At 64.0% G+C, this 115,343-nt stretch carries 97 protein-coding genes and 6 pseudogenes (1 of these 103 running past the window's edge); 39 read left to right on the top strand and 64 right to left on the bottom strand.

Annotated features, from left to right (window positions below):
* The 4 genes and pseudogenes from repB to DES43_RS09680 all read right to left on the bottom strand — a co-directional run.
* Window positions 1-311 carry the 5' end (the start) of a plasmid partitioning protein RepB gene (repB, locus tag DES43_RS09695; protein WP_133675049.1) on the bottom strand. The gene continues 673 nt to the left of window position 1, outside the view, so the window shows 311 of its 984 coding nt (coding positions 1-311); the start codon lies at window positions 309-311; the stop codon falls past the left edge of the window.
* 71 nt (window positions 312-382) lie between these two features.
* Window positions 383-1,591 carry a plasmid partitioning protein RepA gene (repA, locus tag DES43_RS09690; RefSeq protein ID WP_035032079.1) on the bottom strand — a complete coding sequence of 403 codons (1,209 nt, stop codon included), beginning with the start codon at window positions 1,589-1,591 and terminating at the stop codon, window positions 383-385.
* A 578-nt stretch (window positions 1,592-2,169) separates the two neighbouring features.
* Window positions 2,170-3,085, bottom strand: a pseudogene (prpB, locus tag DES43_RS09685) (methylisocitrate lyase).
* 8 nt (window positions 3,086-3,093) lie between these two features.
* Window positions 3,094-3,439 (bottom strand): annotated as a pseudogene (locus tag DES43_RS09680) (citrate/2-methylcitrate synthase); the annotation flags it as partial.
* Between the two features lie 244 nt (window positions 3,440-3,683).
* On the opposite strand from DES43_RS09680, the pseudogene DES43_RS23335 reads away from it, so the two are divergent.
* Window positions 3,684-4,117: pseudogene (locus DES43_RS23335) on the top strand (DUF2083 domain-containing protein).
* Between the two features lie 594 nt (window positions 4,118-4,711).
* Here DES43_RS23335 and DES43_RS09670 read toward each other — a convergent pair.
* Window positions 4,712-5,356, bottom strand: coding sequence for an IS6 family transposase (locus DES43_RS09670; RefSeq protein ID WP_133675047.1), 645 nt, complete (start codon window positions 5,354-5,356; stop codon window positions 4,712-4,714).
* Between the two features lie 49 nt (window positions 5,357-5,405).
* On the opposite strand from DES43_RS09670, the gene DES43_RS22890 reads away from it, so the two are divergent.
* Window positions 5,406-5,507, top strand: coding sequence for a DUF3016 domain-containing protein (locus tag DES43_RS22890; RefSeq protein ID WP_166647725.1), 102 nt, complete (start codon window positions 5,406-5,408; stop codon window positions 5,505-5,507).
* Between the two features lie 39 nt (window positions 5,508-5,546).
* On the opposite strand, the gene DES43_RS09665 is transcribed toward DES43_RS22890, so the two are convergent.
* Genes DES43_RS09665 through DES43_RS09650 form a run of 4 tightly spaced genes read right to left on the bottom strand, consistent with a single transcriptional unit; the run spans window position 5,547 to window position 10,599 of the window.
* Complete coding sequence (locus DES43_RS09665; RefSeq protein ID WP_035027753.1) at window positions 5,547-6,734, bottom strand: acetate/propionate family kinase; 1,188 nt, start codon at window positions 6,732-6,734, stop codon at window positions 5,547-5,549.
* On the bottom strand, window positions 6,731-8,137 hold the full coding sequence (locus DES43_RS09660; protein WP_035027801.1) for a bifunctional enoyl-CoA hydratase/phosphate acetyltransferase: 1,407 nt from the start codon (window positions 8,135-8,137) through the stop codon (window positions 6,731-6,733). The genes DES43_RS09665 and DES43_RS09660 overlap by 4 nt, the downstream gene beginning before the upstream one ends.
* A 7-nt stretch (window positions 8,138-8,144) precedes the next feature.
* Window positions 8,145-9,896: a PHA/PHB synthase family protein gene (locus tag DES43_RS09655; RefSeq protein WP_051520620.1), complete on the bottom strand. Its 1,752-nt coding sequence runs from the start codon at window positions 9,894-9,896 to the stop codon at window positions 8,145-8,147.
* A complete protein-coding gene (locus DES43_RS09650; RefSeq protein ID WP_063608067.1) occupies window positions 9,880-10,599 on the bottom strand; it encodes a TetR/AcrR family transcriptional regulator in 720 nt (239 codons plus the stop codon). Before DES43_RS09650 ends, DES43_RS09655 begins: the two co-directional genes overlap by 17 nt.
* A gap of 150 nt (window positions 10,600-10,749) precedes the next feature.
* Here DES43_RS09650 and DES43_RS09645 point away from each other — a divergent pair, with 150 nt between their 5' ends.
* The 4 genes from DES43_RS09645 (at window position 10,750) to DES43_RS09630 (ending at window position 16,247) form a co-directional block, all read left to right on the top strand.
* Window positions 10,750-11,073: a hypothetical protein gene (locus DES43_RS09645; RefSeq protein ID WP_035027750.1), complete on the top strand. Its 324-nt coding sequence runs from the start codon at window positions 10,750-10,752 to the stop codon at window positions 11,071-11,073.
* Window positions 11,074-11,277: 204 nt separating this feature from the next.
* On the top strand, window positions 11,278-12,345 hold the full coding sequence (locus DES43_RS09640; protein WP_035027747.1) for an HlyD family secretion protein: 1,068 nt from the start codon (window positions 11,278-11,280) through the stop codon (window positions 12,343-12,345).
* A gap of 53 nt (window positions 12,346-12,398) precedes the next feature.
* The gene (rbbA, locus tag DES43_RS09635; protein ID WP_245264729.1) at window positions 12,399-15,131 is read left to right on the top strand and encodes a ribosome-associated ATPase/putative transporter RbbA; all 2,733 of its coding nucleotides are present in this window, start codon (window positions 12,399-12,401) and stop codon (window positions 15,129-15,131) included.
* Window positions 15,132-15,134: 3 nt separating this feature from the next.
* The gene (locus DES43_RS09630) at window positions 15,135-16,247 is read left to right on the top strand and encodes an ABC transporter permease (protein ID WP_035027744.1); all 1,113 of its coding nucleotides are present in this window, start codon (window positions 15,135-15,137) and stop codon (window positions 16,245-16,247) included.
* Window positions 16,248-16,254: 7 nt separating this feature from the next.
* Here DES43_RS09630 and DES43_RS09625 read toward each other — a convergent pair whose 3' ends face one another.
* Both DES43_RS09625 and DES43_RS09620 read right to left on the bottom strand, forming a co-directional pair.
* Entirely contained in the window at window positions 16,255-17,256 is a 1,002-nt protein-coding gene (locus DES43_RS09625) for a 4-hydroxyproline epimerase (RefSeq protein ID WP_035027741.1), read from the bottom strand.
* A 3-nt stretch (window positions 17,257-17,259) separates the two neighbouring features.
* Window positions 17,260-18,498, bottom strand: a complete 1,239-nt coding sequence (locus DES43_RS09620; protein ID WP_133675045.1) for an NAD(P)/FAD-dependent oxidoreductase — start codon at window positions 18,496-18,498, stop codon at window positions 17,260-17,262.
* A gap of 119 nt (window positions 18,499-18,617) precedes the next feature.
* Here DES43_RS09620 and DES43_RS09615 point away from each other — a divergent pair, with 119 nt between their 5' ends.
* Window positions 18,618-19,655 carry an Ldh family oxidoreductase gene (locus tag DES43_RS09615; RefSeq protein ID WP_035027738.1) on the top strand — a complete coding sequence of 346 codons (1,038 nt, stop codon included), beginning with the start codon at window positions 18,618-18,620 and terminating at the stop codon, window positions 19,653-19,655.
* A 70-nt stretch (window positions 19,656-19,725) separates the two neighbouring features.
* Here DES43_RS09615 and DES43_RS09610 read toward each other — a convergent pair whose 3' ends face one another.
* The 6 genes from DES43_RS09610 to DES43_RS09585 form a co-directional block, all read right to left on the bottom strand.
* Complete coding sequence (locus DES43_RS09610) at window positions 19,726-20,688, bottom strand: dihydrodipicolinate synthase family protein (RefSeq protein WP_035027735.1); 963 nt, start codon at window positions 20,686-20,688, stop codon at window positions 19,726-19,728.
* A 134-nt stretch (window positions 20,689-20,822) separates the two neighbouring features.
* A complete protein-coding gene (locus tag DES43_RS09605; RefSeq protein WP_035027732.1) occupies window positions 20,823-21,527 on the bottom strand; it encodes a GntR family transcriptional regulator in 705 nt (234 codons plus the stop codon).
* A gap of 81 nt (window positions 21,528-21,608) precedes the next feature.
* Entirely contained in the window at window positions 21,609-22,460 is an 852-nt protein-coding gene (gene nadC / locus DES43_RS09600) for a carboxylating nicotinate-nucleotide diphosphorylase (protein ID WP_035027729.1), read from the bottom strand.
* A 2-nt stretch (window positions 22,461-22,462) separates the two neighbouring features.
* Window positions 22,463-24,007 carry an L-aspartate oxidase gene (locus DES43_RS09595; RefSeq protein ID WP_133675056.1) on the bottom strand — a complete coding sequence of 515 codons (1,545 nt, stop codon included), beginning with the start codon at window positions 24,005-24,007 and terminating at the stop codon, window positions 22,463-22,465.
* Window positions 24,008-24,015: 8 nt separating this feature from the next.
* Entirely contained in the window at window positions 24,016-24,993 is a 978-nt protein-coding gene (nadA, locus tag DES43_RS09590) for a quinolinate synthase NadA (protein ID WP_035027724.1), read from the bottom strand.
* 64 nt (window positions 24,994-25,057) lie between these two features.
* Window positions 25,058-26,026, bottom strand: a complete 969-nt coding sequence (locus DES43_RS09585) for an NUDIX hydrolase (RefSeq protein WP_035027721.1) — start codon at window positions 26,024-26,026, stop codon at window positions 25,058-25,060.
* A 343-nt stretch (window positions 26,027-26,369) separates the two neighbouring features.
* Here DES43_RS09585 and DES43_RS09580 point away from each other — a divergent pair, with 343 nt between their 5' ends.
* The 4 genes from DES43_RS09580 (at window position 26,370) to DES43_RS09565 (ending at window position 32,951) form a co-directional block, all read left to right on the top strand.
* Window positions 26,370-27,722: a purine-cytosine permease family protein gene (locus DES43_RS09580; RefSeq protein ID WP_051520619.1), complete on the top strand. Its 1,353-nt coding sequence runs from the start codon at window positions 26,370-26,372 to the stop codon at window positions 27,720-27,722.
* 202 nt (window positions 27,723-27,924) lie between these two features.
* Window positions 27,925-28,884 carry an AraC-like ligand-binding domain-containing protein gene (locus tag DES43_RS09575; protein WP_035027718.1) on the top strand — a complete coding sequence of 320 codons (960 nt, stop codon included), beginning with the start codon at window positions 27,925-27,927 and terminating at the stop codon, window positions 28,882-28,884.
* 77 nt (window positions 28,885-28,961) lie between these two features.
* Complete coding sequence (locus DES43_RS09570) at window positions 28,962-30,983, top strand: hydantoinase/oxoprolinase family protein (RefSeq protein WP_035027715.1); 2,022 nt, start codon at window positions 28,962-28,964, stop codon at window positions 30,981-30,983.
* A 12-nt stretch (window positions 30,984-30,995) separates the two neighbouring features.
* Window positions 30,996-32,951: a hydantoinase B/oxoprolinase family protein gene (locus tag DES43_RS09565; RefSeq protein WP_035027713.1), complete on the top strand. Its 1,956-nt coding sequence runs from the start codon at window positions 30,996-30,998 to the stop codon at window positions 32,949-32,951.
* A 74-nt stretch (window positions 32,952-33,025) separates the two neighbouring features.
* Here the strand turns inward: DES43_RS09565 and DES43_RS09560 are convergent, their stop codons facing one another.
* The 4 genes from DES43_RS09560 to DES43_RS09545 all read right to left on the bottom strand — a co-directional run bounded on the left by DES43_RS09560 (window position 33,026) and on the right by DES43_RS09545 (window position 36,938).
* Window positions 33,026-33,379, bottom strand: a complete 354-nt coding sequence (locus tag DES43_RS09560) for a DUF779 domain-containing protein (protein ID WP_035027711.1) — start codon at window positions 33,377-33,379, stop codon at window positions 33,026-33,028.
* A 102-nt stretch (window positions 33,380-33,481) separates the two neighbouring features.
* Entirely contained in the window at window positions 33,482-34,999 is a 1,518-nt protein-coding gene (gene adh, locus DES43_RS09555; protein ID WP_035027708.1) for an aldehyde dehydrogenase, read from the bottom strand.
* 148 nt (window positions 35,000-35,147) lie between these two features.
* On the bottom strand, window positions 35,148-36,116 hold the full coding sequence (locus DES43_RS09550) for a GAF domain-containing protein (protein ID WP_035027706.1): 969 nt from the start codon (window positions 36,114-36,116) through the stop codon (window positions 35,148-35,150).
* A 183-nt stretch (window positions 36,117-36,299) separates the two neighbouring features.
* Window positions 36,300-36,938 (bottom strand): helix-turn-helix transcriptional regulator, encoded by a 639-nt coding sequence (locus DES43_RS09545; RefSeq protein ID WP_035027703.1) that lies wholly within the window; start codon window positions 36,936-36,938, stop codon window positions 36,300-36,302.
* 128 nt (window positions 36,939-37,066) lie between these two features.
* On the opposite strand from DES43_RS09545, the gene DES43_RS09540 reads away from it, so the two are divergent.
* The 7 genes from DES43_RS09540 to DES43_RS09510 all read left to right on the top strand — a co-directional run bounded on the left by DES43_RS09540 (window position 37,067) and on the right by DES43_RS09510 (window position 43,263).
* A complete protein-coding gene (locus DES43_RS09540; RefSeq protein ID WP_035027700.1) occupies window positions 37,067-38,233 on the top strand; it encodes an amidohydrolase in 1,167 nt (388 codons plus the stop codon).
* A gap of 109 nt (window positions 38,234-38,342) precedes the next feature.
* Window positions 38,343-39,314: an ornithine cyclodeaminase family protein gene (locus tag DES43_RS09535; RefSeq protein WP_035027697.1), complete on the top strand. Its 972-nt coding sequence runs from the start codon at window positions 38,343-38,345 to the stop codon at window positions 39,312-39,314.
* A gap of 25 nt (window positions 39,315-39,339) precedes the next feature.
* Window positions 39,340-40,125 carry a transporter substrate-binding domain-containing protein gene (locus DES43_RS09530; RefSeq protein WP_035027694.1) on the top strand — a complete coding sequence of 262 codons (786 nt, stop codon included), beginning with the start codon at window positions 39,340-39,342 and terminating at the stop codon, window positions 40,123-40,125.
* Window positions 40,126-40,180: 55 nt separating this feature from the next.
* Complete coding sequence (locus DES43_RS09525; protein ID WP_035027691.1) at window positions 40,181-40,846, top strand: ABC transporter permease; 666 nt, start codon at window positions 40,181-40,183, stop codon at window positions 40,844-40,846.
* A gap of 3 nt (window positions 40,847-40,849) precedes the next feature.
* On the top strand, window positions 40,850-41,557 hold the full coding sequence (locus DES43_RS09520) for an ABC transporter permease (RefSeq protein WP_035027688.1): 708 nt from the start codon (window positions 40,850-40,852) through the stop codon (window positions 41,555-41,557).
* Window positions 41,554-42,288 carry an amino acid ABC transporter ATP-binding protein gene (locus DES43_RS09515; protein WP_035027685.1) on the top strand — a complete coding sequence of 245 codons (735 nt, stop codon included), beginning with the start codon at window positions 41,554-41,556 and terminating at the stop codon, window positions 42,286-42,288. The genes DES43_RS09520 and DES43_RS09515 overlap by 4 nt, the downstream gene beginning before the upstream one ends.
* Before the next feature lie 12 nt (window positions 42,289-42,300).
* Entirely contained in the window at window positions 42,301-43,263 is a 963-nt protein-coding gene (locus DES43_RS09510) for a threonine ammonia-lyase (RefSeq protein WP_035027682.1), read from the top strand.
* A 12-nt stretch (window positions 43,264-43,275) separates the two neighbouring features.
* Here the strand turns inward: DES43_RS09510 and DES43_RS09505 are convergent, their stop codons facing one another.
* Genes DES43_RS09505 through DES43_RS09490 form a run of 4 tightly spaced genes read right to left on the bottom strand, consistent with a single transcriptional unit; the run spans window position 43,276 to window position 47,238 of the window.
* Window positions 43,276-44,313, bottom strand: a complete 1,038-nt coding sequence (locus DES43_RS09505) for a FecCD family ABC transporter permease (RefSeq protein WP_035027680.1) — start codon at window positions 44,311-44,313, stop codon at window positions 43,276-43,278.
* Complete coding sequence (locus DES43_RS09500) at window positions 44,310-45,344, bottom strand: FecCD family ABC transporter permease (RefSeq protein WP_035027677.1); 1,035 nt, start codon at window positions 45,342-45,344, stop codon at window positions 44,310-44,312. The genes DES43_RS09505 and DES43_RS09500 overlap by 4 nt, the downstream gene beginning before the upstream one ends.
* 13 nt (window positions 45,345-45,357) lie before the next feature.
* Window positions 45,358-46,329 (bottom strand): Fe2+-enterobactin ABC transporter substrate-binding protein, encoded by a 972-nt coding sequence (gene fepB, locus DES43_RS09495; protein ID WP_245264728.1) that lies wholly within the window; start codon window positions 46,327-46,329, stop codon window positions 45,358-45,360.
* A gap of 42 nt (window positions 46,330-46,371) precedes the next feature.
* Window positions 46,372-47,238, bottom strand: a complete 867-nt coding sequence (locus tag DES43_RS09490; protein WP_035027675.1) for a siderophore-interacting protein — start codon at window positions 47,236-47,238, stop codon at window positions 46,372-46,374.
* 255 nt (window positions 47,239-47,493) lie between these two features.
* Between DES43_RS09490 and DES43_RS09485 the strand changes: the two genes are divergently transcribed.
* Together DES43_RS09485 and DES43_RS09480 are read left to right on the top strand one after the other, a co-directional pair.
* A complete protein-coding gene (locus tag DES43_RS09485) occupies window positions 47,494-48,312 on the top strand; it encodes an ABC transporter ATP-binding protein (RefSeq protein WP_035027672.1) in 819 nt (272 codons plus the stop codon).
* Entirely contained in the window at window positions 48,309-49,583 is a 1,275-nt protein-coding gene (locus tag DES43_RS09480; RefSeq protein ID WP_035027669.1) for an NtaA/DmoA family FMN-dependent monooxygenase, read from the top strand. Before DES43_RS09485 ends, DES43_RS09480 begins: the two co-directional genes overlap by 4 nt.
* Window positions 49,584-49,593: 10 nt before the next feature.
* Here DES43_RS09480 and DES43_RS09475 read toward each other — a convergent pair whose 3' ends face one another.
* Window positions 49,594-50,370, bottom strand: coding sequence for an IclR family transcriptional regulator (locus tag DES43_RS09475; protein WP_035027666.1), 777 nt, complete (start codon window positions 50,368-50,370; stop codon window positions 49,594-49,596).
* Between the two features lie 335 nt (window positions 50,371-50,705).
* Here DES43_RS09475 and DES43_RS09470 point away from each other — a divergent pair, with 335 nt between their 5' ends.
* The gene (locus DES43_RS09470) at window positions 50,706-52,823 is read left to right on the top strand and encodes a TonB-dependent receptor (protein WP_035027663.1); all 2,118 of its coding nucleotides are present in this window, start codon (window positions 50,706-50,708) and stop codon (window positions 52,821-52,823) included.
* Between the two features lie 94 nt (window positions 52,824-52,917).
* On the opposite strand, the gene hppD is transcribed toward DES43_RS09470, so the two are convergent.
* A complete protein-coding gene (gene hppD, locus DES43_RS09465) occupies window positions 52,918-54,021 on the bottom strand; it encodes a 4-hydroxyphenylpyruvate dioxygenase (protein WP_133675043.1) in 1,104 nt (367 codons plus the stop codon).
* Window positions 54,022-54,146: 125 nt separating this feature from the next.
* Here hppD and DES43_RS09460 point away from each other — a divergent pair, with 125 nt between their 5' ends.
* The 5 genes from DES43_RS09460 (at window position 54,147) to DES43_RS09440 (ending at window position 58,454) form a co-directional block, all read left to right on the top strand.
* Window positions 54,147-54,614 (top strand): Lrp/AsnC family transcriptional regulator, encoded by a 468-nt coding sequence (locus tag DES43_RS09460; protein WP_035027780.1) that lies wholly within the window; start codon window positions 54,147-54,149, stop codon window positions 54,612-54,614.
* A gap of 126 nt (window positions 54,615-54,740) precedes the next feature.
* Window positions 54,741-55,763, top strand: a complete 1,023-nt coding sequence (locus tag DES43_RS09455; RefSeq protein WP_035027657.1) for a fumarylacetoacetate hydrolase family protein — start codon at window positions 54,741-54,743, stop codon at window positions 55,761-55,763.
* Between the two features lie 57 nt (window positions 55,764-55,820).
* Window positions 55,821-56,621 carry a 3-oxoadipate enol-lactonase gene (gene pcaD / locus DES43_RS09450; protein ID WP_035027654.1) on the top strand — a complete coding sequence of 267 codons (801 nt, stop codon included), beginning with the start codon at window positions 55,821-55,823 and terminating at the stop codon, window positions 56,619-56,621.
* A 147-nt stretch (window positions 56,622-56,768) separates the two neighbouring features.
* The gene (gene purU / locus DES43_RS09445) at window positions 56,769-57,653 is read left to right on the top strand and encodes a formyltetrahydrofolate deformylase (protein ID WP_035027639.1); all 885 of its coding nucleotides are present in this window, start codon (window positions 56,769-56,771) and stop codon (window positions 57,651-57,653) included.
* A 120-nt stretch (window positions 57,654-57,773) separates the two neighbouring features.
* On the top strand, window positions 57,774-58,454 hold the full coding sequence (locus DES43_RS09440) for a TetR/AcrR family transcriptional regulator (RefSeq protein ID WP_035027637.1): 681 nt from the start codon (window positions 57,774-57,776) through the stop codon (window positions 58,452-58,454).
* A 3-nt stretch (window positions 58,455-58,457) separates the two neighbouring features.
* On the opposite strand, the gene DES43_RS09435 is transcribed toward DES43_RS09440, so the two are convergent.
* A complete protein-coding gene (locus DES43_RS09435; protein WP_035027633.1) occupies window positions 58,458-59,747 on the bottom strand; it encodes an NAD(P)/FAD-dependent oxidoreductase in 1,290 nt (429 codons plus the stop codon).
* A gap of 47 nt (window positions 59,748-59,794) precedes the next feature.
* Window positions 59,795-61,156 (bottom strand): glutamine synthetase family protein, encoded by a 1,362-nt coding sequence (locus tag DES43_RS09430; protein WP_051520618.1) that lies wholly within the window; start codon window positions 61,154-61,156, stop codon window positions 59,795-59,797.
* A gap of 481 nt (window positions 61,157-61,637) precedes the next feature.
* Here DES43_RS09430 and DES43_RS09425 point away from each other — a divergent pair, with 481 nt between their 5' ends.
* The 4 genes from DES43_RS09425 to DES43_RS09410 are packed head-to-tail and all read left to right on the top strand — an operon-like array spanning window position 61,638 to window position 65,649.
* Entirely contained in the window at window positions 61,638-62,735 is a 1,098-nt protein-coding gene (locus tag DES43_RS09425; protein WP_035027627.1) for a polyamine ABC transporter substrate-binding protein, read from the top strand.
* A gap of 34 nt (window positions 62,736-62,769) precedes the next feature.
* Complete coding sequence (locus tag DES43_RS09420) at window positions 62,770-63,900, top strand: ABC transporter ATP-binding protein (RefSeq protein ID WP_245264727.1); 1,131 nt, start codon at window positions 62,770-62,772, stop codon at window positions 63,898-63,900.
* Window positions 63,897-64,835, top strand: a complete 939-nt coding sequence (locus tag DES43_RS09415; protein ID WP_035027622.1) for an ABC transporter permease subunit — start codon at window positions 63,897-63,899, stop codon at window positions 64,833-64,835. Before DES43_RS09420 ends, DES43_RS09415 begins: the two co-directional genes overlap by 4 nt.
* A gap of 1 nt (window position 64,836) precedes the next feature.
* Window positions 64,837-65,649: an ABC transporter permease subunit gene (locus DES43_RS09410; RefSeq protein ID WP_035027619.1), complete on the top strand. Its 813-nt coding sequence runs from the start codon at window positions 64,837-64,839 to the stop codon at window positions 65,647-65,649.
* A gap of 47 nt (window positions 65,650-65,696) precedes the next feature.
* Here the strand turns inward: DES43_RS09410 and DES43_RS09405 are convergent, their stop codons facing one another.
* The 5 genes from DES43_RS09405 to ahpC all read right to left on the bottom strand — a co-directional run bounded on the left by DES43_RS09405 (window position 65,697) and on the right by ahpC (window position 71,470).
* Window positions 65,697-66,602, bottom strand: coding sequence for a c-type cytochrome (locus DES43_RS09405; RefSeq protein WP_035027617.1), 906 nt, complete (start codon window positions 66,600-66,602; stop codon window positions 65,697-65,699).
* Complete coding sequence (locus tag DES43_RS09400) at window positions 66,599-67,939, bottom strand: cytochrome c (RefSeq protein ID WP_035027612.1); 1,341 nt, start codon at window positions 67,937-67,939, stop codon at window positions 66,599-66,601. The genes DES43_RS09405 and DES43_RS09400 overlap by 4 nt, the downstream gene beginning before the upstream one ends.
* A gap of 355 nt (window positions 67,940-68,294) precedes the next feature.
* Window positions 68,295-69,218, bottom strand: coding sequence for a LysR substrate-binding domain-containing protein (locus DES43_RS09395; RefSeq protein WP_035027609.1), 924 nt, complete (start codon window positions 69,216-69,218; stop codon window positions 68,295-68,297).
* Between the two features lie 13 nt (window positions 69,219-69,231).
* Window positions 69,232-70,800 (bottom strand): alkyl hydroperoxide reductase subunit F, encoded by a 1,569-nt coding sequence (gene ahpF / locus DES43_RS09390; RefSeq protein WP_035027607.1) that lies wholly within the window; start codon window positions 70,798-70,800, stop codon window positions 69,232-69,234.
* 106 nt (window positions 70,801-70,906) lie between these two features.
* A complete protein-coding gene (gene ahpC, locus DES43_RS09385) occupies window positions 70,907-71,470 on the bottom strand; it encodes an alkyl hydroperoxide reductase subunit C (protein ID WP_084496521.1) in 564 nt (187 codons plus the stop codon).
* 24 nt (window positions 71,471-71,494) lie between these two features.
* On the opposite strand from ahpC, the gene DES43_RS22675 reads away from it, so the two are divergent.
* Window positions 71,495-71,896, top strand: a complete 402-nt coding sequence (locus tag DES43_RS22675) for an AMP-binding enzyme (protein WP_133675042.1) — start codon at window positions 71,495-71,497, stop codon at window positions 71,894-71,896.
* 198 nt (window positions 71,897-72,094) lie between these two features.
* Here DES43_RS22675 and DES43_RS09375 read toward each other — a convergent pair.
* The 9 genes and pseudogenes from DES43_RS09375 to DES43_RS09335 all read right to left on the bottom strand — a co-directional run bounded on the left by DES43_RS09375 (window position 72,095) and on the right by DES43_RS09335 (window position 83,863).
* Window positions 72,095-73,712: pseudogene (locus DES43_RS09375) on the bottom strand (FGGY-family carbohydrate kinase).
* A 57-nt stretch (window positions 73,713-73,769) separates the two neighbouring features.
* Window positions 73,770-76,151: an aldehyde dehydrogenase family protein gene (locus DES43_RS09370; protein ID WP_035027601.1), complete on the bottom strand. Its 2,382-nt coding sequence runs from the start codon at window positions 76,149-76,151 to the stop codon at window positions 73,770-73,772.
* Between the two features lie 10 nt (window positions 76,152-76,161).
* Window positions 76,162-77,115: a deoxyribose-phosphate aldolase gene (gene deoC / locus DES43_RS09365; RefSeq protein ID WP_035027598.1), complete on the bottom strand. Its 954-nt coding sequence runs from the start codon at window positions 77,113-77,115 to the stop codon at window positions 76,162-76,164.
* A 10-nt stretch (window positions 77,116-77,125) separates the two neighbouring features.
* Window positions 77,126-78,103 carry a ribokinase gene (gene rbsK, locus DES43_RS09360; protein WP_035027595.1) on the bottom strand — a complete coding sequence of 326 codons (978 nt, stop codon included), beginning with the start codon at window positions 78,101-78,103 and terminating at the stop codon, window positions 77,126-77,128.
* A 3-nt stretch (window positions 78,104-78,106) separates the two neighbouring features.
* A complete protein-coding gene (locus DES43_RS09355; RefSeq protein ID WP_035027591.1) occupies window positions 78,107-79,213 on the bottom strand; it encodes an aldose 1-epimerase family protein in 1,107 nt (368 codons plus the stop codon).
* A complete protein-coding gene (locus tag DES43_RS09350; protein WP_035027588.1) occupies window positions 79,210-80,220 on the bottom strand; it encodes an ABC transporter permease in 1,011 nt (336 codons plus the stop codon). Before DES43_RS09350 ends, DES43_RS09355 begins: the two co-directional genes overlap by 4 nt.
* 17 nt (window positions 80,221-80,237) lie before the next feature.
* Window positions 80,238-81,215, bottom strand: coding sequence for an ABC transporter permease (locus tag DES43_RS09345; protein WP_035027585.1), 978 nt, complete (start codon window positions 81,213-81,215; stop codon window positions 80,238-80,240).
* An 8-nt stretch (window positions 81,216-81,223) separates the two neighbouring features.
* Window positions 81,224-82,720 carry a sugar ABC transporter ATP-binding protein gene (locus DES43_RS09340; protein ID WP_035027582.1) on the bottom strand — a complete coding sequence of 499 codons (1,497 nt, stop codon included), beginning with the start codon at window positions 82,718-82,720 and terminating at the stop codon, window positions 81,224-81,226.
* A gap of 96 nt (window positions 82,721-82,816) precedes the next feature.
* Complete coding sequence (locus tag DES43_RS09335) at window positions 82,817-83,863, bottom strand: autoinducer 2 ABC transporter substrate-binding protein (protein WP_035027578.1); 1,047 nt, start codon at window positions 83,861-83,863, stop codon at window positions 82,817-82,819.
* A gap of 315 nt (window positions 83,864-84,178) precedes the next feature.
* On the opposite strand from DES43_RS09335, the gene DES43_RS09330 reads away from it, so the two are divergent.
* Complete coding sequence (locus tag DES43_RS09330) at window positions 84,179-84,889, top strand: DeoR/GlpR family DNA-binding transcription regulator (protein WP_035027575.1); 711 nt, start codon at window positions 84,179-84,181, stop codon at window positions 84,887-84,889.
* A 282-nt stretch (window positions 84,890-85,171) separates the two neighbouring features.
* On the opposite strand, the gene DES43_RS09325 is transcribed toward DES43_RS09330, so the two are convergent.
* The 9 genes from DES43_RS09325 to DES43_RS09285 form a co-directional block, all read right to left on the bottom strand.
* On the bottom strand, window positions 85,172-85,954 hold the full coding sequence (locus DES43_RS09325; RefSeq protein WP_035027571.1) for an SDR family oxidoreductase: 783 nt from the start codon (window positions 85,952-85,954) through the stop codon (window positions 85,172-85,174).
* Window positions 85,955-85,990: 36 nt separating this feature from the next.
* Window positions 85,991-86,941 (bottom strand): allantoinase PuuE, encoded by a 951-nt coding sequence (locus DES43_RS09320; RefSeq protein WP_245264726.1) that lies wholly within the window; start codon window positions 86,939-86,941, stop codon window positions 85,991-85,993.
* Entirely contained in the window at window positions 86,938-88,614 is a 1,677-nt protein-coding gene (locus DES43_RS09315; protein WP_166647724.1) for an ABC transporter permease, read from the bottom strand. The genes DES43_RS09320 and DES43_RS09315 overlap by 4 nt, the downstream gene beginning before the upstream one ends.
* A gap of 27 nt (window positions 88,615-88,641) precedes the next feature.
* Entirely contained in the window at window positions 88,642-90,186 is a 1,545-nt protein-coding gene (locus DES43_RS09310; protein ID WP_035027555.1) for an amidohydrolase family protein, read from the bottom strand.
* Between the two features lie 289 nt (window positions 90,187-90,475).
* Window positions 90,476-91,516, bottom strand: coding sequence for an ABC transporter substrate-binding protein (locus tag DES43_RS09305; protein WP_133675040.1), 1,041 nt, complete (start codon window positions 91,514-91,516; stop codon window positions 90,476-90,478).
* Between the two features lie 104 nt (window positions 91,517-91,620).
* Entirely contained in the window at window positions 91,621-92,109 is a 489-nt protein-coding gene (locus DES43_RS09300) for an ureidoglycolate lyase (protein ID WP_166647723.1), read from the bottom strand.
* A 315-nt stretch (window positions 92,110-92,424) separates the two neighbouring features.
* On the bottom strand, window positions 92,425-93,135 hold the full coding sequence (locus DES43_RS09295) for a GntR family transcriptional regulator (protein ID WP_035027545.1): 711 nt from the start codon (window positions 93,133-93,135) through the stop codon (window positions 92,425-92,427).
* 52 nt (window positions 93,136-93,187) lie between these two features.
* Window positions 93,188-94,600, bottom strand: coding sequence for an ABC transporter substrate-binding protein (locus DES43_RS09290; RefSeq protein WP_084496520.1), 1,413 nt, complete (start codon window positions 94,598-94,600; stop codon window positions 93,188-93,190).
* A gap of 59 nt (window positions 94,601-94,659) precedes the next feature.
* Complete coding sequence (locus tag DES43_RS09285; RefSeq protein WP_133675038.1) at window positions 94,660-95,787, bottom strand: ABC transporter ATP-binding protein; 1,128 nt, start codon at window positions 95,785-95,787, stop codon at window positions 94,660-94,662.
* Window positions 95,788-96,224: 437 nt separating this feature from the next.
* On the opposite strand from DES43_RS09285, the gene DES43_RS09280 reads away from it, so the two are divergent.
* The 5 genes and pseudogenes from DES43_RS09280 (at window position 96,225) to DES43_RS09260 (ending at window position 100,487) form a co-directional block, all read left to right on the top strand.
* Entirely contained in the window at window positions 96,225-97,139 is a 915-nt protein-coding gene (locus tag DES43_RS09280) for a helix-turn-helix transcriptional regulator (protein WP_035027540.1), read from the top strand.
* Window positions 97,094-97,243 (top strand): annotated as a pseudogene (locus DES43_RS22885) (IS110 family RNA-guided transposase); the annotation flags it as partial. The gene DES43_RS09280 and the pseudogene DES43_RS22885, both read left to right, overlap by 46 nt.
* Before the next feature lie 53 nt (window positions 97,244-97,296).
* Entirely contained in the window at window positions 97,297-97,908 is a 612-nt protein-coding gene (locus DES43_RS09270; protein ID WP_084496519.1) for a helix-turn-helix domain-containing protein, read from the top strand.
* A 220-nt stretch (window positions 97,909-98,128) separates the two neighbouring features.
* On the top strand, window positions 98,129-99,583 hold the full coding sequence (locus DES43_RS09265) for a sensor domain-containing diguanylate cyclase (RefSeq protein ID WP_035027763.1): 1,455 nt from the start codon (window positions 98,129-98,131) through the stop codon (window positions 99,581-99,583).
* 220 nt (window positions 99,584-99,803) lie between these two features.
* Complete coding sequence (locus tag DES43_RS09260; protein WP_051520614.1) at window positions 99,804-100,487, top strand: helix-turn-helix transcriptional regulator; 684 nt, start codon at window positions 99,804-99,806, stop codon at window positions 100,485-100,487.
* A 137-nt stretch (window positions 100,488-100,624) separates the two neighbouring features.
* Here the strand turns inward: DES43_RS09260 and DES43_RS09250 are convergent, their stop codons facing one another.
* The 9 genes from DES43_RS09250 to DES43_RS09210 all read right to left on the bottom strand — a co-directional run bounded on the left by DES43_RS09250 (window position 100,625) and on the right by DES43_RS09210 (window position 112,930).
* Window positions 100,625-102,067 carry an aldehyde dehydrogenase family protein gene (locus DES43_RS09250; protein ID WP_035027537.1) on the bottom strand — a complete coding sequence of 481 codons (1,443 nt, stop codon included), beginning with the start codon at window positions 102,065-102,067 and terminating at the stop codon, window positions 100,625-100,627.
* Window positions 102,068-102,085: 18 nt separating this feature from the next.
* Entirely contained in the window at window positions 102,086-103,801 is a 1,716-nt protein-coding gene (locus tag DES43_RS09245; protein ID WP_133675034.1) for a thiamine pyrophosphate-requiring protein, read from the bottom strand.
* Window positions 103,802-103,830: 29 nt separating this feature from the next.
* A complete protein-coding gene (locus DES43_RS09240) occupies window positions 103,831-105,117 on the bottom strand; it encodes a TRAP transporter large permease (RefSeq protein ID WP_035027531.1) in 1,287 nt (428 codons plus the stop codon).
* Window positions 105,110-105,631, bottom strand: coding sequence for a TRAP transporter small permease (locus tag DES43_RS09235; RefSeq protein WP_035027528.1), 522 nt, complete (start codon window positions 105,629-105,631; stop codon window positions 105,110-105,112). The genes DES43_RS09240 and DES43_RS09235 overlap by 8 nt, the downstream gene beginning before the upstream one ends.
* 24 nt (window positions 105,632-105,655) lie before the next feature.
* Complete coding sequence (locus DES43_RS09230) at window positions 105,656-106,693, bottom strand: TRAP transporter substrate-binding protein (protein WP_035027525.1); 1,038 nt, start codon at window positions 106,691-106,693, stop codon at window positions 105,656-105,658.
* 40 nt (window positions 106,694-106,733) lie between these two features.
* Window positions 106,734-107,597, bottom strand: a complete 864-nt coding sequence (locus tag DES43_RS09225; RefSeq protein ID WP_051520613.1) for an alpha/beta hydrolase — start codon at window positions 107,595-107,597, stop codon at window positions 106,734-106,736.
* A gap of 337 nt (window positions 107,598-107,934) precedes the next feature.
* Entirely contained in the window at window positions 107,935-111,081 is a 3,147-nt protein-coding gene (locus DES43_RS09220) for an efflux RND transporter permease subunit (protein ID WP_035027522.1), read from the bottom strand.
* A 34-nt stretch (window positions 111,082-111,115) separates the two neighbouring features.
* Complete coding sequence (locus DES43_RS09215) at window positions 111,116-112,273, bottom strand: efflux RND transporter periplasmic adaptor subunit (RefSeq protein WP_035027519.1); 1,158 nt, start codon at window positions 112,271-112,273, stop codon at window positions 111,116-111,118.
* 51 nt (window positions 112,274-112,324) lie between these two features.
* Window positions 112,325-112,930 carry a TetR/AcrR family transcriptional regulator gene (locus DES43_RS09210; RefSeq protein ID WP_133675032.1) on the bottom strand — a complete coding sequence of 202 codons (606 nt, stop codon included), beginning with the start codon at window positions 112,928-112,930 and terminating at the stop codon, window positions 112,325-112,327.
* Between the two features lie 279 nt (window positions 112,931-113,209).
* Between DES43_RS09210 and DES43_RS09205 the strand changes: the two genes are divergently transcribed.
* Together DES43_RS09205 and DES43_RS09200 are read left to right on the top strand one after the other, a co-directional pair.
* Window positions 113,210-113,485 (top strand): AbrB/MazE/SpoVT family DNA-binding domain-containing protein, encoded by a 276-nt coding sequence (locus DES43_RS09205; protein ID WP_035027516.1) that lies wholly within the window; start codon window positions 113,210-113,212, stop codon window positions 113,483-113,485.
* Window positions 113,472-113,861, top strand: a complete 390-nt coding sequence (locus DES43_RS09200) for a type II toxin-antitoxin system VapC family toxin (RefSeq protein ID WP_035027513.1) — start codon at window positions 113,472-113,474, stop codon at window positions 113,859-113,861. The genes DES43_RS09205 and DES43_RS09200 overlap by 14 nt, the downstream gene beginning before the upstream one ends.
* Here the strand turns inward: DES43_RS09200 and DES43_RS09195 are convergent.
* From DES43_RS09195 to DES43_RS09185, 3 genes and pseudogenes are all read right to left on the bottom strand, one after another.
* A complete protein-coding gene (locus tag DES43_RS09195) occupies window positions 113,815-114,192 on the bottom strand; it encodes a hypothetical protein (RefSeq protein ID WP_133675030.1) in 378 nt (125 codons plus the stop codon). The genes DES43_RS09200 and DES43_RS09195 overlap by 47 nt on opposite strands.
* Before the next feature lie 61 nt (window positions 114,193-114,253).
* Window positions 114,254-114,786 (bottom strand): annotated as a pseudogene (locus DES43_RS09190) (response regulator transcription factor).
* Complete coding sequence (locus DES43_RS09185) at window positions 114,779-115,162, bottom strand: sensor histidine kinase (protein WP_035027504.1); 384 nt, start codon at window positions 115,160-115,162, stop codon at window positions 114,779-114,781. Before DES43_RS09185 ends, DES43_RS09190 begins: the two are co-directional and overlap by 8 nt.
* Between the last annotated feature and the right edge of the window lie 181 nt (window positions 115,163-115,343).

Raw genomic sequence — 115,343 nt, 5'->3', positions numbered from 1 at the left:
TCCCGTTCCGGATGCGGACGCACCAATATCGGTGAATTCTGGCCGTTCTGCCGGATCGCTTCCAGCAGTTCGCGATGGTGCACGTCATCGTCGGCGAGCCGGTCGCTGACGAATGAGCCATCGATCAGCTCGGGATCGAGGTCGACGACTTGCTCGCCCTCCAGATAGGCATCGGCCTGCCGCGCCAGCTCGCTGACCGAGCGGATCATCGATTTGGAAGCACCGCGCATGGGATAGGCCGGGGCGCTGGCTGCGCCCTGTTCGGCCTCGCCGGCTTCTACAAGGCCAGCCAGCAGATTCTTCCGCGCCATCTAACAGCTCCCTTTCTTGCCTAATCCACTGAAGGGAAAAGGTGAAACCGTGATTTTGTCGGCTGGCAAGATCATCGACCCCACGCCTTGTGTATAAGCTCGGCGATCTCCCCGTTCACCGCATCCAGCGATTCCATGGCACGCTCGTAGGTCGAGCGCGTCATCGTGTTCTTTTCCACTTCATAAAGGGTTTGCTTGGTGATTCCGGCATCCGAGACAGCCGTCGATTTCAGCATGTGGTTTTTCAGAATGAACTCGCCGAACAGGGTTTGCAGGAAGGCGACCATCTGTGCCTGTGGCTGGTCCATCGGCTCATACCGGGTGATCAGATAGCGATACCATTCCAGATTGACCTCCGCCCCGGCGCTGCGGATCGGTTCCAGTATGTTGCCGAGCATGAGAAGGAACTGGCCCATCGACATCACGTCGAGCATCTGGGGGTGGATGGTGATGAGCACCGAGGTCGCCGCGGTCAGCGCTGCGATCGTCAGATATCCGAGTTGCGGCGGGCAATCCACAATGACCACATCGTAGCGGTCCTCCACCTCCTCGAGCGATGCCGCGATCCGCGTGAAGAAGGCCTTGCCGGCATTGGAGCTGCGATCTGCCATCGCCAGCGGCGTGTCGTACTCGAACTCCTGCAACTCGAGATTGGCCGGCACGATGTCGAGGCCGGGAAAATTCGTGGAATGGATGATGTCCGAAAGCGCCACCTTCTCGTCGTCATAGCGGATCGCGTCGTAAAGCGACTTGATCCGGTCCAGTTCCGGCTGGAACCCATGCAGTGACGAGAGCGAAGCCTGCGGATCGAGGTCTATCGCAAGCACACGATGCCCGGTCAGAGCCAGATATTGCGCGAGATGCGCCGCGGTTGTGGTCTTGCCCGAGCCGCCCTTGAAGTTGACGACAGCGACCACCTGCAGCTTTTCGCCGGGGCGCCGGTGCGGCACATACATGCGCGCTTCCGAACGCCCGTACTGATCCAGATACTGCCGCAGCTCCAGCATCTGCTGCGCCGTGTAGGAGCGTCGCCCGGAAGACGAGGTTTCCGGTACGGGCCCCTTCCCTTCAAGGTGCAGCTTCTTCAGGTGGCTCTGCGAGACGCCAAGATAGGTTGCGACCTCCGCCAGGCTGAAGGACCGGAGATCCTTCTTGGCAAGCGGCGGGAACCGCTGCAGGCTGAGCAAATGCAGCTTCTGCGAAATCTGGTCGCCCTGCTCGAGAATGTGCTTCTCGAAATGCAACGGCTCTCTGGTGGGTCTGGGCGAACTCACGTTCATTCGGGCTGCATTTCCTAATAACGATTTTTGGAGATGTTTTTCCAAACAACCGTGATTATGCCCGATTCGGACCTTGCGGCAAGGAATTTTACGTCAGTCAACGAAAGGCCCAGGAACGTTGCAAGGCGGGAAGCCGATTCGCGGCCTCCGAATCAACCTCTTGATATTCAACATGTAATGGTGGGTTTTGTCAGCGGACAAGCGCCATTGCCGATGTCGCGCCATTCGCAGATGGCCGAGCCCGGATGGGGCTTTGCACAGGATAGTTCTGTCGGGGATGCAGCGGTAATCGTTGCTTCCGCTGCCGATCGTCGAACAGGCGGGAGAGAATCAGGCAGCCGGTGCTGACTGCAAACAGCCATCGGCTGACGCCGTGCAGGAATGGTGTGGGGCGTTGTTATAGTGCAGACGCGCCTTGCCATGAGAACGTGCTGCACAACCGTCTTCCCGCAGCTTTCCTGCATTTCACGGCGGTTGGGACGCATCTTGTCACGGGACGGCCCTTACGTCCGGGCGTCGGCATCGGGGCATGAAGCCGGGCTCGTGCCCCGATGCCGATCATGAACTGGCCGCAGCACTCAGGTGGCCTGCTCCGGCACCACGGTGGCGACGATCGAGGCGTCCAGCGCCTCATATGCCGCCAGATCGATCGTGTCGTAGAGTTCGGCGCGCGTCTGCATTTCAGGCACCATCGCCTCGGTCGAGCGCCGTCACGCTTCAGCGTCGCATACAGCTTCTCCTGCGCCTTGTTGGCGACGCGCAGGACGATTCCGGCCAGATCACCATCTTGTAGCCTATCACCTCGAACTCGTCGGCGGTGAAGAAGGGCGTTAGGCCAAATTCGGTCATGTTGGCGAGCAGGGGAACACCCGGCATGCGCGCCGCGAATTCGCGAAACATCTCGGCCGTGTTCAACGCCTCGGGGAAGATCGCATCCGCACCGGCCTCCATGTAGAGCTTTGCCCGCGCGACGGCACCGTCGATGCCCTCGCCCGCCGCCGCGTCCGTTCTGGCAATGATGTAGAGATGGCGTCGGGCTTTTGCCGCAGCAGCCACCTTGGCCGCCATATCGTTTGGAGCGGCCAGCTTCTTGTCGTTGAGGTGGCCGAACTTCTTGGGCAGGAGCTGGTCTTCCACATGCACGGCCCCTGCCCCCGCCTGTTCGAAAGTGCGCACCATATGCATGACGTTGAGCGCCTCGCCATAGCCCGTATCGCCGTCGACCAGCAGCGGCAGGCCGGACGCACGGGCGATCTGGCGGATTAAGAAGGCCACCTCGTCCACGGTGATGATGCCGAGATCGGGAATGCCCATCGAGGCGGTCATGGCCGCGCCCGACAGGTAGAGCCCCTCGAAGCAGGCAGCTCTGGCCTGCAGGGCGGCCATGCCGTTATGGGCTCCGGGAAGCCTTGCGATGCCACCGCGCTCGACCAGCGCCCGGAAGCGCCCGCCGGCAGATGTCCGGGGAAGGTCTGGAGACAGGAGATAGGGCATGCTTTTTCTCAGGCTGCCTTAGAGTTTTCGACCAGCCGGCCACGGCGTGCGATCGGCACGAATTCCAGATTTTCCGGCCCCGTATAATTGGCGGAAGGCCGGATGATCTTGTTGTCGATGCGCTGATCGATGATATGTGCCACCCCAGCCGCTGGTGCGCGAGATGACGAACAGCGGTGTGAACATGGCCGTCGGCACGCCCATCATGTGATAGGAGACGGCGCTGAACCAGTCGAGGTTCGGGAACATCGCCTTGGCGTCGGCCATGATGAATTCGATGCGCTCGGCAATGTCGAACATCTTCGTCGATCCGGCCTCCACGGAAAGCTGGTGCGCCACGGTCTTGATGACCTTGATGATCTCGCCCAGCCTGACCGGACGGTGGAATTCGATGCCGTCGGTCTTTGCCATGACCACATCGCACCCAGCATGACGCCAAGCGCACAGGAAGGCGGCCTTCCTGCAATCGGCAAAGGAACTGCGCTAAGACATCGACCTGCTCGCCCAGAAGTTCGGCGTCGGCTTCGAGACGGTGTGCCACAGGCTGAGCACGCTGTAGCGGCCGGGTGCGCGCGGCGTACCCTTCTTCTTCATCCGCGTGGACCGGGCCGGCAACATATCCAAGCGCCAGTCGGCTAGCGATTTCCATTTCTCGAGGGCAGGGGGCACATACCCCTTGTGGAACGTCTACGAGGCATTCACCCGGCCGGGACGCATCCTCACCCAGCTTGCCGAAATGCCGACGGGCGCACCTACCTGTGGGTGGCGCACACTGTCGACCATACGGTCGGAGGCTACGGCACCCCGGACAAGACATTCGCCATCGGGCTCGGCTGCGATCTCCGGCACGCACCGTCGCTGGTCTATTCCAAGGGCTTGCGGCTGGATGACGCCGAGGCCCGGACGCCGATCGGGGCAGGGTGCAAGATCTGCGAGCGGCCTTCATGTCCGCAACGCGTCTTTCCGCCAGTCACCCAGGCGTTGCGCATCGATGAGACGAGGAGCACCTTCGTTCCGTATTCCTCCATGTAAATCCGGCATGTAAATCCGGCATGCGAATCCGGGCGGGGGGCGGCTGCCAACAAGGGCAGAGCCGCCTGCGCCAACCGTGTCCGAGCTGGCATGTGCGGAAGATTTGAAAGGGCAGGGCGAGAAAATGTTATCCTTTTCAGGTCAGTCCGGTCTTGCGAGGAACTCCGAGAACAGGGACCGCATCGTACGAAGCGCATCCACCTGCGGGAGGAGCCTGCCGACGGCAGCCGCGTCCAGAACCAGAGGAGAGGGAAACGTCATCAGGAGGGGCCTTTCACGGAATTTGCGCAGGCCATCATGCACGGGCCCGCCGGTTGCGCCATCCACCCCGGGGTGGACCTGCGAGGCGGGCACTGCCGGGGCTGGGCGCGACAGGAAAATCTGTGTCAGAAAGTTTCAGATCGCAGATGCGCAGGGGCAGGCTGCTCGCCTGCCAGCCCCATACAGGCCATGTCCGACACATCGACCGACCGCTGGATAGAACCGTTCGGGTTCTGTCGCAAACTCGAAGTTGAGACGCGGAACGGCTTCTGCTCGTTTTTACGCAGCGAGGACTTCAAACCGCTCGGCGAGTGACAGGCGTGGGTTGCAGGCCTATCTCGCCTGTTGTTTGCGCATCATGTGAACCATCTCGATGCCGGACAGGACCGTCGCGGCGCAAGCCATCGATTTGAAGCCGAGCATGGGCCGGATCCGGCGCTTGATACGTCGATGATCCTGTTCGATGTGATTGTTCAGATATTGGCTTTGCCGAATGCTGATCGGCTTCAGCCGTTCCCGTGATCGATTTCGCAGGCGGCTTTCGCCATCGCAGGCAATAATTGCTTCCCGGGTCGTCCGACTGCCATCAATGACAACACGATCTGGTCGGCCATGACGGTTCAGTGCTTTTCGGATAAAGCGTTTGGCGGCCAGCAGATCACGGCTTTCGCTGAAGAAGAACTCGACCGTGTCACCCAGGCTGTCGATGGCGCGACAGAGATGGGTCCAGCGGCCACGAACCTTTACATAGGTTTCATCGATATGCCATTTGCGGGTGACGGGTCGCTTGCGTCGGTTGAAACCTTCGAGCAATAGCGGTGAGAGGTGAACAACCCGGCGATGGATTGTGGAATGGTCGATGGCAATGCCTCGCTCGGCCATCATCTCTTCCAGATCCCGAAGGCTGGGATTGTAAGCCAGATACCGGCGTACGCACAACAGGATCACCGAACGGTCAAAATGACGGCCTGAAACCATGAAGTGCTCCCTGAAATGGAAGAACCGTCATGCTAGAAGCAACGTTACCGTGCAGTTTGCGACAGAGTCCGAACGGTTCGCCTATGAGAAGGAGATGCTGCGCGACTGGTTCCGCAAGCGCTTTGTGCAGATGCAGCCCCCGCGCGGCTGACAAACCGACAGCCGCGAAATTGCCGGCCGCCCCCCAGCGTCAGGGGCGGGCGCCATTGGCGATGGACAGGGCCTCGTCGGCGATCACCTGTTCCTCATCGGTCGGGATGACGAAGACGGAAACACGGCTTCTCTCGCTGCCGATGGAAGTTGCATTGGCCGCGTTCGCAATCCGGTCGATATCGACGCCGAGCCATTCCAGCCGTTTGCAGATATCGGCGCGCACGGCGGGCTGATGCTCGCCCACGCCGGCGGTAAAGACGATGGCATCGAGCCCGCCGAGCGTGGTGGCCAGCCGGGCGATCTCGCCGGCGATGCGGAACGTGAAGACTTCGATCGCTTCGCGCGCCTGCGGCCTGTCGCTCTCCAGCAGAACGCGGCTGTCGGCGCTGATACCGGACAGACCAAGCAGGCCGGAACGGTTGTAAAGTAAGTCCTCGACGTCATCCAGCGTGCTTCCGCCGGCACCCATGAGATGCAGAAGCACGCCCGCGTCGAGCGCGCCGCAGCGGGTTGCCATCGGCACGCCATCGAGCGTGGAAAAGCCCATGCTGGTGTCGCGGCTGATGCCGTTGTCCAGCCCGCACAGGCTGGCCCCCGAACCGAGATGCGCGGCGACCACCTTGCCCGATGCCGCCTTCGCATCGCGCCGCGCCAGCTCTGTGGCAATGAACTTGTAGGACAGGCCATGGAAACCGTAGCGCCTGATGCCCTGATCGTGCAACTCGCGCGGCAGGGCGAAGCGCCGTACGATTTCGGCATTGGTGCGATGGAAGGCGGTGTCGAAGGAAGCGGTCTGCCTTATGCCGGGCCGCAACCGGGCAATGGCGTAGATTAGCTTCAGCGCCTGCGGCTGGTGGAGGGGCGCGAGCGCCACCAGTTCCTCCATGCGCGCCAGGCTTTCCCCGTCGACCGCGACAGGACCGGTGAACAGATCGCCGCCATGCACGACGCGATGGCCGATGGCGGCGACATCGTCGAGGTCGTAATGCCATGACAGCCGTTCGAAGGCTTCGCCCAGAACCTCGTCCAGTTCACCGCCGGGCCGGGCCTTGAGCTCCACGTCGAAGCGGTCGGGCCCTTCGGACAGCTCGAAGCGAAGCGGGGCCTTGCGGAAATCGATCATGCCCTTGCCGATACGCCGGGCCGTTCCCTGATCGAGCGCGAACAGGCCGATCTTCACCGTCGATGAGCCGGCATTGAAGGTTACAAGCATTTTCTGGCTCATGCCGGCAGCTTCCCCGCGAGAGATTTTCTGGCCGCGACAAGCTTGGCCAGAGCCGCCGACGCGATACGGGCGCTGAGCGGGTCGGACCGGCTGGTCAGCACGATCGGAACGCGGGCGCCAAGCACCAGCCCGGCCGCCGTCGCGCCGGCAAAATGAATGAGCTGCTTGGCCAGCATGTTGCCCGATTCCAGATCGGGGGTAAGCAGGATGTCGGCCTGACCGGCGACATCGGACACGATGCCCTTGGTCCTTGCCGCATCCATGCTGATGGCATTGTCGAAGGCAAGGGGGCCGTCCACCTTCGCCCCGGTGATCTGGCCGCGTGCCGCCATCACGGTGAGGGCAGCGGCATCGAGCGTCACCTGCATTTTTGGGTTCACCGTCTCCACCGCGGCAAGAACGGCGACACGCGGTGTCTCGACGCCCAATATATGCAAGAGATCAATGGCGTTCTGGCAGATATCGCGTTTCTGCTCCAGGCTCGGCTGGATGTTGATGGCGGCGTCTGTAATGATCAGCGGCTTGGAATAGGCGGGGATATCCATGCCATAGGCATGGCTGATGCGCCGCTCGGTCCGCAGGCCGGAATCCTTCGCCACCACGGCCCCCAGCAGTTCGTCCGAATGCAGGCTGCCCTTGACCAGAACGGAAACCTTGCCGGCCACGGCCAGTTCGACCGCGCGCGCTGCCGCTGCATGGCTGTGCTCGACCGACTCGATGGCGATGCCGGAAAGATCGGCTCCGGCGGCTTCCGCCGCCGCACGTATCTTCGCCTCCGGACCGATCAGCAATGGCTCGAACAGACCTTCGTCGCGCACTTCCACCGCACCAAGAACGGCAGCGGGCGAGCAGGGATGCACGATCGCCGCACGGATCGAAGGCAGGTTTCTCGCCTCGCGCACGAATGCCTCGTATCGTTCATGCCTCCGCAACGACACGTCGGGCAGCTTTGCGGCCGGCCATTTTATGGTCCGGTCCGGCGCCACGACAGTTGCGATGCCGGAAAGCACTTCCTCGCCCTTCTGGTTGGTACAGATGGTGTCGAGCAGCACGATGCGCTCGGCAGGCCGTTTCTCCTTCACGGTTGCGCTGGCGGTGATGGTATCGCCGGGCACAACGGGTTTGAGGAAATGCAATTCCTGCCCGAGATAGATCGTGCCGGGACCGGGCAGCCTGGTGCCGAGGACAGAGGAGACCAGAGCGCCAGTCCACATGCCGTGGGCGACGATATGGCCGAAAAAACCGGTCGAGGCGAAGGCAGCGTCGAGATGCACCGGATTCACATCGCCGGAGACGGTCGCGAACAGTTCGATGTCGTCGCGGCCAACGACACGCACTATGGAGGCGCTGTCGCCGATCTGAAGCTGGTCGAAGGTGCGGTTGGTCAGAAGCTGGTCCTGCATGATGATCCTATCGCTGAAACACATAGGTGCCGGGGGCGTCTTCGAGCGGCGCATAGCGCTTGTCGGCCGCACCCGTCGCGGGCGGAGCAACGCGCTCCTGCGTCGAGCGCCCGAGCAGCCAGTCCGACCATTCCAGCCACCACGAGCCATCGCGGGCGGAAGCCGTCTCGACCCACTCCTGCGGGTCGAGGTAAGGATCGTGCTGGCGCCTCTCCGCGAACCGGTAGCGACGCCCCTTGTGACCCGGCTCGCTGACGATGCCGGCATTATGACCGCCGCTTGTCAGCACGAAGACGAGGTCCGTATCGGTCAGGTGATGGATCTTGTAGACCGATTGCCATGGCGCCACATGGTCGCGCTCGGTGCCGACGACGAACATCGGCACCCTCACGTTCTGCAGTGCGGCCGGGCGGCCATCCACCATGAAACGGGCGGTGGCAAGCTCGTTGTCGAGATACAGCCGCTTCAGGTACTCCGCATGCATCCTGTAGGGCATGCGGGTGGAATCCGCGTTCCACGCCATGAGGTCGTTCATCGGCGTGCGTTCGCCCAGCATGTAATCGCGCACGATCCGCGACCAGATGAGGTCGTTGGAGCGCAGAAGCTGGAAGGCGCCGGCCATCTGGTCGGCCGAGAGGTAGCCGCGGTTCCACATCATGCTTTCAAGGAAATGAAGCTGGCTGTGATCGATGAAAAGCGCAAGTTCGCCCGGCTCGGCAAAGTCGGTCTGCGCTGCGAACAGGGTGAGGGAGGCCAGCCTGTCGTCCCTGTGCTGCGCCATTGCGGCGGCCGCTATCGAAAGCAGCGTGCCGCCCAGGCAATAGCCCGTCGCATGGATCTTCCGGTCCGGCACGATGGCATTGATCGCATCGAGCGCGGCCATGACGCCGAGCTTGCGATAGTCGTCCATTGTCAGGTTGCGGTCGTCCGCGGTCGGGTTGCGCCACGAGATGCAGAACACCGTGTGGCCCTTCTCCACCAGATAGCGCACCAGCGAGTTGTGTGGCGACAGGTCGAGAATGTAGTATTTCATGATCCACGCCGGCACGATCAGCACCGGCTCGGCAAGCACCTTGTCGGTAGCCGGCTCATACTGGATCAATTCGATCAGATGGTTGCGATACACCACCTTGCCCGGTGTGACGGCAACCTCCTCGCCCGGCGTGAAGTTCTCCGTGCCGACCGGCGGACGGCCCGAAGCAGCCCGTGCGGCATCTTCCATCCAGTTCTGGAAGCCTTTGACAAAGTTCGTGCCGCCGGCCTCGATGGTTTTGGAAAGCACTTCCGGATTGGTGAACGGGTTGTTGGACGGGGAGAAGACGTCAAGCATCTGGCGCGCCATGAACGACACGACATCCTCGTGATGCGGGGTTACACCCGGCACTTCATGAGTTGCATTGTGCCACCATTGCTGTGCCAGCAGGAAGGATTGTGCAAAGGAAGAGAAGGGCTGCTGCGACCAGGCTTGCGCCCTGAAACGGTAGTCGCCGGGCAGCGGCTCTATGCAGGGTGGCGTTTCGGGGTCGACACCGGCCGCCGCCAGATAGGTGGAAAGCCGGGCAGACTTGCGCACGGCCTTGTCGATCAGCTCAAGGCGCTTGCCTGGGGCTGCGGCAAGATGGATGTACCAGTCGATGAGCGCGAGTGCGAGCGAGGCCGGCGACAGCCCTCCGGTGAGATGCGCGCTCAGCGCCTCGCGCATCTGGTCGATGGCGCGGTAGGCTTCTGACGAGACGCTCTCGTCAATCGTCCGCGGCATAGCGGCACTTTTGCCGGTTTTCCGGAGTTGCGTCTGGCTTCTGGCCGGGGTGCGGGTCTTGGGAGACGTTTGAGCATTCACTGGATTCACCTTTCCACAAAGGAGAAGAGGGTTCGGCAAGGCGGCCATTGCCCAGCAACTGGCCAAGCGCCTGTACGACGAGGCGTTCCGCCTCGCCGTCACCGCCTTCGAGCAGCGGCTCGCTGCCGATCACGTCGTGCAGAATGCTGACACCTGCCGCAAAAGCCGCGACAAGCGCGGCCTGCCGCTCGGTGACATGCGGATGCGCTGCGATGAGCGGGCTGATGAAATCTTCCATCAGCACCTCACGCAGCACCTGCGAGGCATCGGGGCTCGAAAAGGACCGGAAGACGATGTCGAGCATGCGTATCTCGCTGCGCGGCGCTTCGCCCAGCATCTGCCTCGCCAGCGTGAGTGCCAGCGCGTGACCGTCGCCGGCGAACATCCAGTCCGGGCGCATCGCCGCACGGATGGAAGCCCGGAACAAATTCCGCTTCGAGCCGAAGCAGCGGTGCACATAGGCCACGTCGACACCGACATCGGACGCGAGATCGCGCAGCGAGGTGGTGCTGTAGGACTGCGTGGAGAACCGCGCCATCGCCGCCTTGAGGATACGGTCTCTGGTCGTGTCGCCGGAACCGGGCGCGGGGCTTTCTGCTGTAATGGCTTGCGGGCCGGTCATTGATCAATCCGTTGTCGCGAGGGAGCCTTCGCAATGCAGCTTGCTTCTAGCGCCATAAGAGGTCAACACTGTTGACATAGATCAATGACGATTGCACCCATTGCGCGGATTGTATCTCTACAGTCTCTCTGATTTCGAGGAGTGAACGCGATGGCTGAAGGGAAAAATCGAGACGCGCAGCCGCAGGATGTCCCGTTTCCTTCACTGTTCGGCACCGATTGGCTGGCTACGGCCTCGGCAGTTCAGGTGCGGTTCTGCGCCGGTCTCTGCCGCGACGCACTGAGTGCTGCGGCACGGCAGCTCCAGTTGCAGGCCGACTATGCCAGGAAACTGTCGGAGGCCGGACAACCATCCGATGTGATCGCCTGCGGCAGGGATTTCACCCGCGAAATGGTGACCGGCTGGCTCGACGAAGGCAGGCGTGCCTTCGACAGGAACGTTGCGCTCATCGCCTCGTCGAGGCAGACAGGCTGACGGGGGCCATGCGGCCGGGGCTACGGACTGCCGGCTGGGCCGGAGACAGGAATTTTTGAGAACCATGGCCACCGGATTTCGGTGGGTCAGGCAGCGAGAGGGTCATATGAGGGACATCCGATTCCGGTCGGCGTGGGTTCTGGTGCGCACGCACCATCCTGAATGCAAGCTTGTCGCGGCCACAATTGCAGGGATTACAGCATCATGAAGTCTGCGAAGAACTGGATTCTGGCCATCGTGGCGGCCGCGGTGGTCGGCGGCGGGTACTATTTCTGGAGATATTACGACAGCTCCGCCCTGCCAGCAGGCATCGCGTCCGGAAACGGGCGCATCGAGGCGGTCGAGATCGACATATCCGCCCGCACGCCGGGGCGCATCAAGGAAATCATGGCCGATGAAGGTGTCTTCGTGGAGGCTGGCGCAGTTCTGGCGCGCATGGATACCGAGCAGATGGAGGCGCAGCGTCGCCAGCTCGAAGCGCAACTCAAGCGCGCGACCATCGGGATCGAGACCGCCCATGCCCTGGTGAAGCAGCGCGAGTCAGAAAACGCGGCTGCGCAGGCGGTCGTGGCTCAGCGTGAAGCGCAGCAGGACGTCATCGACAAGAAGCTCGTTCGCTCCGAGCAGCTCGCCCGTACCGGCAACCTCTCCCAGCAATTGCTCGACAACGATCGCGCGGCCGCGCTCGAAGCCGCTGCCGCCGTCAACGCGGCGCGCGCGCAGCTTGCCGCAACCGAAGCCGGCATCAGCGCCGCACAGGCGCAGGTGGTGGACGCCGAAGCCGCGGTCGATGCGGCCAGGGCGGCCATCGAAAGCATCAGCGCCGACATCAACGACGCCGTTCTTACCGCTCCGCGCGCCGGGCGCGTGCAGTACCGTGTCGCTCAGCCGGGCGAGATTCTGCCCAGCGGCGGGCGCGTGCTCAATCTGGTCGATGTCGGCGACGTCTACATGACCTTCTTCCTGCCGACGGCACAGGCCGGCCGCGTCGCCATGGGCACGGAGGTGCGGATCGTGCTCGACGCCGTTCCTCAATATGTCATTCCGGCGAAAGTGAGCTTCGTCGCCGACGTTGCGCAGTTCACGCCCAAGACCGTGGAGACGGAGGAAGAGCGCCAGAAGCTGATGTTCCGCGTCAAGGCGCAGATCTCTCCAGAGCTGCTGCGGCAGTACATCCAGTACGTCAAGACCGGCCTCCCGGGCGTGGCCTACGTCAAGCTCGACCCTGAGGCCGAATGGCCGGCACAGCTGCGCGAGGTTGTCTCGCCGTGATCGCAGAAGCTGCCGGAGCCGCGACGCCATCGGGCGCGAAGCCGGGCGGCGAGTTGGTCGCGCGGCTGAAGAATGTCGGGCTGAGCTATGGCGCCGTGCGCGCGCTGGACGGGATCGATCTCGACATTCCGGCTGGCTGCATGGTCGGCCTGATCGGCCCGGACGGCGTGGGCAAGTCGAGCCTCCTGTCGCTCGTCGCCGGCGCGCGCGTGATACAGGAAGGCCGCGTCGAGGTGCTGGGCGGCGACATTGCAGACCGCCGCCATCGGCGCGAGGCTTATTCCAGCATCGCCTACATGCCTCAGGGCCTCGGCCGCAACCTCTATCCGACACTGTCGGTTTTCGAGAACATCGACTTCTTCGGGCGGCTGTTCGGTCACTCGAAGGAAGAGCGCAAGCATCGCATCGACACGCTTCTGGCGCGCACCGGCATGTCGCCCTTCGCACCGCGCCCTGCGGGCAAGCTTTCCGGCGGCATGAAGCAGAAGACCAGCCTTTGCTGCTCGCTGATTCACGACCCCGACCTGCTGATCCTCGATGAGCCGACCACCGGCGTCGATCCGCTGTCACGCCGGCAATTTTGGGAACTCATCGACGATATTCGCGGCGAGCGTGAAGGCATGAGCGTCATCGTCGCCACCGCCTACATGGAAGAGGCCGAGCGCTTCGACTGGCTTGTCGCCATGGACGACGGCAAGGTCCTTGCCACCGGCACGCCGGCGGAATTGCTGGCAAAGACCGGCACCGACAATCTCGACGCCGCCTTCGTGGCGCTGCTGCCCGAGGAGAAGCGCAGCGGCCACAGGCAGGTCGTCATCCCGCCGCGCCCGGACGATGCCGCAAGCGACATCGCCATCGGCGCCCAAAACGTCACCGTGCGCTTCGGCAACTTCACCGCCGTCGACAAGGTGAGCTTCGAGATTCCGCGCGGCGAAATCTTCGGCTTCCTCGGCTCCAACGGCTGCGGCAAAACCACGACCATGAAGGTGCTGACCGGCCTTTTGCCGGCGAGCGAAGGCACGGCCATGCTGTTCGGCCGCGAGGTCGATACGCGCGACGTGGAGATACGCCGCCGCGTCGGCTATATGAGCCAGGCCTTCTCGCTCTATTCGGAACTCACGGTCCGCCAGAATCTCGAACTCCATGCGCGCCTGTTCGCCATGGCGCCGGAAACCATCCCCGGCCGCATCGGGGAAATGGTGCGCCGCTTCGATCTCGCCGCCGTGATGGAATCGCTGCCGGAAGCGCTGCCGCTCGGCATCCGCCAGCGCCTGTCGCTGGCCGTGGCAATGATCCATTCGCCCGAAATCCTCATCCTCGACGAACCGACATCGGGCGTCGATCCGGTGGCGCGCGACGCATTCTGGGAAATCCTTGCCGAATTGTCGCGCAAGGATGGGGTCACCATCTTCGTCTCGACCCACTTCATGAACGAGGCAGCTCTGTGCGACCGCATATCGCTCATGCATGCCGGCAAGGTGCTGGTGTCGGACACGCCGAACGGCATCATCGAGCGCAAGGGCGCGGAAACGCTCGAGGAAGCTTTCGTCGCCTATCTGGAAGAGGCGATCGGCGACACCGGCAAGCCGCAGCCCGCTGCCGATGTGCCGATGGAGCCCGAACCGGAGATCGTGCCGGAAAAGACCTCCGACCGCGCCTTCTTCAGCTTCCGGCGCATGTTCGCCTATACGCAGCGCGAGGCGCTGGAGCTTCGCCGTGATCCGATCCGCGCCAGTCTCGCCATTATCGGCTCGGTTCTTCTGATGTTCGTCGTGAGCTTCGGCATCAGCATGGATGTCGAGGACCTGTCCTTCGCCGTGCTCGACCACGACGACACCACCATCAGCCGCGACTATGCGCTTCAGCTCGCCGGGTCGCGCTACTTCATCGAAAAAGAACCGATCAGGGATTATGACGATCTCGACCGGCGCATGGCGAGCGGCAAGCTCAGCCTCGCCATCGAGATACCGCCCGGCTTCGGGCGGGATCTATCGCGCGGCACCAATGTCCAGATCGGCGCATGGGTGGATGGCGCCATGCCGATGCGCGCCGAAACCGTACGTGGTTATGTGCAGGGTGTGCATCAGACGTGGCTGATGCAGAAGGCGCGCGAAATCTATGGCGATGCCGCCACGGTCGGAAAATTCCGGCTCGAGGTGCGTTACCGCTACAATCCCGATGTCCAGAGCCTTGTGGCGATCGTTCCCGCGATCATCCCCATCCTGCTGCTGATGATACCGGCCATGCTGGCGGTGCTGAGCGTGGTGCGCGAGAAGGAACTGGGTTCCATCGTCAATTTCTACGTGACGCCGGTGACCCGCACGGAATTCCTGCTCGGCAAGCAGTTGCCTTATGTGGCGCTTGCCATGCTGAACTTCGTGATGCTGTCCTTCTTCGCCGTCTACATATTCGGCGTGCCGTTCACCGGAAGCTTCGTGGCCTACACGGCGGCGGCGATACTCTATGTGATCTTCACGACCGGCATGGGGCTGGTGATCTCCACCTTCATCGAGAGCCAGATCGCGGCGATCTTCGCCACGGCGCTGCTGACGCTCATTCCCGCGGTTCAGTATTCGGGCCTGATCGATCCGGTCTCGTCGTTGCGTGGTTTTGGCGCGGTCATCGGCAACATCTACCCGACGACCTATTTCGTCACCATTTCGCGCGGCGCCTTCTCGAAGGCGCTGGAATTCGGCGATCTCGCCCCACAGTTCGTCCCGCTGCTGATTGCCGTGCCGGTGCTGTTCGGCCTCGGCATCCTGCTTTTGAAGAAACAGGCGTCCTGAACCATGCGTGTTGCCAACATCTATAATCTGGGTGTGAAGGAGCTGCGCGGTCTCGGTCGCGACAAGATGCTGCTGGCCCTGATCGTCTATGCCTTCACGGTCGCGATCTACACGGCGGTGACGGCCATGCCGGAAACCCTCAACCGCGCCGCCATCGCCATCGTCGACGAGGATCAGTCGCCGGTGTCGTCGCGCATCACGACAGCCTTCTATCCACCCTATTTCGTGGTGCCGAAGCTGATCGACCAGTCCGAGATGGACACGCGCATGGATGCGGGGCTCGACACTTTCGCGCTCGACATCCCGCCGAATTTCCAGCGCGACCTGCTGGCCGGGCACTCGCCGGCGATCCAGCTGAACATCGACGCCACCCGGGTCAGCCAGGCATTCACCGGCGGCACCTATGTGCAGTCGATCGTGTCCAGCGAGGTCAACGAATTCCTCGCCCGCCATCGCGGCGCGACGGAACTTCCCGTTGATCTGGCCATGCGCATGCGCTTCAACCCGCAGCTCAACAAGGGCTGGTTCGGTGCGCTGTCGAACGTGGTGTTTTCCATCACCATGCTCTCCATCGTGCTGACGGGCGCGGCGCTGATCCGCGAACGCGAGCACGGCACCATCGAACATCTTCTGGTCATGCCGGTGACGCCGGCCGAGATCATGATCAGCAAGGTGCTGTCGATGGGGCTCGTGGTGCTTGCCGCCTCGGCCGCCTCCATCGTCTTCGTGGTGCAGGGGCTGCTGCACGTTCCCATTCAGGGCTCTGTGGCGCTGTTCCTGTTCGGGGCCGCAGTGCATCTCTTCGCCACCACCTCGATGGGCATTTTCCTTGCCACCATGGCGGGCTCCATGCCCCAGTTCGGCCTGTTGCTGATGCTCATCCTGCTGCCGTTGCAGGTTCTGTCGGGCGGCCTCACGCCGCGCGAGAGCATGCCGCAGATCGTGCAGGACATCATGCTGGCCGCCCCCAACACGCACTTCGTCATACTGGCGCAGGGTGTGCTGTTCCGGGGGGCCGGCATAGACGTGGTGTGGCCGCAGATACTTGCGCTGTTTGCGATCGGTTCGGTGCTGTTCGTCCTCTCGCTGCGCCGCTTCCGCGATTACCTGCGATAGGGCAGGGCTACCTGACCACGAAGCCGTGGGCGAACGGGTCGCGGTCGTCGATGAAGATGGTGTTGTAGCCGGTCATCCGCGCCCAGCCGGCGACCGAGGGCACGATCGCGTCGCGCCCGCCCGCTCTGGCGGCCGCCTCCACCCGGCCCCGGAAAAGGGAACCGATGATGGATTCATGCACGAACTCGTCGCCCACCTTCAGCTTTCCCTTCGCGGCAAGCTGCGCCATGCGCGCCGAGGTGCCGGTGCCGCAGGGCGAGCGGTCGATGGCTTTCTCGCCATAGAACACGGCGTTTCGGGCATGAGCGCCTTCCACCGTGGGCCTGCCGGTCCACTGGATGTGGGACAGGCCGCGGATTTCCGGGTGCTCGGGATGGACGAACTCGTATCTGGCATTGAGGGCGGCGCGCAGCTTCGGCGACCAGCCCACGAGATCGCCGGCGGAATGGTCGGCCATGTCGCGAAAATTCTTCTGCGGTTCGACGATGGCGTAGAAATTGCCGCCATAGGCGACATCGACGACGATTTCGCCCAGACCCTCGACCTCTGCCGTCAGCCCCTCTGCATGGAGGAAAGCCGGCACATTGGTCAGCCGCACCTCCTCCACGAAGCGGCCTTCCTGGCGATAGGTGATGTCCACCTTGCCGGCCGGCGCGTCGATAGAAAGCCGGCCCGGTTCGCGCGGCGCGATCAGACCGTTCTCGATGCCCATGGTGATGGTGCCTATGGTGCCGTGGCCGCACATGGGCAGGCAACCCGACGTCTCGATGAACAGCACCGCAACATCGCAATCGGGGCGCGTCGGCGGATAGAGGATCGAGCCCGACATCATGTCGTGGCCGCGCGGCTCATACATCAGCCCGGTCCGGATCCAGTCGAACTCGCGCAGGAAGTGGGCGCGCTTTTCCAGCATGTTCGCGCCTTCCAGACGCGGGCCGCCGCCCGCGACAAGGCGCACCGGATTGCCGCAGGTGTGGCCGTCTATGCAGGAGAAGGTGTGTGTGGCCATGGGTCAGAACCTCCGGGGCGAGAAGGGAGAAAGATCGATTGCGGGTTTCCTGCCCGCCACCAGATCGGCGACGAGCCGCGCCGTGCCAACGGACTGGGTGAGCCCCAGATGGCCGTGGCCGAAGGCATACACCACGCGCGGCGTCTCACGGGCAACTCCGATGACCGGCAGGCTGTCGGGCAGGGAAGGGCGGAACCCCATCCATTCGGTGCCGCCCCGGGCATCGAGCCCGGGCAGGAAGGTTTTCGCTTTGCCCAGCATGGCGCGAGAGCGTCCGAAATTCGGCGGCAGGTCGAGTCCGCCCAGTTCCACCGCACCGCCGACACGGATGCCTGACGAAAGGCGGGTGATGACGAAACCGTGCCCGCCGAAAGTGATCTGCGTGCGCAGATCGAAGGCGCTGGCGGGCAGCGTGGTGTTGTAGCCGCGCTCGGTCTCGAGCGGAATGCGTTCGCCCAGAGTGCGGGCGATGCGGTGTGAAAAGGCTCCGGCAGCAAGCACCACATGGCCGGCGCGCAGCGTTGTGCCAGCCGTCACCTCGATGCCGTTTTCGACCGGCCTGAGCGCCCTGGCCTCTGCCTGATCGATACGCCCGCCGCCGGCAACGAAGCGTTCGGCCAGCGCCAGCGTGTAGAGTTTCGGATCGCTGATCGAATACCAGCCCGGCGTGAAGGTGCCATGCGTGAAGCGGGGTGCTATGCCGGGCTGGATTTCCGCCATTTCGCGCGCGTTCATATGATGAAAATCTATGCCGTGGCCGGCACGCGCCTGCCAGCCTGCAAGGGAAGCGCGAAACTCGGCCTCGCCTTCATAGACCTGCAAATTGCCGTCCTTGCGCAGCATCGGCAGCGTTCCCGTGCGCTCAAGGAAAGGCTCAAGCAGGGCTTTCGACAGATCCATCAGCGCGGTCTGCGCCGCCGTCGACTGCGCCACGCGATGCGGCGCACAGGCCCGCCAGAAGCGGAACATCCAGGGGGCGATCCGCAAGGCATAGGCGGGTGGCACCGAAAGCGGCCCGAGCGGATCGAGCAGCCATTTCGACGCCTTGCGCAATATTCCGGGGGAAGCGAGCGGCAATATGTCGGTGAAGGCGAAAGCCCCGGCATTGCCGGCGGAAGCGCCGGCGGCCGGTCCCTCGCGATCGAGGACGACAACACGCCGCCCTTCCGCCTGCAAGGCCAGCGCCGCCGAAAGGCCAATCACACCAGCGCCGATGACGATCACATCTGGCAGTGCGCTCAAGGCTGTGCTCCAGTGCCGGAAGGGCCTGCCCGCCCGGCAGCCCTTGGCTTGAAAGTTTGTCGGCTTTTTGAATACAATATGTATGCAAAATTGCAATTGAAAATGGAGAACACATTGCAATGAGTGAGACCGTCATCGTGAGCGTCGAGGCGCTGAGAAGCCGGGTCGCGGCGATCTTCCGCAAGGCAGGGCTTTCGTCCGATCATGCCGGGGCGCTGGCCGGAGTGATCGTCGCCGGCGAGCGGGACGGTTGCAAGTCGCACGGCATATACCGCATCGAAGGTTGCCTGCGCACCGTGAAGGCAGGCAAGGTCGCGCCCGATTCAAAGCCGGCATTGCAGGACGACGGCACGGCGGTGGTGCGGGTGGACGCCGGCGGCGGCTATTCGTGCGCGGCGTTCGAGCTGGGCGCGCCCGTTCTTGCCGCGCGCGCCAGGAGCCTCGGCATCGCCGCGCTCGTTATCAACGATTGCACTCATTTCTCCGCCCTGTGGCCGGAGGTTGAAAGGCTCACCGAGCTGGGCGTGGCGGCAATTGCCATGTGCCCGAGCTACGCCACGGTGGCACCGGCTGGCGGGAAGGATCCCCTGCTCGGCACCAACCCCTTCGCCTTCGGCTGGCCGCGCGGTGAAAACCGTTCGCCCTATGTGTTCGACTTCGCAACCAGCGTTGCCGCGCGCGGCGAGATCGAGCTGCACCGCCGCGAGGGCCGGCAATTGCCCGAGGGCTGGGCCGTGGACGCCAATGGCAAACCGACCACCGATCCGGAAGCCGCGCTCGCCGGTGCGATGCTGCCCTTCGGCGGGCACAAGGGCTCCGCCATCTCGACCATGATCGAATTGCTGGCGGGTGTGATGATCGGCGACTTCACCAGCAGCGAGGCGCTGGACTTCCTCGGCACCACCGCGCTCGCTCCGCGCCATGGCGAACTGATTATCGCCATGAGCCCCGAACGGTTCGCGGCCGGGCGGCCGGGAGATCCGCTGGCACGGGCAGAGGTGCTGTTCGAGGCCATCGTCGGACAGGGCGCGCGTCTGCCCTCGCAGCGCCGCTTCGCCGCACGGGAGCGGACTCTGGCGCAGGGCATTGCCCTTACCGCGGACGAAGCCGCGCAACTCGACAGGCTCGAGGCTCTTGGGCTGGACGCCATTTCCTGAGTTAATAAAGAAGCCCTCCATTGCGGAGGGCTTCTTTCTGTTCAGAAAAATTCCCGCGAAGACGCGGATTTCAGGCTGCGTATTTCTGCACCGCGCCGGACTGCTTCGACCATCCCGCATACCATGTGTCGAACAGTTTCAATTGCGCCTCGACAAAGCCGCGCTGGCTCTCGCTCAAGGTGTCGGTTTCGTTGAAATGCAGCCTGTATTCCGGGTTTCCCTTCAGCACCATCATATGCTTGAAATAAAGGACCAGATCGGGGCCTTCGTCATAGGCCGACAGCACGGCGAGCGCCTTCTCCAGTTCCTGCGCACGCTGGCGCGCCTCAACATCACCCTGAGCCGCCGCCCGGCACAGCGATACAAGATGCAGCACCTCGCGCGGCAACACGCAGCCGATCCCGGTGATGGCGCCAGTTGCGCCGCAATTCACGAAGCCGTGGAAGACACAGGTGTCGACGCCGACCATCAGCGTGACATCATCGGAGCCGCTTGTGATGTTTTCGGCCGCATAGGTCATGTCGGCCGCACCGCCGAATTCCTTGAAGCCCACAAGGTTCGGGTGCTCGGCGCGGAGTGCGAAAAACAGGTCGGCGCGGGTGGCGAAACCGTAATACGGGCTGTTGTAGATCACGGCCGGAAGGTCAGGCGCGGCAGACAGGATCGCCTTGAAATGGTTGCGCTGAGCCGTGACGGACGGGCCGCGCGACAACACGCGTGGGATGACCATCAGGCCCCTTGCACCCACCTTCTGCGCATGGGCGGCATGGGCCACGGCGCTGGCCGTGTTGACCGCCCCGGTGCCGACGATGACCGGCACGCCGGCGCTCACCAGGCGCTCCACGCCCTCCATGCGCTCCTCGTCGGTGAGCAGGGGCCAGTCGCCCATGGAGCCACAGTAGACGACAGCCGACATGCCGGCCGCGATCAGTTCCTTCCCCTTGCGCACAAGCGCATCGAAATCGGGCCTGCGGTCTTCGGTGCACGGGGTCATCAACGCCGGCATGCAGCCGGAAAAGATCTGCGCCTTCATGAGGGTTCTCCCATAAGCCGGATTGGCTGACCCCCATAATACCATTTGTATTTTATTTGTCGACAAGAAATTAAGGGCCAGGAAAATACCTCTGCCGGAACCGCCTCCTGCGATATGAGAAAGAAAGCCTTCGCCTACAGCGCTATGGGCTGGCGGCGGTCGCGGGCGATCAGGTCCTGGATCTGGCGCACGATCTGGTCGGCATGGGCGCTCGCCAGTCGGTCGGCCCCGGCCACATCGCGTGCTTCGATGGCAGCGATCATGTCGTCATGCTCTTCTACATAGCGGCGTGGCAGGTGGTCGCCGAAGGAGGAATAGTAGATGCGCAGGATGCGCCGCCCCTCGTCGAGCAGGCGACAGAACAGGCCCGTATAGTAGGGATTGCGGCCGGCTTCGGCGATTGCGGCGTGGAAATCGCGGTTGGTGGCGATCATGGCCAGCGCATCGTGCGCCTCCACGGCACGGCTGAACGCGGCCTGCCGGGCGCGGATGATCTCCAGATCCTCGTCGCTGCGGAATTCGGCGGCCAGACGCGTCGTCACGCGGTACATCAGCGTCAGCGCGTCGAAGAAAGTATGCAGGTTGAGGAAGTCGATGTTCGACACGACGGTCGAGCGGTTGGGCAGCGTCGTCACCAGCCCTTCGCCGGCAAGGCGCACCAGCGCCTCGCGGATCGGCGTGCGCGACATCGCAAGACGCTCGGCAAGCTGTACTTCGTCAATGGGGCTGCCAGGCGGCAGCACCAGATCGATGATATCGTCGCGCAGGATGTCGTAGACGAACTTCGCCCCTTCGCCACGCTTGCGCTCCGCCTGCGATGCCGCCGTCCTGTCGTTCATATCGATGCCTCGTTGTCGACAGGATGAATACAGTCTTCGCAAATGCGGATCAACTGCGTGTGTCGGATGGACGATCCGGCCCTATACCGCATCCAGCCCGATATCGAGGATCGGGGCGCTGTGCGTGAGCCATCCGATGGAGATCAGATCCACACCGGTGGCGGCAATGGCAGGAGCCGTCTGCGGCGTCACCCGGCCCGAAGCTTCGGTGAGCGCCCGCCCGCCGACCATGGAAACGGCCTCGGCCAGTTGCTCCACCGACATGTTGTCGAGGAGCACTGCATCGACACCTGCCGCAAGCGCGATCTCAAGCTGGGCAAGCGAATCCACTTCCACCTCGATGCGCACCATATGGCCCGTTCCCTCGCGCGCCCGCGCGATGGCCGTGCGAATATCCCCGGCAATCGCGATGTGGTTGTCTTTGATGAGCACGGCATCGTCGAGCCCGAAGCGGTGGTTGCTCCCACCGCCGGCACGCACCGCATATTTCTCCAGTGCACGCAGGCCGGGCGTCGTCTTGCGGGTGCAGACGATCCGCGCCTTGTGGCCGCGAACGGCCTGCACCACCGCGGCGGTAGCGGTGGCGATACCGCTCAGATGGCAGAGCAGGTTGAGCGCGGTACGCTCGGCGGTAAGCAGCGCGCGCGCCGGCCCCCGAACCGTGGCGATCACGCCGCCCGCCGCAACGGCGCTGCCGTCCGCATGCCCGATGTCCATCTCCACGCGCGGGTCGATGGTCGTGAACGCACAGGCCGCGATGTCCAGGCCGGCGACCACGCCATCCTGCCGCGCCGCCAGCGCCATGGTGGCGACGGCATCGGCAGGCACGATGGCATCCGTCGTGATGTCGCCGGCGCAGCCCAAATCCTCCAGCAGCGCAGCGCGCACCAGCGGCTCGCAGAGTATCCGGGGCAGGGTGGGCAGATGCGGCATGGTCAGGCGCTCCGGGCGAGTGGAAACTGTATGGCGGGGTCGGCGGCAGCGGAAAACGCTTGGTCGAGCGTCAGCAGCGAGGGACGCGCCTGCACCGCTTGCCCGGGAAAATCGGCACGAAAATGCGCGCCGCGGCTTTCCTCGCGCCGCCGTGCGGCCACAGCCATCATCAGCGCGACAAGGGCGGGGTCGGCGGCAGCCCCGCCTCCGGTTGCCAGCGGCGTCAGCATGGCGATGGCATGGCTCAACGTTTCACCATCGCGCACGATGCCGAGCGCTCTGGCCACGACAGGGCGAACGGCGGAAACATCCGGCGCGGGAGGCAGGACGGCGGCACGCGGCGAGATGCCTTCGCGGGGTGCTGCCGCGGCAATGCCTGCCGCCACATGACCGGCACTGACCATGGCCTCGGTCAGCGAATTGCTAGCCAGCCGGTTCGCGCCATGCAGGCCGGTGCGAGCCACCTCGCCGCAGGCCCACAGGCCCGGCACGGTGCTGCGCCCTTCCGCATCCACGGCGATGCCGCCCATATGGTAGTGCGCGGCGGGCCGCACCGGGATCGGCTGATGCGCCGGATCGATGCCCGCCTCGCGGCAAAGCCGGTCGATTGTCGGGAAGCGGCGTTCAAAGGAAGCGCCGAGGCTATGCCGGCCATCGAGAAAGGTTCCGTGGCCGGCGGCACGGTGCCGCCAGACGGCCCGCGCCACCACATCGCGCGGGGCAAGCTCGGCCCCCGGCGTGCCGGCAAGGAAACGGTCCCCGTTTTCATCCACCAGAGTGGCGCCTTCTCCGCGCACGGCCTCGCTGATCAGCGGCAGCGCTCCACCTGTGCCGGAGGCCAGCGCGGTCGGGTGGAACTGGACAAATTCCGGATCGGCGATCACCGCACCGGCACGGGCGGCAAGCGCGAGGCCCTGGCCGAACGAGCCGAGGGGGTTGGTCGTGTGAGGAAACAGGCCGCCCACGCCACCGGTCGCCAGCACGATGCGGCCGGTTGCAAGCAGCGCCGCGCCGGCGGGCCCGGCGACGAGCAGACCGGCAATGACGCCATCCTCGACGAGCAATCTGCGCACGTCCCAACCTTCCATCACCGTGATGGAAGGTGTGGCTCGCACCGCCGCCGAAAGCGCCCGCACCAGTTCGCGCCCCGTGGCGTCGCCGGCCGCATGCACGATGCGCCGGCGCGAATGCGCGGCTTCCAGCCCCAGCCGCAGCGAGCCATCCGTGGCGCTGTCGAAGGCGACACCCAGCCGTGCCAGCCTGTCGATCGCTTCCGGAGCGGCCTCGACCACGCGCCGCACCGCGCGTTCGTCGCACAGGCCGCCGCCGGCGGCCAGCGTGTCGGCGCAGTGCAGTTCGGGGCTGTCGTCTGTGGCAAGGCTCGCAGCCAGCCCGCCCTGCGCCAGAATCGAGGAAGAAAAGTCGCCCAGCGGCCCGCGCGACACCAGCACCACCGGCTCCGGAGCCAGAAGCGCCGTCATCAGGCCGGCGACGCCCGCCCCGACGATCACCGGACGCCCGCGCAGGTCGTGCATTTCCGGATCGATGGCTGCGCTCATACTTCGAGCATCCGCTCGACGGCGCGGCGCGCGCGGTCCGCTACCAGCGGATCGATCGTCACTTCGTGGCGGTTCTCCTCCAGCGCGGTGCGGATGTTGGCGAGCGTTATGCGCTTCATGTGCGGACACAGGTTGCACGGCCGCACGAACTCGACGTCGGGATGATCCACGGCGACATTGTCGCTCATCGAGCATTCGGTCATCAGCACCACGCTCGCCGGGCGGTGGCGCCTGACATAGTCGGACATCGCCGCCGTCGAGCCGGCAAAATCCGCCTCGGCCACCACCTCCGGCGGGCACTCCGGATGGGCGAGCACGGTGACGCCCGGATGCGCCTCGCGCAGCTCGCGAATATCGGCCGGGGTGAACCGATCATGCACCTCGCAATGTCCCTGCCAGGGAATGATCTCCACGTCCGTCTGGGCGGCGATGTTCTGCGCCAGATATTCGTCGGGCAGCAGCATCACCCTCGGCACGCCAAGCGATTCCACCACCGCCAGTGCATTGCCGGAGGTGCAGCAGATGTCGGATTCGGCCTTCACCGCCGCCGAGGTGTTGACATAGGTGACGACCGGCACGCCCGGATGACGCCGCCGCATCAGCCGCACATCTTCGGCGGTTATGGAATCGGCCAGCGAACAGCCTGCGCCGGAATCGGGGATGAGCACCGTCTTGCCCGGATTGAGCAGCTTGGCCGTCTCGGCCATGAAATGCACCCCCGCCAGCACGATGATCCCGGCATCCACCTCCATCGCCCTGCGGGCCAGCGCCAGACTGTCGCCAACGATATCGGCCACGCAGTGGAAGATTTCCGGCGTCTGATAATTGTGCGCCAGAATGACCGCATCGCGCTCCCGCTTGAGCTTCAGGATCGCCTCTACGTCCCCGGAGAAGGCAGGCCATTCCATGGGCGGAATAATCCGCTGAACCCGTTCATAAAGAGCCGAGGATGTCGGGAGCAGGGCGGCGGTCATATGCGTCTCCATTATGCTCTTGATGAGTATAATGGAGATATGCTTACTTGGAGTATAAGGGATGTCAAGAGCGCGTAAGCGGTAATTTCGTTCCGATGGCCTGCCGTTCGGCAAGCACCGCGTGGCGGAAGCGGAACAGCTTTGCCGGTCGTCCGCCCGTGTCGGCGGCCATTTCGCCGGTTTCCTCGACCAGTTCCTGTTGCTCGATGAGGCGGCGGAAATTCTGTTTGTGCACCAGCCGGCCCGCCAGCGCCTCCACCGTGCGCTGAAGCTGCAACAGCGTGAAGGCGGGAGCCATCAGTTCGAAGACCACCGGACGATATTTGATCTTGGAACGCAGCCGGGCAATTCCGGTGGCGAGTATCCGCCGATGATCGAGGACCATTGCCCGCCCCGGCACCGGGGCCACGCCCGCCTCCGGACGCCCCCGTCGCGACTCCGCCACCAGCCCCGCCTCGTAGAGCAGTTCGTAACGCTGGAGGACAAGCTCCTCGTTCCAGGGCCTGTCGTCGAAGCCGAATGCAACTGCGATGCGCTGGCCGCGCTCTGCGCGCAGGCTGTCGTCGCCGGCGCTCTGCGCCCATTGCCGCAGCGCCGGTCCGATGAGCTCGGTGACGAGGGGGGGCATTCCGGCGCGATGATCCTCCCACGGGAAATAATCATACCAGCTCCGCCATCGCCGTGCCGGTCCATCGGGCGCGCGCTCGTCGCGCGTAAGCGCAAGGTAGCTGATCGAGATGACGCGCTGCTGCGGCTCGTCGCCCACGCGGTCGCGGTCGGCGAAGGTGTAGAGCTGTTCGATATAGCCGAGCGGATGGCCGGTCTGCCGTTCCACCCATGCCCTCAGTCCCGATTGCAGAGAGCGGTGGCCCAGTTCGAACGGGCCGGATGGCAAGGTGTCCGCCTCGCCGATGGTCAGCGCGCAGGGCTCGCAGCCGTTCACCGCCGCGACGACGGCAATGAGGTCCACATGCACGTCCTGGGCCTTGCCGGCGTCCGGTGCATTCTTTTTTGTCGCTGCCTGCTGCTGCATGTCGTTCGGGCGTCCGGCCGTCCTTTCAGGGTTCTGGCACAGGGTGCTGCAAGATCGGTTCGCCGTCAGCGTGGCCCTTGTCGGCGCGCAGGTCAACGCCGGCCGGCACAAACGCCTGTGGGCATCGGCCCCGCCGTCATGACGGCCGTGCGCTGTCGCGCAAACAATCCTTCTCCCTCGGCAAAGACAAGCGCATCCGGGCGGCCTAGCTTTCCGGCTGCACGGTGCAAAAGACACCGGCAATCCGTTCCGCTTCCCGGAACGGAAAGTGTCAACGAGGCTCGGGAACGTCTCGGAAGCGCACATATCGCGACGAGGCTTCGCGCTGCGAGGGGAAAAACCCATGTCCGGAAAGATTTCGATGGAAGAGGTCGACGCGCTCGACTTCTCGACCACGGCTGTGCCGCCGAATGCGCGCATGCCGAAATTCGGCCTGACCATGGCCTGGTGGGCCGTGTGCAGTGCCCTGTTCTACATCGTCGTGGGCGCGGCGCTCGCGCTCGGCTTCGGCTCCAGGAACGCCATCATCGGCATGGTGCTGTCGGTGGTCGCCTATGCCGCGGTCAACGCGGTGCTGAGCCGCTATGCGATCAGGACCGGCCTGTCGGTCGCCCTGTTCTCGCGTGTGCTCTTCGGCAATGTCGGCGCCGGCATTGCCACGCTCATCTTCTGCGCCACGGCCATATACTACGCCGTGTTCGAAGGCTCGGTGATCGCGGTCGGCATCAACACGGTGTTTCCGTCCGTCGCCTATCCGGTCGCGGCGCTGATCGTGGTGCTCTACAGCGTGCCGCTGATCTTCGGCAGCATCCAGAACTGGCTCGACAAGTTCAACGGCGTGCTGCTGCCCTTCTACATCCTTGGCCTGATCGTCGCCGTGGCGCTGGCCATCGGCGAATATGGCTACAGCGACAAATGGCTCAGCCTCGGCCCGGAAGGCGGCGCGCCCGCCAATGGCTGGTGGTCCTGCTTCGTCGCCTATATGGGCGTATGGGTTCTGATGATGTTCACCTTCGACTATGCCCGCTTCGGCCGGCAGGAAGATGCGGACTACCACGCCTGGTTCAACTTCGGCACGCCCTTCTATCTGATGGTCTTCCTCGTCAGCGGCCTGTTCGGCATGTTCATGGTCGCCACCGTTCCGGATGTCGGCGCGACGGAAGTCTCCGTGCTGCTGGCGCTTCTCAAGCTGATGGGCATCTGGGGACTGGGATTCGTGTGGATCACCCAGACCCGCATCAACACCGCCAACTATTATCTGGCGGCGGTCAACATGGAGGCGCTGGTCGCGGCGTTCGGCAAGATGCCCTTCGGCCGCATCGGCTGGGCGATTGCCGTCGGCGCCATCGTCTATGTGCTGATGCTGGCCGATGTCTTCGCCTACCTGCTTCAGGCGCTGGCCTATCAGGGCATATTCGTCGTCGCATGGGTGGCTGTCGCGATGGCCCATATTCTCAGCGACCGCTATGACCGCCTGTCCGGCGGCACCGTGGAGTACAGGTCCGAACAGGTGCCGGCCTTCAACCCGCTCGGTCTCACCGCATGGTTCGGGGCGGCTGCCATCGGCATCCTGCTCCACGTCACGGGCGGAAGCTATGCGGATTTCTCCGCTCCGGCCACGGCAGTCGTCGCTTTCGCAATCTACGCGGCGGGTCTTCGCAGCGCAAAGCGATCCTGGTTCTTTGCCGCAGGATGACAACGTCCCGCACCTGCCGGTTCAGGCCGGCGGGTGCGCCCGCGCACAACACTGGGTGCACGCAGATGCAAGACTCGGCAGCATGTCGAAACTAGCGTATTCATATGACGAGACTATTGCAGGAGACGATAGCTCGAGGTTCCGGGGAAATTCGTTCGACGGCGGCGCGACACTGCGCCTGACCACGGAATGGGAGGTTCGAATGGACATCAGATATTCCACCGCCGATGCCAGTCCTGCCGAGCGCAAGCGTTACTGGAACGAAGCCGTATCGCAGACCTATTTCTCGCTCGACCTGACGTTCAGGAACGAGCCGCGTTTCGACGGCTCCCTCAACAACTGGAACCTTGGCACGCTGTCGCTGTCGCGGCTGGCATCGGACGGCCTGCTCTACCGCCGCCACAAACACCATCTGCTGCACGAGCGCGACGAGAGCTACCTGATAACCGTTCCGGAACGCGCCGATGTGCATTTCCTTCAGGATGGCCGCGAGGCGCATTGCAAGCCCGGCCAGATCCTGGTCGAGCGCAGCCATCTCCCCTACGATTTCTCCTATGCCGATGCCAATGCGCTGTGGGTGCTGAAGGTGCCCGGCAATGTGCTGCGCTCGCGCGTCGTGTTGCCGGAGCGGCTGGCATCCCTGAGCTTCGACGCCACCTGCGGGGCCGGCGCGCTGTTCGTCGACATGATGCGTCTGGTCGCCGCGCGACTGGAGGAGATGGACGATCAGGCGCGCACCATGTCGGGCCGCCATCTGGTCGACATGCTGGCCATGGCGGTTTCCGCCGACGAGAAGATGCTCAACCCGAACGCCTCTTCCGTGCAGATGGCGCATCTGCACCGGGTAGAGAATTTCATCCGGCTCAATCTGGCCTCGCCCTCGCTCAATCCGCAAGCGATTGCCGACGCCTGCGGCATTTCCGTTCGCTACCTGCACCAGCTCTTCACCGGGCTCGGCCGCTCGGTCAGCGAATGGGTGAAGTTGCAGCGGCTTTTGATGTGCAGGCAGATGCTGTGCGATCCCGTCTGCCGGAAGAAGGTATCGGAAATCGCCTATGAATGGGGTTTCAGCGATCAGGCCCAGTTCAGCCGCCTCTATCGCGCCGAGTTCGGCGAAACGCCCAGCGGCACCAGAGAGCGAAGCCGCATGAAATCGCCCTGACACACAGTGCCGGCGTAACCGGTTGAAGGCGCTGCCGGCGCGCATTCCAGATTACATCGCGAAAACAGGAGAACACGATGCCCAGCTTGCGCGTGGCGGTCGACGTCGGAGGTACGTTCACCGACATCTGTATCATGGACGAAAAGTCCGGAAGCATCCGGATCGAGAAGACCGCATCGACCCCCGATCCCATCGACGGAATACTTGGCGGCGTGGCGAAGGCGGGCGTGGACATGACCGACGTGGCGTTGTTTTCGCACGGCACCACGGTTGCCACCAACGCGCTGATCACCCGCCGCCTGCCGCGCGCGGCCATGGTCTGCACCGAAGGCTTTCGCGACGTCATCGAGATCCGCCGCGCCAACAAGGAAGACCTGTGGGACACCTACAAGGATGTGGTGCCTCCCTATATTCCGCGCCGCGACCGGCTGACGGTTCCCGAACGCGTCGATGCCGCCGGCAAGGTGGTGAAGCCGCTCGACGAGGCGGCCGCGCGCGAAGTCGCCCGCATCCTGAAGCGCCGCAACGTCTCGGCCGTCGCGGTGTGCTTCATGAACGCCTTCGTCAACGGCGCCAACGAAAAGCGCATGAAGGAAATCCTTCAGGAGGCGATGCCGGACATTCCCGTGTCGACCTCTTCCGAAGTGCTGCCGGAAATCTTCGAGCATGAGCGCTTTTCCACCACCGTCGCCAACGCCGTTCTGACCCCGGTGGTGGTGGACTACACCAGACGGCTCGGCCAGCGCCTGCAGGAGGACGGCTACACCCGCGACCTGCTTCTGCTGCACACCGGCGGCGGCGTGATGACGCCGAAGAGCGTCGAGGATTTCGCCGCCAGGCTCGCCGGCTCCGGCATTGCGGCGGGCGCCATCGCCAGCCGCCAGATCGCCATGCTGTGCGGCTTCCAGAACTCCATCGGCCTCGACATGGGCGGTACTTCCACCGACGTGTCGCTGGCCTATGAGGGCCAGTCCCGCATCACCAAGGACTGGTTCATCGAGTACGGCTATCCGATCCGCTTCGCCTCCATCGAGGTTCTGACCATCGGCGCCGGTGGCGGCTCGCTGGCCTGGCGCGACGAGGCCGGCTCGCTGCGCAACGGCCCGCAATCGGCGGGCGCCAATCCGGGACCGGCCTGCTACGGCAACGGCAACATGCAGCCGACCAACACCGACGCCAATGTGGTGCTCGGCCGTCTCGGCACCAGCCTTGCCGGCGGCAAGATCACGCTCGACCCGGCACTGGCCGCGCAGGCGGTGACGGAAGGCGTCGCCGAACCGTTCGGCCTGTCGATGCATGCGGCCGCCGACGCCGTCATCAAGGTCGCCAACGCCAACATGTCGGATGCCGTGCGGCTGATCTCGATCAGCCGTGGCTACGATCCGCGCGACTTCGCGCTGGTCGCCTTCGGCGGGGCCGGTGCGCTGCATGGCGCCGCGATTGCGAAAGAACTGTCGATCCCTGCCGTCATCGTGCCGCCCAATCCCGGTGTCACCTCGGCGCTCGGCTGCCTGCTCGTCGACATGCAGCACGACTTCTCCGAAAGCTACATCAAGGCCGCCTCCGAGGCCGATGCCGCGACCATGGAGGCCGATTTCGCGCGCATGGAAAAGGATGCGGTGGACCGGCTGGTGCACGAGGGCGTCGAGCCCGGCGACATCGTGCTCCAGCGCAGCGTCGACATGATGTACCAGGGCCAGTGGCGTTCGCTGGCGGTGAATGCGCCAAGCCCCGTCACCAGCATCGCCGATCTGGTCGAGGCGTTCCACCGCGAGCACAAGCGCGAGTATAATTTCCGCCGCGACGAAACGCCGGTCAGCCTTTACCGCCTCAACCTGAAGGCGACGGGCATCGTGCCGAAGGCCGAATTGCCGAAGCATGAGCCGACCGGCGTCATACCCGCCCCGCATCATCGCCGCCCGGTCTGGTTCGGACCCGACGAGCCGCATGACACGCCGGTCTATGACCGCGACGACCTGCCGGCGGGCTTCAGCTTCGAAGGCCCGGCCATCGTCGAGCAGCTCGACTCCACCGTGGTGGTGCCGCCCGGCACGAAGGCGGAAGTCGACCAGTATCTCAACATCATCATCCGCGTCTGAGAGGGAAACAAGATGCTGACCAGGCCAACTCTCGATCCCGTCACCTTCGAGGTGCTGAAGAACTCCTTCATCACTTCCGTCGACCAGATGGCGGAGCAGATCCTGCGCACCTGCTATTCGTTCGTCATCTACAACCGCGACTTCTCCAGCGCGCTGCATGACGCCGAAGGCAACTGCGTGGCGCAGGGCAACCAGGACATCGCCGTGCATGTCGGCACGCTGCACTTCACCTGCAAGGAAGTGATCCGCGCCTTTGCCGGCGACATGCATCCGGGCGACGTCTATGCGATCAACGACCCCTATGCCGGCGGCACGCATTTCAACGACGTGCGCCTGATCCGGCCGATCTTCCACGAAGGCGAAGTGATCGCTTTTTCACAGTCGAACGGTCACTGGTCCGACCTCGGCGGCTCGGTTCCCGGCTCCTTCGATGTCAGCGCTACCGACATGTTCAAGGAAGGCATGCGCATCACGCCCGTGCGCCTGTTCGACAAGGGCCGCTTCTGCGAGGACGTCGTCCGGCTGATCGCTTCCAATACCCGCGATCCGGCCTCGATCATCGGCGATATCCACGCGCAGGCGCAGGCCACGCAGGTGTGCGAACGCGAAATCCTGCGCCTTGTCGCCAAGTATGGCGTCGACACCATAAAGCTCGGCATGGCCGCCGTGCAGGATTATGTCGAGCGCGCCATGCGCCAGCGCATCGAAGCCCTGCCGGACGGCGAGTGGGAAACGCAGGACTTCATCGATCAGGACCCGGCCGGCGAGGAAGGGCTGATACCGATCAAAGTGAAGCTGACCATCAGGGGCGACCGCGTCAGCTACGATTTCAGCGGTTCTCATGCCACCATCGGCTCGATCTACAATTCCGCCTTCGGCTCGACCTTCTCGGCGGTGGCGGCGGGCATGAAGACCTTCTTCCCCGACCTGCCGCTGAACAGCGGCTTCTACCGCCTGTTCGACATCGTGGCGCCGGAAGGCTCCATCGTCGACGCCAGATGGCCGGTGGCGGTGACCGGCTTCCTGATGCCGTTCGAGAAGATCATGAACGCCATCTACGAGATGTGGTCGAAGATCCTGCCCGAGCGCGCCATCGCCTGCGCCTTCAACCTCGAATATCTGCTGACCGGCGGCCGCGACGCGCGCAGTCCCGAAAAGCCGATCTTCATGTTCTACGACTGGCTGCCGGGCGGCTGGGGAGGGCGCAATGGCCGCGACGGCTGCAACGTCACCACCGCCTGCTTCGGCACCGGGCTGATGGCGCAGCCGGTGGAGGGCCAGGAGCGCGCCAACCCGATGATGACCACGCGCTTCGAGGTGCTGACGGATTCCGCAGGCCCCGGCAAATGGCGCGGCGGTACCGGCGTGCAGAAGACCTCCGTCATGCTGGAGGCCGAGAACACGGTGATCTCCTACATCTGCGACCGCGAACGCGCCGTGGTGTGGGGCATCGAAGGCGGCCTGCCATCCATGCCGCACGGCCTGACACTGCGCCGCCATGGCTCGGACAAGCCCGAATGGCTGGGCTCGGTCTTCTCCAATGTCTCCATCGGGCAGGATGACGAGTTCGGCCGCCCCACCGCAGGCGGCGGGGGCTTCGGCGATCCGCTGGAGCGCGACCCCGAGCGTGTGCTTCAGGACGTCATCGATGACTATGTCTCGGTGGAGCGCGCCGCACTGGACTACGGGGTGGTCATCACCCCGGTCGATCCCGAAATCTGCGAATATGAGATCGATGCCGAAGCGACGAAAAAGGAGCGCGAACGCATCCGGGCCGAGCGCACCGGCTGGCTGGAAACCGCGCCGGAGGAGGTGGCCGCCATGTTCCGTGAGGGCCGGATCAATGCGCTCGATGCGGTCCGGCGCTATGCGGTGATCCTCGACTGGGACAAGGGCACGCTCTTGCCGAAATCGACGGAACAGTTCCGCGAGATGTTCCACAAGCGCACGGCTTCCTGCTGGGCCTGAGGGCGCAATCCCGACGCACGGATCGTCATGCGCCGCAAGGCGCATGACGATCCGCTATGTGAATACTGAAGCCTTCAGCCCGGCACGGCACACACGGTCGAACGGGTGAGAAAACGCTTCTCACGGCCATTGTCGAGCGAGAACATGCCGCCCCGGCCCGGCACCACGTCGATGATCAGATCGGTGTGCTTCCAAGCCTCATATTGCGAGGCGCTGATGTAGACGGGCGTATCGCCGATCATGCCAAGCAGCACGTCCTGATCGCCGACGATGAATTCGGAGCGCTTGTAGCACATGGGTGACGAGCCGTCGCAACAGCCACCTGACTGGTGGAACAGCACCGGCCCATGATCGGCGATGATTTCGTTCAGGAACTCTACAGCTTCCGGCGTCGCGGAAACCTTGTCGAGGGAAAGGCGCTCGGTCATGGTTTCGGCCTTCCTGTAACCGTCAGTCCGGCATGTGCTGCCGGCGGGATTGATGCGATGCGGAGCGCGGGAAGGATTTCCCGCGCTCCGGCGTTGCAGCGATCAGAAGAAGCCGAGCTTCTTCGGGCTGTAGCTGACCAGCATGTTCTTGGTCTGCTGATAGTGATCGAGCATCATCTTGTGCGTCTCGCGCCCGATACCGGACTGCTTGTAACCGCCGAAGGCCGCATGGGCCGGATAGGCATGGTAGCAGTTGGTCCACACGCGACCGGCCTGGATGGCGCGGCCGAAGCGGTAGAGCCGGTTGGCATCGCGGCTCCAGATTCCGGCACCGAGACCATAGAGCGTGTCGTTGGCGATCGACAGCGCCTCGTCGTCATCCTTGAAGGTGGTGACGGAAACGACCGGCCCGAAGATCTCCTCCTGGAAGACACGCATCTTGTTGTGGCCCTTGAACACGGTCGGCTTCACATAGTAGCCGCCGGCCAGTTCGCCCTCGAGCACGTTGCGCTCGCCGCCGATCAGCACCTCGGCGCCTTCCTGCCGGCCGATGTCGAGATAGGACAGGATCTTTTCAAGCTGCTCGCTCGACGCCTGGGCGCCGATCATGGTGGCGGGATCGAGCGGATTGCCCTGCACGATCGCCCCGACGCGCTTCAGCGCCCGCTCCATGAAACGGTCGTAGAGCTTCTCGTGGATCAGGGCTCGGCTCGGGCAGGTGCAGACCTCACCCTGGTTGAGCGCGAACATCACGAAGCCTTCGATCGCCTTGTCGAGGAAGTCGTCATCCGCCGCGCCAACGTCCTCGAAGAAGATGTTGGGGCTCTTGCCGCCCAGTTCCAGCGTCACCGGGATCAGATTCTGCGAGGCGTATTGCATGATCAGCCGGCCGGTGGTCGTCTCACCGGTGAAGGCGATCTTGGCGATGCGCGGGCTGGAGGCCAGCGGCTTGCCGGCTTCGAGGCCGAAGCCGTTGACGATGTTGAGCACGCCTTCGGGCAGCAGGTCGCCGATCAGGTCGACCCAGAACATGATCGAGGCCGGCGTCTGCTCGGCAGGTTTCAGAACCACGCAGTTGCCGGCGGCGAGCGCCGGTGCGAGCTTCCAGCAGGCCATCAGCAACGGGAAATTCCATGGGATGATCTGGCCCACCACGCCCAGCGGCTCATGGAAATGATAGGCTATGGTGTCGTTGTCGATCTGCGAGATGGACCCTTCCTGGGCGCGCAGCACCCCGGCGAAATAGCGGAAGTGGTCGATGGCGAGCGGCACGTCGGCGGCCGTGGTCTCGCGGATCGGCTTGCCGTTGTCCCATGTCTCGGCGAGTGCGAGACGATCGAGGTTTTCCTCCATGCGGTCGGCAATGCGGTTGAGGATGAAGGCACGTTCGGCGGGTGCCGTCCTGCCCCATGCATCCTTGGCCTTGTGGGCGGCGTCGAGCGCCGCCTCGACGTCGGCTGCATCCGACCGGGCGATCTCGCCGATAGCCTGACCGGTTATGGGCGAGATATTCTCGAAATACTTGCCGGATTTCGGCGGCGCCCAGCGGCGGCCGATGTAGTTGTCGTAGCGCTTTGCGAATGGAACCGTGGCGGTGCGCGAAATTTCAACCTTGTTCATCGTCTTTCCTCCCGAAAAACCGACGCTGCGACAGGCAGCGCATGGATGAAAGGTGGCGCAGGACAGTCCTGCTGTCATCGGGCCGGGGCGCGCCGGCCGGGTAACCTGTCGCGGGAATGAGACACTTCCCGCGACGAGGCGCATGATACTACCTCACGCGCCGGATTCCGAATCTTGCGAGCTTGCGATGCAGCGTCGCGCGGGAGATGCCAAGGTCCTGCGCGGCGGCGGACACATTGCCGCCCGCCTTCATCACGGCGCGCTGAAGCACCGCCCGTTCCGCCTGCGCGAGATCGCTGGTGGCAGCGTTGCCGATGCCCAGCAGGTCCGAGGCGGGAAGGGGTTTTTGCAGCGCCTCGCGGGTGATGCCCAGAATCTGGCGGGCAGAGCGCGTGGCGCCGATCACAAGATCGTCGCTGTCCACCGCCACCAGTGCATTTGGCGCGCGTTCGCCGCCCGGCGCCAGCACGATGCGGGCGCGCGGAAAGGCCAAGCGGAAGTTCTCGGCCTCGATCTTGCGCACGGCGTCGCCGACCGCGATCGAGATCAGGTTGACGAAGCCCTCGGTGAGGTCGGCCCGGCAGGACGAGACATCGAGGGCCGCGGCGAGATTGCCCTCATGGTCGTAGATCGGCGCCGTTGTGCAGGACAACAGCGTGTTGCGTGTGTGGAAGTGCTGGTCGCGGTGGATGGTGAGCGCCCGCTGCTCGACCAGGCAGGTGCCGATGCCATTGGTGCCTTCCGCCTCCTCGCTCCACACCGAGCCCGTCCACAGGCCCCAGTCGTTGAACAGTCGGTCGTCGGCTGGCGCGCCGCGCCGTTCGACCGGTACGCCGTCGCGGTCTGCCAGAAGCACGCAGCAGCCAATGCCGCCGACCGCGCTGTAAAGCCGGTCGAGGCTGGCCTGCGAGGCGCGGATCAGCGGTTCGATGCGCTGGCGCGCCTGTCGAAGTTCGGAATCGGTCAGGCGGCTGGGCGGCTGTCCTTCGGCAGGATCGAGATGGTAAAGGGTCGAGGACCTGCGCCAGGAAGCAACCAGGGCCGACCGGGCCGCCTCGTCGGATTCGATGGCGGCATGAATGCGCTGCGCATGCTGGACGACCGCAGTTCTGCTCACTTTCTCCTCCCGAATGTGCGCGGACTACTCTTCCAATGTGGCCGGCAATCTGGCCAGCCGGGTCTGAAATTCACCTCATCCTTTTCGATATGTGAAGGGCAACATTAGTCCAAGTCCGCCGCCGGTGATACCCCGCCCGACAATCGCAGACCGGAACGCGCGATACTCCTGCCGTGATGCGTGTCAGTCCCGCCCGGCCCGCAGATAGTTGTACACGGTGGCGCGGCCCATTTGCAGCACGCGCGATATGTAGGCGGCGGCGTGCTTGCCGCTGAACGCCCCGTCCTGCGCCAGCTCGCGCACCAGCTGCTGCTTCTGGCTCCGGGTGAGATCGGCGATGGCGACGCCGTTGCGGTGCGTCCAGCCGTTCACATATTCGTTGATGCGCTCGTGCCAGTCTTCCCTGAACAGGGCGGCGGGCTTTTCCTGATCCGTGGCCACCTTCGCCAGCGAGGAAAGCACGTCGATGGCGGCATGGATGTGCGAGACATCCATGTTGATGCACAGTACGCCGACCGCTCGTCCTTCCGGCGAGCGCAGCACGGCGCTGACGGATTTCAGCCGCCTTCCATCCCAGTTCACCTTCTCGTAGGGGCCGATCAGATGATCGTCCGGGCGGAAGTCGATTTCATGCAGCAGCGATGGCTCGCCCAGCGAACGACGGGAAAAATTGTTGGCGATGTAGACGACCGTTTCGGTGCCAAGATCGTGCAACACCACCTCGGCATGCGGCTGCAGCAGAAGCGCAATGGCGTCGCAGACCGGGTGATAGGGAGCAAGCTGGGCGGGAGACGAGGCAGCGGGCTCAAGCGTTTGCGGCATGTCTCTCATCTGCAACGGTGTTGTGGCCGGCACGCGGTGCGCGGCGCTGGCATAAGGTGACGCCATCGACTTGGAAGTTGTACTAGCATATGCAATCTGGACTGAAAAGTATATCCGGAGCCGTAGTCGTGCCTCATCCGCTTGCCGCAGACCGCGAGAAACTGGTCGCCATCCGCCACGCGCTCCACGCGCATCCGGAGATCGCGCGCGAGGAGGCGTGGACCGCTTCCTATGTGGCGGACAGGCTGCGCGAGGAAGGCATTCCGTTCGAGGCGAACATCGGCGGCCATGGCATCGTCGCCACGGTGAAAGGGCAGGGCGAGGGGCCCGCGGTGGCCCTGCGCGCCGACATGGACGCACTGGAAATCACCGAACTGTCGCAACTGCCCCATGCTTCGAAGCAGCCCGGCAAGATGCACGCCTGCGGCCATGACGGCCACATGACGATATTGCTCGCAGCCGGCATGCATCTGGCACGCACACGCAACTTCGCCGGCACGGTTCACCTCGTCTTCCAGCCCGCCGAGGAGCGCTACGGCGGCGCGCGCGAGATGGTTGCGGAGGGCCTGCTCGACCGCTTTCCCGTGCAGCGCTTTTTCGGCCTGCACAACTGGCCGGGCCTCCCCGCCGGGGAGGTGGTGGTGCATGACGGCCCGGTGATGGCGGGCACAAGCGAGTTCACCGCAACCTTTAAGGGGGAGGGCGCGCACGGGGCCATGCCGCATATGGCGGGCGACCCGATCCTTGCCGGCGGCCATTTCATGACCGGCATCCAGCAGGCTGTCGCGCGCGCCGTCGATCCGCATGAGAGCGCGGTGGCGACGGTCGGCTCGTTTCAGGCGGGCCATGCGCAGAACATCATCCCGCAGGAAGCGCGCCTGACCGGAACGCTGCGCGCCTATCGCACGGAAACGCTGCAACTGCTGCGCGCCCGTGTCGACAGCGTGGCCGCAGCTGCCGCTGCCATCGCCGGCTGCCGCAGCGAGGTGACATTCGATGAATTCCTGTGCCCGCCAGTGGTCAACACGGTGGCAGAACGCGACATCATGCGCCAGGCGGCCCGCACGACCGGGCTCACGCTCGCACCCGGCGATACGCGCCCCAGCATGGCGGGCGACGATTTCGGCGATTTTCTCGTCCATGCGCCGGGTGCCTATGCGTGGATCGGCAACGGGCCGCTCCAGCCGGATGCCGGCCTGCACCAGCCGCTCTACGACTTCAACGACGACATCATCCTGCCCGCAGCCATGCTTCTGGCGCGCTCGGCAGAGCTTGCCCTGTCCGGGTCAGAATAATGGACTAAAAAATTTATCATGGACAAACGTGTCTAATTTTCGCTAGGAATAGCGACAAGGGAGGCGTGGCTCTGCAGGGGCCGATTTTTTTCAATCATCCGGGACTGTCATGATCCAGCTTTCGCGCGCCGAAATCGAACACCTCGTCACGGTCGATGAAGGGACCGTCGCCGCCGTCCGCGACGCCTATGTCGCCATCGTTGACGGGCGCGGCAACGTTCCCCCGGTCGGCCACATCGCTTTCCCTGCCGCCAATGGCGATTGCCACATCAAATACGGCCACATCGCCGGCGACCCGATCTTTGCGGTGAAGATCGCTGCCGGCTTCTACGATAACCCGGCCAGGGGCCTGCCATCCTCCACCGGCATCATCCTTGCCATTTCGGCCGAGACCGGCGAAGTGCGTGCCATCCTCAACGACGAGGGCTACCTGACCGACCTGCGCACAGGCATTGGCGGCGCGGTGGCCACGCTGGCGCTAGCGCGCGCCGATGCAGCCGACGTGCTGATCGTCGGCAGCGGCATACAGGCGCGCTACCAGAGCCGCGCTCTTGCCGCGCTTGCAGGCCAGCCGCTTTCCTTCCGCATCTGGGGCCGTTCGGGCGAAAAGACGGAAGCAATCGTTGCCGAGCTGAAGCGGGACGGGCTTGACGCCTCGGTTGCGCCGGACCTCGAAGCCGCCTGCCGCGAAGCCGACATCATAATCACCACCACCCCATCGACCGAACCGCTGGTCAGGTCGGACTGGGTGCGGCCCGGCACCCACATCACCGCCATGGGGGCCGACGGCCCCGGCAAGCAGGAACTGGAGACCGTGCTTGTCGCCCGTGCCGACGTCCGGGTGGCCGACATGAAGACCCAGAGCCTCGGACATGGCGAGTTTTCGCATGCCCGCTCTGCCGGTTTGATCGGCTCCGACGATTGCATCGAACTCGGCGGCGTATTAGCAGGAACCCTTCAGGGACGCCGCTCGGACGAAGACATCACCATCGCCGACCTGACCGGCGTAGCCACACAGGACATCGCCATGGCCCGGACCGTTCTGGAACGGGCCACGGTGAAGCAGAACAGTCGGGACTGACCGACGTTTCAACAGGAACCAGATCATGAAGACGCTTGCCCTTTCTTCCCTTCTCGCCTGCCTTCTGGCCGGAACCGCGATGGCGGACACGCTGCGTGTCGGCACCAGCGCCGACTTCCCGCCATGGGAATCGGTCAATGAGGCCGGCGACGTCATCGGCTTCGACCGCGACGTGATCGACGAAGTCTGCAAGCGCATCGAAGCCGAATGCAACGTCGCCAACCAGGCGTTCGACGGTCTGCTCCCCGCCCTTCAGGTCGGCAAGTTCGACATGGTCATCTCCGGCATGTCGATCACCGAGGAGCGCGCCGAACAGGTCGACTTCTCCAACGCCTATGCCGAGCCGCCCTACCGCTTCGCCGTTGCCGCCGGCAGCGATCTGGCCAAGACCGAGAAGCGCGAGGATCTCGAAGCCGCATTGGAAGGCAAGGTCATCGGCGTGCAGACCGGCTCGACCCATGAAGCGGTCGTGCGTGCGCACCTGCCGAAGTCCGAGCCGCGCCTTTACGAGCGCAACGAACAGATCGCCGACGATCTGAATGCCGGCCGCATCGACGCCGGACTGCTCGAACAGTCGGTCTGGGAGCAGCTCATGGAAGCGCGTGAAGGTCAGCTCTCCCTGACCGGCCCGCTGCTGTCGAGCGCCGACTATGCCGAGTTCGGCAACGGCACCGCCATCGCCATGCGCAAGGGCAGCGACGACCTGAAGAAGCGCGTCGACGAAGCCGTCGCCTCCATGCTTGCGGACGGCAAGATCGCCGAGCTGTCCAACAAGTGGTTCGGCTACGACCTGTCCTACAAGGCCAAGTAATCCTTGCTGCCCGCGCCGTCTGCAAAGGCGGCGCAGGCACGGGGCAGGAGCGCCGATGTCCGCCATCCTCACCTATCTGCCGCACCTTCTTCAGGGACTTCTGGTTACCTTGCAGGTCGCCGCCGGCAGCTTCGTGATCGGCCTGCTGATCGCCATCGTCGCGGTCTTCGGCTGGAATTTTGGCCCGCGGCCGCTCAGATGGTTCATCTCAGGCTACGTCACCGTGGTGCGCGGCCTGCCGGAGCTTCTGATCATCTTTCTGGTGTTCTACGGCGGCACCGTGCTTTTGAGCGGCGCCTTCGGCACCTATGTCGAGGTCAATGCGCTGACGGCCGGCATTTGCGCCCTGTCGGTGGTGGCGGGCGCCTATCTGACAGAGATCCTGCGCGGCGCGCTGCTGACTGTTCCGCAGGGCCAGTGGGAAGCCGCGACCAGCCTCGGCCTCAGCCGCATGACCGCCTTCCGTGACGTGGTGCTGCCGCAGATGCTGGCCTATGCCGTGCCGGGCCTTGGAAACCAGTGGCTGGTGATCCTGAAGGAAAGCGCGCTGGTGTCCATCATCGGGCTGGAAGAGCTGATGCGCAAGGGCGTGATCGCCGCCGGCGCGACGCATTCGCCGATGACGTTCTACCTGACGGTCGGCGCCCTCTATGTCGCCATCACCGGCGTTTCGACACTGATCATCGGCGCCGCCGACCGGCGCGCGGCGAGAGGCAGGTAGAAGATGTCGCCGGATATTTTCATCAAGGCCACGCCGATCGTCCTGCAGGGCCTGCAGCTCACCCTGATCATAACGATCTGCTCCTTCGTCCTCGGCCAGATCCTCGCGCTTCCGCTCGGCCTTGCCCGGCAGGCGAACTCGCCGCTGCTGCGCTGGCCGGCCGCCACCTACACGTTCCTCATCCGCGGCAGCCCGCTTCTGGTGCAGCTGTTCATCATCTACTACGGGCTCGGCCAGATTCCGGCGGTGCGCAACAGCATCCTGTGGCCGATCCTGCGCGAGCCGCTCTATTGCGGCATCATCGCCATTGCCCTGAATTCGGCCGCCTATATGGCAGAGGTGGTGGCAGGCGCGCTGAAGCGCGTGCCGAAGGGCCAGACCGAAGCCTGCATCTCGCTCGGCATATCGCGCCGCCATCGCTTCACCGACGTGCTCCTGCCGCAGGTCTACCGGGAGCTGCTGCCCAATATCGGCAACGAGATCATCCTGGTGCTGAAATCCTCGTCGCTGGCCAGCGCCATCACCATCATGGAGATCACCGGCGTGGCGCGGGCGTTTACCGCTCGCACCTTCGCGCCGTTCGAGGTGTTCATCACCGCCGGCATTCTCTATCTCGCCATCGGCTTCGCCTTCACCTTCCTTTTCCGCCTGCTCGAACGCCGCTACGGCATAACCGGCACACGCACCCCCGCACCGGAGGCCAGCGCATGATCAAGGTCCGCAACCTCGTCAAATATTACGGCCCGACCAAGGTGCTGGACGGCATCAGCCTGGATGTCGAAAAGGGCGAGCGCATCGTGCTGTGCGGCCCTTCCGGCTCGGGCAAGTCGACGCTGGTGCGTTGCATCAACGGGCTGGAACAGCGCAGCGCCGGCGACATCGAGATCGCCGGGCACGTGCTGAAGGCGGATTGCTCCAACGTGCTGGATCTCGGCGGCGATGTCGGCATGGTGTTCCAGCAGTTCAATCTCTTCCCGCACATGAACGTGCTCGACAATCTGACGCTGGCCATGCGCCGGGTGCGCAGGGCGCCGCGTTCCGAGGCCGAGGCGCAGGCCATGGCCATGCTGGAGCGCATGCAGCTCGGCGCCAGGGCGAAGGCTTATCCGCGCGAATTGTCGGGCGGGCAGCAGCAGCGCGTGGCCATTGCGCGCGCCCTGTGCATGAAGCCGAAGGTGATGCTGTTCGACGAGCCGACATCGGCGCTCGACCCCGAAATGGTGCAGGAGGTGCTGGACGTGATGACCGCCCTCTCGCGCGAAGGGCTGACCATGATCGTCGTGACCCACGAAATGGGCTTCGCCCGCAACGTGGCCGACCGCATCGTGTTCATGGATGGCGGCGTGATCCTCGAGGAGGCAGCTCCCGACGCCTTCTTCGATCATCCGCAACACAACCGCACCCGCGAATTCCTCCGTCAGATCGGGCCGCGGACACACTGAAGGACCATCGAAATGACCGACATCGTTTTCGCCTCGGCGGCGCGATCCATGCAGGCGCGCGCCCGCATCCGCGACCACGTCTATCGCACCCCGCTGATCCCGGCGCGCGGCAGCTGCGGCCCCGAGGGCACCCGCCTTCTGTTCAAGGCGGAGAACTTCCAGCTTACCGGCTCGTTCAAGATCCGCGGCGCTGCCTCGGTCATGACCGCGGCCGAACCCGGCCAGAAGCTGGTTACCGCCTCGTCCGGCAATCACGGCATCGGCGCGTCGCTGGCGGCTCGCTCGCTGGGTCAGGATCTGGTCGTGGTGCTGCCCGAATCCGTCGTTCCTTCCAAGCTTGAAAAGATCCGCTCCTACGGCGTCGAGGTGATCCTGCACGGCGCCGAGACCGGCCTTGCCGAACTGCACGCGCAAAAACTCGCAGCCGGAAAGGGCTGGCGCTACATCTCGCCCTATAATGACGCAGAAGTCATTGCCGGCCAGGGCACGATCGGCATCGAGCTGCTCGAACAATGCGCCGGCGTGGACAACGTCTTCATCGCCATGGGCGGCGGCGGCCTGATCAGCGGCATCGGCGCGGTGCTCAAATCCTTCAGCCCGCGTACCCGCGTCTGGGGCGTGGCGGCCATCAATTCGCAGGCATTGGCGCTGTCGATGGCAGCAGGGCGCGTGGTCGAATGCGAGCATCTCGACACGCTGGCCGATGCCGTCGCAGGCGGCATCGACGACGACACACTGACCCTGCCGATGGCCACGGCCGTGGTGGACGAGGTCGTGGCCTGCTCCGAGGACGAGATCGCGGCGGCGCTGCGCGTCATGGCGCAGGACGAGAACATGCTGGTCGAAGGCTCGGCGGCCCTTGCCATGGCCGGCTTCACGAAGGTGGCGGAGCGCTGTGCCGGGCAGACCAGCGTGGTGCTGCTGTGCGGCGCGAATTTCGACCGCCAGACCATTCACGGCGTCGCACTGGGCTGATCCGCGCCGGTATCAGACCTTGCGGCTGCGCCCCAGCAGCCACAGCAGGTAGAGCCCGCCAAGCAGCCCCGTCGTCAGGCCGATGGGCATGTTGACGTTGAGCGGCAGGCGCTGGCTGAGCAGGTCGGCGCCCAGCAGAAGCACGATCCCCATGATCGCACCGGAGACGAGCGGCACCTGCGACGAGGCGGTCAGCCGCCTTGCAAGCTGGGGCGCGGCCAGGGCGACGAATGCGATCGGCCCGGCGGCGGCGGTCGCGATGGCCGTCAGCGCCACAGCGGCAAGCACCATGACGAGACGCGTGCGCTCTATGGGGACGCCGAGCTGGCGGGCTGCGTCGTCACCCATCTCGAGCAGGTCGATGCGGCGCGCGTGCAGGATGGCCACCGGCAGGATGACGGCAAAGCCGAGCGCCGCGGGCACGGCATGCGCCCATGTCCGCGTGTTCAGCGATCCGGCGAGCCAGATCTGCGCCGACATCGCCTGATCGAGATCGCCCATGACCAGAAGCACCGTGTTGAAGCCAGACAGGATCGCGCCGACCCCGATGCCGACCAGAACCAGCCGGTAGCCGCCGGTGGCGCCGGATTTCATCGACAGCAGGAACACGATCACAGCGGTTGCCAGTCCCGCGGCGACGGCCGCCAGCGAGGTTTCCAGAGGCCCGGCATTGAACAGGATGATCTGCACGATCGCCCCCGTTGCCGCGCCGGTGGTGAAGCCGATCACATCCGGCGAACCCAGCGCGTTGCGCGAGATCGACTGGAAGATCGACCCGGCCATGCCGAGCGAGGCACCGACGAAGAGCGCCGTGGCAAGGCGTGGCAAGCGAACGCGCCGGATGACGCGTTCGGCTGTCGCATTGTCGCCATTTCCCAGCAGGCTGCCCAGAACCTCGGCGGGCGTGAAGGCCAGCGTGCCGGTGCCGAGCAGGACGATGCCGAGCGCAATGGCGGCGAATGCAAGCATGGCGCAGACCAGCACCGTCCGTGGCCGCCAGCGCAGCGACAGCGATCCGATCCGCAGGGCTGGAAACGTCGGGACGCTCATAGGCGGGCCAGCCTGAAACGGCGCACGATCATGACGAACACCGGTCCCCCGATGAGGGCCGCCACGATGCCCGCCGCAATCTCGGCCGGCGGCAGGATCATGCGCCCGATGACATCGGCCCCAAGCAGCAGGATTGCGGCGAACAGGGCCGAGCAAGGCAGTATAAGGCGATAGTCCGGCCCCGTGACGGCGCGTGCGATCTGCGGCGCCACCAGTCCGACGAAACCGATAGGACCTGCCCCCGCCGTTGCCGAGCCGGCCAGAAGCATCACCGACAGGCAGGCAAGGACCCAGGTCCGGCGGCGGCTGACACCGAGGGCCTGCCCCAGATCATCGCCAAGCGCGAGCGCATTGAGGTTTCCGGCGATGGAAAAGGCCGCGACAAGCCCCGCCGTCACGGAAATCGCGAGAACACCGGCAACATCGTAGCCACGCCCCTCGACCGAACCGGCAGCCCAGTTGCGGAAATCGTCGAGTACCGTGACAGGGGCGTTGAGAATGATCATGCCGGTGACCGAGGCCAGCATGACGGAGAGCCCCGCGCCGGCCAGCACGAGACGCACCGGATTGGTTCCCGTTTCATGAGCCTGCCCCAGAATGAAGACCGCCGTTCCCGCAAGGCCGGCCCCCAGGAAGGCCAGCCACACATATTGTGCCATCGAGGTCAGGTTGAATACCAGGACGCCCAGCGCGACGGCGACGGCCGCGCCCGCATTGATGCCGAGCAGGCCGGGCTCGGCCAGCGGGTTTCGGGTGACTGCCTGCATCACGGCCCCCGCAACGCCTAAGGCAAGGCCGGCAAGCAGCGCGACGATGGTGCGCGGAACCCGCAGTTCCCGCACGACCAGATGCAGGTCGTTGCCCGGATCGAAGGTCAACAGCGCATCGAAGGCATCCGCAAGCGGAACGGGACGCGAGCCGATGGCAAGGCTGGCGAGCACGGCAAGCAACAGCACGCCGCAGCCGGCAAGCAGCCCCAGCCTGCGGCTCCGTCGCCGGCGCAGTGTCGCTGGTGCGGGCGAAAATGTCATCTATGTCGCGGCTTCAGCGAAAATGCCGGGCCACGGCATCGGCCATCTCCAGCCCCGAATAGTAATCGATGCGGAAGGAGGTTGGCCCCAGCGGATAGACGCGCCTGTTCCTGACCGCCGGCAGATTGGCGAGGACCGGATCGGCAAGAAAGGCTTCCACATCGGCATCCGTGCCGCGCAACAGGAAAACCGTATCGCCGGTAATGGCAGCCGACAGGTTTTCGCGCGAGATGAAGTCGAAATCGGAGCGGCGCGTCACATCGCCAGACTGTGCCTGCGGCATCCCCTGAACCTCGAAGCCCAGGGAGGAGAGCAGCCGCGCCTGTGGACTTTCGGGCCGGCCGATCGAGTAGCTGGCGCCGATATTGTAGCCGACGATGCTTGCCGTGCCCTTGTCCTTCCTGAGCGAGGCGGCCACCCCGGCAGTATGGGCGTCGAAGCGCTCTATGGCCGCGAGAGCCTCTTTCTCAAGTCCGGCGGCTTCCCCGATCCTGATGGCCATGTCCTGCCAGCTCTGGTTGGAATAGTTCACGACCAAGGTCGGAATGCCCTGCGCCTCAAGCTCGCCATAGTGCTGAAGCACGGTGTCGGCGCCCGAGGAGGATGCGATCAGCAGGTCCGGCTCCCAGCCGATCACGGCCTCGATGTCGAAGCTCAGGTTCCTGTAAAGCACCTCGACGCCGCGTTCGTCGGCGACACCGGCCCATTGCGAGAAGAACCCCTTGTCGTCGGTCATGACGCTGGGCGTGGTAGCTGCGGTCGCAACCAGCGGAGCGTCCATGGCGAGCAGGATGCCGGTGAGACTTGGAGCAGTCGACACGATCCGGACAGGCCGGGCGGGGAGCGTCAGTTCCCCCGCCTCATGCCTGACCGTGCGGGGCCAGCCGTCTTCCTGCGCATGAGCGACAGGCGCGGAAAGCGACAGGGCGGCAGCGAAAGCCGTCGCGGCGAGGAGCATCTTTGCGGTGGTCATGTCTGCGTTCACGAGGCGGTCCTTCGGCATGAGGCGTCGTTGCTGTTGCACTGTTCAGATCTGGACGTCGAGGTCCTCGAAATCGCGCAGGCCGCCGCCTCTGGAAATCACATCCTCATAGTGCCTCAGACGCAGCCGGTCCAATTCCGAACTGCTGACGCCGCGTCTCCAGTAGCCGGCCGCGCGCACATTCTCCTTTGGCAATCCGCAGGCTTCGGTGAAATGGCGGCGAATGGCGCGCGTCTCCTGCCGCTCGCCGGCCGCCCAGATCGTCCAGCGATCCGGCTCTGGCAGCGCTTTGGCCGCCGCGACCAGCCTGCCGGTGGTGCCGGGCGCCTCGCCCGGCGCGCGCAGCCACAGATGGAGCGTGACGCCAGCGACCTGCGGAAGTTCCTCGAATGCGGCGCGGTCTGCCGTTTCGATGTGGACCACACCCCCTACGCCAGCCTGCCAGTTCTGCAGGATGGAGTAGACGGCGGGAATTGCGGTCTCGTCGGCGAACACGGCCACCTTCCGCCCTGCCTCCCAGGCGGGCAGGTAGTGCGGGCGGGGTCCTGTCAGCGTGACAACCGTGTCCTTGCCTGCCTGAGCGAGCCAGCGCATGGCCGGGCTCTCGTCCTCGTGCATGACGAAATCGACCTCGACCGTGCCGCGCGCCTCGTCGAACGAGCGTATCGTATAGATGCGCGATATCGGACGCTGCCCTTCGGGGGCCTCCACCTCGATCCGGATGGCAAGATTGGGCAGACGCCACGGGGCCGGATCGGCCGGTGCGATGCGCGCCGTTACCCGCGTAACGGACGGGAAAGGCCGTTCGACCTTTCCCACCGTCATTTCGGTATGCTCCATACCGCGCATGTGATCGTCCTGCTCAAGGCGATCGTTGGGATCTTCGACGATATCTTTCGATGTGGCGTTCATGGCGCGCTTTCTTGATCGTGTCCGACAGGGAGGCCGGAGCCGGGATCGAAATCCTGAAAAGTGAAGTTTCCGGGAGCATCCGGGTCGCCTTGCCAGGCTTGCTCCTGAAAAGTTGAGTTGATTGTTCCACATTACGGATTGCATTCCGCATTGCAATACTGTTTGGAAGGCCGGCGCATGTTGCGGTGGTGACAACCGCAATCCGCGCCGCTATTCGGCTGTGCTGAGGAAATGAAAAAAACAACTGGCTCCGGGATGACGCAACGCCTCTACGTCGAATCCGTGACGCTGCGTTATGACCAGCGTACGATCTCGACCGATCTGACCGTCGCCATTCCGGATGGTTCCTTCACCGTCATCGTCGGGCCGAATGCCTGCGGCAAGTCCACCCTGCTGCGCGCCCTGTCGCGCCTCTTGCAGCCGGCTTCCGGCCGGGTGGTGCTCGATGGCAGCAGCATAGGCGATCTGCCGGCGAGAGAGGTTGCGCGGCGGCTGGGCCTGCTGCCGCAAAGCTCCATAGCGCCGGATGGCATTACCGTCGCCGATCTGGTCGCGCGGGGCCGCTACCCTCACCAGTCGTTCCTGCGGCAGTGGTCGCAGGCGGACGAGGCGGCGGTCGCCTCGGCCATGGAGGCGACACGGGTGACGGAACTGGCCGACCGCCTCGTCGACGAACTGTCTGGCGGCCAGCGCCAGCGGGTGTGGATCGCCATGGTTCTGGCGCAGGAAACACCGATCCTGCTGCTCGACGAGCCGACCACCTTCCTGGACATCGCCCACCAGATCGAACTGCTCGACCTTCTGGCCGATCTCAACCGTCAGGGCCGCACCGTCGTCGCGGTGCTGCATGACCTCAACCATGCCTGCCGCTATGCATCGCATCTCGTTGCGGTGAGGGAAGGCGCGATCGTCGCACAGGGCGCGCCTTCCGGCATCGTCAGCGAGCGTCTGGTGGAGCAGGTCTTCGGCCTTGCCTGCATGATCATACCCGACCCCGTTTCGGGAACGCCGATGATCGTGCCGAAAGGGCGGCATGGGATGAACGGCACGAACAGGGCGGAGACCGCCACATGAGCGGAACACGGCAGCTTCATATCGGCTTTTGCCTCACCCCGACATGGCTGAAGGGCCGTCGCGCCGAACCCGACGAACTGCCGTCGCCGCACGATCCGGCCTCTTTCTATATCGATCTGGCCAAAAGGGCAGAGCAGGCAAAACTCGATTTCGCCTTCAAGGTGGATTATCTGGCGTTCAATCCGGCTATGGCCGGAGGGCAGGGCGGACCCGGCCTCGAGCCGAACATCCTGCTTGCGGCAATCGCCCGCGAAACGCAACGCATCGGGCTCGTCGCCACCCACTCCACGACATTCAACCCGCCCTACATCGTCGCGCGGCAGATCCAGTCGCTGCACTGGCTGTCACAAGGGCGCGCCGGGTGGAATATCGTCACCTCGATCGAAGGGGCCGAGAATTTCGGCGATGCGCCGATGCCGCCGCCTGAGGCGAGATACCGCAAGGCGGCCGAATTTACCGATGTGGTTCGACGCCTGTGGCAGAGCTACCCGCCGTCCGGAGCGGACGGCCTGCCGCAGGCCCACCCCATCGACCATGCCGGCGAGTTCTTCAGCGTGAAAGGCCCGCTCAATGTACGCGGCCATGAAAGCGGCCCGCCGCCCATCTTTCAGGCGGGCGCTTCCGACATCGGGCGCGAGTTCGCCGCCTCGGTGGCGGATGCCACCTTCGCTTCGGCTCCCGACATGGCGGCCGGCATCGATCTGCGGTCCGACCTGAGGGCGAGAGCGGAACGCCTCGGCCGCAGGGCGGATGATATACGGGTGCTGCCGGGGCTCTATTTTTTCCTCGCGCCGACGCGCGAGGAAGCGTGGGAACTGCACCGCCGCGCCCACACCCATCTTAACCATGAGCGCCGGGTTGAGTCGGTGAGGACGGTGCTTGGCCTGGACATCTCCCGGCTTGGCCCCGCAAGCCGGGTTACGCCCGACATGCTGCCCGTGCCGGATGCGCCGGTGCGCAGCCGCACCCATGCCGATCTGCTGCGGCGCTTCATCGAGGCCAACAGCCCCACCGTCGAGGAACTGCTGGCGCGGCCCGAGGTGGTCGGCTCCGCGCATTGGGTATCGGTCGGCACGGTGGGGGACGTGATTGCCGATATCGTGGAATGGTTCGGGGCCGGGGCCATGGACGGGTTCATCGCCCTGCCGGGCGGCTCGACCGGATCGCTCGATCTGTTCCTCGAAGAGATGGTGCCTGCGCTGGCTGCGCGCGGCCTGTTCCGCACCGAATATGAAGGCACGACGCTGCGCGCGCACCTGCGCATGTCCTGAGCGCAGGAATTCAGGCGCAGCCCGCTTCCCGCGAAGCCTGCCGTGCAGCCTCGAAAAGCGCGGCGCGATGATCCTGCACCTGCGCCGTTTCGATGAACGAGACCGTCGTCACCACGCAGGCGATCTCGTTCTGGGCGTCGAAGACGGGCGCCGCCTTGCCGGTGAGCAGCGAGAAAAGATGCTCCTTCAGACCGGCACCCCCCTCGCGGCGCACCTCCTCCAGAACATCGGCCCCCGGAGGCTTTCCCCGAAACGAAGACGGCTGCATGCGGCGCGCGGCCTCGATTCGTTCGGCCGGCAGAAATGCCTGGAAAACCAGCCCGGTGGCGGTGTTGTCGAGCGGCAGCACGTCGCCCAGCGACACGGTGCTGACCATGAAATCGGAACTGCGATACCAGCGCACGATGGTGGGCCCGCGTTCGGTCCAGATCGCGACGCCACAGCTTGCGGCGATGCGCGCGGCCAGCGATTTCATCAGCCGTGCGGCCACCTCGACCGGCTCTATGCGCCGCAGCGCACCGATGCCGATATGGAGTGCCGCCGGGCCGAGATCGTAGCGTCCGGTCGTCCTGTCCTGCGCAACCAGCCCTTCCAGCACCAGACTTTGCATGTAGCGGTGAGCGGTCGAAGTGCCGGTTCCGGCACGTCGGGCCAGTTCCCCGAGCGCCATGGCCCCCTCCGATTTCGCGAGGATATCCAGGAAACGGGCGGCGATGGAAATCGACTGTATCGTGGTGGAGCGCTTCGCCCTGCCATTCTCCGCTTCGACGAATTTCTCAGGCTTCACGACCGGAGCCCCGGCCTGATCTGGAAAGCCTGAAAATGGCAAACTGGACGATCATCGCGACCATTGTTCAAAAATGAAAACCGCCGGCTTCAACCGGCTGGACCTCCCACACGGCTGGATGAAACAAGGTTAGGCCGGTTCCTCCATGCAATCAATCCGTGGCTGGCGATCCGTGGCCGCTCCGCAACAGTAACACGTTCGAGTGTCCCCGCCCCACGGGCAGGCCGCACACTTTGTTGACATGCGGAACGCGCTATGCGTTGTGGAATTCATCATTCACATCGCCAGCCACGGTTCGTGCCCCAGCCAGCGTTTTGTCCGGGATCGGGGGTCTCATGCCGACCAAGCTTGCCGCATCGTTGCTGCGCAGCGCCAGTGCGCTTTCCATCTTGTCCCTGCTGGCTGCGGGGCCGGCGCGCGCACAGGAAGCGTCGTCTGCGGGCAACGCCATCATGCTCGACGTCATCACCGTCACAGGTGAAAAGGTCTCGCGAGAGCTGAAGGACACCGCTTCCTCCGTCGCCATCAGGACGGGAAAGGAAATCGAGAAGGAAAAGACCCGCAACGCAACCGTCACCGAGGTCGTTTCGGACGTGCCGAACGTGACCTATACCGAGACGGTCGGCATTCCGGTGATCCGCGGTCTGGACGGGCAGGGGCCCAACACCGGCGCGGGCGCCTTCTTCGCGGGCACGGTGCCGCGCGCCACCGTCAATGTCGACGGACACTATCTGAACTACAACGAATCCTACTTCGGCGCGACGTCGGTCTGGGACGTGGATTCGATCGAGGTGTTCCGCGGACCCCAGACCACGTCGCAGGGCGCAAATGCCATCGCCGGCGCGATCATCGTCAACACCAGGGACCCGACCTTCACCCGCGAAGGCGCCTATCAGGCCGAGATCGGCAACTACGACCAGAAGCGCGCGTCCTTCATGCTCTCCGGCCCGCTGGTCGGGAACGAGCTCGCCGGCCGCATCGCCGTGGACTATTCGGGACGCGATACATTCATCGACTACATAAATCCTGCCTATAGCGACACGGGAACCGACCTCGATTTCAAGGCGCTGAATGCGCGGGGCAAACTGCTCTGGCAGCCGTCCGAATTTCCCGGGTTCGAGGCGAAGCTCACCTATTCGCTCAACAGGACGAACAGGCCGACGCAGGAATCGGCCTATGTGCCGTTCGATGAACTCAACAGCCTTGCGACGACCATGCCGACCTGGAAGCAGGACACGCATACCGGCATTCTCGACGTCAGCTACGATTTCGGCAACGGCTACAAGATCTTCAATCAGACGCAGTATTCGGACTCATCCGTACACCGTAAAATGCCCGCCGCAGGCATCGGAGCGGCCGACGTCGAACAGACGAACTTCTCCAATGAGGCCCGCGTCACCTTCGGCGAGCAGGGCGACGTGATCAGCGGCGTCGCCGGCCTCTACTACGCGCATGTGAGCACGGACGAGACCCTCGACCTTCGCGGCACATCGACTTTCGACGACACCAAGGACAATCTTGGTCTCTTCAGCGAACTGACATGGAAAATGGCGGACCAGTGGACGCTGACAGGTGGCCTGCGCTATCAGCACGACCGCATCCAGCGTGCCGGCGTTTCCACCTTCGCGGCACAACCGGTGGATTTCGACAAGACATTCTCGGCGCTGCTGCCCAAGCTTTCCCTGACCTATGCCGTCACCCCGGAGTGGAATGTCGGCGCTCTGGTCAGCCGCGGCTACAATCCGGGCGGCGTATCGCTGGATTTCTCCGCCGTGGCGCCCGCCGTACCCACCTGGCGCGACTTCAAGGATGAGACCATCTGGAACTATGAACTGTTCACGCGCGCCAGCTTGCTCGATAACAGGCTAACGCTGAGCGGCAACCTCTTCTACATGGACTTCAAGAATGCGCAGTACAACGTCTCTGCGGAGGTAGATACGAGCCTTCCGGAACCTGTATACTCATCCTACACGATTAATGCTGACAAGGCGCATTCCTACGGCGTGGAGATCGGCGCGGATTATCTTGTTCTCGACAACCTCACCATCAAGGCGAGCGCAGGCATCCTGCGCACCAGGATCGACGAGATATCTATCAATACCAGAACCTCGTACGAAGGCAACGAGTTCACAAAGTCACCCGGTTACATGCTGAGCCTGGGAGCAAGCTGGGATGCGACGGAGAAGCTGACCATTTCCGGTCAGGTCCGCCACACGGACGGCTACTATTCCGATGTCGCCAACACGCCCGCCCTGGCTGTCGGCTCCTATACGGTGGCCGACGCGCGCGTAAGCTACCAGTTCACCGATGCTTTCCAGGTCTATGGATACGTCAGGAACATCTTCGACGAACGCGCGCCGACATATATGCAGACCAACCGGGGCATTGGCGGTCTCGAGGCAGCCATAACCCCGCCGAGCATGTTCGGCGTCGGTGTCAGAGGCAGTTTCTGACCTGAAGAGGCGCGAGCTCTCGCCCGGCCCCGGATCATCGCCGGCCTGCATGAGGCCGGGACGGCATTTGTCATGCTCTCCCGGCTTTATGCTTTCAGGCCACGCGGATAACGCCGCGCCGGATCTGGTCTTCCTCGATCGATTCGAACAGGGCGCGGAAATTGCCCTCGCCAAACCCTTCGTCGCCCTTGCGCTGTATGAATTCGAAGAAGATCGGGCCGATGACGGTCTTCGAGAATATCTGCAGCAGGATGCGGGTCGTTCCGCCGTTCACCACGCCTTCGCCGTCGATCAGGATGCCGTGCTTCTTCATCCGGTCGACCGGCTCGTCATGACCGTTCACGCGCCCGTGCGACATTTCGTAATAGGTATCCGGCGGGCCGGGCATGAATTTCAGCCCTTTGGCGGCCAGGCTGTCGGTGGCGTCATAGATGTCGTCCGTGCCGACGGCGATGTGCTGTATGCCTTCGCCCTTGTACTTGCGCAGATATTCCGCGATCTGGCTTGTCTCGTCCTTGGACTCGTTGAGCGGGATTCTGATCTTGCCGCAGGGCGACGTGATCGCCCGGGAGACCAGCCCGGTAATGCGCCCGTCAATGTCGAAGAAGTGAATCTGCCTGAAACCGAACAGTTCGCGGTAGAAGTCCCACCACTTGTCCATATTGCCGCGATAGACATTGTGGGTGAGGTGATCGAGATAGTAGAATCCGACACCCTGCGGTTTCGGATTCCGCTCGCCCAGCCATTCGAACTCCGTATCGTAGGCCGAGCCCTTCTCGCCATATCTGTCGACGAAATAAAGCAGTGAGCCGCCAATGCCCAAGATAGCCGGGGCATCCAGCGCCTTGTCGTCGCCTTCGTAAGGCGTCGCGCCTTTCGATACGGCATGCTCGAAAGCATGCCGCGCATCGACCACCCGCCATGCCATGGACGCAGCACAGGGGCCGTGTTCGTCGACGAAGCGCATCGCGTGCGAGCCGGGTTCTGCATTCACCACGTAGTTGATGTCGCCCTGCCGCCAGACCGTGATGTTTCTGGTCCTGTGGCGGGCGACCGGGACATAGCCCATGCGGGAGAACAGGTCTTCCAGCTTCTGCGGTTCGGGATGCGCGAACTCGACGAATTCGAAACCATCGGTGCCGGCGGGGTTCTCGGCGGTTATTTCAGCCGGCGGCGCATCATACGGAAACGGACCCATCGTGAATTCCTCCCATTAAATCGAGTTTGCATATAATGCGCCCGCGCCCATGCAATGTTCTTGCAATATGAGCCTGTTTCGTTGGAATGATGCGTGGATCGTGCATGAACATGGGGAAACGTGCAGTGAACGAGATGCTTGACCGGTTCGACCTGAGGCTGCTTCGCGAGTTGCAACGGGACGGCCGGCTCACCAACAACGAACTGTCGGAGAGGATCGCCCTGTCGGCCTCGCAATGCTCGCGGAGACGGGCGCGGCTGGAGGCGGAGGGCTTTATCAGGGGTTATCAGGCCATGCTCGACCGCGAGCGGCTGGGCCTTGAGCTGCTGGTGGTTATCTCGGTCACGCTCGCCACCCACAACCGCGACAACGCCCAGCGCTTCGCCCGGCTGGTCAACGACCTGCCCGAAGTTCTCGAAGCCTATTCGCTGACCGGAGAGATGGATTACCATCTGAAGGTGGTCGTGCGCGGGCTTTCCGATCTGTCGCGCTTCGTCAACGAAGTGCTGTTGCCGCACGATTCCGTGCAGCATGTAAAAACCGCCATCGTGCTCAACACGCTCAAGCAGGCCGCTCCGCTGCCGATCGGCTGAGCGGCTGCCGGTCGGGTCAAAAAGACTTTCCATGCACGGTTGAAGCCGGTCGGTCCCGGCAATAGCATGGGCCGGAGTGCAGGTTCGGCAGTGCGTCGGGCGTCACGCAAGGGAGAGAGGACGGGCATGAAGCTGGCGACACTGAAGGATTCCACCCGCGATGGCCGTCTGGTCGTCGTGTCGAAAGACCTGACACGTTGCTCGGAAGTGGGCCACATCGCGCGTACGCTTCAGGCTGCGCTGGACGACTGGAAGCATGTCGGACCACGGCTTGCCGGCGTCGCCGAGGGCATTGAGACCGGGGCTCAGCCCACCATGCGCTTCCATGAGCACGAAGCCGCATCGCCATTGCCGCGCGCCTATCAGTGGGCGGACGGCTCCGCCTATGTGAACCATGTCGAACTGGTGCGAAAGGCGCGGGGCGCGGAAATGCCGGGCAGCTTCTGGACCGACCCCCTGATCTATCAGGGCGGTTCCGACAGCTTTCTGGCGCCGCGCGACCCGATCGCCATGGCCGACGAGGCGTGGGGAATCGACTTCGAGGGCGAGATCGCGGTGATCGTCGACGATGTGCCGATGGGCGCTTCGGTGGCGGAGGCGCAAGAGGCGATCCGCCTCGTCATGCTGGCCAATGACGTGTCGCTGCGCGGCCTCATTCCCGCCGAGCTGGCAAAGGGCTTCGGCTTTTTCCAGTCGAAGCCTTCCACGGCATTTTCGCCGGTCGCCGTCACCCCGGACGAACTGGGCGAAGCGTGGGATGGTGGGAAATTGCATCTGCCGCTTCTGGTTTCGCTGAACGGCCAGCCATTCGGGCGGGCGAACGCAGGCATCGACATGACTTTCGATTTCGGCCAGCTCATCGCCCATGCGGCCCGCACGCGCCCGCTGGCTGCCGGCTCAATCATCGGATCGGGCACTGTGTCGAACAGGCTGGACGGCGGTCCCGGCAAGCCGGTGGCGGAGGGAGGTGCGGGGTATTCCTGCATCGCGGAAATCCGCATGGTGGAAACCATCGAAAAGGGCGTCGCGGCCACGCCGTTCCTCAGGTTCGGCGACCGTGTGCGTATCGAGATGCAGGACAGCGCCGGTCACTCGATCTTCGGCGCCATCGAGCAGACGGTGGCGAAATACGAAAAGGCGGGAGGCTGAGCTTCAGGCTCGCCGATGTCGCCTACGCAAAGGCCAGTAAGGGGTGGGGATTTTGAGGTGAAATTTGCGGATATTGGCGGCGTCACGCTGCATTTTGATCATCGGCCCACAGCGGGCGCGAGGCATCTGGTTTTCATCAACTCGCTGGGCACGGATTTCCGCATCTGGAACGCGGTGACCGAAGCTCTGGGCGATGACGTCTCCACGCTCGTCTACGACAAGCGCGGGCATGGCCTCTCCGATCTTGGCGCCACGCCCTGTTCGATCGAGGACCACGTGGATGACCTTTCCGGCCTGATCGATCATCTCGGCATCGTGGATGTGGTGCTGTGCGGGCTCTCCGTCGGCGGACTGGTGGCGCAGGGTTTTTACGCCCGCCGGCCCGAGATGGTAAGCGGCATGGTGTTGTGCGACACGGCGCACCGGATCGGCACGCGGGAAAGCTGGAACGCGCGCATCGCAACGATCGAAAAGAACGGCATCGGCGCCATTGCCGACGCGGTCATGAAAGCATGGTTCACGCCGGCCTTCCACGAACGCCGCGCCAGCGAGCTTGCGGGCTGTCGCAACATGCTGTCTCGTCAGAGCGTCGCTGGCTATGCCGCCACCTGCGTGGCATTGCGCGAGGCCGATTACACCGCGGCGGCCGCCTCCATCGCCGTTCCCACCCTGTGCGTGGCCGGCGATCGGGACGGCTCGACGCCGCCGGCGCTGGTGCGCAGCCTTGCCGATCTCATTCCCGGCTCCCGCTTCGAGATCATCGAAGGAGCAGGGCACATTCCCTGCGTCGAGCAACCAGCGGCTCTGGTTTCGCTCTTGCGCGACTTCATGGCCGCGCTTCCTTCCGGAAACCGATAGCGCCGGATCGGTGCGCGTGCAGGCGCCGCGTTTACAAGCTTCTGGCCAAGGGGGCCGGCGCATGATATCGCCGTGGGCGAATTCCGGCCTGCCGGCTTTCCGTAACCGCTGTGGGAAACCCCACACTACCTTGCAAGACAAAGACCCATGACCAAGTTCTGCCTGCGCGTTACCTGTGCCTCGACCCGTGGGATCGTTGCCGCCATCTCCGCCTTCCTGGCCGGGAACGGATGCAACATCACCGACAGCGCGCAGTTCGACGACAGCCATACCGGCCGCTTCTTCATGCGCGTCAGCTTCCGCAGCGAGGAGGGCCGCACCCTTGAGGAGCTTCAGTCTGGCTTCGGCCCCGTCGCCGGCCGGTTCGACATGGATGCCGAGTTCTTCGACGAGAGCGCCAAGCGCAAGGTCATCCTCATGGTGTCCCGCTTCGGCCATTGCCTGAACGACCTGCTCTATCGCTGGCGCATCGGCGCCCTGCCCATCGATATCGTGGCGGTGATCTCCAACCATATGGATTATCAGAAGACGGTCGCGAACCACGACATTCCCTTCCACTGCATTCGCGTGACCAGGGACAACAAGGCGGAGGCCGAGGCCGCACAGATGCGCATCGTGCGCGAGACCGGGGCGGAACTCATCGTTCTGGCGCGCTACATGCAGGTGCTGTCCGATGACATGTGCCGCGAGATGTCGGGACGCATCATCAACATCCACCACTCCTTCCTGCCGAGCTTCAAGGGAGCCAACCCCTACAAGCAGGCTTATGAGCGGGGCGTGAAACTGATCGGCGCGACTTCGCACTATGTCACCGCCGATCTCGACGAAGGCCCGATCATCGAACAGGACATCGTGCGCATCACCCATGCGCAGTCGCCGGAGGACTATGTCGCGCTCGGCCGCGATGTGGAGGCTTCGGTGCTGGCGCACGCCATCCATGCCCATATCCACGGGCGCGTGTTCCTCAACGGCGACAAGACCGTCGTCTTCCCGGCCTCGCCGGGCTCCTACGCCTCCGAAAGAATGGGGTGATTTTCATCCGCTGTTGAAAGCGGGCGCCTGCGGCATCGACAGATGTCCGCAGGCGTTCTAGATTCCGGTTTCAATCCAGAGTCCGGCGGCGGCACCAACGGCTTTTCGTGAATGAACCCGATGACCCCTGCCAGACCCAGAACCAGCCCGGGACCGCGCGGTCTTTCAAGGGATGCGATCGTCGAGGCGGCGCTGGACCTGATGGAGGAAGGCGGCGAAGCCGGCTTCACGCTGCGCAAGCTCGGTGCGCGGGTGGGCTGCGACCCCATGTCGATCCTGTACCATCTCAAGTCGAAGGAAGGGCTTTACCGGGCCATGGCCGGCCGGCTGGAATCGCAGCTTCGCATCGCGCCTTCCAGCCTGCCCTGGCGCGGACGCATGCGCCATCTTGCCGACCAGTACCGCTCGGTGGCGCTGCGCTTTCCGAAAAGCTTCTGGCTGATGCAGCATTTCGTCTACACGGGACCGGCCGATTACGACCACATGGAAATGGTGCACGGCGCTCTGCGCGAGGCCGGCATTCCGGCACGTGATATCCCCTCGCTCTGCCTCGGCTGGTATGCCTGCATCACCGGCCTTGCCATGGGCGAGGTTGGAGGGCTCATCGGCCCCGCCAGCAAGCAGGATCTGGAAGAGCTGGCGCAACTGCCCGACCATTCGCATCCGCTCCTGAAAGGCGCGATGCCGCTTTACCAGGATCTGGCGCCAAACTCCGTTTTCGCGCTTTCCATCGAGATGCTGCTCGACGGCATCGTCGCACAGGCCGCACAGCATCTCCCGTCCGGGGCCAATCCGGCCTGATCGTCAGCGCAACGCTTCCATCTTCTGGAAATACCACATGCCGAGCGCCAGAGCCCGGTTGCCGAGGTAACGCCCCACCGGAAGCCGCCAGTGCCAGGCGCTGGCAAAAATGTCGAAATCACGCGCATTGCCAGTGATCGCAGCCGCCATGATCTCGCCGATGACATGCGACGTGGCGATGCCATGGCCCGAATAGCCTTGCGCGTAGAACACGTTGGGCGTGACATTGCCGAGCTGCGGAATGCGGTTGATGGTAATGCCGTCCTGTCCTTCCCAGGCAAACTCGATCTTCACATCGGCAAGCTGCGGGAAGGTCTTGCGGATCGCGGGCAGCATCGGCGCGCCGATATCGCTGCTTGCGGTCCCCTTGTAATTCGTGCCCGATCCGAACAGCAGGCGCCGGTCGGCGGTCAGGCGGTAATAGTCGAGCACGAAGCGCGTGTCGTAGACGGCGAAATCCTGCGGCAGCACGCTTTTTGCCAGCTCTTCCGGCAAGGGTTCGGTGGCGACGATGCCCAGCGTCGCGGGAAAGATCATGCCCGACAGCTTGCCCGGCGCGAAATGATGGTAGCCATTGCCGGCGATCATCACCTTGTCGGCACGCACGCGACCCCTGGCCGTGACGAGTTCCGGCCTGTCGCCATAGATGATCTTTTCCACGGGCGTATCGATGAATATCCCGGCGCCCAGCGAACGCGCCGCATCGGCTTCGCCAAGGCAAAGGTTGAGCGAATGGACATGCATGTTGCGGCGGTTGACCAGACCGGCGTGATATATGCCGGTGCCGACATACCGGTGCAGGTCCGCGCCATACACCATCTCCACCTCGTCGCCCATGCCGTGGGCGCAGGCTGCGCGGTACATGTCCTCAAGCTCCGTGATGTGGGAGGGCCGATAGGCCGCCTGCATGTGGCCGTGCTTGAGATCGCACCTTATGCCGTATTTCCCGACACGCCGCCTGATGATGTCCTGCCCGCGCCAGCGCAGGTTCCAGACGAATTCGGCGGCCTCGCTGCCCAGATTGCGGCGGAACTGCTTTTCCATCGCCTTGTCGCCGGAAAGCGAGCCGGTGATCTGGCCACCATTGCGCCCCGACGCGCCCCAGCCGATGCGGTTGGCTTCCAGAACGGCCACCCGCACGCCGCGTTCGGCAAGCTCAACCGCCGTGGCTATGCCGGTGAAGCCGCCGCCGATGATCGCGACATCGACGTCGATACTGCCTTCCAGCCTCGGAAACGGCGCGGTCGTATTGGCGGTGGCCGCATAATAGGACTTGCAATAGGGTTCGGCCATAATCCGGCTCCGTAAAGTTGGAAGCTGCTTCGGGATTGCCAGGCGGGTCAGACCGAAAGCCTGTAGGTGGCAAGCTCGAACCCGCTGATATTCCTGCCGAACCCGTCCTGCTCCTGCTGCTTGCAGGCGCAGAAAGCATCGACGAATTCGGGATTGAGCAGCGCCTTCACGTCGTCTGAAGCTGAAAAGCGTTCCAGCGCCTGCCGCCAGTCGCGTGCGATCGCCTCGCAATCCTCGTGATGCCCATTGCCGGCAATGGGCGGGGGAGGCTCGGCCCGGCTGTCCATGCCATGCAGGGCACCGGCCAGAATGGCGGCGAGAACGATATAGGGGTTTGCGTCGGAGCCAGCGACCCGGTGCTCGATGCGCCGCGCAGCATGCGCGCCGGCCGGAATGCGCACCGCCGCAGTGCGGTTCTCGTAGCCCCATGCCACATTGGTGGGTGCCAGCCCGCCGGGGCACAGGCGGCGATAGGAATTGAGATGGGGGGCGAAGGCGAGCGTCATGTCGCCCATGGTGGCAAGCAGGCCGCCGACCGCGTGGCGCATGACGTCCGCGCCCGTTCCGGTGCCATCGTCGAAGATATTCGCGCCTGCCTCATCGATGACAGAAAAATGCACATGCATGCCGGAGCCCGCCCAGTCGCGGTGCGGCTTGGCCATGAAGCTTGCGACATGGCCGTGGCGACGGGCGACGTTCCTGACGATCTGCTTCAGGAACACCGTATCGTCGCAGATTTTGATCGCATCGGCCTCGTGCAGAAGGTTGAACTCGAACTGGCGCGGCGACCCCTCGGCGATCGCCGCCTCCACCTGGATGCCGCAAGCCCCGGCGACGCGATAGACGTCATCGAGAAAGGCGCCGGCGGCGGCGAGTTCCTCCAGCGAATAGATGTGATCGAACTCCCCGCGGACAGAGCCGGGACCGAAGGAAGCGGGAGCCGGGGCACCCTCCGGCTCGAGCAGGTAGAATTCCAGTTCCGTCGCCGCCACCGGGCGCAGGCCGCGTGCCGAATAGCGCGCCAGCACGTCGGCCAGCAGATGGCGGGCGTCCGCGAAATAGGGGCTGCCATCCTCCTTCCACATGGACAGCGGCACCAGCGGTATATCGCCACCCGCCCAGCCCAGCGATACGGGTTGGCGACCGGTAGGCAGGCAGATGCCGTCGAGATCGCCGCGCTCCATGGTCAGCCTCGTGCCGGCGGTGTCGACGCCCCATATGTCCACGCCGATCGAAGACAGGGGCATGCGGATCCCCTGCGCGCTCACGGCCTCCAGCTTCGAAACGGGCACCCTCTTGCCACGGAAGATCCCGTTGAGGTCGCAGACCGCGGCGAAGAACGAGGCGCAGGCACCGCCGGCGTCTCCCGCGGAGTTCACGGCCGGGCCTGAAAACATCATCGCATCCATGGACAGGTTCCGATCTTCATTTTGCAGTGCGCCATCACCACGCGGCTACCCGCTGCCGAAAGATGGGACGCCCATCCCCTGCCACCGCCAGCGAGCGCGCTCGAAAGCGCTATCGTTTACAGAAATTTCTACAGCGTAGATATTTCAAGTCAAGACCGGCATGAGAGTGGTCCTGCCAGCCTGTCATGAATTCGAACGCTTTTCAGATGGTGACGATCATACTGAAAAACATATGAATATCGGATCAAACACCTAGATATGGATAGTTAAAGGCAATCCGTGTCCGCTTTGTGAAGCGCTCCTGATCTCTACATCTGGAAAAAACCGGCTTGACGCCCCCTTCCCTCCCTGTATGGTTTCTACATTGAAGGGTTTGGATTCATGCGAATGGAGGCGCATGGACTCAGGCGCAAGAGGAGCAGCAGCCCGGTACACGTCAGGCAATTGGCGCAGGGATCCGGGAGGCAAACCGGGAGGAAACATGCGACTTCTGAAACGTTGCGCGCTTGCAGCGCTGGCCACCGTGGCGATGCTTTCGCCTTCTGTCGCCAACGACCAGAAATCCCTCAACGTCTACAACTGGTCCGATTATATCGGGGAAACCACGGTTGCCGATTTCGAGAAGGAAACCGGCATCAAGGTCAATTACGACGTCTTCGATTCCAACGAAGTCCTGGAAGCCAAGCTGCTCGCCGGCCGATCGAACTACGATGTCGTGGTGCCCAGCGCCCAGTTCCTGGAACGTCAGGTCAAGGCCGGCGTCTATCTCGAACTCGACCGCAGCAAGCTGGAGAATTTCGACGATCTCGATCCGGTGCTGATGAAGCAGCTTGCCATGAACGACCCCGGCAACGCCTATTCGGTTCCGTATCTGTGGGGGGCGATAGGCATCGGCTACAACAAGGCGATGATCAGGGAGCGGCTGGGTACGGACCAGATCGATTCGCTCGACATCTTCTTCAAGCCGGAGAACGCCGCCAAACTGGCCGATTGCGGGCTGACGCTGCTCGATTCCCCTTCCGAGATCATGGCGACCGCCTATGTCTATCTCGGCATCGATCCCAACAGCGAGGATCCGAAGGATCTGGAAAAGGCAGTCGAGCTGCTCAGGGGCGTGCGCCCGCATGTGCGCTATTTCCACTCCTCCCAGTTCATCAACGATCTGGCCAACGGCTCGATCTGCATCACGCTCGGCTATGCGGGCGACATGGTGAATGCGCGCGAGCGCGCGCAGTCGGCCAACAACGGCGTCGACCTTGCGATCATTGTCCCGAAGGAAGGCGGCATCCTGTTCTTCGACGTCATGGCCATTCCGAAGGACGCGCCGAATCCGGAGAACGCCTACGCCTTCATCAACTACATTTCCCGGCCGGAAGTTCTGGCGAGCCTTTCCAACACCATCAATTTCCCGAACGCCAGCCTCAAGGCCGATCCGATGATCTCCGACGAGGTGCGCAACGATCCGGGAGCCTATCCGCCCATGGAACTGCGCGACAAGCTCTATGCGATGAAGGCGCACTCGCTGAAATTCGACCGGCTGCTGACGCGCGCCTGGACCGAGATCAAGACCGGCAAGTGACGGCCGACAATCGCGGGGACCGATGAGTACTGCTATGGAACACCGATCCGCCGGCGCAGGACCCGGCGGATCCGCGGCTGAACCTTTCGTCCGCATCGAGGTCATCACCAAACGCTTCGGCGCGACGGTTGCGGTCAACCGCATAGACCTCGACATCCAGCGTTCGGAGCTGTTCTGCCTGCTGGGCGGATCGGGATCTGGCAAGAGCACGCTTCTGCGCATGCTGGCCGGGTTCGAACAGCCGAGCGAAGGCCGCATCCTTATCGACGGCCAGGACATGACCGGCGTTCCGGCCTATGAGCGGCCGGTGAACATGATGTTCCAGTCTTATGCGCTGTTCCCGCACATGAGCGTTTCCGACAATGTTGCCTACGGCCTGCGCCGGGGCGGTGTCGCCCGCGCCGAAATCCGCAAGCGCGTGGCCGACATGCTCGACATAGTCAAGATGGGCGACTACGCACAGCGCAAGCCCCACCAGCTTTCAGGCGGCCAGCGCCAGCGCGTTGCGCTGGCCCGCGCGCTGGTCAAGCAGCCGAAGCTGCTGCTTCTCGACGAACCGCTCGGCGCCCTCGACAAGAAACTGCGCGAGGAAACCCAGTTCGAGCTGATGAAAATCCAGTCGCAACTCGGCACCACCTTCATCGTCGTCACCCACGATCAGGACGAGGCCATGACGCTCGCCTCCCGCATGGGCGTGATGCAGGACGGGCGGCTGGTGCAGGTCGGCGGCCCGCGCGATCTCTACGAATTTCCGGTCAATCGCTTTGTTGCCCGGTTCATCGGCGCGGTGAACCTGTTCGAGGCGGTCCTGATCGAGGACGAGCCCGGACATGCGCGGCTGCGCTGTGCCGAAACCGGCGGCGTGTTCCATGTCAGCCACGGGGTCAGCGGCACGCTTGGGCAGACCATGCATCTGGCGCTGCGGCCGGAAAAGATCAATCTCATCCGCGACAAGCCGGACGGGGAGGAAAACGTTGCGCCGGGCGTCATCGACGAGATCGCCTATCTCGGCAATCTCTCGGTCTATCAGGTGCGGCTCGACACCGGTCGGCTGATCCATGTCACGCTGCCAAATCTCGACCGCCACGAAGGCGAGGCATTCGAGGCCGGCAACCGGGTATTTTGCAGCTGGGGTCCGGCCAGCGCCGTGGTGCTGCCTGCATGAGCGCGCAACAACGCCTGAATGCCTCGCCTTCCCCGGCCCGGCGGCGCAAATCGTGGCGTCTCGGCCGCAACAGCGTGATTGCCCTGCCCTATGGCTGGCTTCTGCTGTTCTTCATCCTGCCTTTCGCCTTCGTGCTGAAGATTTCGCTGGCCGAGGCCGATATGGCCATTCCGCCCTATACGGCGCTGGTCGAGTGGCTGGATGAAACCACCCTTACGATCCAGCTCACCTTCAGCAAGTACCAGCTCCTGCTGGAGGACGGGCTCTACCTGTCGGCCTACCTGAACTCGCTGAAGATCGCGGCGATCTCCACCATCTTCTGCCTGCTCATTGGCTTCCCGATCGCGCTGTTCATCGTCAGCCGCCCTGCGCATGCACGCTTTTTCTGGCTGGCCATGGTCATGCTGCCGTTCTGGACCTCCATGCTCCTGCGCGTCTATGCCTGGATCGGCATTCTGCAGAGCAACGGTCTGCTCAACACGTTTCTGATGAATGCCGGCATCATAAACCAGCCCCTGGTACTGCTGCATACCGACCTCGCCGTCTATCTGGGCATCGTCTACTCCTACCTGCCGTTCATGGTCCTGCCACTCTATGCGGCGCTGGAAAAGCTCGACCCTGCCCTGCTCGAAGCCTCGGCCGATCTTGGCGCGCGTCCCGCCGTTTCCTTCTTCACGGTGACGCTGCCGCTGGCGGTGCCCGGCATCATCGCCGGCTGTCTGCTGGTGTTCGTTCCTGCCGTTGGCGAGTTTGTCATCCCCGCGCTGCTCGGCGCGCCGGACACGCTGATGATCGGCCGCGTGCTGTGGGACGAGTTCTTCGCCAATCGCGACTGGCCGATGGCCTCGGCGGTGGCGATCGTCATGCTGATCGTTCTCGTCGCACCGGTGATGCTGGTCCGCGCCCGCGAGACCGCCACCAGGGATGAGGCATGAGATGCTGAGAACCGGCCGCTTCGTCACTTTCATGGCCCTTGCCGGCCTGATGTATCTCTACATCCCCATCTTCATCATGATGGTGCTGAGCTTCAACGGCTCACGGCTGGTCTCTGTCTGGGGCGGCTTCTCGTTCAAATGGTATGGCGAGCTGTTTTCCAACGACCAGTTGCTCAATGCCGCGTGGCTGAGCATCAGGGTCGCGGGCTTCAGCGCTACGCTCGCCGTGATATTGGGGACGCTGGCAGGCTATGTATTGACCCGCTTCGGGCCCTTCCGCGGGCGCGTGCTGATGGCCGGCATGGTGGCCGCCCCGCTGGTGATGCCGGAGGTGATTACCGGCCTGTCGCTGCTGCTGCTGTTCGTGGCGATGGAGGATTTCATCGGCTGGCCGCAGGGGCGTTCCATCACCACCATCGTCATTTCGCATGCCACCTTCTGCATGGCCTACGTCGCGATCGTCGTACAGTCGCGGCTGGCGCAGATGGACGGCGTCCTGGAAGAGGCCGCGCAGGACCTTGGCGCAAGGCCCTGGCGCGCCTTCATCGACGTCACCCTGCCAATGCTCGCCCCGGCGCTGATTTCCGGCTGGCTGCTCGCCTTCACCCTCTCCTTCGACGATCTGGTTATCTCCAGCTTCGTTTCCGGCCCGGGATCGAGCACCCTGCCGATGGTTATCTTCTCCAAGGTCAGGCTCGGCGTCAGCCCGGACGTCAACGCGCTGGCCACCATCCTGATCGGTTTCGTCGGCACCTGCGTCTTCATCTACAGCTGGCGCGCCGGGCGCAGGATGCGCATGTGCGAAGACGCCTGATCAGGCGAACCGACGCCATTCCCTCAGGCATCCAAAAGCGTCCTTTCTCAGTAGCGTGCATCCTTCGGCTTGTTGCCGTTCGGCCAGTCGTTCACCTTCGGTGCAAAATCGGGGCGCGGCATGTGGGTGAAGTATTCCGACACGTCGACCGCTTCCTGATCGGTCAGCACGCCGCCCTGCCCCAGTTGCCCGTCAAGGTGCATGGCCGGCGGCATGGCCCATTTCACGAACTGCGCGGCCTTGTATGTGCGGGCGAGACCTGCGCCGATGTTGAAGCTTTCATCGCCCCACAGCGGCGGGAAGATGATGTCGCCAAACTGGTCGCGCATGCCCTCGCCGTTGACGCCATGGCAGGCCGCACATTTCTGCGCATAGATGGCCTTGCCGTTGTCGGGATCGGGGATCAGGCTTTCGTCGACCGGCCCGGCATTGACGATATCGACACGATGTTCCTTCGCCACGCCCTGCCGGAGCCACTCCATATAGGCGATCATGGCCTTCATTTCCCGGCCTTCGCGGTCGAGCGGCCTGCCGTTCATGGAGCGCTGGAAGCAGCCGTTGATGCGTGTCTCCAGATCGACCTCCTTGCCCGCGCGCGGCATGACGCGGGGATAGAAATTGACCGTGTTGATGTAGCCGTTGGCGGCATCGATCTTGCCGTCGAGCAGGTGGCAGGAGTTGCAGTTCATCGCAGCGCCTACATTATCTGGCAGGAGGCGCGCCGTATCCGCCAGCAGCCTCTTGCCGTAGATGATCTCGTCGGCGTTCGGCTGCGCGAAAATGTCCTTGTCGGCAGGCACCACATAGCGCCCGACCTCATTCTTTTCGGCGTCGAGAACCGCGAAGCTCGCCGCAGGCGGCGCATCCGGAACCGCGCGGGTCGCAACCCATCCCGCCGCGCTGCCGGCCATGGCGATCAGGGCAACACCGGCAATCAGGAAAGACTTTCTCATTGCGCAGCCTCCGGTGCGTAGTGAACGGGCTTGTGGGCGATTTCCTTGCGCATGCGGGCGATGTCGGCCTCGGTCACGGCGCTGGCATGATTGCCCCAGCCGTTGCGGATGAAAGTCATCAGTTCGGCCAGATCGGCGTTGGACAGATGCGCGAAGCCCGGCATGGTGAAAGCCATGCTGTGTCCGGGCGTCGAAGGCATGCGCCCGCCCGCCAGCGTCACCTGAATGAGCGAACTCGGATCGTCGGCGAACACCATGGAGTTGCCGGCAAGCGCCGGATAGACCTCCGGCGCACCTTTGCCGTCCAGCCTGTGGCAGGCGGTGCAGTGCTCGATATAGGTCATGGCGCCCGGAGCCGAGAAATCGCCGCCCCGCAGGGCTGCCGTGGTGACGTCCTCCTTCGGTCTCCATTGCTCGCGGCCCGGCCGTGGCGGCAGCGATTTGAGGTAGCGCGCGATGGCGGTCAGATCGTCATCCCCGAGATATTGCAGCGAGTGCTCGACCACGTCGGACATGGAGCCGAAGGCGGCGGTGCGCTTGTTGCGCCCGGTCCTCAGGAACGTCACCAGTTCCTCCTCGGTCCAGGTCACGAGGCCCGTGTCCTCGTTGCGCAGATTCTTGGCATACCAGCCTTCCAGAACCGAGCCGGACAGGAATCTGCCCGAACCATCCTCCTTCAGCGCCTTTTCCTCATAGGCAAGGCCGCGCGGGGTGTGGCAGGCACCGCAGTGCGCCAGTCCTTCGACCAGGTAGGCGCCGCGCGCCACCAGCGGATCATCGCTCTGTGGCGCCTCGAAATCGCGCGGCTGGGCGAACAGCAACTGCCACCATGCCAGCGGCCAGCGCAGCGAGGCCGGCCATGGAATCGTGGTGGGCTGGTTCTGCTTGGCGACCGGCTTCACCGCGCTCATGAAATAGGCATACATGGCCTCGGTATCGGCATCCGAAACCACCTTGTAGGAGGCGAAGGGCATGGCCGGATAAAGGTGCACGCCGTCCGGCCGCAGCCCCTTGCGCACCGCGCGCTCGAAATCGCCATAGTCATAGCTGCCGATACCGGTTTCGGGGTCCGGCGTGATGTTGGTGGCGTAGATGGTACCGAGCGGCGTCTGCAAGCCGAGACCTCCCGCGTAAGGCGCCCCGCCGGGTGCGGTGTGGCACGCCACGCAGTCGCCCGCCCGGGCGAGATATTCCCCACGCGCGATCAATTCGGGATCGGCGATGTCAACCTTGCGATCCTGCTTCGGCGCGAACCAGTAAGGTGTGGAGGCAGCCACTCCCCATCCGATCGCCAGAGCCGACAATCCGGCAAGAAGAGCAAGTTTCAAGACTCTCATGGTTTCCTCGTCTTATGCGACAAGGCCATGATGGTGTTTCACCCGCGCGCGGCGTTGATCCAGGTCAAGGTAGATTCCATTTTTCTATTTAATTTCAATACCTTAATTGAAAAACAACAAAGCAGCCGGGCGCAGATGCACCCCGCTCGCAGCGAACGGCTCCTCCCTGTTCACGTATGTTTCGAAGCAGCCCCCCCCCCGACTGCTGTCCGGGCCCGCAGTGCCTGACGCAAATCCCGTGGGCGGCCAGGCTTAAGGCAACCTTAAGAGCCGAAAAAACGGAGGAACGGTCCGGACCGTGCGTCTGGTCCGGCCAGCATAGCGACTTCCGGAACATGCAGCCGGACCATCGGGCTCATGCGGACAGGCGGCCCTGCCCTGCCGATGCCATCAGATCTGCGGCAACCGTGGCGATCAGTTCCGACAGGCTCTCCATCAGATCGGTCGCGCCGCTTGTCTTGCGCCAGAACAGGCCGATGTCGCGCCGGAAGTCACCCGACTCCAGAGGCAGCAAGGCCATGCCGCCCGAAGCGACGGGACCGACGCAGGCAAGTTGCGGCAGCAGCGTGATGCCCATGCCGGCGATCACCATCTGGCGCAGCGTCTCGAGGCTCGTACCGCGAAAATCGTCATATTCTCGCGCGCCGTATCGGCGGCACAGGGTCAGCGCCTGGTCCCGCAGGCAATGGCCTTCTTCCAGCAGCATCAGGTGCTGGCTCGAAAGCGCATCGGCAGGCGCCTGCGTCCGTCCGGCCAGCTCATGCCCGCAAGGCACGGCCAGATGCAAGGGTTCGCTGAACAGTTTCCGCCCCGTCAGGTGCGGGTCGTCGACGGGCATCGCAAGCAGCACCGCATCGATCTGGCCATCGATCAGCCGCCGCAGAAGAATGCTGGTCTTTTCTTCGGTCAACAGGATTTCCGTGGAAGGAAAGCTGCGCATGAAGCGGGGCACGACATGCGGCAGAAGATAAGGCCCAAGAGTCGGGAAGACCCCGAGATGCAGGCGGCGCGTGCCGCTGGCGGAATGCCTGGCGGCTTCGTCGCGCAATTGCGCCACTTCGTCGAGAATGGTGCGCGCGCGCCTGACCGTCGCTTCGCCGGCCTGTGTCAGGATCAGGCCGCGCGGCGAACGCTCGAACAGCCTGACGCCAAGCTCCCGCTCCAGCTTGCGGATCTGTGCCGACAGCGTCGGCTGGCTGGCATGGCAGACTTGTGCCGCACGATGGAAGTTGCGCTGGTCGGCCAGCGCAACGAGATATTCCAGCTCGCGCAGGTTCATCGCATATCCTGCCTCAGGCGGCCCGCTCCCCGGCGGGAAGACGGATGAGATAGTCGAAGGCGGCGAGCGATGCCCTTGCCCCCTCGCCCATGGCGATGACGATCTGCTTGTAGGGCGCGGTCGTGCAGTCGCCGGCGGCGAACACGCCGGGCATCGATGTCGCGCCATGCCCGTCGACGACGATCTCGCCGCGCGCGTTGAGCGAGAGCGTGCCCTTAAGCCATTCCGTGTTGGGCACCAGGCCGATCTGCACGAAGATGCCCTCGAGCGCCAGATCCCGTATCTCACCGCTGGTTCGGTCCTCATAGGCAAGGCCGGTGACGCGCTTGCCGTCGCCCTTGACTTCAGTGGTGCGGGCGGAGGTGACGATGGTCACGTTGGGAAGGCTCTTCAGCTTGCGCTGCAACACCTCGTCGGCGCGCAGCACCTTGTCGAACTCGAACAGCGTGACATGGCCGACGATTCCGGCAAGATCGATCGCCGCTTCCACGCCGGAGTTGCCGCCGCCGATGACCGCGATGCGCTTGCCCTTGAACAGCGGGCCATCGCAGTGCGGGCAGAACGCCACGCCCTTGTTGACGTACTGTTCCTCGCCCGGAATGCCCATCTTGCGCCAGCGTGCGCCGGTGGACAGCACCACCGAGGTACCTGTCAGCGCCGCGCCGGAAGCGAGCGTCACCCTGAAGCCGTCGGCGACCTGCTCAAGCTTCGTCGCCTGCTGGCCGTTGACGATGTCGGCATCGTATTCGCGCACATGGGTTTCGAGCGCGCGCGCCAGCTTCGGCCCTTCCGTATGCGGCACGGAGATAAGGTTCTCGATCGACATGGTGTCCAGCACCTGCCCGCCGAAACGCTCGGCGACGACGCCGGTGCGAATGCCCTTGCGCGCGGCATAGACGGCTGCCGCCGCGCCCGCGGGGCCGCCGCCGACGATGAGCACATCGAAGGGGGCCTGCGCGTTGATCGCCTCGACGGCACGATCCGCCGCGCCGGTGTCGACCTTCGCCAGGATTTCCTCCACGCCCATGCGCCCGGCACCGAAAGGCTCGCCGTTGAGGAAAATGGTGGGAACCGACATCACCTGCCGCTCGGAGACTTCCGCCTGGAACAGGGCGCCGTCGATGGCGACATGCTCGATGCCGGGATTGAGCACGGCCATGAGGTTGAGCGCCTGCACCACATCGGGGCAGTTCTGGCAAGAGAGGGAGAAATAGGTTTCGAAGCGGAAACCGCCCTTCAGCGCCCGGATCTGGTCGCTCAGCTCCTTCTCCACCTTTGGTGGATAACCGCCGACCTGCAACAGGGCCAGCACCAGCGAGGTGAATTCATGGCCGAGCGGGATGCCGGCGAAGGTCAGGTGGATGTCCTCGCCCGGCGAGGTCAGCGCGAAGGACGGCACGCGCGCGCCCGACGTTTCGCCACGCTTCACCGTGATCTTGTCCGACTGCTCGCGGATCTGGTCGAGGAGTTGCAGCAACTCGCGCGATTTTGCGTCGTCGCCGGCATAGGCGACGATTTCGACCGGACGCACCAGACGTTCCAGATAGCCCTTGAGCTGGGTCTTCAGATTGGCGTCGAGCATGGCTGATTCCTCTGCGAAGTGGCGGGAAAGCGTGCGGGCTTTTCCTGCATCTGCGGCCGGGCCGCCACAGGCTGGCGGCGGTCCGGTTACACGTCGTTCCGAAGCGTCAGATCTTGCCGACGAGGTCGAGCGAAGGCGCCAGCGTGGCTTCGCCTTCCTGCCACTTGGCAGGGCAGACTTCACCGGGATGCGCGCGCACATACTGCGCGGCCTTGATCTTGCGAACGAGGTCGGACGCGTCGCGGCCGATGCCCTCGGCGGTGATTTCCATCGCCTGGATGACGCCATCCGGATCGACGATGAAGGTGGCGCGGTCGGCAAGGCCCTGACCCTCACGCATCACGCCGAAATTGTTGGTCACGACACCACTGGGGTCGCCGATCATCGTGTAGTTGATCTTGCCGATGGTGTCGGAGGAATCATGCCACGCCTTGTGCGTGAAATGGGTGTCGGTCGAAACCGAATAGACCTCCACGCCCATCTTCTGAAGCTCATCATAGTGATCGGCGACATCGCCGAGCTCGGTCGGGCACACGAAGGTGAAGTCTGCGGGGTAGAAGAAGAACACCGCCCACTTGCCCAGCACGTCCTCATCGGTGACGGAAATGAACTTACCCTGGCGGTAAGCCTGCGCCATGAAGGGCTTGATCTTCGAATTTATGGTGGCCACTGCGCACTCCTTTCAGAACGGTTCGTGGTCGATATAGATGTCGCAGCGCAGCACGTAAAATCGATTGATTCCCGAAAATTGATAGACGCGATCTATCGGATCGATCAGCGGGGCCAAAACCGCGGAAATCCGCCTGATTTTCGCAAGGTTTGCCTGTTTTTCAGTGAGTTGCGATTTTGCATATCTGCCATGCAGCCGCCGGCTGCGGCATTTTTCAACAGGCTGGGTGAGGAGGTGGTTGCCTTCGTGGTGAGGTCGCCGTCGTTCGACGTGGCGCCGGAGCAGGTCATCGCGCATTTGCAGGAACAGCTCGCGCCCTACAAATACTCGCGGGAGGTCCATCTGGTGGCGGAACTGCCGCGCGGGCCGACAGGCAAGATTCATAAAGAACGGCTTGTAATGAAGGCGCTTGACGCTGCCTGGTAACAGGCGTCCAGACCCTTATTTTGCCGGCCTGAACCGAAAGCAAAATCTTCCATTCGAGCAAAGGTGCGAAGCCATGAGCGAACCGGGCCCGCCAAAGGCGCTGGCCGGCTTCCTCGCACTGCTTCGCGACCTCGACAGCCCGCATTGTCGAGGTCGCGGGCAGCCAAGGCCGCCTGACGTGGGCGCGCTACATCAGCCTCACGGCATTTCCTCCTCGCAAGCGCGCAGGGAGCGGCCGGCTTCCTGCAAGGCGACGAACGCCCTGTAGCGCCGCTCATGCAGGGTCCGGCATTCCGGCGCAGGCAGGGTCGTTTCGCCAAGGCCCGAAAGTGTGCGCATTGCCGTTTGCAGGTCCGGCACCGCACCCGCCGCCACGGCGGCGGTCATCGCGGCGCCGAGCAGCACCGGCTCGGGCGAAGCGCATGTGCTGACCGGCAAGCCGCAGGCATCGGCCAGAAACTGCCGCACCAGAGCGCTGCGCCCGGCCCCGCCGCTGACGACCACCGTTTCAGGATCGGCGCCCTGCCGGCGCAGGGTGTCGACGATCTGCCTCAGTCCGTAGCCGACCGAGATCACCGCCGCCGCATAAAGGCGGATCAGGCTCGTTTCGTCCTCGGCCATATCGAGCCCGGCGATGATGCCTCGCATATCGGGATCGGCGAAAGGCGCGCGATTGCCGAGGAAATCGCCCACCACATGCACCTCGCCGAGAAGCCGTGCCAGCGGCATGGTTTCGAGAAGTTCGACCGCCCTTCCCTCCAGCCATCCCGTCAGGCTCTTGCCGGCCGCTTCGGCCTTCGCGGCAGCGGCGGCGGCAAAGGCATGCCGGCGCACCACATGGTCGATGGCTGCGCCCGCCGCCGACTGGCCGCCTTCCGACAGCCACAGGCCAGGCACCAGCGCGGAATAATAGGGACCCCAGACGCCGGGCACGAACATCGGCGCGGCGGACACGTTGAGCGTGCAGGCCGATGTGCCGAACACATAGGCGAGCCGCTGTTCGAGCTTGCCCGGAACCCCGTCCGCGCCGATCGTTCCCAGTGCGCCAGCATGGGCGTCGATCAGGCCCATGGCGACCGGCGTGCCGGGCGCAAGGCCGAGAGCGCGCGCGGCGGCCGCGCTCAGCCCTTCGGGAATGGCGGCGCCAGGCGGGCTTATGCGGTCGCCGATGCGGATGAAGCCCTCATCCGCCAGCGCACCCAGCCCGATCTCGCGAAAAAAGGCATCGTCCCAGCGCTCCTCATGGGCGAGATAGGTCCACTTGCAGGTCACCGTGCAGGTGGATCGCCACAGGCTGCCGGTCGCGCGCCATGTCAGGAAGTCGGTCAGGTCCATGAAATGGCCGGCCCCGGCGAAGGTCGCGGGCAGTTCCTCGGCCAGCCACAACAGCTTCGGCGTCTGCATTTCCGGCGATATCCGGCCCCCCGACATAGTCGAGAACCCGAGCGCCGGTGGCGTTGATGCGCTTTGCCTGCGGCGTAGCGCGGTGGTCCATCCAGACGATGACGTTGCGCGCGTTTTCGCCTTCCGCGTTGACGGCGAGCGGACAAGCCTGCCGGTCGAGCACGACCAGCGAGCAGGTGGCGTCGAAGCCGATGCCCGCCACCTGTTCCGGCGCGATGCCGGCCTGTGCGCACGCCGCGCGCACGCTGGCGGCGACCGCCGACCAGATGTCGTCGCTCGATTGCTCGACATGATCGGGCCTCTCGCGCCACATCCGGATCGGACGACTGGCCGACCCGAGCAGCGCGCCGCTTTGGTCGAACACGCCGGCGCGCGCGCTGGCGGTTCCGACATCCACACCTATGAAATGCATGGCGTCATCCGCTCCATCCTTGTCGACCGGCCCCGGCCGGGTCAGGCTCCGCCCGCATCAGGCCCCATAGGGCACCCAGATCGTCTTGACCTGCGTGGCCCGGTCCATCCAGTCGCGGCCGCGTGCAACCATGTCCTGAGACCAGTCGAGCGACAGGCCGTCATTGGTCCACACCTGCTTCAGGTTGCCGGCCGAAAGCGCTTCGACCGCCGCGGCCCCCTCCGTGGTTCCGTGATACCAGATGCCGTCGACGGCGTCGTGCCCGGCCAGCGTTGCGGCCAGCACGTCGCGCTCGCCCGTAACCAGATTGACGACTCCGCCCGGAAGGTCCGACGTGTCGAATATCTGGTAGAGCGGCTGCGCGACCAGCGCGTGAGCGGGCGACGGCACGGCGACGACCCGGTTGCCGGTGGCAATCAGCGGCAGGACGAGCGACATCAGCGCCAGCAGCGGCGACTGGTCCGGGGCCAGCACGCCGACCACGCCGACCGGCTCCTTCAGCGACAGCGTGAGATGGCGCGGCCTGGTGGCGTGGATCGCGCCATCGTCCTTGTCGGCAAGGCCGGCATAATAGAAGCAGCGCTCGAGCGTCTGGCACACCTCCGCCTCGGCCTGCGCTTTTGAGGCGCCGGTCAGCCGCTGCACCAGACCGGCCAGCTCCACAGAGCGCGCCGAAAGGTTTTCGCCGAGAAAGAACAGCACCTGCGCCCGGCCATGGGCGTTGGCCGCCCAGCCCTTCGCCTTGATCGCGGCCTCGACCGCATTGCGGATGTCCTTGCGGCCGGAAACCGGAGCAAGGCCCAGGACCTCGCCCTTGGGGCCGCGGATGGCATAGCTTGCGCCGCCGTCCGGCCGCGCCTGCTTGCCGCCGATATAGTTCTTCATGGTGCGGTCGATGAGCGCGGCGGCCGCACCATCGGTTTCGGGCAGGGCGGAAAAGTCTGCCGCGACGGGCTTGAGCGGCGCAGGGCGGCCGGCCTTCGCCCGTTGCAGATAAAGTGCCATGCCCTCGCGCGCGCCCTCGCGGCCATAGCCGCTTTCCTTCATGCCGCCGAAGGGCGCGTTGGCGTCGAACATGTTGGTGGCGTTGATCCACACCACGCCGGCCTTGACCCGCGCCGCCAGCTCGGTGGCCGCATTGATGTTCTCGGACCAGATCGAGGCCGAAAGCCCGTAGGCCGTGTTGTTGGCGAGCTCCACGGCCTCGTCCACGGTGCGGAAGGTGGTGGTGACCGCGATCGGCCCGAAAATCTCGACCTGCGAAACCGTTGCGGAAGGTTCGGCGTCGGCAAAGAAGCCCGGCGCGATGTAATGGCCCTTGGGCGGCAGCGGGCAGGACGACTGCTCCAGCGTATAGCCCTCGGCAAGGGCTCCCTTCAGCAGACCTTCGATGCGGGCCTTCTGGCCAGCCGACACGATGGCGCCCATGTCCGTCGACTTGTCGAGCGGATCGCCGACCCGCACACGCTCCATGCGGGCGCGCAATTTGGTAAGGAACCGCTCGGCGACGCCCTCCTGCACCAGAAGGCGCGAGCCGGCGCAGCAGACCTCGCCCTGGTTGAACCACACGCCCTCGACCACGCCTTCGACGGCGGCATCGAGATCGGCGTCGGCGCAGACGATGAAGGGCGACTTGCCGCCAAGCTCCAGCGACAGCTTCTTGCCGGACCCTGCCGTCGCGCGGCGGATCTCGCGGCCCACGGCCGTCGAGCCGGTGAAGGCGATCTTGGCGATGTCGGGATGGCGCACGATCAGCGCTCCGGTCGCGGCCCCGCCATGGACGATGTTGACGACCCCCTTCGGCAGGCCGACCTCGACCAGCAGCTCGGCGAAGGCGATCGCCGTCAGCGGCGTCAGGTCGGCGGGCTTGAGCACCACCGTGTTGCCGGCGGCCAGCGCGGGCGCGATCTTCCATGCCAGCATCAGCAGCGGGAAGTTCCACGGAATGATCTGGCCGCAGACGCCGAGCGGCTCCAGCCCGGCGAACTCGGTCCCGGCCGCGGCCGCCCAGCCGGCATGGTGGTAGAAGTGCCGGATCGCCAGCGGAATGTCGGCATTGCGCGTCTCGCGGATCGGCTTGCCGTTGTCGAGGCTTTCCAGCACGGCGAAAAACCGCTCACGCTGCTGCAAATGGCGGGCGATGGCGTAGAGATAGCGGCTGCGCTCGAAGCCCGGAAGCTTCGACCAGCGGGGAAAGGCTTTCGCCGCGGCGGCGACGGCGGCGTTGATTTCCGCCTCCCCGGCCGCCGGAATGCGGGCGATCATTTCGCCGTTCGCCGGATTCTCGACCCTGATGCCGGCAGCGTCCGCGCCGGTGAAGCCGCCGTCGATAAAATGGCCGAAGACGCGGCCATGGCCCTCGAGCCACGCCAGCACGTCCGTCGCGGCCTCCGGGGCGGGTCCGTATTCCATGGTTTCCATGATGTCCCTGATGTTCATCTGCCGGACCTCAGCTCAGTGCGTGGTGATCGGCGCTGGCGTAGCGGCCGGTGACGTGATGTTCGAGCTGGCGCTCGATGTCGGCGAGCATGGAGGATGCGCCAATGCGGAACAGGTCTGGCTTCAGCCACGGGCCGCCCAGCTCCTCCTTCATCAGCGCCAGCCAGGCCAGCGCGTCCTTTGCCGTGCGCAGGCCACCGGCCGGCTTGAAGCCGATGCGGAAGCCGGTCAGCTCGCCATAGTCGCGCAGGGCGCGCAGCATGGTGAGCGAGACGGGCAGCGTGGCGTTCTCCGTCTCCTTGCCGGTCGAGGTCTTGATGAAATCGGCGCCGGCCTGCATCGCCACCATGGAGGCACGGTACACATTGGTCAGCGTGCCCAGCTCGCCGGTGGCCAGAATGGCCTTCATGTGCGCCTCGCCGCAGGTCTCGCGCATGGCGCGCACCTCGTCATGCAGCGCCTGCCAGTTTCCGAGCAGCACATGCTCGCGGGTGATGACGATGTCGATCTCGCGGGCGCCCTGCTCCACGGCATAGCGGATTTCCGCCAGCCGCTGCGGCAGCGGCGTGAGCCCCGAAGGGAAGCCCGTGGCGACGGAGGCGACCGGGATGCCGGAACCCTCCAGCGCCCTCACCGCATGCGGCACCATGGTCGGATAGACGCACACCGCGCCGGTGGTGACGGCATCCACCCCCATCGCCTGCATAAGGTCGGGGCGGACGGGCTGCCTTGCCTTGGCGCACAGGCGGCGCACGCGGCCGGGCGTATCGTCGCCCGCCAGCGTGGTCAGGTCGATGCACTGCACGGCGCGCAGCAGCCAGGCGGCCTGATAATTCTTCTTCACCGTGCGTCCGGACGTGATGGCGGCGGCGCGGCGCTCGGCCGCCGTCCGGTTTATCTGCACATCCTCGAACCATTCGCGCCGGAGCGCGCAGCCGGGATTGCGTTCATGGGTTTGTGACATGGATGGGCTCTCATGAAGCGGAGGCGGAAAGCGCCTCACAGAAGGTCTCGAATTCCTCGGCGGATGCATAGGATTTCTGGGTGCCGCGGCGGCCCACGGATTGAGCGGCGTAGCGGGCCGCCCGGTTCAGCGCGGTTTCGACATCGCCGGTGGCCGCGAGGAAATGGGCGAAGGAGCCGATAAAGGCGTCGCCCGCCCCGGTGGTGTCGACCGGCTTGACCTTCACCGCCTCTATGGTGGTGACGGCATCGGCGGTGACGAGGCGCGCGCCACGCGCGCCGAGCGTGACGATGACAGTCCCGACGCCCTGCGCGATCAGGCTGCGCGCCGCCGTTGCGATTTCCTCCTCCGTGCCGGTCGGCAGGCCGGAAAGAAGGGCAAGCTCGCTTTCGTTGGGAACGAGGAAGCTGAGGCTGCGCAGGTCGGAGACATCGAGATCGGCCGAGGCCGGCGCGGGGTTGAGAATGGTGCGCACGCCCCATTCCGCCGCGCGGCGCAGCGTATGGCGCACCGTTTCCAGCGGGATCTCGAGCTGCATCAGGATCAGGTCGGCCTTGCGCAGCATGTCGGCGGCTGCATCGACATCGGCGGGTGAAAGCTCCGCATTCGCGCCCTTGACGATGAGGATGGAGTTTTCACCGGACGGCTCGACGAAGATCGGGGCGACGCCCGACGATTTGCCCGCCACCTTCTTCACATGGGTGGTGTCGATGCCGTTTTCGGCAAAATTGCGCAGCGTGTTGTCGCCGAAAAGATCGTCGCCCACCTTGGTGACCATGCCGACCCGCGAGCCAAGCCGGGCAGCCGCGATCGCCTGATTGGCGCCCTTGCCGCCGCAGCCGATCTCGAACTCCGGTGCCTCGACCGTCTCGCCGGGCGCGGGCATGACGGTGACATAGGTGATCAGATCCACCATGTTCGAGCCGACGACGACGATGCGCCCCGTTCTATTGGCCAGTCCGCTGCCCGTTTCGGTCGATGACGCCATGGTTCAACCCTCGTTCATGTCGTTGATTTCGGAAATTGCGTCAGGAGCTTCCGCGGCGCTCAGATAGCCGAGCTTCACGGGGAATCGCGCCACCTCGCCCGGGGCGAGCAGGCGCACATGGCCCTTGGCCTTTTCGGCGGTGTAGCCTTCGGGCTCGCAGGTGGAAGGCAGCGCGAACGCCGCCACCTGCGCATCGCCGTCATTGAGGATCCAGCGCACGCAGTGCGGCAGGTCCTGCGGCCTGTAGGAGACGGAGAAGGCGTCGCGGCCCGGCAGTTCCATCACCAGCCGGGTGCGGCCCTCGGCATCGCGCCCCAGCCCGCGAATGTAGAACACCTGCTCGGGGCTGTAGAGCTCCGGCTCGTCGAGCCTGCGCATGCGGGCGGGATTGCGGCCGAGGTCCTCCAGCAATTCAAGAAACGCACGCGAGGGCGTGACATGGCCGGGGATCGTCTTGCGCACCACCGTGCTCTGCGATGAATAGCCGGCCGGCTGGTGAATCTGCGCCCCGGCCACGAAATCGAAATTTGCATGGAGCATGTACATCAGCTCCATCTCGTGCGCGGAGAGGTTCTCGACCACCATCTCGACGTCGATCAGCCCGCTGTCGGCGTGGAGCCGCACGCGGGGGCGGGCCACGTAATGCGGGCCGAAGCCCATCACATATTCCGCATGGCCGCCCACCTCGACAAAGCCGCCTCCGGCGTCATGGCCGAAGCGCAGATGCGCGCTGTCCATGCGCGTCACCGGCATTTCACCGTGCAGGGGATGGGTGTCCTGCGGGCCGGGCGTGCCGTTGCGCAGGACGCCGGCGTGATAGGCGAAGGCGCCGTAGGTTTCCAGAATCGAGGCGCCGTTGCGCGGATAGGGAAACACATTGCCCATGGTCAGGCGCCGCCCGTCGAAAACCGCGTCCCAGATCATCTGGCCGAGGAAGGGCAGCACCACGACATGCCCGCGCGCATTAGCGATGCGCAGCCCTTCCACCGACGAGGGGTAGCGGAATGCGGTGACGGAAAAGGCCCCGCTTTCGGCGATCAGGCGTTCGCCGCTGGCCGGAAAGACGTCCGGCTGGAGATGAAGGACGGTATCGCCTGCGACAGCACTCATTTCGGCGACCTCAGATAGTTGATTGCAATCACCAGAACCAGGAACGCGCCCCACACTGCATCGATCATGAAGTTCGACACGCGCATGATCTGCATGCCCGAAGACAACAGCATCAGCGCCACGAGCGCCAGCAGAACGCCCGCGACCCGCCCCTTGCCGCCGGCCGGATTGGTGCCGCCGAGCACCGCGATCAGCACCGCCTGCAGGAGGTAGGAGGAGCCGAAATCGGCCTTGGCGGAATTGGTGCGGCCCGACAGCAGGATGCCGGCAATGGCGGCCATCAGGCCGGTCATGGCGTAGCTGTAGAGGATCATGCGCGAGGAGCGGATGCCGGCGAAGACGGCGGCGCGCGCATTGGTGCCGATCAGCATCAGGTTGACGCCAAGATGGGTGCGGCGCAGCACCACCGCCACGACCACGGCAACCACGATCAGGATCCAGAACGGAGCGGCGATGCCAAGCAGCTTGCCGGTGCCGATCCACGTCCATGCCTGCGGATAGCCGGCGATGGCGGGACCGCCGGTCAGCACCAGCGCAAGACCAGCGAACACCTGCCCCGTGCCCAGCGTCGCCAGGATCGGGATGATGCGCAGGCGCGCGATCAGGACGCCGTTCAGAAGCCCGGCCGCCAGCCCCACCGTCAGCGCGATCAGCACGCCCATGATCGTGTGCAGCACCGCCCCTGCCCCGCCGGCGGCGATGGATTCGGCCACCGCCGGATGGCGGAAATAGATGCCGGCGGTGATGGCGGCGAGATTGGCGATCGCCACGATCGACAGATCGATGCCGCCCGTCAGCATCGCCACCATCATGGCGATGCACAGGATTCCCAGCTCGGGCATCACATAGGAAATCGACTCGAAATTGTAGTAGCGCAGGAACTTGTCGGGGTTGAGCCCCGCCATCACCGCGAAGATCAGCAGCGTGATCGCCGCGAGCTGTACGATCGCCGCGTCCTCGCCGAGCAGGCGGCGGATGAGGGGTTTGCGTTCGGCTTCGACTGCCATGTTCTTTGCCTCCCCGCTCAAACCAGTTTCTTGCGGTCGCGCCAGGCGGTGATCGCGGTGGCGGCGATGATGATGACGCCGACGACGACCCGTTGCCATGTGGTGTCGACCTTCATCAGGATGAGCGAATTCTTGATCATGACGAGCGTGAACACACCTATCATCGTGCCCAGCACCGATCCGCGCCCGCCGAAGATCGACGCTCCGCCGAGCACCACGGCCGCGATCACGTCGAGTTCCAGCCCGATGAAGTCGCGGGGATTGGCCTGCCAGATCATCGAGGCATGAAGCAGCCCGGCAAAACCCGCCAGCAGGCCCGCGGTGCAATAGACGAAATAGATGGTGCGGCGCGTGTTCACACCGGCACGGCGCGCCGATTCCGGATCGCCGCCATAGGCGTAGACCGAGCGGCCCATCATGGTGTGGCGCAGCACGATGTGCATGACCACCGCCACTCCTATATAGACCAGCACCATGGCGGTGAGGCCGACTGTCGCCCCGTTCTGCGCCGTTACGGAGACGAGGTCCTGCTTGCCGAAGGCGATCAGTTCCTTCGGCATCTTGTTGATGTTGACGATGGAGGTGCCGAGCAGGCCGAGCACCAGCCCGCGCACGATCGAGGCCGTGCCGAGCGTCACGATCAGCGGGATCATCCTGAAGCGCTCGATGATGAAGGCGTTGAAGGTGCCGAGCAGCACGCCGATGACCGAGGCCGCGATGAAGGGCAGCACCACGCCGTCATAGTCCAGCGCCACCATGGTGCGCACCGTGATGTAGAGCGCGGCGGCCGAGATGGCCGGAAACGAAACGTCGATGCCGCCCGAGATCATGATCAGCAGCACGCCCAGCGCCATGATGCCGATGACCACATTGGCCCTTGCAAGGCTGAACAGGTTGTCGACGCCCCAGAAGGCGGGGTTGATCAGGCCGATCAGCAGCATGACCACCACGAGAACGGCGGCGATCACGGCTTCAGTCGATTGCAGGCTCCTCATGTGCCGCCTCACCTCAGCGCCTTCAGGCTGTCGTTGATGTTGTCCTCGGTCATGTCAGCGCCCCGGAACTCCGCCACGAAGCGCCCCTCGTGCATGACGTGGATGCGGTTGCAGTTGCCGGTCAGTTCCGGCACATCGTCCGAAATCATCAGGACGGCCAGTCCTTCCTTTTCGGCGAGGTCGCGGATGATGCGATGGATCTTGGCTTTCGAGCCGACATCGACGCCCACCGTCGGCCCGTTGAGAATGAGAATCTTCGCGCCGGTCAGCAGCCAGCGGCCCAGCATCACGCGCTGCGCATTGCCACCTGAAAGATTGCCCACCGCCGTATCTGGCGAGGGGGCCGCGATCTGCATGTCGCGGAACATCTGCCCGGTCTTGTCGCGCATCGCCTTGCGGTCGAGGAACAGCCCGCTGCGCAGCCGTTCCAGTATGCTGACCACCATGTTGCGCTCGATGCTTTGCGTCAGGAACAGGCCCTCGCTCAGCCTGTCTTCCGGCACATAGGCGATGCCGAGAGCGATCGCCTCCTGAACCGAACGCGGGAAGACGTCCCTGCCGGCGACGCGAAATGTCCTCGCAACCGCCTTTTCCATGCCGAACAGCGCGCGCGCCAGTTCGGTACGGCCGGAGCCGATCAGGCCGGAGATACCGACGATCTCGCCGGGCCGCAATTCGAGGCTCACGCCATGGACGATGCCCGCAACACGCAGGTCTCCGACTTCCAGCGCCGGGGCCGCAGCCGGATCGATTTCGGGCGCATAAGGCTCCTCATCGAGTTCCAGCCCGGTCATGGCGCGGGTGATGGCGGGCTCGTCGAAGTCGCGCATTGCGCCTTCGGCAACCTTCCTGCCATTGCGGAAAACGGTCAGCCTCTCGGAAATCTCCAGCATTTCGCGCATCTTGTGGCTGACGAACAGGATGGCGATGCCTTGCGCCTTCAGGTCGCGGACGATGGCGAACAGCGCGTCCACCTCATGGCGGGTGAGCGCCGTCGTCGGCTCGTCCATGATGATCAGCCGCGCCTCGGCAAGGATCGCGCGGGCGATGGCGACGATCTGCTTTCCCGATGCGGGCAGGCTCTCGACATCGGCATCGATGTCGATTTCCACATCGAGACGGGCCAGAACCTCGCGCGCCATGCTGCGGGCGCGAGGCCAGTCCATACGCTTGCGACCCTCCAGCAGATAGGTGTTGAGGGCAAGGTTCTCGGCCACCGTCAGGTTCCCGAACAGGGAAAAGTCCTGATAGATGACCTGCACGCCCCTGTGCACGGCCTGGATGGGATCGAGCCGGCCGACGGAGTTGCCGTCGATCAGGATTTCGCCTTCCTCCGGCGTGTAGATGCCCGACATCACCTTGATGATGGTGGACTTGCCCGAGCCGTTCTCCCCGGCCAGACAATGAATCTCGCCCGGGCGGATGGCGATGGACACGTCGTCCAGAGCGCGCACGCCACCGAAGCGCTTGCTGATGTTCTTCAGCTCTATCAGATACTCGGACATGATTTTTCCGGCAGGCTGAGAGGGGAAACCTCGCCTTCAGACGACTGGGTGCAGGCCGGCGCCGGCAGGAGTGCGGCGCCGGCCTGCACGATAGGGTCAGAAGTCGTACTGGTCCATGTTCTCGGCAGTGACGCCGACCCAGCCCGCGCCGTACAGCAGGTTCGGGCGGTCCGCTTCCGGCGCGGTCAGCGATTCATAGCCGGCGAGGCCGAGGTTGAGGCCAGCCTTGATCTGGTCGCCCTTGCCCTCCAGCGCCGCCACGGCAAGGATGTTCATGGCATAGCCGGCCACGGCCGGGTCCCAGAACTGGATGTACTGGATGTCACCGTTGGCGAGATATTCTCCCGCGACCGACGGCAGGCCGGTGCCGGCGAAGAACACCTTGTCCTTGAGCCCGCCTTCGGCGATTAGGCGGCCAGCACCTGCCGAGGTCGGCATCGGGGCGCCGAGGATGCCGGTGATGTCGGGATAGGCGGTCATCGCCTCCTTCAGCTTGGTGTAGTCGGTGGCGGCGTCGTCATAGGTCTCAAGCCGGTCGCCGACCATTTCCATGTCCGGGAAATGCTCCTTCTGATAGGCGACCGCGCCGTCGATCCACTCCATCTGGCTCTTGGAGGTCAGCGAGCCGACGGTGGTGACGTATTTGCCCTTGCCGCCCGTATATTTGCCAAGCTCCTTCATCAGGTTCGCGCCATAGGCGAGATTGTCGAAGGCTTCCAGATCGTAGTCGGTGTTGGTCAGGTTCGAGGCTTCGTGCGAGATCACCACGATGCCGCGCTCGCGGGCCTTCTTCAGCACAGGTTCGACCGCTTCCACCGAGAAGGGCACGACAGCGATGGCATCGACGCCCTGCGCAATCAGGTTTTCGATGATCTGCACCTGAGCCGCGGCGTCTGCCTGGCTCGGGCCGACCATCCACACATCATGCCCGGTATCGGCCTTGAACTGCTCGACGCCGTCGCGCATGCGGTCGAACCAGGCGATACCGTCCACCTTCACGACGGTCGCAATGGTGTACTTCTTGTCATCCTTGGTCGTGATCAAGTCCTGATTGACCTTGGACGTGTCGACGATCTGGTCCGCCAGCGCGGACGATGCCATCAGCGACAGGGCCACGGAAGCTGCCGTCAGCAGAGCTTTCATTCTCGAATCCTCCTCTTTTGGAACCGGACCGCAGCGAGCGGGCCGGCCACGAATGCCGATTGAACCAACTCAATATGAGAAGCATATTGATCAATTCGCATCAATATGATCATGATTGATCATAACTGGCAACCCTCCTGCACCCTTCCGTCCTGGGGAAAAAACGGTCCGACCGCTTTACACCCCCCGACAGCGGGGCCGGTTCAGGATAAAGGAATCCGCAGACGGAAATGCGCAAAGCGCCGGAGCGCATCTGAAGGATCGCGAAAAAGGCGTTCGCAATAAACGTGAAGCATCAGGCGCTGGAGACTGTACGTGGCAAGACCTTCCGGACGAACGGCCCGCATCAAGGCGCTCCGAAAGCTCTGCTCTTCCGGCGCAATCGTCCATATCGCCGACGCGGCGAAGCAGCTCGAAACCTCCGAGATCACCATTCGTCGCGATCTGAGCGACAGCGACAGCGGCATTCTCTGCCTCGGCGGCTATCTGATGTTCGCCAGCGACAATGGCGAGCGCTATTCCCTCTCCCATGCACAGGGCACCAACACCCAGGCCAAGACGGAAGCGGCGTTGCAGGCGGCCACGCTCATAGCGCCGGAGGATACGATCTTCATCGACTGCGGCTCCACCCTGCCCCACCTCGCCGCCCGGGTGCCGCAGAATGCCAACGTCACAGTGGTGACGCAGGCGCTCAACATCGCAGAGATCATCGCGCGGCTGGAGGGAGTGAACCTTGTTCTTCTGGCCGGCATGTATCACGCCGAAAGCGGCAGCTTCAGCTCGGAGACGGCGCTGAAGATGCTGAAGGAAATCAACATCACCAAGGGTTTTTTCTCGGCGGCCGGCGTCCATGAAAAGGAAGGCGTCACCTGTTTCCATTTCCATGAAGTGGCCGTGAAGCGGGCGGCGATCGCCCGCTCGCAGCGGCGATTCCTTGTCGCGGATCCCTCGAAATGGGGCAAGCTGCGCCCGGCCACCTTTGCCCAGCTGAACGAGTTCGACGACTGGATTGGAAGACCGGCCTGAGACTCACGCCGTTTGCGCGCCGGCGACACGCTCCATCCGGCAGCAGGCAACGAATTGAAAGGCGGCCTCGTTCGGTGCCCACGCCCGAAGCCATGCATGGCGGGGTTTTATCGTCGTATGTGCCGGCGGATCAATGCCGCCGTCGAACGGCGCGGCGGCTTTCCGGTTGCGGAACACGGCATCTCACGCCGGTGCTCCGACTTGTCCGGCGCGTTGCGCGCTGACCCGGCCGGTCACGGGCGATGCCATTGCTGGGCAGCATGCCGCCGGGAGGTGCCGCGATCAGATACCCCTCACCATGCCGCCATCGACGCGCAATATCGTACCTGTGATGTAGCGCGCCCTCTCGCTCGCCATGAAGGCCACGGCGTCGGCGAATTCCTCCGGCCTGCCATAGCGCCCCATCGGGATGGCGGCGCACGATGCCTGCGCGATCTCCTGCGGCGTCTTGTTCGCCCGCATGGCGGCAAGCCTGTCCAGCTCGTCGGTTCGGCCGGTGTGTATACGCCCCGGAACGACAGAGTTGACCGTGATCCCGTCGCTTGCCACTTCGCCCGACAATGTCTTCGCCCATCCGACGAGCGACATGCGCAGCGTGTTGGAAATACCCAGATTCGGTATCGGCTGCACCACCCCGGAAGAGAGTATGTTGACGATGCGTCCCCATTTCCGCTGGCGCATGCCAGGCAGAAGACCGGCGGCAATCTGCATGGGAGCGTTCACCATGGTGTCGAACTGGCGACGCCATGTATCGGCGTCGACTGCCGGGATCGGCCCGGGGGGCGGGCCGCCGCCATTGATGACGAGGATATCGATGCCCCGTGCACCCATCCTCTCCACCCATCCGGCCAGCAAGGCGGAATCGGAAAGGTCGATAAGCTCGGTTGCGACGTCTTCAGCGCCATCGGCGCGAAGAATTGCGGCGGCGGCGGCGAGGCGCTCCGGCGAACGGCCCGTCACTATGACGGACACCCCTTCCCGTGCCAGGGCCTGGGCTGCCGCGCGCCCCAATCCCTGACTGGAGCCCAGAACAAGCGCCGTCCGCCCCCTGATACCGAGATCCATGATCGACCCTCCATTCCTTGGGCAAGAAAACAGACTTTATCCGTCGAGACCGGAGTTCGGTGGATGCCTGCGAAGCCAGTGGCGGGCTATGTCAGCACGCGTACAGATCCAGACACGGTCATGACCCTTAATATGTTCGATGAAACGGCGCAGGCCATGCGCGCGCATCGGATGGCCTGCAAGCCGCGCATGCAATCCTATCGACATCATCCGGGGCTGGGCTTCACCCTCCTCATAGAGATAGTCGAACGCCTCCCGCAACATGGTGAAATATTCTTCGCCCGTCGAAAGCGCACCGCTGGCGAAGCGGCTGTCATTGGTGGAAAAGCTGTAGGGTACGACCAGATGCTGTTTGCCCGAAACTTCGGTCCAGAAGGGCAGCTCATCGCTGTAGCAGTCCGAGTCGTAGAGAAACCCGCCATGCTCCACGAGCAGCCTGCGTGTGTGCGCGGAAGGCCCGAAACGGCAGTACCAGCCTTCCGGCGCGCGCCCGACGGTGCGCTGCAACGATTCCACGGCCCGCGCGATGTGCGCTCGCTCGCGTTCCTCATCGAGGTGAAACGGCTCCTCCCAGCGCCAGCCGTGGCAGACCACGTCGATATCGCTGTCGGCAATGGCCCGCGCCAGTTGCGGATTGCGTTCCAGCGCCAGCGCGCAGGCGAATGCGGTAAGCGGAATGTCGTGTTCCCTGAACAGTCGCAGCAACCGCCACACGCCGACTCGGCTGCCATATTCATACATCGATTCGAAAGCGAGATCGCGATGGCCCGGAGGCAGGCGGCCGCCCGGAACCTCGGCCAGCCCGATTTCCGAGCGTGGGTCTCCGTCGAGGGGCGAGTATTCGGCGCCTTCCTCGATGTTGAGCACGAACTGCACGGCCACCCTCGCAGCACCGGGCCAGCCGGGATCCGGCGGATTGGCGCCGTACCCCACAAGGTCGCGCGGGTATGACATCGGGTTTTCCATATGCTCGTCCAACAGTCTCATGCCGGCGCTCCCCTCGCGCGTCCCAGCAGCCGGGACAGGAACAGGGCAGCGAAGATGACAGCCGCCTGTATCAGTGACAGCGCGGCGACATTGGTGAAGGAGCTGTGGGCCCACAGGTCGAAGACGGCCACCGACAGCACCACCGTCTTGCTGTTGTAGAGCAGCGCGGAGGCGGTCAGTTCCTTGGTCACGGAGATGAACAGGATTGCCCAGCCGGCCCACAATCCCGGCGCCAGCAGCGGAAAGGTGATGGTGCGCAGCACACGGCCCCAGGAAGCGCCCATGACGCTGGCGCACTCTTCCAGGCTCTTGTCGATCTGCACCAGCGTCGCTGAAATGGCCCGGATGCCGTAGGGCAGGAAGATCGTCAGGTAACAGATCAGCAGGATCCACAAGGTTCCGTAGATCGGGATCACCGGAATGCTGGTCCACGCCCACAGAAGCCCGACGGAGAACACCACCGCCGGGACCGCCACCGGTACCATCGACACATATTCGAGAAGACGCCGGCCGGGCAGGTTCGTACGATGCAGCATCCAGGCGATGATCACGCTCAGCAAAAGGATGATCGCACTGGCCGAGAAGGCAAGGATCAGCGTGTTGCCGACAGCGATCTTCGTGGCGGAATGCTGGTATATGACGTGGTTGAAGTTCTGGAGCGTGAACTGGATGTATTCCGGATCGTAGACGATCCACTCCACCAGGGACGCAAACAGCAGAATTCCGATGGGCAATATCACCGCAATTGCCACATAGAATACCACGAAGCCGAACAGGGGCAGGCGCCAGCCGCGCGCGTCGATCAGCTTGGGGCGAAAGCCGCGTCCTGTGACCGTGGTGTATTTCTTCTGGCCGAGCACCTTGAATTGCAGATAGACGCCGACTGCCGTGAAAGCGAACAGCGACAGGCCCATGGCCGAGGCCGCGGCGTAATCCGGCTGGAAACCGGTCACATATTCGTAGATGCGCGTTGTCAGCACGTGATATCCGTTCGGGCTGCCCAGAATTGCCGGAACGCCGAACTGGCCGACAGCCAGCACGAAGACCAGAAGGCTGCTGCCCAGCATGGCCGGCATGATGAGCGGCAAGGTGATGCGCAGGCTGGTGCCGAACTGGCCGCTGCCAAGCACCTGGGAGCTTTCCTCCAGCGAAGGGTCCATGGAACGCAGCGCGCCGACCGCGAAGAGGAACGGGAACGGAGCGAAATATATGCCCATCACCCAGATGATGCCGAGCGGCGTGTAGACGTTGAACACCGGCTCGTCTGCCAGCGACCATCTCATCAGCAGCGCGTTGAGCGCACCGCCCTCGTTGGGAGACGCAAGCAGGGCCCAGCCAACGGCGCCCATCAGCGGGGTCAGGTAGAACGGGATGACGACCATCTGCTCCAGCAGCCCGCGAAAGGGGATGTCGGTGCGGGCGATGATCCACGCCAGACCGACGCCGAAAATCAGCGCCAGAAGCGTGCTGCCGACGGCGATGACGATGGAATTGTAGAGCAGGTCGAGATTGTCGAAGAGAACCAGATAGCCGCGCAAGGCATCGTGAAGTCCCCCGCCCTGCGGTATGGGCTCGAAGCTGGACAACACCAGCATCACGAGCGGATATCCGACCAGGAACAGAACGATTGCCGTCAGGCCCGCGAATGTGCCGAGTTTCAGCTTGTCGGTCATGGGCATCCCCCGATGGTTGGCGTTCGGCTATTGCCGCGCATTCATGTGATAGAAGGGCCGGCAGCAGCTGCAACCGTGCTGTGGATCAGCATCATAGAAGCTGGCGGCATGGGGCTTGAGGCGGCGCGCCAGATCGAGCTGCGCCTGTTCGTCCCCGTCGCGCGGCACGGCGAGAGCCGAAGCCAATTCATGCAGAACCGCCTTCTTGTCGATACGGGTGAAGCGCCCGTCGCGCAGGATGGGCTCGCCGGCGACGATTACGGTATCGACATCGCGCGATCTGGCCCGGCGCAGCACCGCTTCGAGCACCGGGACCTCCTCGTCGAGATAGGGATAGGCAATGGTGCGCCAGTCGAACAGCACCATATCGGCCGCTTTTCCAGGCTCCAGCGTGCCGATGCTGGCGCCGAACGGAGTGGTCTGCGCGCCATGTTCCGTCGCCATGCGAAGAACCTGGCCCGCTGTCGGAACGCGGTCGTGCATGCCGGGCTCCCGGTGCAGGTTCAGCACCAGCCTCATCTCCTGCAGCATGTCGCGGTCGTCGTTGATACCGGCCTCGTCGATGCCGATGGCAACCTTGACTCCGCCGGCCTCGAACGCGTTGAGCGGTGCGATGCCGTCGCGCAGGCGCAGGTTGGAGCTGGCGTTGTGGCAGATCATGGTGCCGGTTTCGGCAGCCAGTTCGATATCGGCTTCGGTGAACCAGACCCCGTGGCCGATCGTCATGAGGGGACCGAGCATGCCGAGATCGTGCAGATAGCGCAGCGGCGATCCCCCGCTCCGCTGCTTTGCATATTCCTTCTGGTATACGGTTTCCAGAAGATGCATGTGCATGGGCACCTGATGACGCAGCGCGCAATCGCGAACGAGTTCGAGAGCCTTGTCGGAGCACCAGTGCAGGTTGGACGGCGCAAGCTGAATCCTGACCCGCTCCGAATTCCTGTGCTGGTCGTGAAGCGCCTCGAAGAGCGCGATGTTGTCCTCGAGCGGGATGGACTGCGCCCGCAGAACCGGCCCAAGCAGCGCCCCGACATCGTCCGGAAGCCTGGCGATGTATTCCTCGTCGGCCATGTATGAGATGCGGTTCTGATCGCGCACCGAATGCGAATAGGACACGCGCATGCCCACCGCGCCATAGGCGTCGATGACCCGGTTCGCCGCCGCCGCCATCTGCTCCACGGTGCCGCCCAGGCGGTTGTGGAGGTGCTGGACCGTCGTCACCCCGGATTCGACCAGTTCGAATGCCGAATAGAGCGTGTCGAGGTAGAGATCGACCTTGCGCTTGCCGAGGCGGCTTATCCACCACGTCTCAAGCGCGTCATCGACCGCTCCCAGTTGCAGAGGCGTCAGCCCGACATGGTGGTGGCTGTTGACGAAGCCCGGCATCACCACATGATGCGGTGACCCCAGCACCTCATCGACCGGATACCTGGCTGCCAGGTCCCCGGCATCGCCGATCTCGACGATGACACCGTCACGCTGGTAGACGGCTCCTCCCTCGACGATCTCGACCGTATGGCGATCGAGAGCCCGGGTGATGACCAGTTTGCTGCGGATCAGAGACGAAACCATATGCGACCTTCCGGTGAATGCGCGCCGGGACCTATGACGGCATCATCAAAACCTGCGCCGCTTCCACGGCGCGGAAAGGGGCAGGAGCCACGAGACTGCAAGCACCGCCCGCCGCCCGTTCATGCAAGTAAAGCAGGCTGATAACGACGATGTGGACGGCGAAACCCAGCATCGCCGCAGATGTCGGCGGCGCAGTGCAGTGCCTCGCCCGCCGTCTGCGGGACCGGCTCATGCTCCGGAACCGCAGGCCGTTCCCGGCGAACGGAAACCCGCCCGCCGGGCCCACGCTTCACTTGGCGAGCATTTTCCATTCTTCGATGAAGGCGCTCTTGCTTTCCAGGAGATTCTCATAGGAATCGGGCAGAAGCTGCTTGAGGTCGGCCAGTTTCGGGCTGCCCTGCGGTGGATCGACGTCGGCGCGCGCTGAATAATCCCCGATGGAATCGACCATCACCTGCTGACCCTCGCGCGACAGCACCCAATCGACGAACAGCCTTGCCGCATTGGGGTGGGGCGCATCGTTGAGCACCGAAATCGGCTGGACGCCGATGGGCACCCCTTCCTGCGGCCACACGCCCTGGAATGGCGTCTTCTTCTTCTGGGTGTAACCCCATACGAAATAGCTGGTGGTTTCGCCGGCCAGATGCAGTTCGCCGCGCAGCACTGCTTCGACAATGGCAACATTGCCGCCATAGATCACGGGATTGTTCTCAGCCACCTTCGGCCAGAAATCGTCGCCCATCGTCTGCTTGAGAATATACCACTGGAGATGCTGAAGGCCCGATGTCGAGTCCTGGAAGCCGATCTTTCCCTTGTATTTCGGGTCGGTCAGCACCATCCATGAGGTCGGGGCGTCCTCGTCCTTTATGCGGGTTTTGCTGTACCCCATGTTGAGGGTCGAAATGCGCCACCCGGTCCATATTCCGGGGTTCTTGTAGGCATCGGCATACGCATCCTGCTCCGGCGTGACATAGGTCGCGATGCGGCCCTGCCCGTGCAATGTAAGCACCGTGCCCATGTCGCCCGTATGGAACACATCGGCGATCTTCCGTCCGGCGGCGATTTCGGCCTGCAGCTTGGAAAGCACCTGCCCTGCCGTGCTGGTATAGTATTCGCTCACGTCGATGAACGGATACTTCTTGTTGAAAGCGGACAGCATCCGGCTGGCGAGATCATCGGGCGCACCCGTGTACCAGACGAGCTTGCCCTCCTTGCGCGCCCCCTCGACCAGCGCGTCCCGGTCGAATGTTTCCGCAGCCGCCGCACCGCACCAGAGCAACAGCCCTCCCATGACGGCAAGCGCGGCCTTGCCGAGTTTCATTGACACCATAGCACTCCTCCCTATCGGCTTTTTCGATGTCTCTATATAAAATATGATATTCCATATTCCATAATTTTAGTCAAGCGCGGTCTGCCTCCCCTGAAGGCACTCGATCAGGGTTCGTCACACGGAACTGCGACTTCAAGCGCTTCGGGCAGCTCGAAAAGCTCGAGGTCGTCTCGCATCGAATGGCAATTGCGCGCGGCCATGTAGGAGCCGGGCCTGTCCAGCAGGTGCATCGGCGCATGCCAGACTCCCTTGCCGTAACACACGGCTTGCTGTGAACGGGCGACGAAGGCGGCAAGCCGCGACAGGTCCGGTTCGCCGTTGACAAGGCTCGGGCAGACCACCACCAGAAAACGTGACAGATCGACCGGCACAAACAGCTGGGCCGAGAGCCGGTGCCTCTCCAGATATCCGATGCGAAGCGGGGCAGGTGTCTCGGCCTTCCCGGCATAAGCGAGATTGAGGGGACGGCCATGACCACCCTGCTCGCCGAACCATGCAGCCTCCACCCTGGTTCCTGACGGACGCAGCACCTGCCCGACTGTTCCATACGGGATGAAACGCTCCGGCTCGAGCGGCTTGGCCTGGATTGTCACGATCCGCTCACTCCTCCAGGATGCATGGACATCCGCCACGGTGGGCGCCTTGCGCCACAATTTCTACAATCGATCCCCGGCATTTCATCGCCGGCTCCGGACAATGCGGGCGAAACATGCAGGCCCCGCCACGTACGGCTCGTGGCCGGCCGCAGGTGCGGTTCGCAGAACCGGCTCGAACGCGGGCCCGTTCCGGCCAAACGCGACGCGACCTCTCAAGGCGCGGCAATGTGCCGGCGGCCGCAATCCGCGCTTTCTTCCGATCTTCCATGTGCCCCCGGTCGGCGGGGGCTTCCCGGTTTCGGGATCGATGCTCTATGCCCTGCGACGCCGATCGAACGCTTCGAGGTTTTCGCGGCGCGTATACAACACATGCGCACGGGCGGCTTCCGCAGCGCCCTTGTCATCACCCTTGGCAATCAGCTCGGCGATCACGATATGGTCTCCCGCATATTTGACCAGATCGTGGACCGGCGGCAGATCGCGCAACCTCAGCAGCGAGCTGAGGTCGAAAAGATCGCGAAGCATGCTCAGCAACCGGGCATTCTTGGCACCATGTGCGATAAGAGCATGGAATTCCACATTGATGTTGTGGAAACCATCGACATCGCCTGTCTTTGCTATCTTGAGCGACGTTTCGGCGGCCTTCCGGATCGCCTGTTTCTCCGCCTCCGTGGTGCGCAGTGCGGCATTGGCCGAGATCAGCACCTCGATGGCCTCCCGCGCCTCCGAAACTTCCTGAAAAGCCTCGCGGGACGGCATGATGACCTGACCGCCGCGCCGGCCCCAATCGACGACGAGGCCCACGCGCCGCAGCTCCATCAGCGCCTCCCGGACCGGCGTCTTGGAGACGGAAAGGCGTTCGGCCAGGCTGTTTTCGGTGACCCGCTCGCCCGGCTCGATCACACCGTCGATGATGGCCTGGCGAATGGTTTCGTAGACCTTGTCGGCCAGCAATTGCGGCCTGCCCCCGATGGACAGTTCGCCGCTTTTGGACGCCTTCCCCGGCCGGGGAGTCAAAACCATCGTTGCTTCATCTGGGCGCGTCATCGAACCACTCCACCAAATCCCGAGTCTTCTACTGTTCTCCCAGGCGGACCTTCGTCAAGTCCAGCACGCCCATCGGATGGGGAGCGAAGCCCTCAACACCCGGCCGCCAGCCGACCAGCACATTCGAGGCGAAAAGGATATAGACCGGCAGGTCCTGCCTGATAATGCGCTGGGCATCGGCATAGAGCGAGGCTTGCGCAACCGGATCGGGGGTTCGCCGCGCCTCGTCGATGATACGATCCAGCGCCGGATTGCTGTAGCGTCCCGCGTTGAAGGCGCCGCCGGTCCTGAACTCGCGGCCCAGATATGTGTCGATGTGAGGGCGGGCGGGGCTGCCCTGAAAAGCCACGTTCCATGGCGCCATCAGGTAGACATAGGGCCACCATGGCGGATCCGAATAGACCGCGGTTTCCAGCTTGATGCCTATGACTTCCAGATCCTCGGCCACCAACTGGGCGAGCTTCGGCATGGGGGCGACATTGGTCGACGCACCCCGGATCGTCAGCCCCTCGCCATATCCCGCTTCCCTCATCAGGGCCCTGGCCTTCTGCAAATCATAGGTGATCGGCTCCAGTTCGCAGGCCCACGGCTCACCGAAGGGGATGATGCCGTCGACGATACGGCCCTGCGGGCCGATCGTCGCCGCAACCAGCCGTTCGCGGTTGATGGCGTGGACGACGGCCTGCCGCATCCTGGGGTCGTCGAAGGGAGGCGCGGCGCAATTGAAGCACAGCGCGCTCTTCTGGAGCGATGGAACCGCTTCGCTATGGAGAAGGCCCCGGCTTTCGAGGCTGGCGGCAGCCCCCGCCGGAACGCTTTCGACGACATCCGCCGCGCCACGCTCGATGACCTCGATGCGCTCCTCCGCGCTGGCGGCAAAGCGTACGTCTACCCGATCGATGCTCACCTCATCCCAGCGCCGGTCACCGCGAGCCGTCTCCAGCGTCATATGGCTGTTGCGTACCCAGTCGGTCAGGCGGAACGGCCCGGTGCCGACCGGCTGGTCGGCGCAGTCGTCGATGATGTGGGTGCGCCAGGCGAGGTTGCGCAGGAAGGGAGTGTTGGGTGCATCGAAACGGAATTCCACCGTATGACGGCCGGTTGCGCGTACGGATTCCAGCCCGGCATAATCGGTGGCCAACAGGCTGTCGGCCGTGCCGCTGAACAGCCGCTTGAAATTCCAAGCCACGATTTCGGCATCGCACGGCCGTCCCGAATGGAAGGTCGCGTTCCGGTCGATCTCGAAGGTAAAGACACGCTGATCTTCCGAAGCAGTCCACGAGGTGGCCAGATCGGGAGCAAGTTGTCCCTGATGGTCGATCTTCAGCAAGCCCTGGCATACCATCTTGAGGATGACCGTCCCGACGCTGGAATCCGAATTGTAGCAATTTGGATCGAAAGAAATCGTTTCGTGCTTCATAAGAACGCGGGCAGTTTTCATAATTTCCTCGATTTCACAAACATGTATTCTTCAATCAAAGCGAGCATGCCACGGACCTGTCAGGTCTCGACAAGCACCGCATATTCGGGGGAGACGCAGCAATATACCGTCTCACCGATCTCGAATATCTGGGAAGACAGCGTCCTCGCCCTCAGTTCGAGCCCCTTCCAGTCGAGGCTGTACTCCATGAGATCGCCGACGAACGTTCGCTGCCTGACGGTCACTTCCCATATGTTTCGACCGGACGGGGGGCGGCTGGCCTGCGGCGAGAGATGGGACGCCTTGACCGCCACCCCGGCCAGGTCTCCATCCGGAATGGCGCCCGCACACAGAACGGACTGGCCGTTGACCAGACGCGCCTCCACCAGGTCGCCGTCCGTCGCTGCGGGCCGCCGCTCCAGAGGCAGGAAATTGGATGCCCCCATGAAGTCGGCGACAAAGGCATTGCGGGGCCTGAAATAGGTGGTGAAAGGATCCGCCTGCTGGCGCACGATGCCCGATTGCAGGACCACGACGTGGTCCGACATGGACAGGGCTTCTTCCTGATCGTGGGTCACGTAGACGGCGGTAATCCCAAGCCGGCTGGTCAGTTCCTTGAGCTCGTGGCGCATCTGGGCGCGAAGCTTCGCATCCAGATTGGACAACGGCTCGTCGAACAGAAGGATCTTGGGATCGAAGACGAAGCTCCGCGCCAGCGCGACCCGCTGCTGCTGACCGCCGCTGAGCATGGGCGACGGGCGATGGGCCTGCTCCTCCAGCCCGACCATGGCAAGGGCAGCCATGACGCGCCGATCGATCTCGGCCCTGGCAACCTTGCGCAGGCGAAGGCCATAGGCGACATTTTCGAATACCGTCATGTGCGGCCAGATGGCGTAGCTCTGGAAAACCATCGACACATCACGATGCTCGGCGGAAACCTCTATTCCGGCGTCGCTGTCGTAGACCGGGCGGCCAAACAGGCTGATGCGTCCGCCCGAAGGCTTCTCCAGCCCCGCAATCGATCGCAGGATCGTGGTCTTGCCACAGCCGCTCGGACCCACCAGCGTCAGATGGGAACCGGCATCCGCAGTGATGGTGACCCCTTTGACGACCTCGAGACTGCCGTAGCGGATGCGAAGATCGACGATCTCCAGCGCCACATTATCGGCTTTCGCGCTCGCTGCACGTCCGAAACCCACCTCCCCCATGCTCACCTCTTCGATCCGGGATGGGACCGGTGCCCATCTTCATTATAGAATATGAACTATGGAATATCATATTCCAATATTTGGTCAACACCAAATGTTTGGAAAAGGCGCAGGTGCGGTCCGCCACTGGATAACAGCGGCGGATTTCATGTCCCGGCGAGCGCTCCCCGTGTTGCCTCTCCGGGGAGGAACACCGTGCCCCCAGCGTCGCTGGAATTGATGCCGGCTTCAACAGATGCGCGGGAATCTCACGCTTTCGCCCTGCCCGTCGCTATGCGGGTATCCGTCGGGAAGATTGACCGGCTTGTCATCGCAGGGAAAATTGATCCTCCTGTTCCTGCAAGCCTCTGTCGCCAGCCCTCCGACGCACCGGACAGCCGCAACGGGACGCGCCCGATCCGGCACGTTGCGCCCCGGCAGCGATATTGGCGAGCTGCATGAACCTGATCGAGCCACATCGTTTCATTCCCTGCGAACCCGGCAGCACGACCTCGGTCACCTTGCCCGGCCTTCACAACACCCATGTCGACGTCTTGCGCATCGATGCGGGACTGGTGCTGGCGCACAGCCATTTCTCGCCTGCAATCCGGCACGATGACGAGATATGCAGGCCCGAAGACCAGTTGATCCTCGCTTTCAACCTTTCGGGCCGGATGCTGCTGGTCGACCCGCGCGGCGCGGCACATGAAATCACGGGCGGCCAGGGCTGGATCATCCGCTCCGGCGGAAAGCGGCAGAAGCGGATTGTGGAAAAGAGCGAAGGCTGCGCGAATCTCGTGATCGCCCTGACGGTTTCCCGGCTGGCCCCTGAGCTTGCCGCGGTGCTCGACATTGCGCTGCCACAAAGCAGACCTTTCCAGCGACTGCACCTGCCGGTGCCAGGCAAGACCACCCTTGAGATACCGCTCGACGGGCGTACCGATCCTGCGGCAATGCTGCGCAAGGAAGGACAATGCCTCGCCCTGATCGGCCATGCTCTCGAGGAGCTTTCTTCCGTTTCAGGCCGGGACAATGCGGCAGGCGATCCGGCCGTTCTCGTCCAGCGGCCGAGCGCCTCCCTGTCCGGGCGGATGGCAGACACAATCACCATGGCGGAGATCGAACGTGAGGCGGGTCTCAGCCATGTGACGCTGAACCAGACCTTCCGCGCGGCCACCGGAATGACGGTCTTCGGCGTCCTGCGGGCCTTACGCATGGAAGCCGCCGAACGCATGATCCGCCATACCCACCCCAACTTCACCGAGATCGCGGGAGAACGGGGTTTCTCCGACGCCAGCCATCTGTCGAATGCCTTTCGCAAGCGATATGGCACGACGACATCTGCGACGACGTCATTCTGGCGCATCTCCTGAAGGCGAAGGCGATCGCCGACGCGAAGATCAAGACGGACAAGATCGACGCGGCGGTTCTGGCGCACCTTCTGCGGGCACGAGATCGGCCCGCAGAAGGTGCGCCAGCCTTCCTTTCGAGTTGCGGCTCGCCCAAGGCGGGCGCATCGACTGTGGAAGCATGCCTGCGCGGTACTTTCCGACAATGAAACAGGATCCGGGGCGTTTCCTCATGCGCCCGATCCCGAAGGCGCATCCACCGCTGAAGCTCCTCATTACCCATGCAGCCTATCTGCTCATGCGCGGCGCCCATGCCCACGGCGAAGCTGAGATGATCGCGGCACACTTCACGCAGGTTCCGCCGATGGTGGTGGAATATCTTCACGACAACGAGCAGGCCGACCGGGCGAGCGCAAGCCTGTCGCGTATCAAGGCATTCATCGAGAGCCGCCTTACGGACCCGCGTTTCGGCCTGGCCGCTATAGCCGCCAAATTCGGCGTGACGCCACGCCATGTGCAAAAGCTCTTCCAGCACGAGGGAACGACTTTTTCGCGCTACGTGCTGGAACGCCGCCTTGAGAGGGCCCGCTCGCTCATATTGCAAAAAGCCGACCGACCGATCAGCTCATTGGCCTACGATACCGGCTTCGGCGACCTTTCCTACTTCAATCGCGTGTTTCGCCGGCGTTTCGGAATGACACCTTCGAAGATGCGGAACAGCCTGAACATGATGCCCGCCGTATCGGAGCAACAAGGGGAGCCGCCGAACCTGCAAGGAAAACAGACCGCATAGGGTCAGATTGAAAACCGGAGCCCCCTGTCTGCACGGGTCGCTTGTGGATTCGGGGTCACATCCGAGCGCTTCCGCGCATTTTTTCGGCATGCGCCAGTCGTTCGGAGATAGCCAATATTTAGAATAATCGATATATGCGCTAAGGGCTGATGAGCCCCGGATACACCGAACCGCTCCCAACATGGCATTTCCGGCGAAGCGGAACAACACGGACATATCGATGAGCATCGATGCCGCCCTGAGCGACAACGCCAACATGTTCGAACTGGCGCCCATTTCCTTATGGCTGGAGGATTACAGCGGCCTGCGCAGGCAGTTCGACGCATGGCGCGCGCAGGGCATTGCCGATCTCAGGTCCTTCCTCATGGAAGACACTGGCCGTCTTCATCTGTGCACAAGCCAGATCCGCGTCCTGAAAGTCAATCGCAGGACGCTTTCATTGTACGAGGCCAACGATCTCGATCATCTGGTCGCCAACCTTGACCGCATCTTTCGCGACGACATGCTGGAGCCGCACATCGACGAAATGGTCCAGCTCTGGAACGGGTCCGACACTTTCGTCAGCGATACGGTGAACTATTCGCTCTCCGACAGGCGGATCGATATCCAGCTCAGGGGCAGGGTCCTGCCAGGGCACGAGGAAAGCTGGGACCGCATTCTGCTGTCGATCGAGGATGTGACGGCGCGTGAGGATGCGCGCCGCGAACAGGATCGCCACAAGCTGTATGCCGAGGGCCTGTTCGAGCATTCTCCCGTCTCACTGTGGGTCGAGGATTTCAGCCGCATCAAGCAGCTCATGGACGATGTGCGACAGCGCGGCATCGTCGATTTTCGCGTCTTCACCGATGTGCATCCCGAATTCGTGCTTCAGTGCCTGAGCGAAATCCGCGTGCTGGACGTCAACAGGGAAACACTCGCGCTCTTCCTTGCGCCGGACAAGAAAACCCTGTTCCAGAACCTGCCGGATGTCTTCAGGGATGAGATGGAGGCGAATTTCCGCGAGCAGCTCATTGACCTGTGGAACGGCGTGCTCTTCCAGCGTCGTGAAGTGGTGAACTATGCGCTCGACGGCTCCGAACGCCATGTGCTGATGCAGTTCTCCATCCTTCCGGGACGGGAAGAGGACTGGTCGCTCGTTCAGGTGGCGCTGACGGACATTACGGCCCGCAAGAAGGCCGAAGCCTATCTGGAGTATCTTGGCAAACACGACGTGCTGACCAAGCTGCACAACCGCGCCCATTACGTCGATGAGCTCAACAGGCTGGAGCGCAAGGGGCAGAGACCGGTCTCGATCATCATCCTCGATCTCAACGGCCTCAAGGCGGCCAACGATCAATGGGGCCATGCCGCGGGTGACGGGCTGCTGCGCCGCGTCGGGGAGGTGCTCAACGAGGCGGTCAAGCAACCGGGCCACGCCGCCCGCATTGGCGGCGACGAGTTCGCCGTGATCCTGCCCTATGCCGATCAGCGCAGCACGGAAGCCATGGTGGAGGAAATCCGGCGGCTCGTGGAGATCAACAACCAGTACTACTCCGGGCTGAAGCTCAACCTTTCCATCGGCGCAGCCACCGGCATGCCCGGTGAAGCGCTTGAGTCCGTCGCCAGACGCGCGGACATGCTGATGTATGAAGACAAGCGGGAGCATTACTCGGCCGGGAACCGGGCCGATATCTGAGCGGAGCCGCTCCAGATCGTCGCCTGCCGGCGCGGTCATAGTCATATGTCCGGCCCGTAGTGCCGGCCTGCGGAATGGCCCGCGGCATGATGGCGAGGCGCAGCCTTCGTCCGGGCAGTGCCGCGGCCGCAGATTGACAACCGGACTGCGCCGCGCATAACTCCTTCAAGCATATGAGCATCGATGCCCTCCGGAGTGGCTGGGAAACAGAACCGCGCGAATGGATATTCCTGCCGCCAAGAACTACATTCTGGACACGGCCCGTCTGCTCGTCCCGGCGGCCCGGGTGCTGTTCTACGAGGTCAATGACCGGCTTCAGCCTTACGGCCATATCAGCAGCGCCACGAATGAACACTGGGGCGGGCTTTACCGGAAATTCGTCGCGCTGGACCCCTACCATCCCCGCTGCTTTGCGAAGATGAACCGGAACGTGTTCGGCACCGCTCCCGGTTACGGCCCCGACCTCGAGAACGCCGATTATGTGGAGGGCTTCCGCAAGGTTCTCGGCATCAGGTACAAGGCCGAGATGTTCCTGCGCGATGCCGAAGGCGGCATACGCGCCGGCCTGCGCTATGCGCGGCTCGAAGGCGAGCGTGAGTTCACGACCGAGGAAATGGCCAGGCTGTCGAGGATGCAGCCGCTGTTCGCAAATCTCTGGTGCACGGCGCTCGTCCACAACAAGGAGGAACAGATCCTCTCGGGCCTGACCGAGCGGGAGCGCGAGGTCCTCGACCTTCTCCTGTCCGGCTATCCCAACCAGGATATTTCGCGCCTGCTATCGATCGCCCTGCCCACCGTCAAGAACCACGTCAAGGCGATCCTCGCCAAGACCGGCTATGCCAACCGGGCAGAGCTTCTGGCGGCGCTCTATCGCGCAGGGCATGTGCTGCGCGCGCCGCACTGAAATCCTTCAGAGCGATTCCAGCAAAAGCGCGAAGCGGTTTTGCGTTCGGAATTGCGTAAAAACAAAAGGTTAGAGCGTTTCTGCGATTCGAAGAAAAGCGGAAATGATCTAGCCGCGCCCGCAACACCGGCGCCTTCTCAATCCACCTCGTATTGCGCCTTCTTGAGCGCAACCGCCTGCGCGATCACGTCATGGGCCTGTTGAGAATAGGGTGGCCGGCCGCGTGCCAGCACCGCCTCTGACGCCTTCTGGTGCAGGACCGTCTTGCGGTTGCTGAAGGTCACGAACCCGGCCCGGCCACGATAGCGGCCCATGCCGCTCTTGCCGACGCCGCCGAAGGGCAGCGCCTCGTAGGTGAGCTGGCACCTGACGTCGTTGATGACCACGCTTCCGGTCTGGAACGCGCGCGCGACACGCGCTGCCTCCTGCCCGTCGTCGCCGAAATAGTAAGCCGACAGCGGATGCTCGCCGTCCGACACCCTGTCCAGCGCCTCGCTGACGCCGGAAACGCCGACGATGGGCAGCAGGGGACCGAAGATTTCCTCCTGCATCACCTCCATGTCATCCGTGACATTGGTGATGATCGCGAAGGGAAAACGCCCGCTGGCAGGCAGGTTTTCCAGTGTGATGTCCCCGGGAACGAAGTCGAGACACGCGCCCTTTCGCGAAGCGTCGGCAAGCAGCGCCTTCATGCGCTCATTGGCGTGGCGGTCGATCAGGCTCGTATAGTCGATATCCTGCATCATGTGCGGAAAGATGTCCGCAGCGGCGTGCCGGCACTGCTCAACCAGCGCATCGACCTTGCTTTCGGGCGCGAGCACATAGTCCGGCGAAACGCAGACCTGACCGGCAGAAGCCAGCTTGCCGGCCACCAGCCTGCCGGCAACGGTCTTCAGGTCGGCGCTGTCACCGACGATGACCGGGCTTTTGCCGCCAAGTTCCAGCGTCACCGGAACGAGATTTTCAGCCGCGGCAAGCGCCACCTTGCGCCCGGTCGCGGTCGAGCCGGTGAACAACAGATGGTCGAATGGCAGGCTTGAAAAGGCAGCGGCCACGCTTGCGTCGCCATTGACGACGGCAAGCTCGCTGCGGTCGAAGTACCTCGCCACCGCGGTCTCGAAGGCGGCACCCGTCGCCGGTGCCAGCTCCGACATCTTCAGCATGACGCGGTTGCCTGCCGCCAGCCCGCCCATGGCCGCGAGACAGGCCATCAGCACCGGCCCGTTCCATGGAATGATCGCTCCCAGCACACCGAGCGGCTGGTAGTGCACCTCGGCAAAGGTGCCGTGCGCCTCCACCTCAGGAGGCAGCGGCACCCGCTCGGGCTGCATCCAGCCCTCGAAATGGGCAAGGTGGTATTCGATCGCCGCGACGCTGCCCAGAATGTCGCCTGCCCGCGTGGCAAAAGGCGAGCGGTTGCCGAAATCCTCCTGAAGCGCGTCCACGAACGCCCGCTCGTGGGACAGCACCACCCTTGCAAGGCGGGTCAGCCGGTCGCGCCGCGTCCCGGCCGGGGCAAAACCCTCTGCCCGGAATGCCGCGCGTTGCCCGGCCAGAATGTCTTCCAAGCTCGGCTTCATGATCCGCTCTCCATCCGTTCAGGCATGCACGACGACATTGACCAGAGCGTGCCGCCCTTCCTCCTTCACGACGCGCATGGCGGCCTGAAGCACAGGCAGCAACTCGTCAGGGCTTTCAACCACCGCGCCATAGCCCCCGAAAGCTTCGGCGACCTTCTCAAAACCCGCTTTGACGCCGAAACGCGTCACCGGCACCTGTTCGGCCCTGGCCGCCCAGCCATCGGGGTGGGTGCTGACGACGCTCTTGCGAACCTCGTTCCAGCCGCCATTGTTGAAGACGACCACCAGCACCGGCAGATCTTCCGCTGCCGCGATCTGGTGGCAGGAGGCAGGCACGCAATAATAATAGGCTCCGTCGCCCAGCGTGCAGATAACGGTCTTGTCCGGACGCGCGGCCTTGACGCCGAGCGCCGCGCCGAACCCCCAGCCGAGGCCGCCTGCATGCGAAGGGCCGAAATAGCTTCCGGCGCCAGACGGCTGCACCACCCGCAGATCTGTCGGGTACTCGTTGACGACGATGCTGTCCTCATCCAGCAACCGGGAAACGCAGTGATTGGCGAACAGCGGCGTGATGTGCGCAAGCCCGCCATCGTGGCGGATGGCCTCGTCGAGCGTGGTCTCCTGCGTCTTTCGGCGCGCACCATGCGCTGCAATGCGCTCATCGAGCAGGCTGGCGGGAATACGGCTTTCCAGCCTCCCGATCAGCGCTTCGAGCGCCGCTTCCGCATGGCCTATCAGCGGCACGTCGCAGGGGAATCCGCGCATCGGCAGTCGCTGGTAGAACGGGTCGATGCCGAGCTGGATGACCCTAGCCGAGTCGGGAACGGTGACGCGGGCCGTGAACCACGGAACGTCCGATTCAATGACGAAGATGAGGTCGGCCCGCTCCAGATCGGGGCTCACCTGCGAGGCGAAGATATAGCCCAGATGGCAGGGATGCTTCGGGTCGAGATTGCTGTAGACGGGGCTCGCCTCCAGCACCCCGAAGCCGCCGACATCGCAAAGACGGCCAAGCGCTTCGCGGCCCGCCGCGCTCCTGCCAAGCTCCGAGGTCACGATGACGGGATGCTTCGCCGAAGCGAGGAGATCCGCCGCCTCGTCGAGACGGGCCGGGTCCGGCATCAGGCGCGCGCCATTCACCCGTCGCGTCTCGGATGTGGTCCTGATTTCCTCCATGGCGGCCGCCTGAACGTCGCGCGGAATGGAGATGTAGACCGGGCCCTGCGGCTCCGCCGTGGCGACTTCCAGCGCACGCTCGATCACCGCCGCGACCTGCTCGCCGCTGCGCAATTCATAGTCCCATTTGACATATTCGCGCACCATCGATGCCTGATCGAAGCTTTCCTGCGACCATTGCACATGAATGTCGCGCGCGCCGGCCACGCCACGTTTTTCCGAAACAGGCGAACGTGCCGCCAGAATGATCATCGGCACGCGCGAACGCGCCGCGTTTATGATCCCGCCCATGCCGTTGGCGGTGCCGACGGTCGAATAGAGATAGACAGCCTGAGGGCGCCCGGTGGCGGCATAGTAACCGTGCGCCATGGCGACAGCCGTCTGCTCATGCGGCGTGAGAATGGCGCGGGGAGCCGGTTCGCCGCTGGCCTGCCGCTTGGCGATGGCCTCGATCATGGAGGTAGGCGCGCCGCCGATGACCGTATCGATGCCGCGCAGTTGCAGCAGTTCGAGAATGGCCTCACCGACGGTTTCGACCGGGCGGATGACTTCGGACATGAAAAACTCCTGTATGCGGTTCTGCGGCGTCACATCTGGGCCGGCAGGAAGAGGACCAGCGCCGGGAACAGTACGAGCAGCGCGATCCGGATGAGGTCGGCAGTGATGAAGGGAACCAGCGCGCGGAACACGGGGCCGGGTGCGATGTCGCGAAACACCGATGTCAGCACGAAGACATTCATCCCGAACGGCGGCGTCAGAAGGCCGATCTCGATGGTGACCACAACGATGATGCCGAACCAGATCAGGTCGAAACCGGCCGCATCCACCAGCGGCAGGATGATCGGCATGGTGATGAACAGGGTCGAGAAGCTTTCGAAGAAGCAGCCGAGGAACAGATAGAGCAGCACGATCATCAGCAGGAGCATGGCAGGATGCGGCTCGATGTCGGTGATCCATGCAGCCAGCGTCTCGGGCGCGCCCGTCATGGCGATGAAATTGCCGAGGATCGTGGAACCCAGAAGAATGGGAAACAGCGCGCCCGTGGTGCGCACGGCCCCGAGGAACGCGTCACGCAGAATCTCGCGCGTCATCCGGCCCCTCATCCATGTGAGAAGCAGCGCGCCGAAGGCGCCGATCCCGGCCCCTTCAGTTGCCGTGAAGACACCCCCGTAAAGCCCGCCCATGACCAGCGCAAACAGCGCGATGACGCCCCAGACCTCGCGCAGCGCGCGCCATTTTTCGAACCAGGGGACAATTTCCCCGCGCGGCCCCGCATCGGGGTTCCGGGCCACCACGAAAGCCACCGTCAGCGCATAAAGGAGGATGCCGAGCAGGCCGGGAACGATGCCGGCCAGAAACAGCTTGGCGATATTCTGCTCAGCCAGAATGCCGTAGATGATGAGCACCACGCTGGGCGGAATGAGGATTCCAAGCGTGCCGCCGGCAGCGATGGTGGCAAGCGAAAAGGTTTCGGAATAGCCGAAGGAGCGCATCGGCGGATAGGACACCTTGGCCATGGTGGCGGCGGAGGCCACGCTGGATCCGGAAATCGCCGCGAATCCGCCTGAAGCGAGGATAGCAGAGATTGCCAAACCGCCCGGCAGCCTGCCGATGAAGGCGTAGGCCGCGCGGAACAGGTCCCGGCCAAGCCCGCTCGACGCAACGAAATTGCCCATCAGCACGAAGAGCGGAATGACGGAGAGCATGTAGCTGCCCAGCTCGAAGGCCGAACCGGCCACCATCTTGCCGGATACAGACAAGCCCATGTAATGGGCGTAGCCGATAAACCCCACCATGCCCATGGCCAGAGCCACGGGAATGCGGATTATTATAAGGCCGACGAGGACCAGCAGCCCGACGAAGAACTCAGTCATTGCGCTCGTCCTTGTGCGTCTTGCGCACCGCTGCATAGGCGGCCAGAGCCGCCGAAAGAATGAGGGCGCATGCGATGGCCCAGGCGGCAGGCGCAATCGGCAAGCCAAGAACGGCAGTCACCTCCCCAGCCTTGCCTTGGGCGACGCCCATGACGGCAAGACCCGTGCCGAACAGCGCCGATGCCACCGCCATACCCGAAATGCGCTCGATCCAGCCCGCCAGCCGCGGCAACCGCTCAAGGACCGGATCGATCAGCGTTACCCTGATGTGGTCGTTGCCGGCCATCGCCACGGCCATGCAGAGATAGATCATCACCTGCATGGCCATTTCGGTGACCTCGAAGCTGGCTGCCATCGGCTTGCGGAACAGGTAGCGCGCCACCACATCGACGATGGTGAGCAGCATGATGCCGGCAAGGATTACGGCGGCCGCATATTCCACGACCTGCACGACACGCCGCTGCAGCCGTCCGGCCGGGCCCCCGGCCGGGCCGATTTTCCTCGATGAAGCCATGGATGGCGCTCCCCGCTGTCAGGCTTACTGCCCGGCCTCGACCCGTTCGATCTCGGCCCGCAGCCCGGCAAGCGCGGCAGCGGCATCGATCCCGGTATCGGCGACCGAACTGGCCCAGTCGTTTTCAAGCGGGGCTATAGAGGCGCGCAACTCCTCAACGAAGGTATCGGACGCCTGATGCACCTCGCCGCCCTTTTCCGCATAGACCTGCCAGCCCTTGGCATCGGCATCGTCGGAGGCACGGCCGGCGATGCGCGAGAATGCCTCGCCGGTGACCCTTGCCAGCGCCGCGCGCTCCTCCTCGGTCAGAGCGTTGTATTTTGCCTCGTTCATGACCAGTGCGAAGCTGGCGTTGTAGAAGCCGCCGGGTGCTGAAACCACATGCTTGATCATGTCTTCGAGACGCCACCCGCCAAACACGTCGGCCGGCATGAAAGCGCCGTCGACAATGCCGCCATTGAGCAGCTCATACAGCTCCGATGCCGGACGCGAGACCGGTGCCGCCCCCAGCGCGGTCGCGAGGTCGAAGGCCATGCCGCCCGGCGCACGCAGTTTCTGGCCCAGCAGGGAAGCCTTGTCCTCATATGCCTTCTTCGGCGACATCAGATGGCCCGGTCCCGGCGTGAACATCGCAAGCGGCACAACCCCCTCATGCTCCTTCGCGGAAGCGAGGCTCCGCTCAAACACGCGCTGATACGCCACCGACAATGTCTCGGCCTTATCGGCAAGGAACGGGAACTCCGCTATCTTGGTCAGCCGGAAGCGACCGGAATTGTTGCCATGCGAGATGAAGCTGATGTCGACCAGCCCATCGCGCACGCCGTCGAAGGTCTGCGCCGCACCCATCGGGGCCTTGGGCAGATAGCGGATTTTCAGCAGCCCGCCCGATTCGCGCTCCACCATCTCGGCCCATTCCTCCTGCAGGAGGCGGGTGAAATGATGCCTGGGCGGGGTCCAGCCCGAAACGGTGAGCACCGTCTCGGCCATGGCCGCACCGCAAACACAGATGGAAACAAGGGCCGCCGCGACCGTACCGGCCACCGTCCTTCGCAGTGATTTCATGTCGCTTCTCCTCCAGATTGAAATTTTTGTCGGCTGCGATTCAGCCAGCGCTCTCATTCGACAGGCCGACGAACGACCGGAAAACGCGATACCAGTCGTCCCGTGCATCGTTCAGTTGCAGATGCGTGTCGAAGTGGCCCGCGTCAGGCTCGACCCTTTGGGTGACCGGCTGGCCATTGGCGCGCAGCGCTTCGCACATGCGTGTGCAGGAATCGCGGATATGCTCGAAATCGCGTTCGCCCCACAAGAGGTGGAACGGCGTCGTGTTCCCCTCCAGCTTGCAGATGGGGCTGGCATCGACATCGTCTTCCGGCGCTTTCAGCAGATAGCGATAGACACGCCCCTTGCCGGTTTCTGACGGCACGCGGCCGTAGCGCAGATCCATCGGACTGCTGACCGGCATGCAGGCGCGGACCGGCGCAACCTTTCCGGAAAGGAGTGCCATCGCGGCGATCTGACCGCCGGCGGAGTGCCCCGCGACAACCATGCGCTCCGGGTCGCCGCCGAAATCGGACACCCTTTCCTGAACCAGCCGCAGCGCTTCAATTCCGTCTTCGAGCTGGCCCGGCCATTTGTGCTCCGGCGCAAGCCTGTAGGTCACGGCTGCGAATATGGCGGGCTGCGCAACCACTGCCCCGGCCATGAAACGAAGCCACTGGAAGCCTCCGGCGATCCACGCCCCGCCATGCAGGAAGACGAGAACGGGCAACGGTTCCGCTGGTTCGCCTGTATGTGGCCGATAGATCTCGATTTTCCGGGCAGGGTCTTCGCCATAGCTGAGCACCGCCACCGGCTTCAGCTTCGACGCATCGGACAAGGCACGCGCGGTGCGATCATAGACCATCGCTTCCCCGGTGCCCGAATAGGTCTGTTGTCCGGCGCGCGCAATTCCTGCTTCAGCCACAATGTTCTCCAGCCGCTACATGTGAAGCAGCTTATGCGTTGCCGTCGGCAGGAGGTAAATCATCCCTGGGGATCATATGGGGGCATTCGGCCTGTGGATGGCGTCCCACCCCTGCTGCCCGTCGGACCGCCATCGTCACGAACAAGGGTCGTCCACCATGATTGGGCATGTGGCATGGCCGGACACGGCCAACACGACAGCGGGAAACGCGTCCGAAAGGAAGCATGCTCCCGGCGATATTACCGCTTGTTGCTGAACCGCGAAAACGCCCCGGCTCTCTACTTCAACGCAGAACCACGACGCGCTTTCGTGGAAATTGCCCATCTGGCCGTGTCGTCTATTCTGTTGCGAGCGCCCCGGGACGCTCGATTGCCCCGGCACCGGAACGGGCCTGTTCGCGTTCCGGAGCGCCGGCCTGCTCTTTCGGTTCGCGCCCGAAGAACAGCGAATAGCCGGCCGGCAGCACCAGAATGGTGAGAACCGTCGCCACCAGGATGCCGCCCATCATCGCATAGGCGAGCGGCCCCCAGAACACGCCGCGCGAGATCGGGATCAGCGCCAGAACCGCCGTCAGCGCCGTCAGCATGATCGGCCGGAAGCGGCTTACGGCAGCGCCGACGATCGCTTCTGTTCGTGCCATGCCGGCGGCGACGTTCTGGTCTATCTGATCCACGAGGATGATCGAGTTGCGTATGATGATGCCGAGCAGGGCGATGACCCCGAGGATGGCGACGAAGCCGAACGGTGCGCCGCTGACCAGAAGCGCCAATGCCGCGCCGATGACGCCGAGCGGTCCGGTGGCCAGCACCAGCATGGACTTGCCGAAGTGCTGCAACTGAACCATCAGGAGCATTACGATGATGGCCAGCATGATCGGCGCCTTGGCGGCGATGGATGCCTGGCTTTCGGCCGAATCCTCGGCGCCGCCCTGCACCTCGACCTTGTAGCCCGCCGGCAGCCCGGCGCGCAGGTCCGCCATTTCATTGTAGAGGCGCGTGACAACGTCGTTCGACTGCACGCCGTCCGGCAGCGTCGCGCGCACCGAAATGGTGGGCAGCCGGTTGCGCCGCCATTCGATCCCCTGTTCCAGCACGGGCTCGACCCTGGCGATCTGCGAGACGGGCACGAAACCGCCGAAGTCGGTGGGCACATAGACGGAATTGACAGCCGACAGCAGCGAGCGGTTTGCGTCCGGCTCGCGCGCCACGATCGATACGGTTTCCTCGCCGTCGCGGAAGCTGTCGAGCGGTGCGCCCGACATCGCGGCCTGCAGAATCTGGCGTACGCGCTGCGAGGTCACGCCAAGCGCGCGCGCCCGGTCCTGGTCGATCACCAGTTTCATTGCGGGCACCGGCTCCAGCCAGTCGTCATGCACGGCCGAAAGCAGCGGATCGGCATCGAAGCGCGCCTTGACCTGATCGGCGATGCGGCGAACCTCCTGCCGGTCCGGCCCCATCACCCGCATCTGCACCGGCCAGCCGGTCGGCGGGCCGAGGAACAGGCGGTCGACCTTGGCGCGGATCGCCGGAAAATCCTCGGCGAGGATCGAGCGCAGCCTGACGATAAGCCGTTCGCGCGCCGGCTCGTCCCTCGCCATGACCAGAAGCTGCGCGAAATTCGGGTTGGCAAGCTGCTGGTCGAGCGGCAGGAAAAAGCGCGGCGCGCCTTCGCCGATATAGGTGGCGATGAACCGCTTGTCGGGATCGTCCATCATCCTGGCCTCGAGCGCCATGGCCTGTTTCTCGACCTCCCTGATCGAGGTGCCCTCCGGCAGCCACAGGTCAACGAGGATTTCCGGGCGCTCCGACTGCGGAAAGAAATTCTGCGGAATGAACTGGAACGACCACAGGCTGGCGGCAAAGGTCGCCAGTGTCAGCGCCAGCACAAGGATGCGATGGCGCACGGCCCAGCCGATGGTAGCGCCGAGACGGCGATAGAAGCGTGTATCGAACACATCGCGATGCCCGCCGGCGTGATGGCGCTGCCTGAGCAGCATGTGCCCGAGCCACGGCGTGAAATAGACGGCCACGAACCACGACACCACCAGCGCGATGCCGACCACGTAGAACAGGGTGCGCACATATTCGCCGGCGGCCGAAGCGGCGAAGCCGACCGGGATGAAGCCGGCCGTGGTGATCAGCGTGCCGGTCAGCATCGGGAAGGCGGTGGAACTGTAGGCGAAGGTGGCGGCGTCGAGCTTGTCCAGCCCTTCCTCCAGCTTGCGCTCCATCAGTTCCACGACGATCATGGCATCATCCACCAGCAGGCCGAGCGCGATGATGAGCGCGCCGAGCGAGATGCGCTGCAGGTCGATGCCCAGCTCGTACATGATGGCGAAGGTGGCGGCCAGCACCAGCGGGATGGCGATGGCGATCACGAGCCCGGATCGCCAGCCGATGGACAGGAACGAGACAGCAAGCACGATCACCAGAGCTTCGCCCAGCACGCGCATGAACTCGCCGATGGAATCCGTCACCACATGCGGCTGGTTGGCGATCTGGTCGACAGCGACACCGTAAGGCAGGGACCCTTCGAAGCGCTTGTAGGTTTCGTCCACAGCGGCACCCACGTCGGTGACGTTGAACCCTTTCGCCATGACCACGCCGACCTGCACGCTGTCGTGACCATTGAAGCGGTATTTGCGCTGTTCCGGGTCCTGGAGACCTGAAGTCACCGTGGCGATGTCGCCGAGCCGGATAACCTGGCCGCCGCTGCGCAGGCGCAACTCGCGTATGTCCCCGGCCCGCTTCACGTCGCCCTCGACCGAAATGCGCACCGAGCGCGTGCCGGTGTCCACCGTGCCGGCCGGATCGACCGTATTCTGGCCCTTGATGGCGTTTTGCAGGTCGACGAGAGTCAGCCCGCGCTCGGCCAGAGCCCTTGACGAGACCTCGATATAGATGACCTGCGGCTGGTCGCCGATGATGACGGCCTTCTCGACACCCGGCGTCGTCAGCAGCATGTCGCGCGCCTGGACGGCGAATTGCTTGAGTTCCGGATAGCTGTAGCCGTCGCCGCTGATCGAATGCAGGGTAATGAATGTGTCGCCGAACTCGTCGTTGAAATAGGGGCCGAGCAGGCCGGACGGCAGTTCGCCGCGGATGTCACCGACCTTCTTGCGCACCTGATAGAAGGCATCTTCCACCTGTGCGGCGCTGGTGTCGCCCTTGACCTGCACCATGATGACGGCGCTGCCGGCGCGCGAATAGGATCTCACGAAGTCGAGATGCGGCGTTTCCTGCAGCTTGCGCTCGATCTTGTTGACGACCTGGTCTTCCATGTCCTGCAGGGAAGCACCGGGCCACACCGCCTGCACGACCATGACGCGGAAGGTGAATTCCGGGTCCTCGCGCTGGCCCATGCGCAGCAGTCCGAGCGCACCGGCGACGATGATCAGTCCGACAAGGAAACGCGCGATGCTCGGATGGCCGATCGCCCAGCGCGACAGGTTGAACGGCTTGTTGTCGTCGGTGGAGGTCGCCATGGCCGCCTCTTCTGGTTATCCGGCCGGGATCGTTTCAGCGAAGGGCGCTGGTCGCCTGTGTGGAGACGGGTTCCTCCGCCTGCGAAACGGCAAGGTCCGGCAGCTTCACCTTCAGGTTTTCCGTCATGAACTGCGTGCCGGCGGCGACCACCAGATCGCCCGGCTGCAGGCCCTGCGCCACATGCACGCCGTCGGGCGCGAAATCGGTCACCGTCACGATGCGTGGATGCACGGTCGAGGTGGCGCGGTCCGCCACCCAGACGATGGTGTTGCCGTCTTTGCTGGCCAGCGCCTCGAGCGGAACCGTCGCCAGCGGCTGGCCGGCGGACACGGTTGCGGCTACGGTCGCCGTCATGCCGAGCAGCACGCGCGGATCGTCGGTCAGGCTGGTGCGTACGGAAAATGTGCGCGACTGCGTATCGGCGCTGCCGGCGACCTCCCGCACCTTGCCGGGAAGGCGCAGGCTGTCGTCGGTCCAGAAACCGACATTGACGGCCTGCCCCGGCCGGAAGTGGGAAATCTCGGTTTCCGGAACGGCGATCTGGATTTCCTTCTCACCGTCGACGGCAACGGTCACCACCGGCGTGCCGGCGCCGACGACCTGACCGACATCGGCGCCGATCGTCGTGACGATGCCTTTCCTGTCCGCCTTCAGATCGGCGTAGGCAACCTGGTTTTTCGCCTGCTGAAGCGAGGACGATGCCGCATCCCGCGCGGCGAGCGCCTGCTGGTAACCGAGCCGGGCCTCGTCAAGCTGCGCCTGCGACGCGAATTTCTTGCCGAAAAGTTCCTCTGCCCGCTTCTGCGTCAGGCGAACGGTCTCGACCTGCTTCTCAGCCGCCGAAAGATTGGCCTCGGCTGTCCTGACGGCAAGCGCATAGTCGGTCGGATCGATGCGGGCCAGCATATCGCCGGGCTGCACGCGGTCGCCGATGTCGACGAGCCGCTCGACGATCTTGCCTGCAACGCGAAAACCCTGGTTCATTTCCGTGCGCGCCTTGACCGAGCCGGAATACCGGAACTCGCGCGTCGTGCCGGCCCTTGCGATCTCGACCACCTTGACCGGACGGACGGTGGCGACGGGTTCCGTCTTGGCCTCGCTGCAGGCGGAAACCGACACCGCAAGGATGCCGAGCAGGCCCAGCGTGGCGAGAGGACGGGAAACGCTTCTGACATCCCTGAACGAAAACATCGTTCATGCTCCTGTGAGAGTTCGGATCAGTCTGCGAGCGCGCAAACGCGCTTATTTCAGTGCCTTGATCGCGAAGTCGACCAACTGTTCGGCCGTTGCCCGGTTTTCCTTCATCAGGCATTGCGCCACCTGCTGGGGATGGCACAGGGTGACCAGTGCGGCCCCGAAGCAGCGCGCGGCGCTGGCCGCATCCTGCCTGGCGAATTCGCCGGTCCTGATGCCTTCCTCTATGAGGCCGGCATAGATCAGGTGAAGCTGGTCGATATACTTGTCGATCACATGCCAGTCCCGCTCGATGGCTACGATCACCATCTCGTGGACCTTCTGCTCGTCCAGCATCGTCTCCACCGTCAGCTTGTGCTGGGTGAGAACGCAGCGGCGAAGACGCTCGGCCGCACCGAGCGGCAGGGCGGCGATGGACCGGTTGAGCTCGAGGCTGGCCGCCAGCATGCGCCCGCAGATCGCCTGGTGGATCTGCTCCTTGGAGGCGAAGAAGCGATAGACATTGGCCGGCGACATGCCAAGATCGCGCGCGATGTCCGCAACCGTGGTCTTGTTGTAGCCGTAGTGGCGAAACAGCCGCTCGGCCGCCTCCAGAATGCGTTCGATGTTTTCCCGCCGTACGGAATCCGGTGCGGCTTCTGCCATATCCATCACGATCAAGCCACTTTATGACTACTGACGAATTTCGATTTTCGTCATTCATAATTCGAACTTCGTATCGAGTCAAGGCGAACCGGAGCCTCAACGCCTTGCGGTGATGAAACGCCTTGCCGACCGGCCTAATTGGGAGGTGCCAGCCTTCCGCAGGAATGGACGCCGAGGCAGGCGGCAGATTGCCAATTCCCCTGCGAACACAAGGCGGCAATCGGGGCATTGAAATACCGGGTCTTCGGGATTATCTTACGGTCGTCTTACATTGCCATGGATCGGACGATGCCCAGCGCCGAGAACGTCACCATCACCGTCTCCACCAAGGGGCAGGTCATCCTGCCCAGCGCCATTCGCCGTCGGCGGGAATGGGGAGCAGGAACGCGTCTCGTCGTGGAGGAGACGGCTGAAGGCATATTGCTCAAGCCTGCCCCGGCCTTTGCCCAGACGCGGCCGGGCGATGTGTTCGGATCGCTTCCCTATAAAGGCAAGCCGAAAACGATCGAGGAAATGGACGAAGGCGTGCTCGCCGAGGCAAGGCGCCGGCATGCTGGCCGTTGATACGAACCTGATCGTCCGCTACCTGACGGGCGATCACCCGAAACAATCGCCACGCGCGCGGGCCCTGATCGACGCCGAGCCGGTTTTCGTCAGCGTCACGGTCATGCTGGAGGTCGAGTGGGTGCTGCGCAGCAGCTATGAATTCGGGCCGGCCGACGTCGCCCGCGCGCTGAGAGCCTTTTCCGGTCTTCCGACCGTGACGGTCGAAGACGGTACGGTTGTCGCCACGGCCCTCGACCTTGCCGAGGGTGGAATGGATTTTGCGGATGCCCTGCATCTGGGTCGGTCTGCTCATTGTAACGGCTTCGCATCGTTTGACCGCAAGCTTGTCAGAACAGCGACGGCAGCCGGCTACGAGGGTGTAAGAGAGCCCTGACCGCCGGCTTCGGCGGCACGGCGGATCGGGAGTGAACCCGCCGTTCAGATCCAGCGCCGCCAGTCCGCCCGTTCGGGATGATTGAACACCATGCGGACCCGGCCATGTTCCACATGCCGTATTTCTGATAGCCGGGATCCCGATCCGACAGCCGCCGTTGCTGCACCGTCCACGAACCCAATTTCATGTCGGCACCGCCAACGCGACCATGACGCGGCCGGGCAGATCGCGCCGCAATCTGCCCGCAATAGCGCTCGATCAATTCCTGCGGGTCAGCCCTGACGAGGAAATTGCCCGGCATCGGGTCGTTGTGACAGGGAACGATGCCCATGCCGGAAGCCCGGAACGCCTTCCTTGAAAGTCGCGGCATCAGAAGTCGGACAGCCCTGCCTTCAGAAAACCCGGCTCTTCCCAAGCTTGCGCGCCAGCGTGCGCCGGTGCATGCCCAGCCGGCGCGCGGCTTGCGATATGTTGAAGTCGGCTTCGACCAGCGTCTCATGAATCCGCTCTCATTCGAACGTCTTCAGCGAGGTGCAACGACGCGTCAGCGCCACCCCGGCATCGCCTTCGGTCTTGCCGAAAGCCGCCTCGATCTCATCGGTGTCCGCAGGCTTGGCGAGGTGGTGGCAGGCCCGAGCTTGATTGCCTCCACCGCCGTGGCAAGGCTGGCATAGCCGGTGAGCATCACGATGCGCATTTCAGGGGTGCGATCATGGAGCATCTTCACCGCCTCCAGGCAGGAACCGACACTGAGCTTGAGATCCACGACGGCATAATCGGGAGCGGCACCCTCCAGTGCCCCCGGCAGGTTTTCGAGATCTTCACAAACCTCCACCTCGTATCCACGCCGCTGGAACGGGCGTCGCAGCGCACGCGCGAAAGCCGCATCGTCCTCTACAATCAGCAGGGAGTGGCCGCTATCCATCGCGGCCCGTTCGGGAAAGAGCCGCCAGAGGCAGGGTGACGGTAACCGACGCGCCCTTGCCGGTATTGTTGCATGCCGAAACCATGCCGCCGAGCTTGCGAACCGCATTGACGACGAGAAACAGGCCGGGCCCGCTGCCCGGCCGCCTCTTGCTCGACTGGCAGGGTTTGCCGAACGATTCGAGCATTTCCGGCCTGAAGCCGGGTCCGGAATCCCTGACGACGACCACCAGTTTGCCCTCCTGTCGGCTGATGGAGAAACCCGCCCATACGGGCGGGGCTTCCATGGCGTTGTCGAAAAGATTGAACAACACCTGCCTCAGGGCCGCATCGGAAACGATGGCGGCATCCGGTTCGAAGGCGTTGTCATAATCCAACTTCGCTGGCGACCGGCTGGCGCCATTCTAAGGAGACCTGTGCGCGGGTAGCTGTGGACGGCATTTGCTGTTTGTGATTCGCTCTTCTTGAACGAGAGATTGAGGGCAGCGATGGCACGGCGGCGGATTGGTCAGGAAAGTTTCGGGTTTGGCGACTTTCGGGCGCGCCGCCAGTCATCGT

It is taken from the genome of Aquamicrobium defluvii (assembly GCF_004363725.1).
Classification (GTDB): domain Bacteria; phylum Pseudomonadota; class Alphaproteobacteria; order Rhizobiales; family Rhizobiaceae; genus Mesorhizobium; species Mesorhizobium defluvii.
The sequence above is the reverse complement of the archived record's forward strand: the minus strand, read 5'-3'. Positions and strand labels throughout refer to the sequence as shown.

What these genes read in the sequence shown, in the direction of transcription:
- repA (WP_035032079.1), bottom strand. Translation starts at nt 1,591, where the DNA reads ATGAACGTGAGTTCGCCCAGACCCACCAGAGAGCCGTTGCATTTCGAG.
- DES43_RS09670 (WP_133675047.1), bottom strand. Translation starts at nt 5,356, where the DNA reads ATGGTTTCAGGCCGTCATTTTGACCGTTCGGTGATCCTGTTGTGCGTA.
- DES43_RS09665 (WP_035027753.1), bottom strand. Translation starts at nt 6,734, where the DNA reads ATGAGCCAGAAAATGCTTGTAACCTTCAATGCCGGCTCATCGACGGTG.
- DES43_RS09660 (WP_035027801.1), bottom strand. Translation starts at nt 8,137, where the DNA reads ATGCAGGACCAGCTTCTGACCAACCGCACCTTCGACCAGCTTCAGATC.
- DES43_RS09655 (WP_051520620.1), bottom strand. Translation starts at nt 9,896, where the DNA reads ATGCCGCGGACGATTGACGAGAGCGTCTCGTCAGAAGCCTACCGCGCC.
- DES43_RS09650 (WP_063608067.1), bottom strand. Translation starts at nt 10,599, where the DNA reads ATGACCGGCCCGCAAGCCATTACAGCAGAAAGCCCCGCGCCCGGTTCC.
- DES43_RS09645 (WP_035027750.1), top strand. Translation starts at nt 10,750, where the DNA reads ATGGCTGAAGGGAAAAATCGAGACGCGCAGCCGCAGGATGTCCCGTTT.
- DES43_RS09640 (WP_035027747.1), top strand. Translation starts at nt 11,278, where the DNA reads ATGAAGTCTGCGAAGAACTGGATTCTGGCCATCGTGGCGGCCGCGGTG.
- DES43_RS09630 (WP_035027744.1), top strand. Translation starts at nt 15,135, where the DNA reads ATGCGTGTTGCCAACATCTATAATCTGGGTGTGAAGGAGCTGCGCGGT.
- DES43_RS09625 (WP_035027741.1), bottom strand. Translation starts at nt 17,256, where the DNA reads ATGGCCACACACACCTTCTCCTGCATAGACGGCCACACCTGCGGCAAT.
- DES43_RS09615 (WP_035027738.1), top strand. Translation starts at nt 18,618, where the DNA reads ATGAGTGAGACCGTCATCGTGAGCGTCGAGGCGCTGAGAAGCCGGGTC.
- DES43_RS09610 (WP_035027735.1), bottom strand. Translation starts at nt 20,688, where the DNA reads ATGAAGGCGCAGATCTTTTCCGGCTGCATGCCGGCGTTGATGACCCCG.
- DES43_RS09605 (WP_035027732.1), bottom strand. Translation starts at nt 21,527, where the DNA reads ATGAACGACAGGACGGCGGCATCGCAGGCGGAGCGCAAGCGTGGCGAA.
- nadC (WP_035027729.1), bottom strand. Translation starts at nt 22,460, where the DNA reads ATGCCGCATCTGCCCACCCTGCCCCGGATACTCTGCGAGCCGCTGGTG.
- nadA (WP_035027724.1), bottom strand. Translation starts at nt 24,993, where the DNA reads ATGACCGCCGCCCTGCTCCCGACATCCTCGGCTCTTTATGAACGGGTT.
- DES43_RS09585 (WP_035027721.1), bottom strand. Translation starts at nt 26,026, where the DNA reads ATGCAGCAGCAGGCAGCGACAAAAAAGAATGCACCGGACGCCGGCAAG.
- DES43_RS09580 (WP_051520619.1), top strand. Translation starts at nt 26,370, where the DNA reads ATGTCCGGAAAGATTTCGATGGAAGAGGTCGACGCGCTCGACTTCTCG.
- DES43_RS09575 (WP_035027718.1), top strand. Translation starts at nt 27,925, where the DNA reads ATGGACATCAGATATTCCACCGCCGATGCCAGTCCTGCCGAGCGCAAG.
- DES43_RS09570 (WP_035027715.1), top strand. Translation starts at nt 28,962, where the DNA reads ATGCCCAGCTTGCGCGTGGCGGTCGACGTCGGAGGTACGTTCACCGAC.
- DES43_RS09565 (WP_035027713.1), top strand. Translation starts at nt 30,996, where the DNA reads ATGCTGACCAGGCCAACTCTCGATCCCGTCACCTTCGAGGTGCTGAAG.
- DES43_RS09560 (WP_035027711.1), bottom strand. Translation starts at nt 33,379, where the DNA reads ATGACCGAGCGCCTTTCCCTCGACAAGGTTTCCGCGACGCCGGAAGCT.
- adh (WP_035027708.1), bottom strand. Translation starts at nt 34,999, where the DNA reads ATGAACAAGGTTGAAATTTCGCGCACCGCCACGGTTCCATTCGCAAAG.
- DES43_RS09545 (WP_035027703.1), bottom strand. Translation starts at nt 36,938, where the DNA reads ATGCCGCAAACGCTTGAGCCCGCTGCCTCGTCTCCCGCCCAGCTTGCT.
- DES43_RS09535 (WP_035027697.1), top strand. Translation starts at nt 38,343, where the DNA reads ATGATCCAGCTTTCGCGCGCCGAAATCGAACACCTCGTCACGGTCGAT.
- DES43_RS09530 (WP_035027694.1), top strand. Translation starts at nt 39,340, where the DNA reads ATGAAGACGCTTGCCCTTTCTTCCCTTCTCGCCTGCCTTCTGGCCGGA.
- DES43_RS09525 (WP_035027691.1), top strand. Translation starts at nt 40,181, where the DNA reads ATGTCCGCCATCCTCACCTATCTGCCGCACCTTCTTCAGGGACTTCTG.
- DES43_RS09520 (WP_035027688.1), top strand. Translation starts at nt 40,850, where the DNA reads ATGTCGCCGGATATTTTCATCAAGGCCACGCCGATCGTCCTGCAGGGC.
- DES43_RS09515 (WP_035027685.1), top strand. Translation starts at nt 41,554, where the DNA reads ATGATCAAGGTCCGCAACCTCGTCAAATATTACGGCCCGACCAAGGTG.
- DES43_RS09510 (WP_035027682.1), top strand. Translation starts at nt 42,301, where the DNA reads ATGACCGACATCGTTTTCGCCTCGGCGGCGCGATCCATGCAGGCGCGC.
- DES43_RS09505 (WP_035027680.1), bottom strand. Translation starts at nt 44,313, where the DNA reads ATGAGCGTCCCGACGTTTCCAGCCCTGCGGATCGGATCGCTGTCGCTG.
- DES43_RS09500 (WP_035027677.1), bottom strand. Translation starts at nt 45,344, where the DNA reads ATGACATTTTCGCCCGCACCAGCGACACTGCGCCGGCGACGGAGCCGC.
- DES43_RS09490 (WP_035027675.1), bottom strand. Translation starts at nt 47,238, where the DNA reads ATGAACGCCACATCGAAAGATATCGTCGAAGATCCCAACGATCGCCTT.
- DES43_RS09485 (WP_035027672.1), top strand. Translation starts at nt 47,494, where the DNA reads ATGACGCAACGCCTCTACGTCGAATCCGTGACGCTGCGTTATGACCAG.
- DES43_RS09480 (WP_035027669.1), top strand. Translation starts at nt 48,309, where the DNA reads ATGAGCGGAACACGGCAGCTTCATATCGGCTTTTGCCTCACCCCGACA.
- DES43_RS09470 (WP_035027663.1), top strand. Translation starts at nt 50,706, where the DNA reads ATGCCGACCAAGCTTGCCGCATCGTTGCTGCGCAGCGCCAGTGCGCTT.
- hppD (WP_133675043.1), bottom strand. Translation starts at nt 54,021, where the DNA reads ATGGGTCCGTTTCCGTATGATGCGCCGCCGGCTGAAATAACCGCCGAG.
- DES43_RS09455 (WP_035027657.1), top strand. Translation starts at nt 54,741, where the DNA reads ATGAAGCTGGCGACACTGAAGGATTCCACCCGCGATGGCCGTCTGGTC.
- purU (WP_035027639.1), top strand. Translation starts at nt 56,769, where the DNA reads ATGACCAAGTTCTGCCTGCGCGTTACCTGTGCCTCGACCCGTGGGATC.
- DES43_RS09440 (WP_035027637.1), top strand. Translation starts at nt 57,774, where the DNA reads ATGACCCCTGCCAGACCCAGAACCAGCCCGGGACCGCGCGGTCTTTCA.
- DES43_RS09435 (WP_035027633.1), bottom strand. Translation starts at nt 59,747, where the DNA reads ATGGCCGAACCCTATTGCAAGTCCTATTATGCGGCCACCGCCAATACG.
- DES43_RS09430 (WP_051520618.1), bottom strand. Translation starts at nt 61,156, where the DNA reads ATGGATGCGATGATGTTTTCAGGCCCGGCCGTGAACTCCGCGGGAGAC.
- DES43_RS09425 (WP_035027627.1), top strand. Translation starts at nt 61,638, where the DNA reads ATGCGACTTCTGAAACGTTGCGCGCTTGCAGCGCTGGCCACCGTGGCG.
- DES43_RS09420 (WP_245264727.1), top strand. Translation starts at nt 62,770, where the DNA reads ATGGAACACCGATCCGCCGGCGCAGGACCCGGCGGATCCGCGGCTGAA.
- DES43_RS09415 (WP_035027622.1), top strand. Translation starts at nt 63,897, where the DNA reads ATGAGCGCGCAACAACGCCTGAATGCCTCGCCTTCCCCGGCCCGGCGG.
- DES43_RS09410 (WP_035027619.1), top strand. Translation starts at nt 64,837, where the DNA reads ATGCTGAGAACCGGCCGCTTCGTCACTTTCATGGCCCTTGCCGGCCTG.
- DES43_RS09405 (WP_035027617.1), bottom strand. Translation starts at nt 66,602, where the DNA reads ATGAGAAAGTCTTTCCTGATTGCCGGTGTTGCCCTGATCGCCATGGCC.
- DES43_RS09400 (WP_035027612.1), bottom strand. Translation starts at nt 67,939, where the DNA reads ATGAGAGTCTTGAAACTTGCTCTTCTTGCCGGATTGTCGGCTCTGGCG.
- DES43_RS09395 (WP_035027609.1), bottom strand. Translation starts at nt 69,218, where the DNA reads ATGAACCTGCGCGAGCTGGAATATCTCGTTGCGCTGGCCGACCAGCGC.
- ahpF (WP_035027607.1), bottom strand. Translation starts at nt 70,800, where the DNA reads ATGCTCGACGCCAATCTGAAGACCCAGCTCAAGGGCTATCTGGAACGT.
- DES43_RS09370 (WP_035027601.1), bottom strand. Translation starts at nt 76,151, where the DNA reads ATGAACATCAGGGACATCATGGAAACCATGGAATACGGACCCGCCCCG.
- deoC (WP_035027598.1), bottom strand. Translation starts at nt 77,115, where the DNA reads ATGTCACAAACCCATGAACGCAATCCCGGCTGCGCGCTCCGGCGCGAA.
- rbsK (WP_035027595.1), bottom strand. Translation starts at nt 78,103, where the DNA reads ATGGCGTCATCGACCGAAACGGGCAGCGGACTGGCCAATAGAACGGGG.
- DES43_RS09355 (WP_035027591.1), bottom strand. Translation starts at nt 79,213, where the DNA reads ATGAGTGCTGTCGCAGGCGATACCGTCCTTCATCTCCAGCCGGACGTC.
- DES43_RS09350 (WP_035027588.1), bottom strand. Translation starts at nt 80,220, where the DNA reads ATGGCAGTCGAAGCCGAACGCAAACCCCTCATCCGCCGCCTGCTCGGC.
- DES43_RS09345 (WP_035027585.1), bottom strand. Translation starts at nt 81,215, where the DNA reads ATGAGGAGCCTGCAATCGACTGAAGCCGTGATCGCCGCCGTTCTCGTG.
- DES43_RS09340 (WP_035027582.1), bottom strand. Translation starts at nt 82,720, where the DNA reads ATGTCCGAGTATCTGATAGAGCTGAAGAACATCAGCAAGCGCTTCGGT.
- DES43_RS09335 (WP_035027578.1), bottom strand. Translation starts at nt 83,863, where the DNA reads ATGAAAGCTCTGCTGACGGCAGCTTCCGTGGCCCTGTCGCTGATGGCA.
- DES43_RS09325 (WP_035027571.1), bottom strand. Translation starts at nt 85,954, where the DNA reads ATGGATCTCGGTATCAGGGGGCGGACGGCGCTTGTTCTGGGCTCCAGT.
- DES43_RS09320 (WP_245264726.1), bottom strand. Translation starts at nt 86,941, where the DNA reads ATGAGACTGTTGGACGAGCATATGGAAAACCCGATGTCATACCCGCGC.
- DES43_RS09315 (WP_166647724.1), bottom strand. Translation starts at nt 88,614, where the DNA reads ATGACCGACAAGCTGAAACTCGGCACATTCGCGGGCCTGACGGCAATC.
- DES43_RS09310 (WP_035027555.1), bottom strand. Translation starts at nt 90,186, where the DNA reads ATGGTTTCGTCTCTGATCCGCAGCAAACTGGTCATCACCCGGGCTCTC.
- DES43_RS09305 (WP_133675040.1), bottom strand. Translation starts at nt 91,516, where the DNA reads ATGGTGTCAATGAAACTCGGCAAGGCCGCGCTTGCCGTCATGGGAGGG.
- DES43_RS09295 (WP_035027545.1), bottom strand. Translation starts at nt 93,135, where the DNA reads ATGGTTTTGACTCCCCGGCCGGGGAAGGCGTCCAAAAGCGGCGAACTG.
- DES43_RS09290 (WP_084496520.1), bottom strand. Translation starts at nt 94,600, where the DNA reads ATGAAAACTGCCCGCGTTCTTATGAAGCACGAAACGATTTCTTTCGAT.
- DES43_RS09285 (WP_133675038.1), bottom strand. Translation starts at nt 95,787, where the DNA reads ATGGGGGAGGTGGGTTTCGGACGTGCAGCGAGCGCGAAAGCCGATAAT.
- DES43_RS09280 (WP_035027540.1), top strand. Translation starts at nt 96,225, where the DNA reads ATGAACCTGATCGAGCCACATCGTTTCATTCCCTGCGAACCCGGCAGC.
- DES43_RS09270 (WP_084496519.1), top strand. Translation starts at nt 97,297, where the DNA reads ATGCCTGCGCGGTACTTTCCGACAATGAAACAGGATCCGGGGCGTTTC.
- DES43_RS09265 (WP_035027763.1), top strand. Translation starts at nt 98,129, where the DNA reads ATGAGCATCGATGCCGCCCTGAGCGACAACGCCAACATGTTCGAACTG.
- DES43_RS09260 (WP_051520614.1), top strand. Translation starts at nt 99,804, where the DNA reads ATGGATATTCCTGCCGCCAAGAACTACATTCTGGACACGGCCCGTCTG.
- DES43_RS09250 (WP_035027537.1), bottom strand. Translation starts at nt 102,067, where the DNA reads ATGAAGCCGAGCTTGGAAGACATTCTGGCCGGGCAACGCGCGGCATTC.
- DES43_RS09245 (WP_133675034.1), bottom strand. Translation starts at nt 103,801, where the DNA reads ATGTCCGAAGTCATCCGCCCGGTCGAAACCGTCGGTGAGGCCATTCTC.
- DES43_RS09240 (WP_035027531.1), bottom strand. Translation starts at nt 105,117, where the DNA reads ATGACTGAGTTCTTCGTCGGGCTGCTGGTCCTCGTCGGCCTTATAATA.
- DES43_RS09235 (WP_035027528.1), bottom strand. Translation starts at nt 105,631, where the DNA reads ATGGCTTCATCGAGGAAAATCGGCCCGGCCGGGGGCCCGGCCGGACGG.
- DES43_RS09230 (WP_035027525.1), bottom strand. Translation starts at nt 106,693, where the DNA reads ATGAAATCACTGCGAAGGACGGTGGCCGGTACGGTCGCGGCGGCCCTT.
- DES43_RS09220 (WP_035027522.1), bottom strand. Translation starts at nt 111,081, where the DNA reads ATGGCGACCTCCACCGACGACAACAAGCCGTTCAACCTGTCGCGCTGG.
- DES43_RS09215 (WP_035027519.1), bottom strand. Translation starts at nt 112,273, where the DNA reads ATGTTTTCGTTCAGGGATGTCAGAAGCGTTTCCCGTCCTCTCGCCACG.
- DES43_RS09205 (WP_035027516.1), top strand. Translation starts at nt 113,210, where the DNA reads ATGCCCAGCGCCGAGAACGTCACCATCACCGTCTCCACCAAGGGGCAG.
- DES43_RS09200 (WP_035027513.1), top strand. Translation starts at nt 113,472, where the DNA reads ATGCTGGCCGTTGATACGAACCTGATCGTCCGCTACCTGACGGGCGAT.
- DES43_RS09195 (WP_133675030.1), bottom strand. Translation starts at nt 114,192, where the DNA reads ATGGGCATCGTTCCCTGTCACAACGACCCGATGCCGGGCAATTTCCTC.